General features: G+C 66.9%; 99 protein-coding genes, 1 pseudogene and 1 riboswitch (1 of these 101 cut by a window edge). Of the genes and pseudogenes, 68 read left to right on the top strand and 32 right to left on the bottom strand.

Annotated elements, in window-relative coordinates; all coding sequences use genetic code 11:
* Window positions 1-57: the start of a YdcF family protein gene (locus AB3347_RS19845; RefSeq protein WP_369093443.1), read on the bottom strand. It extends 552 nt beyond the left edge of the window; 57 of the gene's 609 nt are visible here — the first part of the coding sequence; it begins with the start codon at window positions 55-57; its stop codon lies off the left edge, out of view.
* A 210-nt stretch (window positions 58-267) separates the two neighbouring features.
* Between AB3347_RS19845 and ychF the strand changes: the two genes are divergently transcribed.
* The 4 genes from ychF to AB3347_RS19825 all read left to right on the top strand — a co-directional run bounded on the left by ychF (window position 268) and on the right by AB3347_RS19825 (window position 4621).
* A complete protein-coding gene (gene ychF / locus AB3347_RS19840) occupies window positions 268-1359 on the top strand; it encodes a redox-regulated ATPase YchF (RefSeq protein ID WP_369093442.1) in 1092 nt (363 codons plus the stop codon).
* Between the two features lie 180 nt (window positions 1360-1539).
* Window positions 1540-2457: a subclass B3 metallo-beta-lactamase gene (gene bla, locus AB3347_RS19835; RefSeq protein ID WP_369093441.1), complete on the top strand. Its 918-nt coding sequence runs from the start codon at window positions 1540-1542 to the stop codon at window positions 2455-2457.
* A 55-nt stretch (window positions 2458-2512) separates the two neighbouring features.
* Window positions 2513-3358 (top strand): MOSC domain-containing protein, encoded by an 846-nt coding sequence (locus AB3347_RS19830; protein WP_369093440.1) that lies wholly within the window; start codon window positions 2513-2515, stop codon window positions 3356-3358.
* Between the two features lie 144 nt (window positions 3359-3502).
* Window positions 3503-4621: a DUF484 family protein gene (locus tag AB3347_RS19825; protein WP_369093439.1), complete on the top strand. Its 1119-nt coding sequence runs from the start codon at window positions 3503-3505 to the stop codon at window positions 4619-4621.
* A gap of 152 nt (window positions 4622-4773) precedes the next feature.
* Here the strand turns inward: AB3347_RS19825 and AB3347_RS19820 are convergent, their stop codons facing one another.
* The gene (locus AB3347_RS19820) at window positions 4774-6753 is read right to left on the bottom strand and encodes a cation:proton antiporter (RefSeq protein WP_369093438.1); all 1980 of its coding nucleotides are present in this window, start codon (window positions 6751-6753) and stop codon (window positions 4774-4776) included.
* A gap of 108 nt (window positions 6754-6861) precedes the next feature.
* Between AB3347_RS19820 and AB3347_RS19815 the strand changes: the two genes are divergently transcribed.
* From AB3347_RS19815 to AB3347_RS19780, 8 genes are all read left to right on the top strand, one after another.
* On the top strand, window positions 6862-7884 hold the full coding sequence (locus AB3347_RS19815) for an SIS domain-containing protein (RefSeq protein WP_369093437.1): 1023 nt from the start codon (window positions 6862-6864) through the stop codon (window positions 7882-7884).
* Window positions 7885-7895: 11 nt separating this feature from the next.
* Window positions 7896-8438, top strand: a complete 543-nt coding sequence (locus AB3347_RS19810) for a KdsC family phosphatase (protein WP_369093436.1) — start codon at window positions 7896-7898, stop codon at window positions 8436-8438.
* Window positions 8439-8463: 25 nt separating this feature from the next.
* The gene (gene lptC, locus AB3347_RS19805) at window positions 8464-9063 is read left to right on the top strand and encodes an LPS export ABC transporter periplasmic protein LptC (protein WP_369093435.1); all 600 of its coding nucleotides are present in this window, start codon (window positions 8464-8466) and stop codon (window positions 9061-9063) included.
* A gap of 30 nt (window positions 9064-9093) precedes the next feature.
* On the top strand, window positions 9094-9654 hold the full coding sequence (gene lptA / locus AB3347_RS19800) for a lipopolysaccharide transport periplasmic protein LptA (protein ID WP_369093434.1): 561 nt from the start codon (window positions 9094-9096) through the stop codon (window positions 9652-9654).
* Window positions 9651-10436, top strand: a complete 786-nt coding sequence (gene lptB, locus AB3347_RS19795; RefSeq protein ID WP_369093433.1) for an LPS export ABC transporter ATP-binding protein — start codon at window positions 9651-9653, stop codon at window positions 10434-10436. The genes lptA and lptB overlap by 4 nt, the downstream gene beginning before the upstream one ends.
* Before the next feature lie 15 nt (window positions 10437-10451).
* Window positions 10452-11936: an RNA polymerase factor sigma-54 gene (locus tag AB3347_RS19790; protein ID WP_369093432.1), complete on the top strand. Its 1485-nt coding sequence runs from the start codon at window positions 10452-10454 to the stop codon at window positions 11934-11936.
* 59 nt (window positions 11937-11995) lie between these two features.
* Complete coding sequence (gene raiA, locus AB3347_RS19785) at window positions 11996-12349, top strand: ribosome-associated translation inhibitor RaiA (RefSeq protein ID WP_369093431.1); 354 nt, start codon at window positions 11996-11998, stop codon at window positions 12347-12349.
* A gap of 151 nt (window positions 12350-12500) precedes the next feature.
* Complete coding sequence (locus tag AB3347_RS19780; protein WP_369093430.1) at window positions 12501-13586, top strand: enoyl-CoA hydratase/isomerase family protein; 1086 nt, start codon at window positions 12501-12503, stop codon at window positions 13584-13586.
* Window positions 13587-13621: 35 nt separating this feature from the next.
* On the opposite strand, the gene rapZ is transcribed toward AB3347_RS19780, so the two are convergent.
* The 5 genes from rapZ to ilvA all read right to left on the bottom strand — a co-directional run bounded on the left by rapZ (window position 13622) and on the right by ilvA (window position 18897).
* Complete coding sequence (rapZ, locus tag AB3347_RS19775) at window positions 13622-14500, bottom strand: RNase adapter RapZ (protein ID WP_369093429.1); 879 nt, start codon at window positions 14498-14500, stop codon at window positions 13622-13624.
* 24 nt (window positions 14501-14524) lie between these two features.
* Window positions 14525-15460: an HPr(Ser) kinase/phosphatase gene (gene hprK, locus AB3347_RS19770; protein WP_369093428.1), complete on the bottom strand. Its 936-nt coding sequence runs from the start codon at window positions 15458-15460 to the stop codon at window positions 14525-14527.
* Window positions 15461-15502: 42 nt separating this feature from the next.
* Window positions 15503-15985, bottom strand: a complete 483-nt coding sequence (locus AB3347_RS19765) for a PTS sugar transporter subunit IIA (RefSeq protein WP_369093427.1) — start codon at window positions 15983-15985, stop codon at window positions 15503-15505.
* 350 nt (window positions 15986-16335) lie between these two features.
* Window positions 16336-17166 (bottom strand): NADPH-dependent 7-cyano-7-deazaguanine reductase QueF, encoded by an 831-nt coding sequence (queF, locus tag AB3347_RS19760; protein WP_369093426.1) that lies wholly within the window; start codon window positions 17164-17166, stop codon window positions 16336-16338.
* 192 nt (window positions 17167-17358) lie between these two features.
* On the bottom strand, window positions 17359-18897 hold the full coding sequence (gene ilvA / locus AB3347_RS19755; RefSeq protein ID WP_369093425.1) for a threonine ammonia-lyase, biosynthetic: 1539 nt from the start codon (window positions 18895-18897) through the stop codon (window positions 17359-17361).
* 207 nt (window positions 18898-19104) lie between these two features.
* On the opposite strand from ilvA, the gene AB3347_RS19750 reads away from it, so the two are divergent.
* The 8 genes from AB3347_RS19750 (at window position 19105) to AB3347_RS19715 (ending at window position 27715) form a co-directional block, all read left to right on the top strand.
* Window positions 19105-19608, top strand: coding sequence for a YqaA family protein (locus AB3347_RS19750; RefSeq protein ID WP_369093424.1), 504 nt, complete (start codon window positions 19105-19107; stop codon window positions 19606-19608).
* A gap of 54 nt (window positions 19609-19662) precedes the next feature.
* Complete coding sequence (locus tag AB3347_RS19745; RefSeq protein ID WP_369093423.1) at window positions 19663-20256, top strand: transglutaminase family protein; 594 nt, start codon at window positions 19663-19665, stop codon at window positions 20254-20256.
* A gap of 34 nt (window positions 20257-20290) precedes the next feature.
* The gene (locus tag AB3347_RS19740) at window positions 20291-20608 is read left to right on the top strand and encodes a hypothetical protein (RefSeq protein WP_369093422.1); all 318 of its coding nucleotides are present in this window, start codon (window positions 20291-20293) and stop codon (window positions 20606-20608) included.
* A gap of 256 nt (window positions 20609-20864) precedes the next feature.
* On the top strand, window positions 20865-21710 hold the full coding sequence (locus AB3347_RS19735; RefSeq protein ID WP_369093421.1) for a PEP-CTERM sorting domain-containing protein: 846 nt from the start codon (window positions 20865-20867) through the stop codon (window positions 21708-21710).
* A gap of 296 nt (window positions 21711-22006) precedes the next feature.
* Window positions 22007-26014, top strand: a complete 4008-nt coding sequence (locus AB3347_RS19730) for a DUF3683 domain-containing protein (RefSeq protein ID WP_369093420.1) — start codon at window positions 22007-22009, stop codon at window positions 26012-26014.
* Entirely contained in the window at window positions 26011-26439 is a 429-nt protein-coding gene (locus tag AB3347_RS19725; protein WP_369093419.1) for an HIT family protein, read from the top strand. Before AB3347_RS19730 ends, AB3347_RS19725 begins: the two co-directional genes overlap by 4 nt.
* Before the next feature lie 11 nt (window positions 26440-26450).
* Complete coding sequence (locus AB3347_RS19720) at window positions 26451-26867, top strand: gamma-butyrobetaine hydroxylase-like domain-containing protein (protein ID WP_369093418.1); 417 nt, start codon at window positions 26451-26453, stop codon at window positions 26865-26867.
* A gap of 158 nt (window positions 26868-27025) precedes the next feature.
* Window positions 27026-27715 (top strand): VIT family protein, encoded by a 690-nt coding sequence (locus tag AB3347_RS19715; protein WP_369093417.1) that lies wholly within the window; start codon window positions 27026-27028, stop codon window positions 27713-27715.
* Between the two features lie 105 nt (window positions 27716-27820).
* Here AB3347_RS19715 and AB3347_RS19710 read toward each other — a convergent pair whose 3' ends face one another.
* From AB3347_RS19710 to AB3347_RS19670, 9 genes are all read right to left on the bottom strand, one after another.
* Window positions 27821-28027 carry a cold-shock protein gene (locus AB3347_RS19710; RefSeq protein WP_369093416.1) on the bottom strand — a complete coding sequence of 69 codons (207 nt, stop codon included), beginning with the start codon at window positions 28025-28027 and terminating at the stop codon, window positions 27821-27823.
* 205 nt (window positions 28028-28232) lie between these two features.
* Entirely contained in the window at window positions 28233-29678 is a 1446-nt protein-coding gene (locus AB3347_RS19705; protein WP_369093415.1) for a hypothetical protein, read from the bottom strand.
* 36 nt (window positions 29679-29714) lie between these two features.
* Complete coding sequence (locus tag AB3347_RS19700) at window positions 29715-30233, bottom strand: hypothetical protein (RefSeq protein WP_369093414.1); 519 nt, start codon at window positions 30231-30233, stop codon at window positions 29715-29717.
* Between the two features lie 10 nt (window positions 30234-30243).
* Window positions 30244-30930: a C39 family peptidase gene (locus tag AB3347_RS19695; RefSeq protein WP_369093413.1), complete on the bottom strand. Its 687-nt coding sequence runs from the start codon at window positions 30928-30930 to the stop codon at window positions 30244-30246.
* A 13-nt stretch (window positions 30931-30943) separates the two neighbouring features.
* Entirely contained in the window at window positions 30944-31333 is a 390-nt protein-coding gene (locus tag AB3347_RS19690) for a hypothetical protein (protein WP_369093412.1), read from the bottom strand.
* A 62-nt stretch (window positions 31334-31395) separates the two neighbouring features.
* On the bottom strand, window positions 31396-33468 hold the full coding sequence (locus AB3347_RS19685) for a hypothetical protein (RefSeq protein WP_369093411.1): 2073 nt from the start codon (window positions 33466-33468) through the stop codon (window positions 31396-31398).
* A gap of 477 nt (window positions 33469-33945) precedes the next feature.
* Window positions 33946-35985: a hypothetical protein gene (locus tag AB3347_RS19680; RefSeq protein WP_369093410.1), complete on the bottom strand. Its 2040-nt coding sequence runs from the start codon at window positions 35983-35985 to the stop codon at window positions 33946-33948.
* A gap of 325 nt (window positions 35986-36310) precedes the next feature.
* Entirely contained in the window at window positions 36311-37645 is a 1335-nt protein-coding gene (locus AB3347_RS19675; RefSeq protein WP_369093409.1) for a sigma 54-interacting transcriptional regulator, read from the bottom strand.
* Window positions 37646-37866: 221 nt separating this feature from the next.
* On the bottom strand, window positions 37867-40101 hold the full coding sequence (locus AB3347_RS19670; RefSeq protein WP_369093408.1) for an ATP-binding protein: 2235 nt from the start codon (window positions 40099-40101) through the stop codon (window positions 37867-37869).
* Window positions 40102-40232: 131 nt separating this feature from the next.
* Between AB3347_RS19670 and ubiE the strand changes: the two genes are divergently transcribed.
* The 14 genes from ubiE to AB3347_RS19600 all read left to right on the top strand — a co-directional run bounded on the left by ubiE (window position 40233) and on the right by AB3347_RS19600 (window position 55253).
* Window positions 40233-40967, top strand: a complete 735-nt coding sequence (ubiE, locus tag AB3347_RS19665) for a bifunctional demethylmenaquinone methyltransferase/2-methoxy-6-polyprenyl-1,4-benzoquinol methylase UbiE (RefSeq protein WP_369093407.1) — start codon at window positions 40233-40235, stop codon at window positions 40965-40967.
* A 19-nt stretch (window positions 40968-40986) separates the two neighbouring features.
* A complete protein-coding gene (locus AB3347_RS19660; RefSeq protein ID WP_369093406.1) occupies window positions 40987-41997 on the top strand; it encodes a Tim44 domain-containing protein in 1011 nt (336 codons plus the stop codon).
* 114 nt (window positions 41998-42111) lie between these two features.
* Window positions 42112-42780: an SCP2 domain-containing protein gene (locus tag AB3347_RS19655; protein ID WP_369093405.1), complete on the top strand. Its 669-nt coding sequence runs from the start codon at window positions 42112-42114 to the stop codon at window positions 42778-42780.
* Complete coding sequence (gene ubiB, locus AB3347_RS19650) at window positions 42777-44360, top strand: ubiquinone biosynthesis regulatory protein kinase UbiB (protein WP_369093404.1); 1584 nt, start codon at window positions 42777-42779, stop codon at window positions 44358-44360. The genes AB3347_RS19655 and ubiB overlap by 4 nt, the downstream gene beginning before the upstream one ends.
* Window positions 44350-44958, top strand: coding sequence for a methyltransferase (locus tag AB3347_RS19645; RefSeq protein ID WP_369093403.1), 609 nt, complete (start codon window positions 44350-44352; stop codon window positions 44956-44958). The genes ubiB and AB3347_RS19645 overlap by 11 nt, the downstream gene beginning before the upstream one ends.
* Window positions 44959-45426: 468 nt before the next feature.
* Window positions 45427-45741 (top strand): FmdB family zinc ribbon protein, encoded by a 315-nt coding sequence (locus tag AB3347_RS19640; protein WP_369093402.1) that lies wholly within the window; start codon window positions 45427-45429, stop codon window positions 45739-45741.
* A gap of 64 nt (window positions 45742-45805) precedes the next feature.
* On the top strand, window positions 45806-46393 hold the full coding sequence (locus tag AB3347_RS19635) for a DUF502 domain-containing protein (RefSeq protein WP_369093401.1): 588 nt from the start codon (window positions 45806-45808) through the stop codon (window positions 46391-46393).
* A gap of 91 nt (window positions 46394-46484) precedes the next feature.
* Window positions 46485-48278 carry an aspartate--tRNA ligase gene (gene aspS, locus AB3347_RS19630; RefSeq protein WP_369093400.1) on the top strand — a complete coding sequence of 598 codons (1794 nt, stop codon included), beginning with the start codon at window positions 46485-46487 and terminating at the stop codon, window positions 48276-48278.
* 98 nt (window positions 48279-48376) lie between these two features.
* Entirely contained in the window at window positions 48377-48838 is a 462-nt protein-coding gene (nudB, locus tag AB3347_RS19625) for a dihydroneopterin triphosphate diphosphatase (protein ID WP_369093399.1), read from the top strand.
* Between the two features lie 76 nt (window positions 48839-48914).
* Entirely contained in the window at window positions 48915-51398 is a 2484-nt protein-coding gene (locus AB3347_RS19620) for a glycoside hydrolase N-terminal domain-containing protein (RefSeq protein ID WP_369093398.1), read from the top strand.
* Between the two features lie 80 nt (window positions 51399-51478).
* Entirely contained in the window at window positions 51479-52288 is an 810-nt protein-coding gene (locus tag AB3347_RS19615; protein ID WP_369093397.1) for an endonuclease/exonuclease/phosphatase family protein, read from the top strand.
* A gap of 10 nt (window positions 52289-52298) precedes the next feature.
* Entirely contained in the window at window positions 52299-53459 is a 1161-nt protein-coding gene (gene clsB / locus AB3347_RS19610; RefSeq protein ID WP_369093396.1) for a cardiolipin synthase ClsB, read from the top strand.
* The gene (locus AB3347_RS19605; RefSeq protein ID WP_369093395.1) at window positions 53456-53860 is read left to right on the top strand and encodes an RNA-binding S4 domain-containing protein; all 405 of its coding nucleotides are present in this window, start codon (window positions 53456-53458) and stop codon (window positions 53858-53860) included. The genes clsB and AB3347_RS19605 overlap by 4 nt, the downstream gene beginning before the upstream one ends.
* A 148-nt stretch (window positions 53861-54008) precedes the next feature.
* Complete coding sequence (locus AB3347_RS19600; protein ID WP_369093394.1) at window positions 54009-55253, top strand: DUF819 domain-containing protein; 1245 nt, start codon at window positions 54009-54011, stop codon at window positions 55251-55253.
* Here the strand turns inward: AB3347_RS19600 and AB3347_RS19595 are convergent.
* The 3 genes and pseudogenes from AB3347_RS19595 to AB3347_RS19585 form a co-directional block, all read right to left on the bottom strand.
* Window positions 55214-56338: a flavin monoamine oxidase family protein gene (locus AB3347_RS19595; RefSeq protein WP_369093393.1), complete on the bottom strand. Its 1125-nt coding sequence runs from the start codon at window positions 56336-56338 to the stop codon at window positions 55214-55216. The genes AB3347_RS19600 and AB3347_RS19595 overlap by 40 nt on opposite strands.
* Window positions 56335-57003 (bottom strand): cupin domain-containing protein, encoded by a 669-nt coding sequence (locus AB3347_RS19590; RefSeq protein ID WP_369093487.1) that lies wholly within the window; start codon window positions 57001-57003, stop codon window positions 56335-56337. The genes AB3347_RS19595 and AB3347_RS19590 overlap by 4 nt, the downstream gene beginning before the upstream one ends.
* Before the next feature lie 24 nt (window positions 57004-57027).
* Window positions 57028-57342: pseudogene (locus AB3347_RS19585) on the bottom strand (SDR family oxidoreductase); the annotation flags it as partial.
* Between the two features lie 282 nt (window positions 57343-57624).
* Between AB3347_RS19585 and AB3347_RS19580 the strand changes: the two are divergent.
* The 5 genes from AB3347_RS19580 (at window position 57625) to AB3347_RS19560 (ending at window position 64657) form a co-directional block, all read left to right on the top strand.
* Window positions 57625-58242, top strand: a complete 618-nt coding sequence (locus AB3347_RS19580; RefSeq protein WP_369093392.1) for a TetR/AcrR family transcriptional regulator — start codon at window positions 57625-57627, stop codon at window positions 58240-58242.
* 47 nt (window positions 58243-58289) lie between these two features.
* Window positions 58290-60080, top strand: a complete 1791-nt coding sequence (locus AB3347_RS19575; protein WP_369093391.1) for an acyl-CoA dehydrogenase C-terminal domain-containing protein — start codon at window positions 58290-58292, stop codon at window positions 60078-60080.
* Between the two features lie 61 nt (window positions 60081-60141).
* Window positions 60142-62538 (top strand): 3-hydroxyacyl-CoA dehydrogenase/enoyl-CoA hydratase family protein, encoded by a 2397-nt coding sequence (locus AB3347_RS19570; RefSeq protein ID WP_369093390.1) that lies wholly within the window; start codon window positions 60142-60144, stop codon window positions 62536-62538.
* A 38-nt stretch (window positions 62539-62576) separates the two neighbouring features.
* A complete protein-coding gene (locus tag AB3347_RS19565; protein ID WP_369093389.1) occupies window positions 62577-63773 on the top strand; it encodes an acetyl-CoA C-acyltransferase in 1197 nt (398 codons plus the stop codon).
* 110 nt (window positions 63774-63883) lie between these two features.
* Window positions 63884-64657 (top strand): enoyl-CoA hydratase, encoded by a 774-nt coding sequence (locus AB3347_RS19560; protein ID WP_369093388.1) that lies wholly within the window; start codon window positions 63884-63886, stop codon window positions 64655-64657.
* 1 nt (window position 64658) lies between these two features.
* On the opposite strand, the gene AB3347_RS19555 is transcribed toward AB3347_RS19560, so the two are convergent.
* The 3 genes from AB3347_RS19555 to AB3347_RS19545 form a co-directional block, all read right to left on the bottom strand.
* The gene (locus tag AB3347_RS19555; RefSeq protein WP_369093387.1) at window positions 64659-65714 is read right to left on the bottom strand and encodes a porin; all 1056 of its coding nucleotides are present in this window, start codon (window positions 65712-65714) and stop codon (window positions 64659-64661) included.
* A 12-nt stretch (window positions 65715-65726) separates the two neighbouring features.
* Window positions 65727-66422, bottom strand: coding sequence for a MarC family protein (locus AB3347_RS19550; RefSeq protein ID WP_369093386.1), 696 nt, complete (start codon window positions 66420-66422; stop codon window positions 65727-65729).
* A gap of 119 nt (window positions 66423-66541) precedes the next feature.
* A complete protein-coding gene (locus AB3347_RS19545; protein ID WP_369093385.1) occupies window positions 66542-68890 on the bottom strand; it encodes a beta-galactosidase in 2349 nt (782 codons plus the stop codon).
* Window positions 68891-69047: 157 nt separating this feature from the next.
* Between AB3347_RS19545 and AB3347_RS19540 the strand changes: the two genes are divergently transcribed.
* From AB3347_RS19540 to AB3347_RS19530, 3 genes are read left to right on the top strand one after another with little or no spacing between them, the layout of a single operon-like run.
* Window positions 69048-70373: a BNR repeat-containing protein gene (locus AB3347_RS19540; RefSeq protein ID WP_369093384.1), complete on the top strand. Its 1326-nt coding sequence runs from the start codon at window positions 69048-69050 to the stop codon at window positions 70371-70373.
* Entirely contained in the window at window positions 70343-71521 is a 1179-nt protein-coding gene (locus AB3347_RS19535) for a glycoside hydrolase family 88 protein (protein WP_369093383.1), read from the top strand. Before AB3347_RS19540 ends, AB3347_RS19535 begins: the two co-directional genes overlap by 31 nt.
* 11 nt (window positions 71522-71532) lie before the next feature.
* Window positions 71533-72786 (top strand): DUF2264 domain-containing protein, encoded by a 1254-nt coding sequence (locus AB3347_RS19530; RefSeq protein WP_369093382.1) that lies wholly within the window; start codon window positions 71533-71535, stop codon window positions 72784-72786.
* 44 nt (window positions 72787-72830) lie between these two features.
* On the opposite strand, the gene AB3347_RS19525 is transcribed toward AB3347_RS19530, so the two are convergent.
* Complete coding sequence (locus AB3347_RS19525) at window positions 72831-73388, bottom strand: GbsR/MarR family transcriptional regulator (protein ID WP_369093381.1); 558 nt, start codon at window positions 73386-73388, stop codon at window positions 72831-72833.
* A gap of 260 nt (window positions 73389-73648) precedes the next feature.
* Here AB3347_RS19525 and cydD point away from each other — a divergent pair, with 260 nt between their 5' ends.
* From cydD to AB3347_RS19495, 6 genes are all read left to right on the top strand, one after another.
* On the top strand, window positions 73649-75301 hold the full coding sequence (gene cydD / locus AB3347_RS19520) for a thiol reductant ABC exporter subunit CydD (protein ID WP_369093486.1): 1653 nt from the start codon (window positions 73649-73651) through the stop codon (window positions 75299-75301).
* Window positions 75298-77013, top strand: coding sequence for an amino acid ABC transporter ATP-binding/permease protein (locus AB3347_RS19515; protein ID WP_369093380.1), 1716 nt, complete (start codon window positions 75298-75300; stop codon window positions 77011-77013). Before cydD ends, AB3347_RS19515 begins: the two co-directional genes overlap by 4 nt.
* Before the next feature lie 14 nt (window positions 77014-77027).
* Window positions 77028-78626: a cytochrome ubiquinol oxidase subunit I gene (locus AB3347_RS19510; protein ID WP_369093379.1), complete on the top strand. Its 1599-nt coding sequence runs from the start codon at window positions 77028-77030 to the stop codon at window positions 78624-78626.
* 4 nt (window positions 78627-78630) lie between these two features.
* On the top strand, window positions 78631-79785 hold the full coding sequence (gene cydB, locus AB3347_RS19505; protein WP_369093378.1) for a cytochrome d ubiquinol oxidase subunit II: 1155 nt from the start codon (window positions 78631-78633) through the stop codon (window positions 79783-79785).
* Window positions 79786-79803: 18 nt separating this feature from the next.
* Window positions 79804-79914 carry a cytochrome bd-I oxidase subunit CydX gene (cydX, locus tag AB3347_RS19500; protein ID WP_369093377.1) on the top strand — a complete coding sequence of 37 codons (111 nt, stop codon included), beginning with the start codon at window positions 79804-79806 and terminating at the stop codon, window positions 79912-79914.
* A 130-nt stretch (window positions 79915-80044) separates the two neighbouring features.
* A complete protein-coding gene (locus AB3347_RS19495; RefSeq protein ID WP_369093376.1) occupies window positions 80045-81202 on the top strand; it encodes an MFS transporter in 1158 nt (385 codons plus the stop codon).
* A gap of 13 nt (window positions 81203-81215) precedes the next feature.
* Here the strand turns inward: AB3347_RS19495 and AB3347_RS19490 are convergent, their stop codons facing one another.
* From AB3347_RS19490 to AB3347_RS19480, 3 genes are read right to left on the bottom strand one after another with little or no spacing between them, the layout of a single operon-like run.
* Entirely contained in the window at window positions 81216-81527 is a 312-nt protein-coding gene (locus AB3347_RS19490; RefSeq protein WP_369093375.1) for an ArsR/SmtB family transcription factor, read from the bottom strand.
* A 52-nt stretch (window positions 81528-81579) separates the two neighbouring features.
* Window positions 81580-82782: an MFS transporter gene (locus tag AB3347_RS19485; protein ID WP_369093374.1), complete on the bottom strand. Its 1203-nt coding sequence runs from the start codon at window positions 82780-82782 to the stop codon at window positions 81580-81582.
* A 31-nt stretch (window positions 82783-82813) separates the two neighbouring features.
* Window positions 82814-84127 (bottom strand): NAD(P)-binding domain-containing protein, encoded by a 1314-nt coding sequence (locus AB3347_RS19480; protein ID WP_369093373.1) that lies wholly within the window; start codon window positions 84125-84127, stop codon window positions 82814-82816.
* 165 nt (window positions 84128-84292) lie between these two features.
* On the opposite strand from AB3347_RS19480, the gene AB3347_RS19475 reads away from it, so the two are divergent.
* From AB3347_RS19475 to AB3347_RS19455, 5 genes are read left to right on the top strand one after another with little or no spacing between them, the layout of a single operon-like run.
* On the top strand, window positions 84293-84619 hold the full coding sequence (locus tag AB3347_RS19475; RefSeq protein ID WP_369093485.1) for an ArsR/SmtB family transcription factor: 327 nt from the start codon (window positions 84293-84295) through the stop codon (window positions 84617-84619).
* Window positions 84620-84625: 6 nt separating this feature from the next.
* A complete protein-coding gene (locus AB3347_RS19470) occupies window positions 84626-85108 on the top strand; it encodes an arsenate reductase ArsC (protein WP_369093372.1) in 483 nt (160 codons plus the stop codon).
* Window positions 85109-85121: 13 nt separating this feature from the next.
* Window positions 85122-86402, top strand: coding sequence for an arsenic transporter (locus AB3347_RS19465; protein ID WP_369093371.1), 1281 nt, complete (start codon window positions 85122-85124; stop codon window positions 86400-86402).
* A 12-nt stretch (window positions 86403-86414) separates the two neighbouring features.
* Window positions 86415-87131 carry an arsenical resistance protein ArsH gene (gene arsH, locus AB3347_RS19460; protein ID WP_369093370.1) on the top strand — a complete coding sequence of 239 codons (717 nt, stop codon included), beginning with the start codon at window positions 86415-86417 and terminating at the stop codon, window positions 87129-87131.
* A gap of 9 nt (window positions 87132-87140) precedes the next feature.
* Window positions 87141-87476, top strand: a complete 336-nt coding sequence (locus AB3347_RS19455; protein WP_369093369.1) for a DUF4326 domain-containing protein — start codon at window positions 87141-87143, stop codon at window positions 87474-87476.
* Here AB3347_RS19455 and AB3347_RS19450 read toward each other — a convergent pair.
* The gene (locus AB3347_RS19450) at window positions 87473-88108 is read right to left on the bottom strand and encodes a DUF2807 domain-containing protein (protein WP_369093368.1); all 636 of its coding nucleotides are present in this window, start codon (window positions 88106-88108) and stop codon (window positions 87473-87475) included. The two genes, AB3347_RS19455 and AB3347_RS19450, sit on opposite strands and share 4 nt — an antisense overlap.
* 278 nt (window positions 88109-88386) lie before the next feature.
* On the opposite strand from AB3347_RS19450, the gene AB3347_RS19445 reads away from it, so the two are divergent.
* Window positions 88387-88854 carry a GyrI-like domain-containing protein gene (locus AB3347_RS19445; RefSeq protein WP_369093367.1) on the top strand — a complete coding sequence of 156 codons (468 nt, stop codon included), beginning with the start codon at window positions 88387-88389 and terminating at the stop codon, window positions 88852-88854.
* Window positions 88855-89007: 153 nt separating this feature from the next.
* Here AB3347_RS19445 and AB3347_RS19440 read toward each other — a convergent pair whose 3' ends face one another.
* Window positions 89008-89277, bottom strand: a complete 270-nt coding sequence (locus AB3347_RS19440; RefSeq protein WP_369093366.1) for a hypothetical protein — start codon at window positions 89275-89277, stop codon at window positions 89008-89010.
* Window positions 89278-89437: 160 nt separating this feature from the next.
* Here AB3347_RS19440 and AB3347_RS19435 point away from each other — a divergent pair, with 160 nt between their 5' ends.
* The 3 genes from AB3347_RS19435 to AB3347_RS19425 all read left to right on the top strand — a co-directional run bounded on the left by AB3347_RS19435 (window position 89438) and on the right by AB3347_RS19425 (window position 92764).
* Entirely contained in the window at window positions 89438-91105 is a 1668-nt protein-coding gene (locus AB3347_RS19435) for an acid phosphatase (protein WP_369093365.1), read from the top strand.
* Between the two features lie 210 nt (window positions 91106-91315).
* Window positions 91316-91954 (top strand): DUF4142 domain-containing protein, encoded by a 639-nt coding sequence (locus tag AB3347_RS19430; RefSeq protein WP_369093364.1) that lies wholly within the window; start codon window positions 91316-91318, stop codon window positions 91952-91954.
* 123 nt (window positions 91955-92077) lie between these two features.
* Window positions 92078-92764, top strand: coding sequence for a DUF4142 domain-containing protein (locus AB3347_RS19425; RefSeq protein ID WP_369093363.1), 687 nt, complete (start codon window positions 92078-92080; stop codon window positions 92762-92764).
* An 8-nt stretch (window positions 92765-92772) separates the two neighbouring features.
* Here AB3347_RS19425 and AB3347_RS19420 read toward each other — a convergent pair whose 3' ends face one another.
* Window positions 92773-93312: an FMN-binding negative transcriptional regulator gene (locus AB3347_RS19420; protein ID WP_369093362.1), complete on the bottom strand. Its 540-nt coding sequence runs from the start codon at window positions 93310-93312 to the stop codon at window positions 92773-92775.
* 205 nt (window positions 93313-93517) lie between these two features.
* On the opposite strand from AB3347_RS19420, the gene AB3347_RS19415 reads away from it, so the two are divergent.
* The 5 genes from AB3347_RS19415 to AB3347_RS19395 all read left to right on the top strand — a co-directional run bounded on the left by AB3347_RS19415 (window position 93518) and on the right by AB3347_RS19395 (window position 99859).
* On the top strand, window positions 93518-95017 hold the full coding sequence (locus AB3347_RS19415) for a PLP-dependent aminotransferase family protein (protein ID WP_369093361.1): 1500 nt from the start codon (window positions 93518-93520) through the stop codon (window positions 95015-95017).
* A 14-nt stretch (window positions 95018-95031) separates the two neighbouring features.
* Window positions 95032-95595: a DNA-3-methyladenine glycosylase I gene (locus AB3347_RS19410; RefSeq protein WP_369093360.1), complete on the top strand. Its 564-nt coding sequence runs from the start codon at window positions 95032-95034 to the stop codon at window positions 95593-95595.
* Between the two features lies 1 nt (window position 95596).
* Window positions 95597-97306 carry an FAD-dependent 5-carboxymethylaminomethyl-2-thiouridine(34) oxidoreductase MnmC gene (mnmC, locus tag AB3347_RS19405; RefSeq protein WP_369093359.1) on the top strand — a complete coding sequence of 570 codons (1710 nt, stop codon included), beginning with the start codon at window positions 95597-95599 and terminating at the stop codon, window positions 97304-97306.
* 119 nt (window positions 97307-97425) lie between these two features.
* Window positions 97426-98136 (top strand): sensor histidine kinase, encoded by a 711-nt coding sequence (locus AB3347_RS19400; protein WP_369093358.1) that lies wholly within the window; start codon window positions 97426-97428, stop codon window positions 98134-98136.
* 10 nt (window positions 98137-98146) lie between these two features.
* Complete coding sequence (locus tag AB3347_RS19395; RefSeq protein WP_369093357.1) at window positions 98147-99859, top strand: tetratricopeptide repeat protein; 1713 nt, start codon at window positions 98147-98149, stop codon at window positions 99857-99859.
* A 7-nt stretch (window positions 99860-99866) separates the two neighbouring features.
* On the opposite strand, the gene AB3347_RS19390 is transcribed toward AB3347_RS19395, so the two are convergent.
* Window positions 99867-103094 carry a patatin-like phospholipase family protein gene (locus tag AB3347_RS19390; RefSeq protein WP_369093356.1) on the bottom strand — a complete coding sequence of 1076 codons (3228 nt, stop codon included), beginning with the start codon at window positions 103092-103094 and terminating at the stop codon, window positions 99867-99869.
* Window positions 103095-103262: 168 nt separating this feature from the next.
* On the bottom strand, window positions 103263-105047 hold the full coding sequence (locus AB3347_RS19385; RefSeq protein ID WP_369093355.1) for a S8 family serine peptidase: 1785 nt from the start codon (window positions 105045-105047) through the stop codon (window positions 103263-103265).
* Between the two features lie 96 nt (window positions 105048-105143).
* Window positions 105144-105231, bottom strand: a riboswitch (cyclic di-GMP riboswitch).
* A gap of 520 nt (window positions 105232-105751) precedes the next feature.
* Between AB3347_RS19385 and AB3347_RS19380 the strand changes: the two genes are divergently transcribed.
* A complete protein-coding gene (locus tag AB3347_RS19380; RefSeq protein ID WP_369093354.1) occupies window positions 105752-106384 on the top strand; it encodes a PEP-CTERM sorting domain-containing protein in 633 nt (210 codons plus the stop codon).
* A gap of 60 nt (window positions 106385-106444) precedes the next feature.
* Here the strand turns inward: AB3347_RS19380 and AB3347_RS19375 are convergent, their stop codons facing one another.
* Entirely contained in the window at window positions 106445-107128 is a 684-nt protein-coding gene (locus AB3347_RS19375; RefSeq protein ID WP_369093353.1) for a PhaM family polyhydroxyalkanoate granule multifunctional regulatory protein, read from the bottom strand.
* A gap of 142 nt (window positions 107129-107270) precedes the next feature.
* Between AB3347_RS19375 and AB3347_RS19370 the strand changes: the two genes are divergently transcribed.
* The 5 genes from AB3347_RS19370 to AB3347_RS19350 all read left to right on the top strand — a co-directional run bounded on the left by AB3347_RS19370 (window position 107271) and on the right by AB3347_RS19350 (window position 114232).
* Window positions 107271-108383 carry a DUF3108 domain-containing protein gene (locus tag AB3347_RS19370; protein ID WP_369093352.1) on the top strand — a complete coding sequence of 371 codons (1113 nt, stop codon included), beginning with the start codon at window positions 107271-107273 and terminating at the stop codon, window positions 108381-108383.
* Window position 108384: 1 nt separating this feature from the next.
* Window positions 108385-109134 (top strand): DUF3108 domain-containing protein, encoded by a 750-nt coding sequence (locus AB3347_RS19365; RefSeq protein WP_369093351.1) that lies wholly within the window; start codon window positions 108385-108387, stop codon window positions 109132-109134.
* Between the two features lie 166 nt (window positions 109135-109300).
* Entirely contained in the window at window positions 109301-110671 is a 1371-nt protein-coding gene (locus AB3347_RS19360) for a hypothetical protein (RefSeq protein WP_369093350.1), read from the top strand.
* Window positions 110664-111401, top strand: a complete 738-nt coding sequence (locus AB3347_RS19355) for a hypothetical protein (protein WP_369093349.1) — start codon at window positions 110664-110666, stop codon at window positions 111399-111401. Before AB3347_RS19360 ends, AB3347_RS19355 begins: the two co-directional genes overlap by 8 nt.
* An 8-nt stretch (window positions 111402-111409) precedes the next feature.
* Window positions 111410-114232, top strand: a complete 2823-nt coding sequence (locus AB3347_RS19350) for an ATP-binding protein (RefSeq protein WP_369093348.1) — start codon at window positions 111410-111412, stop codon at window positions 114230-114232.
* Window positions 114233-114376: the final 144 nt, after the last annotated feature.

Raw genomic sequence — 114376 nt, 5'->3', positions numbered from 1 at the left:
GGCCGGGAAGGCCGGCATCATGTAGTCGGCGATGAGTTGCAATGCGTGCGGGGTCATGAATTTCAGGAAAATCAGGAATTTCGATCTTATCAGCAATAATCGCTGCAAAAACACGCACTTTTACACGCAAGAGGGGTACGGCCAGACACAACAGCCGCGGCAGCATGCGCCGTTTTTTTCGGCAACCCGTAGCGTACGAGGTTACAATATGGGGTTTTGGAGCAGGCTTCCTTCGCGCTCCGAGTTCACCGAATAGAAAGAGTTTCCATGAGCCTCCAATGCGGCATCGTCGGCCTGCCGAACGTCGGCAAGTCCACCCTGTTCAACGCCCTGACCAAGGCCGGCATCCCGGCCGAGAACTATCCGTTCTGCACCATCGAGCCGAACGTCGGCGTGGTCGAGGTGCCGGATCCGCGCATGCAGGCGCTGGCTGACATCGTCAAGCCGGAACGCGTCGTGCCGGCCATCGTCGAATTCGTCGACATCGCGGGCCTGGTGGCCGGTGCGTCGAAGGGCGAGGGCCTGGGCAACCAGTTCCTGTCGCACATCCGCGAGACCGACGCGATCGTCAACGTGGTGCGCTGCTTCGAAGATGACAACGTGATCCACGTGGCCGGCAAGGTCAGCCCGATCGACGACATCGAAGTCATCCAGACCGAACTGGCGCTGGCCGACATGGGCGCCGTCGAGAAAGCGATCCACCGCGAAAACAAGAAGGCGCGCTCGGGCGACAAGGATGCCGCCAAGCTGGTGGCCATCTGCGAACGCATGCTGCCGCACCTGAACGAAGGCCAGCCGGTTCGCACCCTGGGCCTGGACGCCGACGAGATGGCCTTGATTCGCGAACTGCACCTGATCACCGCCAAGCCGGCGATGTATGTCGCCAACGTCTCGGACACCGGTTTCACCGACAACCCGCTGCTGGACAAGCTGACCGAGTTCGCGAAGAAGCAGAATGCGCCGATCGTGGCCATCTCCGCCGCGATCGAATCGGAAATCGCCGAGATGGACGACGCCGACAAGAAAGAATTCCTGGCCGACATGGGCATGGAAGAGCCGGGCCTGGACCGCCTGATCCGCGCCGCCTACAAGCTGCTCGGCCTGCAGACCTATTTCACCGCCGGCGTGAAGGAAGTGCGCGCCTGGACCGTCAAGGTCGGCGCGACTGCCCCGCAGGCCGCGGGCGTGATCCACACCGACTTCGAGCGCGGCTTCATCCGTGCCCAGACCATTTCCTACGACGACTACATCACCTACAAGGGTGAGGCCGGCGCCAAGGAAGCGGGCAAGATGCGTGCGGAAGGCAAGGAGTACATCGTCAAGGATGGGGATGTGCTGAACTTCCTGTTCAACGTCTAAGTCTTCACCTGCCCAATACATGGCCCCGCTTGCGGGGCCGCTTGCGGGGCCATTTTTCTTCCCGGTATCGTCGCTTGCGACCGATAATCCACCAGGCCGGTACTTTGCGAGGATTGTCGAAAGGCAGCTTGTAACCGGTATGATTCCGCTCATACCAACAACGCTTTGCCGGAGACGCGCATGCCGAACACAATTCTGACCATCCTGGGCGTCGCATTGTCCTTGTCGACCGCCGCCTATCCCGCCTTCGCGCAGGATGCAATCAAATGCACTTCCTGCGCCGATTGGAACAAACCCACCGCTCCCTTCAACATCCACGGCAATACGTACTACGTCGGCACCGCCGGCCTGTCCGCCATCCTGGTCACCGGCCCGCAGGGCCACGTCCTGCTCGACGGCGCGCTGCCGCAGTCGGCCCCGCTGATCCAGAAGAACATCGAAGCCCTCGGCTTCAAGATGAGGGACGTGAAGCTGATCCTGAACTCGCACGCGCACTTCGACCACGCCGGCGGCATCGCTGCGCTGCAGAAGGCCAGCGGCGCCGTGGTGGCGCACAGCCCGCACGGCGCCCAGGTGCTGCGCGACGGCACTCCCGGCAAGGACGACCCGCAGTACGACCCGAACGAGCTTTTTTATGTTCCGAAAGTCGCGCAGGTGAAGGAAGTCGCCGACGGCGAAACCCTGTCGGTCGGCCCGCTGCGCGTTACCGTGCACTACACCCCCGGTCACACGCCCGGCGGCACCACCTGGACCTGGCAATCCTGCGAGCAGGGTAAATGCCTGGACATGGTCTATGCCGACAGCCTGACCTCGATCTCGACCGACGGTTTTTACTACACCGGCGGCGCCAATTACCCGGACCGCTCCGCCAGCTTCCGCAACACCATCGCCAAGGTGGCGAACCTGAAGTGCGACATCGTGATCGCCGCCCACCCGTCCGCCACCGATGCCTTCGCCAAGGCGGCGGCGAAGACCGCGCAGGCGAATCCCTTCATCGATCCGGACGGCTGCCGCAAGCTGGCCGCGGCGGCCGGCAAGACCCTCGACGCGCGCCTGCAGCGCGAACGCGAAGAGAAGGCCAAGGCCGCCGGCGGCTGACAGGGGAGGGCGATTGCTGCCATACTGTCGGCCTTCATTCGCAAGCTCTGACAGCATGGCAACGGTTACCGAACTCCTCATCTATCCGATCAAGTCCTGCGCCGGCATCGCGGTGCCGGAGGCCGAGTTTCATGTCTCCGGTCTCGTTGCCGACGGCGTGCACGACCGCGAGTGGATGCTGGTCACCCATGATGGCCAGTTCCTGACCCAGCGCGAGTACCCGCGCATGGCGCTCGTTCATCCGCGGATCGATGGCGATGCGGTCGACGTCACCGCCCCCGGCATGCCGCCGCTGCGCCTGTCGCTTGCGCACGACAGCGCCGCGCGCGGCGTGACGGTGCAGATATGGGACCACAGCGTGGAGGCGGCCGACTGCGGCGATGCGGCCGCGGCCTGGTTCGCCGATGCGATTGGCGGCGCCTGCCGCCTGGTGCGTTTTCCGCCTGGCGCGCAGCGCCCGACCAGCACCAAGTGGACCGGCGGCCTGCCGGCCGAAACCCGCTTCGCCGACGGCTACCCGATCCTGGTCATCGGCCAGGCCTCGCTCGACGACCTGAACGCGAAATTGCAGGCCGCCGGCCGCGCGCCGCTGCCGATGAACCGCTTCCGCCCGAACCTGGTGGTCGACGGCATCGAGGCGTTCGAGGAGGACTACGTGGAATCCTTCGCGCTTGACGGCCTGGTGCTGCGTCCGGTGAAACCCTGCGCCCGCTGCCCGATCCCGGCGATCGACCAGGCCACCGGCATTCCTGGCCCCGATCCGCTCGACATCCTGCAGGCCTACCGCGCCAACCCGCGCATGGAAGGCGCGGTGTGCATGGGCATGAACTGCATCGTCACGGCCGGCGCGGGCCTGTCCCTGAAGGTCGGCCAGCAGCTGGACACCGCCGTCGCCTTTTGAGGTCGCTCTGCGCCGCTCCCGGGAAGAAGGGCTATGCGTGGCGCATGGCCGCAGTGTCGCGAAATCGCCCGTCCCGGGCGATTTTTCGTTTCCAAGGCCGGGAAGATGGCGTAATGTTACGGTTATTGCTGAAAGGAATTTTCAATGCACGAGCCGGATGCGCAGACGCGAGAACTGATGCTGGAGAACGAGACCCTGCGTTCCCGCATGGCGTACCTGCTCGAGCAGGCCGAGCGCAACCACTCGATCATGACGCGCCACCAGGCTTTCGACCTGCAGATCGTCGGGGCCGGCTCCTTCCAGCAACTGGTGTCGACCATTTTCGGCACGCTGCCCGTCATCTCGGAGCTCGACACCGTGACGCTGTCGCTGGTGGACCCGGATGCCGACATCTACACCGTCATGCACAAGCTGGGCGTCGACTACGAACAGCTGCCCAACCTGCTGTTCTGCGAGCAGGCCGAGGAGCTCGGGTTCAAGGTGGCCGAAGGGCGGGTGCCGCGTCCGCTGCTGGGACCGTACGCGCCGTCGCGCCATGCCGGGATGTTCCCGCACCCGCCCAAGGGGCTGCAGAGCGTGGCCCTGGTGCCGCTGCTGCGCAATACCCGCCTGATCGGCAGCCTGAACCTGGGCAGTACCGACCCGAACCGTTTCACCCCGGCGCTCGGCACCGACTTCATCGAGCACATGGGGTCGATCGTCGCGATCTGCCTCGAGAACGTCATCAGCAACGAGATGCTCAAGTTTATCGGGCTGACCGATTCGCTCACCGGCGTCTACAACCGCCGCTACATGGACCGCCGCCTGGTGGAAGAGATCGCGCGGGCGCGCCGCCAGGGCTACCGCATCTCGTGCATGTACATCGACATCGACCACTTCAAGCAGGTCAACGACAGCGTCGGCCACCAGGGCGGCGACGAAGTGCTGCGCGAAGTCGCCCAGCGCATCAAGGCCGAACTGCGGATCTCGGACGCGCTGGGGCGCTTCGGCGGCGAGGAATTCGTGGTGCTGCTGATCGATGCGGACCTGGACAGCGCCAGCATGGTGGCGCAGCGCATCCGCGCCAGTGTCGCCCTGAACCCGGTGGACCTGGACTCGGGCGAGCGGGTCGGGGTGACGGTATCGATCGGGGTGGCGACGCTCGAGGATTTCGAGCGCGACCATGCGATCGAGGGCGTGGCGCAGGACCTGGTGGCGCAGGCGGATACGGCGCTGTACCAGGCCAAGGCCAACGGCCGCAATCGGGTGGTGTCGGTTTCGTAGGGTACCCGGCAGATCAAAGTTCGTAGGGTGGGCGGCTTTGCCGCCCACGCGTTCAACCAGCATCAGCGTCATCGCGTTCCGTCATTTCATACGTGACCTGGACGCGTGGGCGTTTGTAATTCCGGGCATTGCCCGAAATTACCCATCCCACCCTACAGTAAGCGGCTCTCGGCCCGGCTCACGGCTTCTCCTTCTCCCCGCAGCACCAGCACGTCCCCCGCCAGCAGGGTCGTCTCCGGATCGAAGTGCAGGCTCTGCCCATTGCGCCGCACCGTCGTCACCTCGGCCCCGGTTTCTTCCAGCGCCAGTTCCCTGATGTGCTTGCCGATGCCCATGGCGCCGCTGTGCAAGGTCACCGAATGCAGGCGCACGTAGGTGTGTTCCAGGTCGTCCGACACGTCGCTGGCGCCATGAAAGTAGCCGCGCAGCGAGGCGTAGCGCTCGTCGCGCGCCACCTGCACCCGGTGCACCACGCGCCGCAGCGGCACGCCCATCGTCACCAGCGCATGCGACGCCAGCATGAGGGAGCTCTCCAGCGCTTCCGGCACTACCTCGGTGGCGCCGGCTTTCTTGAGCACGTCGAGGTCGCTGTCGTCGTGGCTGCGCACGATCACGGCCAGGTTCGGCGCCAGTTCGTGCACCAGGTGCAGGACTTTGAGCGCCAGGCGGGTGTCGGCGAAGGTGATTACCAGGGCGCTGGCGCGGTTGATGCCGGCCGCGATCAGGCTTTCGCGGCGCGCCGCGTCGCCGTAGGAGACGTTGGCGCCGGCGCGTTGGGCTTCCTGCACCCGTTCCGGATCCAGGTCGAGCGCGTACCAGGGCAGTTTTTCTTCGGTCAGCAGGGTGGCCAGGCTCTGGCCGCTGCGGCCGAAGCCGGCGACGATCACGTGCTTCTGGGTCTTCATGGTGCGGCTGGCGAGCTGGGTCAGCTGCAGCGACTGCATCATCCATTCGTTGGCCGCGAGCTTCATCACGACCCGGTCCATGTTGTCGATCATGAAGGGCGCGAGCAGCATCGACAGCACCATCGAGGCCAGCACCAGCTGCAGCAGGAAGGGATCGACCAGTTTCGAACCCATCGCCAGGTTCAGCAGCACGAAGCCGAACTCGCCCGCCTGCGCCAGCGCCAGGCCGGTGCGCATGGCCACGCCGTCGCTCGAGCCGAAGGCCTTGGCCAGGGCGGCGATGATCGCGAACTTGAGCAGCACCGGAAAGATCACCAGCGCCAGCACCACCCACCAGTGCTGCACGACCAGGTTCAGGTTGAGCAGCATGCCCACCGTGATGAAGAACAGGCCGAGCAGCACGTCGCGGAAGGGCTTGATGTCTTCTTCCACCTGGTGCTTGTACTGGGTCTCGGAAATCAGCATGCCGGCCACAAACGCCCCCAGCGCCAGCGACAGGCCGGCCTGCTCGGTGATCCAGGCCAGGCCGAGCGTCACCAAGAGCAGGTTGAGCATGAACAGCTCCTGCGAGCGGCGCTTGGCGACGATGGTGAACCAGTTGCGCATCAGCTTCTGGCCGAAGATCAGCAGCAGGGCCAGCACGAAGGCGGCCTTGAGCGCCGCCCAGCCGAGCGTGATGGCCAGTTCCTCGGCCGGGCGCGCCAGCGAGGGGATCATGATCAGGAGCGGCACGACGGCCAGGTCCTGGAACAGCAGGATGCCGATGATGCGCCGGCCGTGTTCGCTTTCCAGCTCGAGGCGCTCGGTGAGCATCTTGACCACGATCGCAGTGGACGACATCGCCAGCGCGCCGCCCAGGGCGAAGGCGGCCTGCCAGCTCACGTGCAGCTCCGGCGCCCACCAGGAAATGAATAATCCGAACACCATGGCGGCCACGATTGTCAATACGACTTGAGCCAGACCGAGGCCGAACACGATGCGCCGCATCGACTTGAGCTGGGCCAGGGAGAACTCCAGCCCGATCGAAAACATCAGGAAGACCACGCCGAATTCGGCCAGCGTGTGGGTGGCGGGACTGTCGTCCGCAAGAGCGAGCGCATGGGGGCCGATCAATACGCCGACCGCCAGATAGCCGAGCATCGGCGGCAGGTGAAGCATCCGGAAGGCGACCACGCCGAGCACGGCGCAGCCCAGCAGGAGCAGGGTCAGTTCAAGTCCGGAATGCATTATCCCCAAGTCTAATATCGTTGTTGTTATGCTGTTTTTGCGCGCGCTTGTCGCGCTTTGTTACGACTGGCAAGTTTTTTGCTTACCCAATTCGTTTATACTGCCATGATGAGTGTAACCCATGAAAAAATAATGCTGAAAAGTTTTGACGCGGAGCAGGCCCGCCGTGTTCTGGAGCTGGGTCGCGAGACCCTGGCCATCGAAGCCGACGCGATTCACGCCCTGCATGCACGCCTGGGCGACGACGACAGTTTCGTGCGCGCCGTCGGGCTGCTGTACGGCTGCACCGGGCGCGTGGTGGTCTCGGGCATGGGCAAATCCGGCCACATCGGCCGCAAGATTGCCGCCACCCTGGCCTCGACCGGCACCCCGGCCATGTTCGTGCACCCGGGCGAAGCCGCCCACGGCGACCTCGGCATGGTGACCACGCACGACGTGTTCATCGCGATCTCGAATTCGGGCGAATCGTCCGAGCTGCTGGAAATCCTGCCGGCCGTCAAGCGCATGGGCACGCCCGTCATCGCGATGACCGGCAAACCGCATTCGCGTCTCGCCAAGCTGTCCGAGATCCACCTCGATATTTCGGTAGCCAAGGAAGCCTGCACCCTGAACCTGGCCCCGACCACCAGCACCACCGTCACCCTGGCGATGGGCGACGCGCTGGCCGTGGCGCTGCTGGATGCGCGCGGCTTCCGCGAGGAAGATTTCGCGATGTCGCACCCGGGCGGCGCCCTCGGCCGCCGCCTGCTGACCCACGTGCGCGACGTGATGCGCAGCGGCGACGCGGTGCCAAGCGTGACGCCCGACACCGCGCTGACCCGCGCGCTGCTCGAGATCAGCCAGAAGGGCATGGGCATGACCGCCGTCGTCGACGAACAGCAGCGCCCGGTCGGCGTGTTCACCGACGGCGACCTGCGCCGCTTGATCGAGCGCGTGACCGACTTTTCCAACATCACGATCCGCGACGTGATGCACGCGAACCCGCGCCGCGTCCATCCGGAACAGCTGGCGGTCGATGCCGTCGCCGTGATGGAAGAATTCCGCATCAACCAGATGCTGGTCGTCGATGCCGACGACCGCCTGGTCGGCGCGCTCCACATCCACGACCTGACCCGCGCGAAGGTCATCTAATGAGTGATCTGATGAGTAGCCTGGACACTTCGCTGCCGCACATGCAGCGCGCCGCGCGCGTAAAAGTCATGATCTTCGACGTCGACGGCGTGCTCACCGACGGCAGCCTGACCTACGGCCCGGAAGGCGAGGTCACCAAGACCTTCAACGTGCTCGACGGCCTCGGCATCCAGCTGCTGAACAAGACCGGCGTGCAGACCGCCATCATCAGCGCGCGCAAGTCGCCGATCGTGGTCAAGCGCGCTGCCGACCTGGGCATCTCGCACGTCTACCAGGGCATCCACGACAAGCGGGTCGGCTTCGCGGAGTTGCTGGCGGCCACCGGCGTCACGCCGGAAGAATGCGGCTACATCGGCGACGACGTGATCGACCTGCCGCTGTTCACCCGCGTCGGCTTTGCCGTCACCGTGCCCTCGGGCCATCCGGAAGTGCAGCACCGCGCCCACTACGTCACCAGGAACGCGGGCGGCCGCGGCGCCGTACGCGAAGTGTGCGACCTGGTGATGCGCGCGCAGGGCACCTACGAGCAGGCGCTGGCGCCGTATTTTGCATAAGCAAGCGTTCGCATAACGACAAACCATGGTCACCTACAAGCGCACTGCCCACCGCTGGAAGCTCCTGGCGATCATGCTGATCGCGACCTTCCTCGCCTTCGGCAGCTTCTGGCTGGTGCAGGTCATGGAGCGCGAGGACGACGACGCCCGCCTCGGCGGGCCGATGAGCGAACCGGACTACATCGTCGAGAACTTCTCCTTCGTGCGCATGACGAAGGAGGGCAAGCCGAGCTACGTGGTGTCGGGCAAGCGCCTGGCCCACACGCCGCTGGGCGACGTGTCCCAGGTCGAGGCGCCGGTGATGCAGGGCATGACGCCCGGCCGCCCGCGCATGACCATCGTCGCCAACCACGCCCAGATCTACCACGAGGAGCACCGCGTCGAGCTGCTCGGCAAGGTCGACATCCAGCGTCCGGCCACCCCCACCAGCGAAGCGCTGCGGGTGCAGACCGAGGCGCTCACGGTGCTGCCCGACGAAGAAATCCTCAAGACAGGCCAGCCGATCCAGATGCAGCTCGGCGCCGCGACCGTGACCGGCACCGGCATGGTCGCCAACAACGCGACCCAGAAGCTGCACCTCGCCAGCCGCGGCCAGATCGTCTATCCGCCACGTGCGCGCCAGTAAAGGCGCAGCGCGTCAACCAGGACAAGCAACATGAAAAAAATCATCGCAGCCGCATTTCTCAGCCTGGCCGCCTTCGGCGCCTCGGCGGAGCGCGCCGATTCGCTCAAGCAGGCCGTGATCAACTTCGACACGCTCGACGTCGACGAGGTCACGCAGACCCGCATCCTGACCGGCAACGTCGTGCTCACGCGCGGCACGCTGGTGCTCAAATCCGACCGCGCCCTGGTCAAGGAAACGCCGGAAGGTTACATGAGCGTGACGCTCACGGCCAACAGCGGCAAGCTGGCCACCTTCCGCCAGAAGCGCGACGGCGGGGCCGACCTGTGGGTCGAGGGCCAGGCCCAGCGCATCGAATACGACGAGCGCGCCGAGCTGGTGAAGCTGTTCACCAACGCCGAGGTGCGCGAACTGGAGAACGGCCGCATGACCAACGAGATCAAGGGGCCGTTCATCTCCTACGACAACCGCCGCGAAGTCGCGCAGGTGCGCAACGACGCCAGCGGCGCCAGCAAGGTGGGCGGCGGGCGCGGCACCCTGATCATCGCGCCGCGCCGCACCACGGCCCCAGCCAGCGAAGGCGCCAAGCAATGACCGAAGCGATGAGCGCAAGCACGACGACACTGGCGCGCGAAGGCTGCAGCACCCTGATCGTCAAGGGCCTGCAGAAGAGCTACGGCAAGCGCCTGGTGGTGCGCGACGTGTCGCTGCAGGTGGAATGCGGCGAAGTGGTCGGCCTGCTGGGCCCCAACGGCGCCGGCAAGACCACCTCGTTCTACATGATCGTGGGCCTGGTGCCGTCGGACGCCGGCAGCATCGACATCAACGGCACCGACATCTCGAGCCTGCCGATCCACCGGCGTGCGGTGCTGGGCCTGTCCTACCTGCCGCAGGAAGCCTCGGTGTTCCGCAAGCTGACGGTGGAGGAGAACATCCGCGCCGTGCTGGAACTGCAGCGCGTGGACGGCAAGCCGCTGTCCAAGGACCAGATCAACGAGCGCCTCGACACGCTGCTGGCCGAACTGCAGATCGAGAAGCTGCGCGAGAACCCGGCGCTGTCGCTGTCGGGCGGCGAGCGCCGGCGCGTGGAGATCGCGCGCGCGCTCGCGACCAATCCGCGCTTCGTGCTGCTGGACGAACCCTTCGCCGGCGTCGACCCGATCGCGGTGATCGAGATCCAGCGCATCGTGCGCTTCCTGAAGGAGCGCAACATCGGGGTCCTGATCACCGACCACAACGTGCGCGAGACGCTCGGCATCTGCGACCGCGCCTACATCATCAACCAGGGCGCCGTGCTGGCCTCCGGCCGCCCCGACGACATCATCGCCAACGAATCCGTACGGCGCGTGTATCTCGGCGAGCATTTCAGGATGTAATCAAGAGCATCGGGCATGAAACAGTCTCTCCAGCTTCGCACTTCGCAGCACCTGGCGCTCACGCCGCAACTGCAGCAGTCGATCCGGCTGCTGCAGCTGTCCACGCTCGAACTGCACCAGGAGATCGAGCAGATCCTGTCCGACAACCCCTTGCTGGAACGGCTCGACGACCCGCTCGACCGCTCGGTGCGGCTGCTGGCCGACGGCGCGATCAACAACGCGCCGGCCAATGGCGAGGCGCCGCAGCCGCAGCCGGGGCAGGAGCCGCAGGAAGGCGCCAAGCCGGAGGCCGAGGGCGTCGATGACGGCGCCCACGGCGCCGACAGCGCACACGGCGAGGCCGAGGGCGACTGGGGCATGGATGGCGGCGGCGCGCGCGGCAGCGACGACGAAGACGGCCGTCCGCAGCTGGAAGCCGAAGGCATCACGCTGCGCGAACACCTGGCGGAGCAGATCCGCCTGACCGGCTGCGGCACGCGCGACCGCGCGCTGGCCGAACTGGTGATCGACGCGCTCGACGACAACGGCTACCTGGAAGAACCGCTCGACGAGATCCACGCGCGCCTGCCGGCCGAACTCGAGATCGAGATGGACGAGCTGCGCTGCGCGCTGGCGTTGGTGCAGAGCCTGGACCCGATCGGCGTCGGCGCACGCAGCGCGGCCGAATGCCTGGCGCTGCAGATCCGCCGCATGCCGGGCGTGCCCCTGGTGACGCGGCGCCTGGCGCTGAAGATCGTCGAGGGCTATCTCACCTGGTTCGCGCAGCGCGAATACACCAAGCTGAAAAAGGCGCTCGACTGCGACGACGAAGACCTGCGCGAGGTGCAGGCCGTGGTCCGCCAGTGCAACCCGCATCCCGGCGCCGCCTTCGGTGGGGGCGTGTCGGACTACGTGGTGCCGGACGTGATCGTGCGCCGCGCCAAGGACGGCTGGCAGGTAGCGCTCAACCCGGAGGTGATGCCGAAGCTGCGCGTGAACGCCCTGTACGCCAACCTGCTCAAGCAGGGCAGGAGCGAAAGCCAGATGGGCGCGCAGCTGCAGGAAGCCAAGTGGCTGATCAAGAACATGCGCCAGCGTTTCGATACGATCCTGCGCGTTGCCGAGGCAATTGTCGAGCGCCAGCGTAACTTTTTCAGCCACGGTGCGGTTGCCATGCGCCCCCTTGTGTTACGTGAGATAGCTGATACACTAGGCCTACACGAGAGCACAATTTCCCGTGTCACAACGCAGAAATACATGCTGACCCCGCACGGCATGTTCGAGCTGAAGTACTTCTTCGGAAGCCATGTCGCCACCGAAGCGGGGGGAGAAGCCTCCTCGACGGCGATCCGCGCGCTCATTGCGCAATTGACAGGAGCAGAAGACCCTAGGAACCCTTTATCCGACAGCAAGATCGCGGAGATGCTCGGGGAACAAGGTATGGTCATTGCGCGCCGGACGGTTGCCAAGTACCGTGAAGCGCTCAAGATTCCGCCCGTCAGCCTCCGCAAATCCTTGTAATCTGCACTGCCCACACTTGCCTTGTGGCGCGGGCAGCGCGACATCTCAAAGGAGTGTGTATGAACCTCACAATCAGCGGCCACCATCTCGAAGTCACCCCCGCCATCCGTGAATACGTTCAGAATAAGCTCGAGCGCATCACCCGCCATTTCGACCACGTGATCGACACCCACGTGTTCCTCGCCATCGATAACCTTACCGAAAAAGAAAAGCGGCAGAAAGCCGAGATCAATCTCCAGGTATCGGGCAAGGTCCTGCATGTGGCCAGTGCCGCGCAAGACCTCTACGCGGCGATCGACACGCTGATGGACAGGCTGGACAGACAGGTTCTGAAACACAAATCCATGTTGCAAAACCATAATCACGTGGCGCACAAGCGCCTTCCGGACAACGGAGAAGCTGCCGCTGCGTAACGCGTTGTTTGCGAACCAGCCGTAGCACAACAGCAAGGGCGTCTAAGGGGGCGCCCTTTTTGCATCTGTACGGCGCTGTTACTTTTCTGCGCTTCCGGTTTTACGCCGGAGTTCTGTAGAATGCATGTCTTTTCGACCACAGAACACCATCATGACCGACTACGTCCTGACCCGCGTGGCCAATCGCACCGGCGTCATCACGCTCGACCGGCCGAAGGCCCTGAATTCCCTCTCGCTCGACATGGTGCGTTCCCTGACCGCCATCCTGCTGCGCTGGAAAGACGATGCCGGCATCGACGCTGTGGTCATCACCAGCACCAGCGAAAAAGCCCTGTGCGCGGGCGGCGACATCCGCTTCTTCCATGAGATGGGCCATGTGGGCCCGATGGGCGGCAGTGCCCTGCTGGAAGACTTCTTTACCGAAGAATACGCGCTGAACCACCTGATCCATTTCTATCCGAAGCCGTACATCGCGCTGATGGACGGCGTGGTGATGGGCGGCGGCATGGGCATCGCCCAGGGCGGTCCGGATTGCGGCCTGCGCATCGTGACCGAGCGCACCAAGATGGCCATGCCCGAGGTGAACATCGGCCTGTTCCCGGACGTGGGCGGCAGCCACTTCCTGTCGCACGCGCCGGGCCAGCTGGGCCAGTACCTGGGCCTGACCGGCCTGACCATCGGCGCGGCCGACGCGCTCTACGTGGGGCTGGCCGACGTGTTCGTGCCGTCCGCGGCGCTGGCCGGCCTGAACGCGCTGGTCGAGTCGACCCCGGGGGCGGACCTGCCGGCGGCGATCCGCAGCTACGCGGCGCAGTATGCGGCGCAGCTGGGATCGAGCGAGCTGCAGGCGCAGCGCGGCGTGATCGACGCGCATTTCGGCGCCGCCTCGGTGGCCGCGATCATGGCCTCGCTGGCGCGCGACGAGAACCCGTTCGCGCAGAAGGCGCTGAAGGCGATGCGCCAGCGTTCGCCGCTGATGATGTGCGTGACCCGCGAGCTGTTGCTGCGCGGCGCTGCGCTGGACGTGGCGGACTGCCTGCGCATGGAGCGCAACCTGGTGCGCCGCAATTTCGAGCACGGCGAAGTGCTGGAAGGCGTGCGCGCGCTGGTGATCGACAAGGACAATGCGCCGAAGTGGAATCCGGCGACGCTGGAGGAGGTTCTGCCGTCGATGGTGGCGCGCTTCTTCGAGCCGGTGTGGCCGGAGTATGCGCACCCGCTGCGGCATCTGTCCTAGCCAGGCTGGCCGGCTTCGCCGGCCGCGCGCTCAACTCACGCCGACGCGTGCTTCGGCTGCTCGCGATGGCGCACGATCACGCGTTCGGTGGCCCCGAAATAGGCCCCCAGCCGCTCCGCCATGTACACCGAGCGGTGCTGGCCGCCGGTGCAGCCCACCGCCACCGTCAGGTAGGACCGGTTGTCGGTCTTGAACGAGGGCAGCCATTTCTCCACGAAGGCGCGGATGTCTTCCAGCATTTCGGCAGCGCTCGGCTGGGCGTCGAGGAAGGCGATCACCGGAGCGTCCTTGCCCGTGAGCGGGCGCAGCGCCAGGTCGTAATAGGGATTCGGGATGGCGCGCACGTCGAACACGAAGTCGGCGTCCAGCGGCACCCCCACCTTGAAGGCGAAGGATTCGAAGAACAGGGTCAGCGGCGCATGTTCGATGTCGGCCAGTTCCTTGATCCAGGCACGCAGCTTGTTGGCCGACAGTTCCGAGGTGTCGATCACGTGGCCCAGGTTCTCGATCGCCGACAGGCGCTCGCGTTCTTCGGCGATGCATTCGATCAGGGTACGGCGCGAGGCCGGGTTCTCGCCGGGACGCAGCTCGTGCGACAGCGGGTGGCTGCGGCGGGTCTCGGAAAAACGCGCCACCAGCGAATGCGTGCTCGAGGTCAGGAACATGACCTTGACGTTGTGGCCTTCCTCTTTCAGGTGGCGCACGCTCACCGGCAGCTCGACCAGCGATTCGGCGCTGCGCGCATCGACTGCGACGGCAATCTTCTCGGTGCCTTTTTCACTGACCGCGTAGACCAGGGCCGGCAGCAGGGCCGGCGGCAGGTTGTCGACGCAGTAGTAGCCTGCGTCTTCCAGGACGTTCAGGGCAACCGATTTGCCCGAGCCGGAAATACCGGTAATGAGGACGATGTGCATGGGCGGGATGATACCCCAAATGGGTCAGTCGCCGCTCATCGCCTGACGTTGTCGCTCCATGAACTCCTGCAGGGTATCGATGCCGCGCAGCTGCAGGATGGTGTTGCGCACGGCGGCCTCCAGCAGCACCGCGATGTTGCGGCCGGCCGCGACCGGAATCACGACCTTGCGGATCGGCAGGCCGAGTACGTCTTCGGTCGGGTGATGGAAGGGCAGGCGTTCGACTTCCTCGTCGAGCGCGCCGCGCTTGACCAGGTGCACGATCAGCTTCAGGCGCATCTTGCGGCGCACCGCGGTCTCGCCGAAGATGGCCTTGATGTCCAGCAGGCCCAGGCCGCGCACTTCCAGCAGGTTCTGCAGCAGCGGCGGGCAGCGGCCCTCGATCATGTTCGGCGCGATGCGCGAGAATTCCACGGCGTCGTCGGCCACCAGGCCGTGCGAACGCGAGATCAGTTCCAGGCCCAGCTCGCTCTTGCCCAGGCCCGAGTCGCCGGTGATCAGCACACCCACGCCCAGCACGTCCATGAAGACGCCGTGCATGATGACGCGCTGCGCCAGCTTCTTGGACAGGTACACGCGCAGGAAGTCGATCACCTGCGCCGCCGGCAGCGGGGTCGAGAACAGCGGGATGTTCTGCTCGTCGCAGATGGCCAGGATGTCGGGCGGCGTTTCCAGCCCCTGCGCGATGATCAGGGCCGGCGGGCCGCCGCCGATCAGCTCGCCGATCACGTGGGCGCGTGAGCTCGATTTCAGGCGGGTGTAGTAATTGAGTTCCTGGTGTCCGAACACCTGGATGCGGCCCGGGTGGATCAGGTTCAGGTGGCCGACCTGGTCGGCGGCCGAGGCCGCATCGCCCGCGATCTGCCGCTCGCCGCCGGGGAAACCCGCGAACCAGCCCAACTGGAGGCTGTCGCGGTTGTCGTCATACAAGCGCTGGATGGTCAGCGGGGTCTGCAGCATGGGCATGTCGTTCCGTACGCGGCGAATTGCCGCGTAGACAGTTTAGCCCAAAGCTTGCAGGCTGGGCTGCCAGTTGATGATGCGCTCGTGTACCGACTTCGGATCCGGATCGGTCGCCAGTGCGTGGCGCACGGCTTCGTCCGAGAACAGCTCGGCGATTTCCGACAGGATCTCCAGGTGCTGCTGGGTGACGTGGTCCGGAATCAGCAGGAAGAACAGCAGGCTGACCGGCTGGCCGTCCGGCGATTCGAAGGGAATCGGTTCCTTCAGGCGCACGAAGGCCGCCAGCGGCGATTTCAGGCTCTTGGAGCCCTTGATCCGTCCGTGGGGCACGGCAACACCATGGCCGAGGCCAGTGGAGCCGAGACGCTCGCGCGCGAACAGGTTGTCCGACACCGTCGAACGGGCGATCCCGCAGTTGTTTTCGAAGATCAGGCCAGCCTGCTCGAATGCACGTTTCTTGCTGGAGACTTCCAGGTCCAGCTGCACGTTTTCGAGCGAAAGGATTTTGCTAAGGTTCGTCATGACTAGTGTGCGGTGCACAGGGTAGCTGCTTGCGAGGCGGAATTATAGGCCGGTTTCATGGCAGTGACATTCGATTTCGCATCTGTACGGGCATACAGTCAGCTACATGGGGACGATATCGCAAAAACGTAGGGTTTTGCTATGAGGTCGCTTTATGACAAAACGCAATTTCTTAAACGAAATTTGGCGGAAACCGCTGGAAATGCAGGTTATGCAGGCTTCATACCGTCTTTTAGACGCATTCTGCCCGATTTTTGTGCAGTCTTTTTCGGTGCTGTTTTGATATCGGAAAATCGAAACGGGTGTGGCTGAAAACGCACAGCCGGCTTGCAACTGTGCGGTGTTTCGGGTTACTGGCGCGCGGTACGCAGGTTGCCGGGCTTGCCGGTGCTGAAATTGGCGCGCCAGGGGTTGATGTCGAGGCCGCCGCGGCGGGTGTAGCGGGCGTACACCGCCAGCTTGGTCGGCTTGCACTGGCGCAGCACGTCCATGAAGATGCGCTCGACGCACTGCTCGTGGAATTCGTTGTGCTCGCGGAAGCCGATCAGGTACTTGAGCAGGCCTTCCTGGTCGATCTGCGGGCCGACGTAGCGGATCTGCACGGTGCCCCAGTCCGGCTGGCCGGTGACCAGGCAGTTCGACTTCAGCAGGTGCGACACCAGGGTTTCCTCGACCGGCGCTTCGTCCATGTTCGCGCTCAACAGCTGGGGCGAGGGCAGGTACTGGTCGATGTCGACGTCGAGGCGGTCGAGCAGGGTGCCGTCGAGTTCGCCCATCTTGAGGCTGCCGAAGGCGTCCGGCGTGGTGATCGTGACGTGGACCGGCGCGCCGAAGGCTGCGGACAGATCCTGGCGCAGCAGCTCGACCAGGGCGTCGCTGCCGGCCACGCGGGTCTGGTTGAAGGAATTCAGGTAGAGCTTGAACGACTTCGATTCGACGATGTTGGGCGAATCGGCGGGGGCCGTGATGGTGGCGATCGCCACCTGCGGCTTGCCGCGCATGTTCAGCCACGACAGCTCGTAGGCGTTCCAGATGTCGACGCCGAAGAAGGGCAGGGTGCCGGCGCCCAGGCCGATCTCTTCGCGCTTTTGCAGGCGCGGGATCGGGAACAGGAGCTCGGGGGCGTACTGGCTCTGGTACGCGGAGGATTTGCCAAGAGGTGACTGATCAGGAGTATTCATAGAAAACATGGGTACTTGTGGCACCCGTAGGGTGGGCAGCTTTGCTGCCCACGCGTTCAACGAAAGATTGCGTACGCGCGGCATGGGTAACACTGCGGTACGAACATTGGGTTCCGGCCTGCGCCGGAACGAGGTTTTAGCGCGAGTAGCCGAACTTCACCGACACTCAGCGCATCTTGTATTTGGCGAGGGCTACGAGCCCAAAAACAATTTGTACACCGGGTTGCTGCTCTCGTCCCAATACCGGTAGCCCAGCGTCGCCAGGAACTGCCGGAACTCGTCCATCTCCGCCGCCGGTACCTGCAGGCCGACCAGGATGCGTCCCACGTCGCCGCCCTGGTTCCGGTAGTGGAACAGCGAGATGTTCCAGTTCGGCGCCATGCTGTCGAGGAAGCGCATCAGGGCGCCCGGCCGTTCGGGAAACTCGAAACGATACAGCAATTCGTTCTCGGCCAGCGTGCTTTTTCCGCCCACCAGGTGGCGGATGTGCAGCTTGGCCATCTCGTCGTGGGTCAGGTCCAGGGTGCGGAAGTCGTGCTCTTCGAAGGTGCGCGCCAAGAGGCCCGATTCGTTGCGGCTGCCCACCTGCACGCCGACGAAGATGTGCGCTTCGCGCGCGTCGCTGATGCGGTAGTTGAACTCGGTGACGTTGCGCGGGCCCACCAGCGCGCAGAAGCGGCGGAAGCTGCCGCGCTGCTCGGGGATGGTCACCGCGAACACGGCTTCGCGCGATTCGCCCAGCTCCGCGCGTTCGGCCACGAAGCGCAGGCGGTCGAAGTTCATGTTGGCGCCGCAGGCCACCGCCACCAGGGTCTCGCCCTTGACCGGATTCTTCGCCATCTGCGAGCGTTCCACGTAGGCCTTGGCGCCGGCCACCGCCAGCGCGCCGGCCGGTTCCAGGATGCTGCGCGTGTCCTGGAACACGTCCTGGATCGCGGCGCAGATCGCGTCGGTGTCGACGATGATGATCTCGTCGACCACCTGCTGCGCCACGCGGAAGGTCTCTTCGCCCACCAGGCGCACCGCGGTGCCGTCCGAGAACAGGCCGACGTCGGTGAGCGTGACGCGCTGGCCGGCCTTCAGGCTCCTGGCCATCGCATCCGAATCGATGGTCTGCACGCCGATCACCTTGATGTCCGGGCGCACCGCCTTCACGTAGGCGCCCACGCCCGACACCAGGCCGCCGCCGCCGATGGCGACAAAGATCGCGTGGATCGGGCCCGAGTGCTGGCGCAGGATCTCCATGCCGATGGTGCCCTGGCCGGCGATGACGTCGGGGTCGTCGAAGGGATGGACGAAGGTCAGGCGCTGCTCTTTTTCCAGCAGCAGCGCGTGGTTGTAGGCGTCGGTGTAGGAATCGCCGTGCAGCACCACCTCGACGCTGGCGCCGCCGCGCGACTTCACCGCGTCGATCTTCACTTGCGGGGTGGTGGTCGGCATCACGATCAGGGCGCGGCAGCCGAGGCGCGCGGCCGACAGGGCGACGCCCTGCGCGTGGTTGCCGGCCGAGGCGCAGATCACGCCGCGCTTCAACTGCTCGGGCGTCAGGTTGGCCATCTTGTTGTAGGCGCCGCGCAGCTTGAAGCTGAAGACGCTCTGCATGTCTTCGCGCTTGAAGAAGATGCGGTTGTTCATCCGCCCCGACAGCGTCGGCGCATATTCGAGCGGGGTTTCTTCGGCCACGTCGTAGACGCGGGCGGTCAGGATTCTCTTGAGGTAGTCGGTAGTCATGGTCGGCAATCGGTCTACTGCAGTGCTGCAATGCCGGCAGGGGATGGGCCGGCGGTCCGGACGACGCACACTGTGTTGCTCGGAGGGTGACCGGGGCCAAGTGGCGATACGGCGCGCTGGATGGCAGCCTCGGCGTATCGTGTCGTTACGATAGGTGATCCTCATTATAATGGACACTTATCGCTATTGCTCAACGCCCCTTCCCTGATGATCGAAAACGCCGTCCACTGGCTGCTGAACGTCCTCGCCGCGCCGACCGTCGGCCTGACTTCCATCTTCGTCATCAGCTTCGTCTCGGCCACCCTGCTGCCGCTCGGATCGGAACCGGCCGTGTTCGCGGTGGTGAAGGCCAACCCGGCCATGTTCTGGCCGGCCATCCTGGTGGGCACGATCGGCAACACCCTGGGCGGCGCGGTGGACTACTTCGTCGGCTACCGCGCCAAGATCGCCTTTGCCAAGGAGCGCCAGAGCCGCTGGTTCGGCTGGCTCAAGAAGTACGGCGCCAAGACCATGCTGCTGTCCTGGGTGCCGGGCGTGGGCGACCCGCTGTGCACGCTGGCCGGCTGGCTGCACCTGCCGTTCTGGCCGAGCGTGATGTACATGGCGATCGGGAAGTTCGCGCGCTACGTGACCATGACCGCGATCCTGCTGTACATCCCGGATGGATTCTGGAAGACCGTCGGCGCCTTCTTCGAGCGCCTGATCGGCTGAGCAGGCCACCGGAACATGGCGCTAGAATGCCGGGCTAGCTACCCCGGACACGACATGGACCACACCAGCCTGCAGCCCTACCTTTCCAGCAGCACCTGCATCGATGTCGAGGATCCGGACCTCCAGGCGCTCGCCCGCCGCCTGGCCATGCCGGCACGCGCCACTACCGATATCGTGCTGGCCTGCTTCGAGTTCGTCCGCGACGAGATCGCGCACAGCGCCGACTTCCGGCGTAATCCGGTCACTTGCCGCGCCTCCGATGTCCTGCGCCACCGCACCGGCTTCTGCTACGCCAAGAGCCACCTGCTTGCGGCCCTGCTCAGGGCAAACGGCATCCCGGCCGGATTGTGCTACCAGCGCCTGGCGACCGGCGACGAGGCCGCGCCGTATTGCCTGCATGGGCTGAACGCAGTCTACCTTGCCGCGCATGGCTGGTACCGGCTCGACCCCCGAGGCAACAAGCCCGGCCTGGAGGCCCGTTTCGATCCGCCGCGCGAAGTCCTGCCGTTCACGCCCGGCAAGGCGGGGGAGGGCGACCTGCCCGGCATCCTCGCCGAGCCCTTGCCGGTCGTGGTCGGGGTGCTGGAAAGCTGCGCGACCTACGACCAGGTGCTGGCGGCGCTGCCCGACGCTGCCCTCCCTGCGTGAGGACGACGCCAGTACGGCGCTGTATCATGGCGCCATGAACAAATCTCCAAGCCTTCTTTCCCTGTTCGCCGCACTCGCCGCCCTGGCCGTGTTCGGCTTCTTCGGCGCCAAATACATGCTCAGCTCGCACTCTGAATCGACCATGGACCAGTTGCGCGTCGTCTGGCCCGCCATCGCGACCATGCCGGAGCCGGAGCGCGCCTTCCTGGTGGAGCTGGCGCTCACCTGCAATGTCGTCACACGCCAACCGGTGCGTGCCGAGGTGGTCGACTGCCTGCGTTCGGTCGAGATGAATGCGGCCGCTACCGAGCGGCTGGACCGTCTGCTGGCCCAGGCGCCCGCACCGCGCTGAGCGCCTATCCGGGATCAGACCATTTGCAAGAGGACACATTGTTCCTCTTGTGTAATATCAGTTTTCTGTCGGAAAACTTTACACTGACATTTCTCCCAAAAGTTAAGGTCTTGATTCGGCACACATAATTTTTCTGGCATAAAAATTGCATATAGATAATAAACGATTCGTTAGTGCAAGTTTTCTGTGCTGTTCAGCGCACCCAACACCGGCGAATGTCACAAGTCCTGCAATTTAGTCCTGAAAGAAAAACATGATGAAGATTCACCACTCCCTCAAAGCCGCCGTCGCCGCCGTCCTGCTCGGCGCTGCTTCCCATGCCATGGCCGGCGTGGTCCAGGTGAGCGCAACCGGCCTGCCAACGAACAACTACCTGACTGCCGGCACCTACCAGGGCAGCTTCAACCTGGACGGTGTCCTCGGCCTGCCGAGCGCCTACAGCATCGACAGCCTCAGCTTCAGCTTCAAGTTCGTCGACGACGGCGCCGACGACTTCAGCAGCCTGGCCGGCAACGCGACCGGCAGCACCACCACCTTCAAGGTCAGCGGCAGCGGCAACAACCGGATCGCCACCACCACCACCACCACCGTGGTGCCGGTGACGAAGACCGGCGAGCAGGAATCGGTCAAGCTGTCCTTCGGTAACGTGGATTTCTTCGGCCAGACCTCGGCAGCAACCAGCACCTCGGACCCGGTCACCACGTTCCAGCCGGCAAAAGACGCCGGGACCGTGTGGGCCAAGAATAACGGCGTGAAGTGCACGACCCAGGAGGTGATCGATCATGACGCTTCGTGCAAGGAAGTGAAACACCAGACCGTCGAGGCTACCCAGAGCACCACCACCACCACCGACTACAGCGGCATGTTCACGATCCAGGGTTCGCTGCTGGCCAACCTGCTGCAGGACAAGGCGCTGAACTTCAGCTTCGACATCGGCGGCGACCTGTACCTGGCAGCGGCAACCCTGAACGTCGGCTTCACCGAGGAAGCGAAACCTGCGGCATCCGTCAATGTGCCGGAGCCGACCTCGGTGGCGCTGTTCGGCATCGCCCTGGCCGGCCTCGCCGGCCTCGCCGGCGTGCGCCGCAAGCACAGCGCCTGATACAGCGCGCCGACCCTGGCGCGCAGGCCCGTGCGACGGGCCATCGAACACCTTGCAGCGCGCGAGCCTGCAAGGTGTTTTCACATGCAGACCTTATGCAATATGCTCTTATTTGCCTGTGTGCAAATGAATGACAGCGTATTGGCGTCCCGTGCAAAGGAAATTTGCATTTTTCGTCCTCGCTTGGCATTTCCTTGCGTGGGGTGTGATCGGTTTTTTATGCCCCGCCGACGTGGTGCACCGCAATAAGCTAGAATGAACGTCCTTCGGACTCGTCCGACCGACGCTAGCAATCCATGAACGCGCCCGCACACATACATACCCTGCTCGCCGACAATGCTCCTGCACGCCTGCGCGAGATCCCCTACAACTACACCTCGTTCTCCGATCGCGAGATCGTGATTCGCCTGCTGGGGGAATCGTCCTGGCACCTGCTCGACGAGCTGCGCGGCGCGCGCCAGACCGGCCGCTCGGCGCGCATGCTGTACGAGGTGCTGGGCGACATCTGGGTGGTGCGCCGCAATCCCTACCTGCAGGACGACCTGCTGGACAATCCCAAGCGCCGCCAGAAGCTGATCGACGCGCTGCATCACCGCCTGGGCGAAGTCGACAAGCGCCGCCTGAGCGTCGACGCGGCCGAAGGCGACGCCGACGCCTCCGCATCGAGGAGCGCCGCGGTCGAACAGCTCTTGGCGGCCGCCCGCAAGGCCGTCGACGATTTCGCGCGCGAGTTCCGCGAGACCTACGACCTGCGCAAGCGCGCGAAGCAGGTGCTCGGCGCCTACACGGATAAACGCAACATCCGTTTCGACGGCATGCACCGCGTCTCGCACGTCACCGACGCCACCGACTGGCGCGTCGAATACCCCTTCCTGGTCCTGCTGCCCGACAGCGAGGAAGAGATGGCCGGCCTGGTCAAGGGCTGCATCGAACTGGGCCTGACCATCATCCCGCGCGGCGGCGGCACCGGCTACACCGGCGGCGCAATTCCGCTTACGCCGATGTCGGCCGTCATCAACACCGAGAAATTGATCAAGCTGGGCGAAGTCGAGATGACCCGCCTGCCCGGCGTGGACCGCGAATACGCGACCATCCATACCTACGCCGGCGTGGTCACCCAGCGCGTGTCGCAGGCAGCGGAAAAAGCCGGCTTCGTGTTCGCCGTGGACCCGACCTCGGCGCACGCCTCCTGCATCGGCGGGAACATCGCCATGAACGCGGGCGGCAAGAAGGCCGTCCTGTGGGGCACGGCGCTCGACAACCTGGCATCCTGGCGCATGGTCGACCCGAACGGCGACTGGCTCGACGTCACGCGCATGGACCACAACCTGTCCAAGATCCACGACGCGCCGGTGGCCACCTTCAAGCTGGAGTGGACGCATCCGACCGAGCGCGGCGCGGTGAAGGGCGAGCCGTTCCGCACCGAGACCCTGAGCATCGAAGGTAAGCGCTTCCGCAAGGAGGGCCTGGGCAAGGACGTCACCGATAAATTCCTGGCCGGCCTGCCGGGCATCCAGAAAGAGGGCACCGACGGCTTGATCACCTCGGCGCGCTGGATCCTGCACAAGATGCCGAAGTTCACCCGCACCGTGGCGCTGGAGTTCTTCGGCCAGGCGCGCGACGCAATTCCGTCGATCGTCGAAATCAAGGATTACCTCGACGGCCTGCCGAAGAACGGCGACCCGGCCTTTTCCACCATCCGCCTGGCGGGCCTGGAACACCTGGACGAGCGCTACCTGCGCGCGGTCGGCTACGCCACCAAGTCGAAGCGCGGCGTGCTGCCCAAGATGGCGCTGTTCGGCGACATCGTCGGCGACGACGAGAACGCGGTGGCGATCGCCGCCTCGGAAGTGGTGCGCCTGGCGAACACCCGGGTCGGCGAAGGTTTCGTCGCCGTGAGCGCGGAAGCGCGCAAGAAATTCTGGCTCGACCGCGCCCGCACCGCCGCCATCGCGCGCCACACCAACGCCTTCAAGATCAACGAAGACGTGGTGATCCCGCTGAACCGCATGGGCGAGTACACCGACGGCATCGAGCGCATCAACGTCGAGCTGTCGATCAAGAACAAGCTGCAGCTGGCCGGCGAGCTGCGCCAGTACCTGTCGAACGAGCACCTGCCGATCGAGAAGAGCGACGACGCCACCGGCGACACCGTCGACCGCGCCGAGATCCTGGGCGACCGCCCGCAGCAGGCGGTGGCGATGGTGGAACTGGTGCAGGCGCGCTGGGGCTTCATCCTGGCCAACCTCGACCAGAAGCTGGTTGATGTGCGCGGCAAGCTGGATGAACTGGGCCTCGACCATCTTTCCTCGACCCTGGACCAGCGCATCGGCAGCCAGCCGGACGCGCTGCTGTTCGACGTGGTGCAGGACCACAGCATCCGCGTCTCCTGGAAGCAGGAGCTGCGTGCGCCGCTGCGCCAGATCTTCAACGGCGCGGCCTACAAGTGCATCCTCGACGAATGCACGGCGATCCACAAGCGCGTGCTGCGCTCGCGCGTGTTCGTGGCCCTGCACATGCATGCGGGCGACGGCAACGTGCACACCAACCTGCCGGTGAACTCGGACGACTACGCGATGCTGCAGGATGCGCATGCGGCGGTCGAACGCATCATGCGGCTGGCGCGCTCGCTGGACGGCGTGATCTCGGGCGAGCACGGCATCGGCATCACCAAGCTCGAGTTCCTCACGGACGAAGAGATCCGCGAATTCCGCGACTACAAGACCCGCGTCGATCCGGAAGGCCGCTTCAACAAGGGCAAGCTGCTCAACACGACGGCGGTGTCGGCCGACCTGCGCAACGCCTATACGCCGTCCTTCGGCCTGATGGGCCACGAGTCGCTGATCATGCAGCAGAGCGACATCGGCGAGATCGCCAACAGCATCAAGGACTGCCTGCGCTGCGGCAAATGCAAGCCGGTCTGCACCACCCACGTGCCGCAGGCGAACCTGCTGTACTCGCCGCGCGACAAGATCCTCTCGACCTCGGCCCTGATCGAAGCCTTCCTGTACGAAGAGCAGACCCGCCGCGGCGTGTCGATCAGGCACTGGGAAGAATTCGAGGACGTGTCCGACCACTGCACCGTGTGCCACAAGTGCGTGACGCCGTGCCCGGTCAACATCGACTTCGGCGACGTCTCGATGAACATGCGTAACCTGCTGCGCAAGATGGACAAGCGCAGCTTCAAGCCGGCCCAGCGCGCCGGCATGTTCTTCCTGAACGCGACCGACCCGACCACCATCAACGCCACCCGCAAGGTGATGGTCGAGTGGGGCTACAAGGCCCAGCGCATGGGCAACCAGCTGCTGCGCGGCTTCGCCAAGCCGCAGGTGGAAGCCCCGCCCCCGACCACCGGCAAGGCGCCGGTGCGCGAGCAGGTGATCCACTTCATCAACAAGAAAATGCCGGGCAACCTGCCGAAGAAGACGGCGCGCGCGCTGCTCGACATCGAGGACGACAAGGTCATCCCGATCATCCGCAACCCGAAGGCCACCAACGCCGATACCGAGGCGGTGTTCTACTTCCCGGGCTGCGGTTCGGAGCGCCTGTTCTCGCAGGTGGGCCTGGCGACCCAGGCGATGCTGTGGGAAGTGGGCGTGCAGACCGTGCTGCCGCCGGGCTACCTGTGCTGCGGCTATCCCCAGCGCGGCGCCGGCCAGTACGACAAGGCCGACAAGATGGTGACGGATAACCGCGTGCTGTTCCACCGCATGGCCAACACGCTGAACTACCTCGACATCAAGACGGTCGTGGTGTCGTGCGGCACCTGCTACGACTCGCTGGCGAACTACGAGTTCGACAAGATCTTCCCGGGCTGCCGCCTCATCGACATCCACGAATACCTGATGGAGAAAGGGGTGAAGCTGGAAGGCGTCACCGGTACCCGCTACATGTACCACGACCCCTGCCACACCCCGATGAAGATGCAGGACTCGCTCAAGACCGTGAATGCGCTGGTCTCGACCGTCGACAAGGTCAAGATCGAGAAGAACGACCGCTGCTGCGGCGAGTCGGGCACCTTCGCCGTCAGCCGCCCGGACATCGCGACCCAGGTGCGCTCGCGCAAGCAGGACGAGATGGAGAAGGGCGCCGATAAACTGCGCGACGACGGCTTCAAGGGCGAGGTCAAGATCCTGACCAGCTGCCCGTCCTGCCTGCAGGGCCTGTCGCGCTACAACCATGACTCGGGCACCACCGCCGACTACATCGTGGTCGAGATGGCGCGCCACCTGCTGGGCGAGAACTGGATGCCGGATTACGTTGCCCGCGCCAACAACGGCGGCATCGAAAGGGTGCTGGTATGACGAAGCAGGCCGGATGCGAACTGTGCGAACTGAACGCCCCCGTGGCCTGGCAGGGCGGGAAGTTCAGCGTGATCATCGTCGACGACGCCAACTATCCGGGCTTTTGCCGCGTCATCTGGAACGAGCACGTGCGCGAGATGAGCGACCTGGCGCAGGAAGACCGCCTGCTGCTCAACGATGCGGTGTTCCGCGTCGAAGAGGCGGTGCGCGAGGTCATGGCGCCGCTGAAGGTCAACGTGGCCAGCCTCGGCAACGTGGTGCCGCACCTGCACTGGCACGTCATTCCGCGCTATGCGGACGACGCGCACTTCCCGGCGCCCGTATGGGCCCAGGCCGCACGCCAGACCGATGCGGCAACGCTTGCCGCGCGCCGCGCACTGCTGCCGCAACTGGCCGCCGCCATCGCCAGGCACTTCAACGAATAAGAGGACTCACCATGGCCAATCCCATCGACATCGCCGTGCGCCAGAAGTCGCGCGTGCTGGACATCAGCTTCGACGACGGCAACACGTTCTCGATCCCGTTCGAACTGATGCGCGTGTATTCGCCTTCGGCCGAAGTGAAGGGCCACGGCCCCGGCCAGGAAGTGCTCCAGCTGGGCAAGCGCGAGGTCGGCATCACGGACGTGGAACCGGTCGGAAACTACGCGATCAAGCCGCTGTTCGACGACGGCCACGGCAGCGGCATCTTCACCTGGGATTACCTGTACAAGCTGGGCAGCGAGCAGGATTCGCTGTGGCAGCAGTACCTGGGCCGCCTGCATGCCGCCGGTTTCGAGGGCGACAGCGGGCGCGCGCCGGGCACCGGGCTGCCGGGTGCGGCGCCGAAGTCGGGCTGCGGGCATCACCACTGATCGTAGCTGTGCGGCTTTGCCGCACACGCGTTCCAGCCCATCGCATGCCAGCAGCCGTCGAGAGAGCTGCAGGAGGAAGCTGGCAGGCCACAAGAAACAGGCGTGCTCCGCGCTTGGCTGCCATACAATAAACGCTCCTGAATGAGTGACGGAATGTCATGAGGCACAAGGAATCTCATCGGATGGAACGTCTCGGGTGGCTGCGTGCTGCGGTGCTCGGTGCGAACGATGGCATGATATCGACCGCCAGCCTGCTTGTCGGGATTGCCGCCGCCCATGCCTCGCACAGCAGTATGTTGCTGACCGGTCTGGCTAGCCTGGTTGCTGGCAGCATGTCGATGGCGACCGGCGAATATGTGTCGGTCGCGTCCCAAGCGGATACTGAAAAAGCAGCGATCATGCAGGAAACTGCAGAGCTTGCACGCGATGGGGATGCTGAGCATCGCGAACTAGCCAGCATCTATATGCAGCGCGGGCTGGACGAGGATCTCGCGCGACAGGTGGCTACCCAGCTGATGGCGCACGACGCGCTTGGGGCGCATGCTCGTGATGAACTGGGGATACATGAGACCACGCAAGCACGTCCACTGCAGGCGGCCCTGGCGTCGGCGCTGAGTTTCGCCGTCGGCGCCGCGGTGCCTATCGCGATCACGGCACTCACACCAGCCAGTATGCAAGTCGCGGTGCTGGTTGTAGCGACGCTCATCGGGCTCGCCGTGCTGGGGGCATTGGCGGCCAAGATCGGTGGTGCGCCAGCCTTGCCCGCGGCGCTACGCATCACTTGCTGGAGCGCCCTCGCGATGGGTTCGACCCTTGCCATTGGCAGTCTATTCAATGTCGGGATTTGAGGCCGCGCCAGGCTTCGTGCTGCGCTGGGCGGGAAAAGCAAAAGAGCACGTCCATCGACGTGCTCTTTCATTTTGCGCCTGCCGCAGCAAGCGGGCAGTGGCGTATTACGCCTGCGGCTGGATGTTCGCAGCCTGCTTGCCCTTCGGGCCGGCAGTGATGTCGAAGCTCACGCGCTGGTTTTCGGCCAGCGACTTGAAGCCTTGCGAATTGATGGCCGAGAAATGCGCGAAGACGTCTTCGCCACCGCCGTCCGGGGTGATGAAGCCGAAACCTTTTGCATCGTTAAACCATTTTACAGTGCCAGTCGCCATGGTAATTCCCTCTTGAAGTTTATCTGTGTTATTGCTTTGTCGGCCGTCCAGGGGGTAGTGGATCCAGCGGCGTGCTCAACATTGCAAAAATGATTATAGAGACAATTTTTTAAAAAGGAAGCAAGTTTTTTCAATCGTGCGCCCCTTTTTTATACATTGCGGCCGCCGGTCTCCGGCAGCGGCCGCAAGGGCCATTCTTTACTGATCAGAAACTGAATGGCATGCGTACCGTCAGCGACACGTCCGGCGTGTCGCGCGTCACGCCGGCGCCCACCGCCACCGACAGCGAACGCTTGTCGTTGAAGCGGTAGGAATAGCCGAGCAGCAGGGTGCCGAGCTGGGTGCGGACCGATCCCGGCACGTTTTTCCCGTTCTGCTTCATGCGTCCCACCGTGCTGTGGTCATAGCCGAGGCTGAGCGAGGCCTTGTCGTTCAGCGCCAGGCCCATGCCGAAGTTGAAGCCGATGATCGGGCCCGGTTCCAGCTCGCCCAGCGGTTCGCGGATGTCGTTGCGCACCAGGCGCTCGACGTTGCTGCGCTTGAAGTTGTGCAGGTAGCTGAGGTTGCCAAAGAAGACCGCCGGATCCGAGGGGAACAGCCAGGTCAGGCTGCCCTGCAGCGAATGGAAGCCCGAGCCGGTCGGCAGCGTGAGCGGCAGGCCGGTGCCGGTGACGTTCTCGCCGATGCAGCGGGTCTGGCAGTCGGTCACGACTTCGAACGGGTCCTTGCCGGTGACCGATTTATAGCGCAGGCCGGCAATGTAATAGGGCTTGTCCGGGCCGCCGTCGTTCAGCTGGTAGCGGCCGGCCACCTCGACGTCGCCCAGGTCCTTGCCGCTGGTGTTGAACACGCGCTCGACTGCGGTGCCGGTGAAGATCTCGCGGCTGACGGTGGCGTCCGAGCGGTACACGTAGGGGAGCTTGACCTCGACTTCCATCCGGTTGCTCAGGCCGGTGCGGGCGGTGAGCGAGCCGGTGAAAGTGTTGCGCTTGACCTCGCGCACGTCCACCAGGCCGATCAGGAGGGCCGGGATCACGGTATAGCCGACCAGGGCCACCCGGTTGCTCGACGAGTAGCCGAACTGCAGGGCGGGCTCGAGGATGTACTTGCCGCGCGGGGTGAGCACGCCGGGTGCTTCGAACAGCGGCGCCACCTCGGGCGGGCGCTGGTTGTTGCGGTTGTTCTGGGCGGTGTTCTGCTGGGCCTGGGCCGGCGCACGCGCGGCCGGCTGGGATGGGGCCGGACCGGCCGGCGCCGGGTTCGGCGGCCGCTGGTTGTTGTTGGGTGCGTTGTTCTGCGCGGTTTTCGGCGCAGTGTTCTGGGGCGCCGGCGCGCCGCCGTTCTGGCCGCCCGTGCCGCGCTGCTCGGACAGCAGCAGGTCGTCGGCGCGCGGCGGCAGCGCGGGCCTGTCGGCCAGCATCGGCGTCGCGGCGTCGCGGCCTTCTTCGATGCGCTCGATCTTGGCGCGCTGCGCCTGCAGTTCGCGCATCAGTTTGTCGACCAGTTCGCGCTGGGCGGCCAATTCGGCCTTCAGCTGCGCCAGTTCGGCAGCCTTGTCCTCGCTTGCAGCGGCCTGCTGCGCGCAGGCAAGCGGGGCCATCAACATCGCCGCCAGGCCGGCGGCGCCGAGGCGCGCGACGTGAGTACGCATGCGTTTCTCCATCGGGAAATTGATAATATTGCAATATTACAGGTTTCCTGCCGAGCGCACGATTGCATCACGAAGGCTTGCGTGAAAATTAATATCCTTTATTAACGCCATGCTGTTGACGGTCGAGCTGATCGTTGTATGGGCCAGGATCGCCTGGTTATCCAGGCTATTCTGGAGGAAGGTGGCGCCACTGCCCAGGCCAATGTCGTGGGGGGCGAAATTGCTGCCGCCGACCTGGATCAGGCGCGCGGTGCCGAGCGCTTCGCTGGCCGCGGCCACCTGATCGGCGGTCATGTGCGCCACGTCGGGAATGGAGACGTTGGTGCGCGACAACACGTCGCCATTGATCGAGACCACGCGTTCGATCCCGAGCGAGATGTTAAGGCCGCCCGGGGTCTCGAACCCCCCACGGGCGCTGTCGAGCGTGGCCGTATCCACCGCGGCCCATTCCTCGGCGCCGATGGTCGCCGTACCAGCTTGCGCCAGGACGGTGTGGCAAGCGCCGGCCAGCAGCGTGGCCACCAGGGCGCGACATGCATGTGTGAGCCAGTGCATGGTAGTCCTTTCAAAAGTCGCCAGGGCCGAATTTCGGCAGGCTCTGGCTGTACTGCTCGTTGTTGATGCCGTTGCCGAGCGGAGCGCGCGGGGCCGCGCGCCAGTCGTCGATGCCATTGAAGGCCACCCGGACCGCAGCGGGGTATTTGTGGACCACGAACAGTAATTTGTTGGCCCACAGTTCCAGGAAGCGTTCGCGCGTCACCGAGCGGGCGCCGCTGGACGGGTCGCCCAGCAGGATGCGGCCGTCCTCGGCGCCCTTGATGACGACGAAGTGGTTGTAGCCGCGGTCGGTGATCAGGACGATGGCCGGCAGCCTGGCCTCGAGCAGCTTGTCGAGCGGCTGCTGGAAGCCGTCGCCGACGAAGCCGCGGGTGGCCAGGTAGCGCTTCATGTCGAGCATCGAAAAGCCCTGCTGGCGGATCTTGGCCTGGTCGCCGGTCAGGTACATCTTCTCGAACACTTCCTTTTCGGTGACCGGGGTGCCGTAGTGGTAGGTCAGCAGGGTGGCGAGGGCGGCCGAGCCGCAGCTGAAGTCGAACTGCTGGCGGGTGGTCTTGCGAAACTTGATGTCTCTTAAAGTGGTGACCGGCACCGTGGCGCGCTGGCCGACGGCCAGCTCGATGCTCGACGCCGGACACCGTGGCGCCAGCAGTATGCCGCCGACGGCGGCGCAGATGGCAAGGTATTGTTTCATAAGCCCTTCTTGCTTACTGCAGGCGCAGGTTGATGACGGTAGCGTTCTGGATCAACACGTTGGATCCGCTGTTCTGGATCACCATCGGCAGGCCCTGGGCATTCGCGAACGAGCCGCTGTCGATGATATTGTTGCCGCTGACCGTGTTGATTGCAGTGTTGTTGCCCACGGTTCCGCCCAGTACCGCTTCGGTATGGATGGTGTCGTCCTTGCCGGTGGTGCGGTCGAGGCGTTCGACCGCGGCGGCTTCGCCCCAGCCGCTGTTGCCCTCGGCCACATCCAGGGCCACCTCGACCTTGTCCAGGAAGGCGATCCTGACCGGCAGGGTGTCGGGATCGGCGGCCTGTACCGCCAGCGGGAGCGCGACCAGCGCCGCCAGCAAGAATCGGTTCACAGGTTTCATGAAATCTCCCCTCAATTCGAAAAACCGCCGCACGGACGGGCCGCGCGGCGGTCGATGCTGGATTACTTGCCGACGTTCAGGTTCGACTGAACGTTGACGCTCTGCTGGATCAGCGAGGAGAAGCCGTTGTTCTGGCTGATTACCGAGACCCCGGCCGCCGACTGGGCGATGTTCGACATGGTGTTCGACATGTCGAAGGTGCCTGTGGTCACGGACTGGGTGCCGCCATTGCCACCCGTACCCGAGCCGCCCATGCCGCCGGTGGCTGCGCCGCCGGTATTGGTGCCGCCGTTGCCGCCAGCGCCCGAGGTGTTGGTGCCGCCGGCGCCGCCTTCACCGCCGTTGCCGCCGGCGCCGCTGCCCGAGGTGCCCGCGCCGCTGGTCGAGCTGCCGCCGGTGGCGGCGCCACCTTCCGCAGCGGCGCCGCCGGTGTTCGAGGCAGCGCCGCTGGCTGCGCCCGAGCCGCCCTGGCCACCGGCCGCGCCTGCGCCGCCTTCCGCGCCCGCGCCGCCCATGCCGCCTGCGCCGCCTTCCGCGCCGGTGCCGCCCGCGCCGCCTGCGCCGCCAGCGCCACCTACACCGCCGGCCGCGCCTGCGCCGCCGGTTGCAGTGCCGGTCGCACCTGCGCCGCCGCTGGCGCTGCCTTCAGCGCCTGCGCCGCCGCTCGCGCTGCCTGCCGCACCTGCGCCGCCTGCGCCGCCGCTGCCGCCTGCGCCCGATGCGCCGCCGCCGCCGGTGCCTGCACCGCCTGCGCCGCCGGTGCCGTTCAGGGCTGCGCCATTGCCTGCGGTGCCGCCGGAACCGGCGCCGCCTCCTGCTCCGTTGCCGCCGGTCGAGGTGCCTGCCGCACCCATGCCGCCTGCGCCGCCAGCCGCACCTGCACCGCTTGCGCCGGAGGTGGAGTCACCCGCTGTGTTCGACACGGTACCGGTGCTCGAGGCGCCCGAAGAGGCTTCGCCGCTGTTGGAAGAAGCCATGCCGCCCGCGCCGGTGCCGGCGGTGTCGCCCGACATGCCGCCTGCGCCGCCAGTGGACATGTTGCCGCCGCTGCCCACGCCGCCGCTCGAAGCGGTGCCGGTTGCGCCCTGGCCCGAGCCGCTTGCGTTCCCGCTGGCGCCGCCTGAGCCGCCTGCGCCGCCGGATGCGCCACGGCCGCCGCTCGCATCCGAGCTGCCGCCGTTGCCGCCGATACCCCCAGTCACAGCACCGTTGCCGCCGCCGTTGCCGCCGTCCAGGGCGCCGGCACCGCCGCCGTTGCCGCCGCTGGCCATGCCGCCGTTGCCGCCTGTGCCGGCAGCGCCGCCGCCGCCGCGGGCGCCGTTGCCGCCCATTGCATCCGAGGTGCCGCCAGCGCCGCCGGTCGCGTCGGCGTTGCCGCCTCGGCCCCCGGTCGCGTCGGCCGAGGCGCCGTTGCCGCCCATGCCGCCCATGGCGCCTGCCCCGCCGGTGTTGCCGCCGCCGCCTGCGCCACCCATGCCGCCCGCCGCGCCGCGTCCGCCATCGCCGCCGGCGGCGCCGTTGCCGCCTGCGCCGCCCATGGCGCCGTCACCGCCGGCGCCGGTGCGGGCATTGCCGGTCATCCCGCCTGCACCGCCCGCGCCGCCGCGGGCGTTGCCGGTATCGGCCATGCCGCTCGAGGCGTCGCCGCTGCGGCCTGAACCGCCGGCGCCGCCCATCGCGCCGGCGCCGCCGCTGGCCGCGCCGCTGTCGCCACCTGCGCCGCCGCGGGCGTTGCCGCCGGTAGCGTCGCCACCCGCCGCGCCGCGGCCTGCCGCGCCGTTGGCATCGCCGCTGTTCATCGCAGTGTTGCCGATGTTACGAATATTGTTTCCAGTGACGGTGCCGGTCAGGGTGCTGGTCGAGCTGGCGCTCGAATTGTTGAAGGAGCTGGCAACGTTCGATGTAGAGGAACTATTGTTGTTGGCGGCGGCAGCGGCCACTTCGCTTGCGTTCGCATTGCCGCTGCTGCGATTCTGGCCCGAGGAATTGCGATTGTCCGAGTTGTTGCTCTGATCGGTGGTCTGGGTCTGGTTGTTTCCACCACGTACGTCGCCGGCAGTATTGCCGTCTTGTGCTTGTGCGTGGGCCATGCTGAATGCCAGTGCGATCGCGGTCGCCAGGATAGTGCGCTTCATCTGATGCTCCCCTTTGTGTCACTGAAGTTGAAATGCCCGGCGCCCTGAGTCACCGGTCCACTCCTGAATTAGCACTTTGCGTGCCAGCTCACGATCGGCTCGCAAGTCTTTGTTTAATTTGAGGATTTTTATGCTGAGAAAGCTTGTAGGAGCAGATTGATGGGCCAGTTCAACAAGTCCGAAACGCACTGTCTCAAAGGTGTTACGTTCAGTGCTGAACTTTTCACAAAACTGTATCAAGCTGTTACAGGCGCAGAGGGAAAAGGCAGGGGCAGGCTAGCTTGCGCATCCGATGAGTACGTAGGAAAAATGGAAGCGCGGAGGACGGTGGGGCGGCGAAAAGGACCGGGTGCAGCCGCTCCGGACGAAAAAAAGATGGTCCCCGCTCCACCCTGTAAGTTACTCAGCTTATAGGAGGAGGGGGACCATCTCATTCGCCGCCGCACGCCGGAAGGTGTACGGCGGCAGCGACCTGGTTTACTGGCCGACGTTCATGTTCGACTGCACGTTCACGCTTTGCTGGACCAGCGAGGAGAACCCGCCGTTCTGGCTGATGACCGACACGCCTGCTGCAGCCTGCGACACTGCCGACATGCTGTTGGACATGTTGAAGTCCCCGGTGCTCACGGTCTGGCTGCCGCCGTTGCCGCCGGCGCCCGCACCGCCCTCGGCGCCGGTGGCGGCGCCGCCCGTATTGGTACCGCCATTGCCGCCGGCGCCCGAGGTGTTGCTGCCACCCATGCCGCCACCGGCGCCGTTGCCGCCAGTGGCCGAGCCAGAGGTGCCCGAGCCGCTAGTCGCGCTGCCGCCAGTGGCTTCGCCGCCGCCGCCGCCATTACCGCTGGTGTTGGACGCATCACCGCTGGCTGCGCCGGAACCGCCGGCGCCTCCCTCGGCGCCGGAGCCGCCCGCGCCGCCCGCGGCGCCCGCGCCACCGGCACCGCCGGCGGCACCGCCACCGCCAGTGCCGCCGGCAGCGCCTGCGCCGCCCGCTCCGCCGGTGGCCCCATTGCCGCCGGTTGCCTCGCCGCTGGCGCCACCGCCTGCGGTCGAGGTGCCGGCCATGCCGCCGCCGCCGGTCGCGCTGCCTTCAGCCCCGCTGCCGCCTTGTGCGCCATTGCCAGCGGTGCCGGTCGCGCCGCTGCCGCCGCTGCCGGCAGCGCCTTCGCCGCCGCTGCCCGAAAGGGAGCCGCCTGCGCCGGCCGTCGCACCAGTGGCGGTGCCGCCGGCCGCGCCTGCGCCGCCGGCCGAGCCGGCTTCACCTCCCGCGCCGCCGGTGCCGCCTTCGGCGCCGTTGCCGGCGGTGCCCGAGGTGGACGAGCCTGCGGTGTTGCTGGCGGCGCCGCCGGTGGCGCCACCCGAAGTGCCCGCGCCGCTGTTGGCGTCCGCGGCGCCCGCGGTGTCGCCATCGCCACCCATGGCGCTGTTGGCGCCGGTGCCGACCCCGCCACTGGTGGCGCTGGAGGTCGCGCCTTGGCCCGCGCCGTTGCTCATGCCGCTGTTGCCGCCGGTGCCGCCTTCGCCGCCGCGGGCGCCATTGCCGCCACTGGCGGTCGAGGTCCCGCCCATGCCGCCTGCGCCGCCTTCGGTGCGGCCGTTGTTGCCGCCGTTGCCGCCAGAGATGCGGCCGCTGTTGCCACCGTCGCCGCCGGTGCCGTCGCCGCCCGCGCCACCGATGGCTTCGCCGCCCGCACCGCCTGCTGCGCCGCGGCCGCCAGTGCCGGTTGCGCTGCCGCCGTTGCCGCCCATCGCATCCGCATTGCCGCCGCGGCCGCCGGTCGCGTCGGCGTTTCCGCCGCGACCTCCATCGCCGCCGCCGGCGCCGTTGCCGCCCAGGTTGCCGCCTCCGCCGTCGCCGCCGGTGCCGCCTGCCGCGCCGCGTCCACCGTCACCGCCTGCCGCGCCACGGCCGCCGTCGCCGCCTGCCGCGCCACTGCCGCCGGCGCCGCTACGGGCATTGCCGGTTTCGCCGCCGGCACCGCCGTCGCCGCCGCGCGCTGCACCGGTCGAGGCGTCGCCGCTGCCTGCTGCGCCGCTGGTGGCATTGCCGCCGTCACCGCCCGCTGCACCGTTCGCGCCGCGCGCCGCGCCGCTGTCGCCGCCAGCGCCGCCGTTGGCATTGCCCGCATCGGCGCGTCCGCCTGCCGCGCCACGGCCTGCCGCGCCGTTCGCGTTGCCGCTGTTGTCGGCGGCGTTGCCGATGTTGTTAATGGTGTTGTTGGCAGCGCGGCCTTCGAGGTTGCTGGTCGAGCTGGCGGACGAGGTATTGAACGAGTCTGTAGTGCTCGCCGATGAAGTGCCGTTGTTATTGGCCGATGCTGCGCCAATGGCCGTGGCGCGCGCATCACCGCTGCTGCGATTTTGTCCGGACATGTTACGGTTATCCGAGTTGTTGCTCTGGTCAGTGGTTTGTGTCTGGGTGTTGCCACGGCGGACGTCGCCGGCCGTATTGCCATCTTGTGCGTGGGCCATGCCAAATGCCAGTGCGATCGCGGTCGCCAGAAGTGTGCGCTTCATCTGTTACTCCCCTATGTATGTCGCTGAGTTGAAATGCCCGGCGTCCGATTTTGCCGGTCACTACCTTCATAGCAGTTTGTGTGCCAGCTTTTAAATGCGCTGCAAGCCTTTGATTAATTTGAGCATTTTTATGTTGAGCAAGCATGTAGGACTAAATTGATGGGAGTGTTCAATAAGGCGAGGAATTTCTGTCGCAAAGCTGTGACACCCAGGCGAACATTGTCACGAGACTGTATCAGGCTGTAACAGCAGCTCAGGGAAGCCGGCCGCTGGCGCGGAATTGACCAGTGTGGGTGTGTAGGAAAAAAGGAGAGGTGGGAAGTGCTCAGGGAGCGATCGAATGCTTCGCCATCAGGCGATACAGTGTCATGCGCGAAACGCCGAGCTCGCGCGCGGCACGGGTGATGTTGTTGCCGCATTTGGCAAGGCTGTTCGAGATCGCGAGGCGTTCGGCGCTGCCGCGCGAATTGTCGAGTCCGTCGCGCAGAATGATGGCGTCGTCCTGCGGCGCCAGTTCGAGGTCTTCCGGCATGATCAGGCGGTGCTCGGCCAGCACCATGGCGCGCCGCATGCGGTTGATCAGCTCGCGGATATTGCCGGGCCAGTCGTGCTGTGCCATGGCGCGCAGGGCCTGCTTGCTGACGCCCTTGAGCTGCGGACTCTTTTCGTCGGCAAATTTGTTAAAGATGATCTCGGTGAGCAGCGGCAGGTCATCCTTGCGCTCGCGCAGCGGCGGCACCCGGATCGGGAACACGCTCAGGCGGTAGTACAGGTCTTCGCGGAAGCGTCCCTCGGTCACCGCCCTGGGCAGATCGACGTGGGTGGCAGTGATCACGCGCGCATCGACCGCCAGCGTGCGGGTGCCGCCGACGCGGTAGATGGTGCGCTCCTGCAAAAAACGCAGCAGGCTGGCCTGCAGGTCGAGCGGCAGGTCGCCGATCTCGTCCAGAAAGATGCTGCCGCCAGACGCCGCTTCGATCAGGCCGGGCTTGCCCTTGGCCGCTCCGGTAAACGCGCCGCGTTCGTAGCCGAACAGTTCGGAGTGGATCAGCGTCGGCGGAATCGCCGCGCAATTGATGGCAATAAAAGGCCCGCCGGCGCGCGGCGATTGGGCGTGGATTTCCTGTGCCGCCAGTTCCTTGCCGCTGCCGCTCTCGCCGGAAATCAGCACCGGGGCGTCGACCGCGGCGATCTTGTCGATGTGGGCGCGCAGGCGGCGGATCGCCACCGACTGACCGTCGATGTGGCGCGCACGTGCCGTGCGCTGGTGCGGCGGCGTGGTCCTGGCCAGCATCGCCATGCCATGGGCGTGGCCGAGCGAATGGTGCAGGCGCACCGTGTCGACCGGACGGGTGTGGAAATCGCACAGGTGGGTGGCGATGGCCTGCCGCAGTTGCGGCCGGTGCAGGAGGTCGGAGCCGAACACGCCAATCCAGCGGATGTGATGGTGCTGCTGGAGGAAGCGTTCGGTGTCGTCGTGTTCCAGGCTGCCGTCGCCGTCGAGCAGCAGGCCAACCGGATAATACTGCTGCGCCAGCACCTTGCGCGCGGCGGCCACGCTGTCCACCGTGCACACGTCCCAGCCCCGCAACTCCCCGCAGGCGGCACGCACGCCGGCACACCCCTTGGTGGTGATGCATAAGAGTCGTTTAACCGACACATTAACCTCGTTCTTATTCGTTATTACAGGTAATGCAGGCGACGTTGTCGGCCAAATCCCGAGACGCCTTGCAGGATGGACACCGGGCGGGAAATGCCGGACTCGTCCGACATCGCTTGACGAATATTTAACCAGAAAAGGACACTTTTTGGCGCACGAGAATTGTTGAGTTGGTAATTGACATCGCAAAAATTCCTACAGGAATCAATGCCTTAGCGCATTTACTTTAGTTCTTGCTGCCTGGCCGCGGCGCGGGCCAGCAGGGTGACCAGGCGCTCGATCGGATAGGGCTTGGCGAGCACCTGGACCCCGGGAATCGCAGCCTGGCGCTCGGTGTAGCCGGTGGCCAGCACCACCGGCAGCAGGGGATCGCGCTGGCGCACGATGGCGGCCAGGTCGATGCCGCTCACGGCGCCGGGCATGACGATATCGGAAAACACCACGGCAGGGCGGGCGCCGCCGTCGAGCATGGCCACGGCCTGTTCGCCGTCGTGCGCGGCCAGCACCTCGAAGCCGGCGTCCGCGAGCGCATGCGAGACCGCTTCGCGCACCAGGGCGTCGTCTTCGACGAACAGCACGGTGCCGCGGGCGCGCGGCAGCGGCGCGTCCGGTGCGTCCGGCGCGGCCTCCGGCGCCGCCCGGCGGGCGCGCGGCAGGTAGATATCCACCCGCGTGCCCTTGCCGGGTTCGCTGTCGATCAGCAGCAGGCCTTGCGACTGCAGGGCAAAGGCGTAGGCCTGGGGCAGGCCGAGACCGGTGCCCTGGCCCTGGGCCTTGGTGGTGTAGAAGGGATCGAGTGCGCGCGCCAGCACCTCGGGCGTCATGCCGCTGCCGGTGTCGCTCACGCTGACGCGCACGTAGTCGCCGGGCGCCAGCGCGGCAAGGGCCGAGCCGGCGGCGGCGGGCGCGAGCACGACATTGCGCGCCTCGATGCGCAGCACGCCGCCGCGCGGCATGGCGTCGCGCGCATTCACCGCCAGGTTCAGCAGCGCCAGGTCGAACTGCAGCGGCTCGACCGTCACCGGCCAGGACGGCTCGTCGCAGTCGATCTGCAGGTCGATGTCCTCGCGCAGCGCGCCGCTCATCAGCTGGCGTGCGCTGCGCAGCTGGCCGCAGGCATCGACCGTTTCCTGGCGCGCTTCCTGGATGCGCCCGAAGGAGCCGAGCTGGCCGGTGAGGGCGGCGGCGCGCTGCACGGTCTTCTTGCAGGTCTGGATCAGGCCGCGCACCTTGTCGTCGCGGTTGTTCAGTTCCGCCAGTTGCAGCGCGGTGCTCAGGGTCTGCAGCAGGTTGTTGAATTCGTGGGCGATGCCGCCGGTCAGGCGGCCCAGCGCTTCCAGTTTCTGCGACTTGAGCAGCGCGCTCTGCACGCGCTCGGTGGCCGCCACGGCTTGGGCCACGCGCTGCTCGAGTTCGTGCTGCGCCTGGCGGATCTGGCGCCCGGCATCCTGCATGCGCCGGGCCACGCTGTCGATCTCGACGATGCCCTGCGGGCGGTAGTCCGGCTCCTTGCCCTGGCCGAGCTCGTCGGCCGAGCGGCCCAGGTATTCGATCGGCCCGATCGCACGCCGGGCCAGCCAGCGGGCCGCCAGCACGCCGGCCGCGAGCAGGGCCGCCATCAGTCCGGCCAGCATCGCCGCCGCCTCCAGCGGGACGCGCCGGATCTCGCTCACCGGAATGCTGACGAGTACCTTCCATTCCGACAGCGGCACCGTGCTGAAGAAGGCGCGCACGTCGATCCCGTCGAGCGTGCGGCTGCTGTAGACCCCTTCCTGCGAACGGTTCAGCAGGTCGCGGCTGTAGGCGCGTACCGGCTTGCCCACGAACTGCTCCGGGTTGCGCGAGCGCGCCAGCACCACCCCGCTGCGGTCGACCACGGTGGCGATCCATTCGCCGCGGAAATCCTGGCGCCGCACCAGTTGCTGCAGGCTCTTCACATTGATGCCCATGATCAGGAAGTAGCGCAGCGTGCCGCCGTCCATGACCGGCACCTGGACCACATAGTCGGGCAGCTTGCCGATCGGCGCCATGAACATGTCGGAGACCAGGGTGCGTTCGGGACCGTGGCGTTGCATCAGCTTGCCGATATTCGACGCGCGCCGCTGCGGCAACGCCGCACCGAAAGGCCGGCGCGTGTTGAGCAGCTGGCGGCCGTCGGGATCGGCCAGGATGATGACGGTCTCGCTGTGCGGTGCGACCCCGCGTGCGTGTTCGTAGAATTCGTGCAGGTCGCCGTCGCGCAGCGAAGGCGCGGCGGCCAGGGTGCGCAGGATGGCGGCGCGCGCCTGCAGTTCATTATCGAGCATCAGCGCGAACGCGCGGGTGGCCTCGCGCACGCTTTGCACCTGCGACTTCTGTTCCTCGCGATAGACGTAGCTCACTGCCAGCGCGGCCGCGATGAACGACGGCACCAGGATGGCCAGGATGAGGATCAGGAGGCGGGTGCGGATACGCATGGACAGCAAGCTGCAGGCCGGGAATTGGGCAATTTGACGATTATACATAGGCAAGTTTGCTTCCGGCATGCCGGGCCGGGGCACGGGCCGGGCTGCTTGTATAATGTGGCAACCCCCAACCGCATGCACATATGACCAATACCACCCACTTCGGCTACAAGACCGTCGCCGAGGACCAGAAGGTCCAGGAAGTCGCCAAGGTTTTCCATTCGGTCGCATCGAAATACGACGTCATGAACGACCTGATGTCGGCCGGCCTGCACCGTGCCTGGAAGATGTTCACCATCGCCCAGGCCGGCGTGCGCCCCGGCTTCAAGGTGCTCGACATCGCCGGCGGCACCGGCGACCTGGCCAAGGCGTTTGCGAAGCAGGCCGGCCGCACCGGCGAGGTCTGGCTCACCGACATCAACGAGTCGATGCTGCGCGTCGGCCGGGACAGGCTATTGAATCAGGGCCTGGTGACCCCAACTCTGTTGTGCGACGCCGAGAAGCTGCCTTTCCCGGACAATTATTTCGACCGCGTCAGCGTGGCCTTTGGCCTGCGCAACATGACGCACAAGGACCAGGCGCTGGCGGAGATGCGCCGCGTACTCAAGCCCGGCGGCAAGCTGCTGGTGCTGGAGTTCTCGAAAGTGATCGCGCCGCTGCAGAAGCCGTACGACCTGTATTCGTTCTCGGTGCTGCCGTGGCTGGGCCAGAAGATCGCCGGCGATGCGGAGAGCTACCGTTATCTGGCGGAATCGATCCGCATGCACCCGGACCAGGAAACCCTGAAGTCCATGATGCTCGATGCGGGACTGGAGCGGGTCCAGTATCACAACCTGACGGCGGGTGTGGCCGCATTGCACACCGGTATCAAACTCTAAGCTTTCGAGGAAGACGACGATGAAGAAATTCGTGGCAACGATGGTGCTGGCAATGACCGCGGTCTCGATGATCGCGGAAGCCACTGCACGTCCGATGGGCGGCAAGCGCTCGATCGGGCGCCAGTCGCAGCCTGTGAAGCAGATGCAGGCGCCGGCGCCGGCGCCGGCGCCGGCTCCGGGCTTCCAGCAGCAGCGTGCGCCCACCGCAGCGCCGGCCGCCGCCGGCGCCGCGGGTGCGGCCGCGGCCCAGGCCAAACGTCCGAGCATGTGGAAGGGCATCCTCGGCGGCGCGCTGCTGGGCCTCGGCCTGGGCGCGCTGCTGTCGCACTTCGGCATTGGCGGCGCGCTGGCCAGCGCGATCTCGGCCATCCTGATGATCGGCCTGCTGGTGCTGGCCGTGCTGTTCGTGGTGCGCATGTTCCGCCGCAAGGACACCCCGGCCAACCCGGCCTTCGGCGGCGGCTACACCAATCCGGTGCCGGTCGGCGCCGCCAGCCCGGCCGCCGGCAGCGCCGCGGGCGCGGTCTCGACCCCGGAGATCGGTTCCGGCCTGCGCCAGCCGGCCGCGTTCCAGGGCCAGCAGCCGGGCCAGTTCGGCAACGTCGAGCTCGGCAAGCCGGGCGCTGCCGCCCCGGCCATGCACCAGCAGTGGGGCGTGCCGGCCGATTTCGACCAGGATGCCTTCCTGCGCCATGCGAAAGCCTCGTTCATCCGCATGCAGGCGGCCTGGGACCGCGGCGACACCAACGACCTGCGCGAATTCACTTCGCCCGAGGTATTTGCCGAGCTGAAGATGCAGATCCAGGAGCGCAACGGCGCCACCGACTTCACCGACGTGGTGACGATCGACGGCCAGCTGCTGGGCATCGAGACCACCGCCACCGACTACCTGGCCAGCGTGCAGTTCAACGGCATGATCCGCACCGCCCCGAACGCGCCGGCCGAGCCCTTCGTCGAGGTCTGGAACATGTCCAAGCCGCTGTCGGGCCAGGGCGGCTGGGTCCTGGCAGGTATCCAGCAAGTAGCTTGATTTAATTATTTTCCAGTAAAGTTCCCGTGCTGCCGGGTAGGTGCCCGGCAAACTGGTAAGATCGAACCGCCCGCGCCTGCCGGGCGGTTTTTTTTCGATAAAACGTGTGCTGCCATGTTCCCGAGTTCTGCCATGCTGGCGACGCCTGCCGTCGCCACGATCAACCATCTGCTTGCCCAGGAAGCCTGGGCGCGTGACGCGCTGCTGCGGCATGCAGGCAAGGAAGCCTGCATCGACACCGGCCACCTGACGCTGCGCCTGCGCGTGGCGCGCGATGGCATGCTCGAGCCCGGTACGGCCGAGGGGCCGGCGAACGTGACCATCCGCGTCAAGCTGACCGACCTGCCGCTGATCGCCCAGAACCGCGATCGCGCCTTTTCTTATGTGAAAATCGAAGGGGACGCCGAGTTCGCCAACACCATCTCGTCGCTGTCGAAAGGCCTGCGCTGGGATGCCGAATACGACCTCGAGCGTATCGTCGGCCCGCTCGGCGCACGGCACCTGGTGCAGGGCGCACGCGGCGCCGCCGGCGGGGCGCTGGGCGCCGGCCGCCGGCTGGCCGAGAACGTGGCCGAATTCCTGCTGGAAGAGCGGCCGGTGCTGGTGCGGCCAAGCGCCGTGGACGAATTCGCGGCCGACGTGGTGCGCCTGCGCGACGACGTCGAGCGCACCGCCAAGCGCATCGCCCGCCTGGAACAGCGCCTGGCGCAAATGCAGACGACGGCAAGCCCGCGCCTTGATGCGGGCCGCCCGAGCGTGATACTGAGTCCGGATAACCGATGATATTGAAATTCCTGCGCCTGCTAAAAATCCTTGCTGTCGCGACCAAGTACGGTCTCGACGAAATCGCGGTCACGAGCCTGCACGCCCCGCGCACCGCGCGCTTCATGAATACCGTGTTCTTCTGGCGCCGCATCACCTCGCCGCGCGCGATCCGCCTGCGCCAGGCGCTCGAAGAGCTGGGGCCGATCTTCATCAAGTTCGGCCAGGTGCTGTCGACCCGGCGCGACCTGATGCCGCCCGACATCGCCGACGAGCTGTCGCTGCTGCAGGACCGGGTGCCGCCTTTCGATTCCGACCTGGCGGTGGCCCAGATCACCGAGGCGCTCGGCGCTCATCCCGACCAATTGTTCGCCAGCTTCGAACGGGTGCCGGTGGCGTCGGCGTCGATTGCCCAAGTGCACTTCGCTACCCTGAAAAACGGCACCGAGGTGGCGGTGAAGGTGCTGCGTCCCGGCATGCGCAAGACCATCGACGAAGACCTGGCGCTGATGGACATGGCGGCCCGCCTGATCGAAAAGGTATGGGCGGAAAGCCGCCGCCTGAAGCCGCGCGAGGTGGTCGCCGAGTTCGACAAGTACCTGCACGACGAGCTCGACCTGATGCGCGAAGCCGCCAACGCCAGCCAGCTGCGCCGCAACTTCGCCGACTCGACCCTGCTGATGGTGCCGGAGATGCACTGGGACTATTGCTCAAGCAGCGTGATCGTGATGGAACGCATGCGCGGCATCCCGGTATCGCAGATCGACCGCCTGGCGGCCGAGGGCGTGGACCTGAAAAAGCTGTCGAGCGACGGCGTCGAAATCTTCTTCACGCAGGTATTCCGGGATGGCTTCTTCCACGCTGACATGCACCCGGGGAACATCCTGGTGTCGGTCGAGAAGGAGACCTTCGGCCGCTACATCGCGCTCGACTTCGGCATCGTGGGCACGCTGAACGACTTCGACAAGGATTACCTGTCGCAGAACTTCCTGGCCTTCTTCCGCCGCGACTACAAGCGCGTGGCCGAGGCCCACATCGAATCGGGCTGGGCGCCGCGCGATACCCGCGTCGACGAACTCGAGTCCGCCGTGCGCGCCTGCTGCGAGCCGATCTTCGACCGTCCGCTGAAAGACATTTCCTTCGGCCAGATCTTGCTGCGCCTGTTCCAGACCTCGCGCCGCTTCAATGTCGAGGTCCAGCCGCAACTGGTGCTGCTGCAAAAGACCCTGCTCAACATCGAGGGCCTGGGCCGCCAGCTCGACCCCGACCTCGACCTGTGGAAGACCGCCAAGCCTTATCTGGAGCGCTGGATGAGCGAGCAGGTGGGTTGGCAGGGCATGGTCGAGCGCCTGCGCGCCGAGGCGCCGCGCTACGCGCACATCTTCCCGCAGCTGCCGCGCCTGCTGCACCAGGCCCTGGAGCGCCAGGCCCATTCGAATATCACGGCAACCCATCGCGGCCAGCTGATGCCGCAGGCCGACCTGCTGGCGATGGTGCTGCTGGAGCAGCGCCGCACCAATCGGATACTGGCCTTCCTGGCGGCGGTGGTGGTGCTGGTAGGCGCCATCGCTGCCGGCTATGGCCTGTTGCATGGCGGCTGATCCGCCCAGCTTTGCCAGCCGCGATCCGCTCAGTCCGCAGTTCTGGGACGAGCGTTTCGCCAAGTCCTTCACGCCCTGGGACCGCGGCGGGGTGCCGCAGGCGCTGCGCGATTTCGTCGTCGCCAGCCCGCGCCCGCTGTCCACGCTGATCCCCGGCTGCGGCAGCGCCTACGAACTGGTGTATCTGTGCAATGCCGGCTGGGATGCGTGGGCGATCGACTTCGCGCCGCAGGCCGTGGCGCGCGGCAGGACGCTGGCGGGGCAGTGGGGCGAGCGGGTCGTGGAAGCGGACTTCTTCGCCTGGCAGCCGCCGCACGCGCTCGACTTCATCTACGAATGCGCCTTCCTGTGCGCGCTGCCGCCCGCCTTGCGTCCGCAGGTGGCGGCGCGCTGGGCGCAACTGCTGCCGCCGGGCGGGCGGCTGGGCGGCTTCTTCTTTTTTGACCAAACGGTAAAAGGTCCGCCCTTCGGGATCGACCGCAACGGGTTGCAAACATTGCTGGCGCCGTACTTCGATTGCGTCGAGGACGCACCGGTCGGCGATTCCATTCCCATCTTCGTAGGCAAGGAACGCTGGATGGTCTGGCAACGCCGTTGAGCCAGAAGAACAACCCAAACCGCAAACCGGGGTCAGGTCTGACATTCACAAACCGCGGACACGGCCTCAGGCGGAGATAAAGCAGAGCTCGTGTCTAAATGTCAGCCCTGACCCTGCCGTTGTTGCCGTTGAGCCAAAAGAAAAGCCCGCATCAGCGGGCTTCATAAGTACAGCGTTCTTTTACGGACCAGCGGCGGTGCAGCACCGCGCAAAATCTTCTGTTTCTTCTTAACTGCGGGCAGCAGAGCTTGCCTGTTGCCATCATGTTCTTAAGAAAGATGCTATTTAATCACCCGAGCCTGCTGTTGGGCAAACGAAACAGCACTGGACGATGACGAAAAACAACACCCCGCGCACGTTCGGATGGCTGGCCGGAGCCTCGGCGTCCCGCTGCTGCAGCCAAAGCGGGCAAAACCTCCCGTAAAAGCTTTATAATTCAGGGTTTTGAAGATTTTTGCGGAGTATCAGATGCCGATCTACGCCTACCGCTGCGATGAATGCGGTTTTACCAAAGATGTGCTGCAAAAAATTTCTGACCCGGTGCTGACGGTCTGCCCGTCGTGCAGCAAGGAAGCCTTCAAAAAACAGGTGACCGCTGCCGGCTTCCAGCTGAAGGGTACGGGTTGGTATGTGACCGATTTCCGTGGCGGCACGCCGCCGGCCACGGGCACTGCCGGCGGGACCGCGGCCCCGGCCGCCGCATCCGACGGCGGCGGCACGGCCAGCACGCCGGCCCCGGCCGCGGCTCCTGCGGCCACCGGCGGCGACAAGAGCGGTACCTGAAGCACCCGGGTAGTCCAAGCGCTGCGGCCGATGGCCGCAGCCCGAACAAGAACAAGAGAATTCGATGCGCAAATATTTCCTGACTGGCCTGCTGGTGCTGGTGCCCCTGGTGATCACGGCCTGGGTGCTGAGCATGATCATCAGCACGCTCGACCAGTCGCTGCTGTTCGTGCCGGAAGCCTGGCAGCCGCGCCAGCTGTTCGGCATGGACGTGCCGGGCTTCGGCGCGGTCCTGACGCTTGCCATCGTGTTCATTACCGGCCTGCTGACCAATAACCTGATCGGCGGCTACGTCGTACGCCTGGGCGACCGGGTAATGAAGCGCATTCCGGTGGTCAGCTCGCTGTACGGCAGCGTCAAGCAGGTGTCGGACACGTTGTTCTCGTCCTCGGGCAACGCGTTCCGCACGCCGGTGCTGATCCCGTACCCGCACGCGGATTCCTATACCATCGCTTTCCTGACCGGCGTGCCGGGCGGCGACGTCAAGAACCACCTGGTGGGCGACTACGTGAGCGTGTACGTGCCGACCACCCCGAACCCGACTTCGGGCTTCTTCCTGATGATGGAACGCAGCAAGGTCGTGGAACTGAACATGTCCGTGGATGCCGCCCTGAAGCACATCGTGTCGATGGGCGTGGTGGCACCGGAATAAAGAACAACGCAGCAAGCAAAGAACAGGGCGCGAGCAGGATAGGCTCGAACCTTCACGAATCAACCAACCTGGAACGAAAACTATGTCCTCCATGCGTACTCACTACTGCGGCCTCGTCACCGAGGAACTGCTGGGCCAAACCGTCAGCCTGTGCGGCTGGGTGCACCGTCGCCGCGACCACGGCGGCGTGATCTTCATCGACCTGCGCGACCGCGAAGGCCTGGTGCAGGTGGTCTGCCACCCGGATAACGCCGAGGTGTTCAAGGCGGCGGAGCACGTGCGCAACGAGTATTGCCTGCGCATTACCGGCACCGTCGTGAACCGCCTGGAAGGCACCGCCAACGCCAACCTGAAGTCGGGCAAGATCGAGATCAACACCACCCAGCTGGAAGTGCTGAACGCCTCGGTGCCGGTGCCGTTCCAGCTGGACGACGACAACCTGTCGGAAACCACCCGCCTGACCCACCGCGTGCTCGACCTGCGCCGCCAGCAGATGCAGCACAACCTGCGCCTGCGCTACAAGGTGTCGATGGAAGTGCGCAAGTACCTGGACAACCTGGGCTTCATCGACATCGAAACCCCGATGCTGACCAAGTCGACCCCGGAAGGCGCGCGCGACTACCTGGTGCCTTCGCGCGTCAACCCGGGCAACTTCTTCGCGCTGCCGCAGTCGCCGCAGCTGTTCAAGCAGCTGCTGATGGTCGCCAACTTCGACCGTTACTACCAGATCACCAAGTGCTTCCGCGACGAAGACCTGCGCGCCGACCGCCAGCCGGAATTCACCCAGATCGACTGCGAAACCTCGTTCCTGACCGAACAGGAAATCCGTGACCTGTTCGAAGACATGATGCGCGTCGTGTTCAAGAACGCGGCCGGCATCGACCTGCCGAACCCGTTCCCGGTGATGGACTTCGCCACCGCGATGGGCATGTACGGTTCGGACAAGCCGGACATGCGCGTGAAGCTGCAGTTCACCGAACTGACCGAGCTGATGAAGTCGGTCGAGTTCAAGGTGTTCAACAGCGCCGCCAACATGGCCGGCGGTCGCGTGGTCGGCCTGCGCGTGCCGCAGGGCGGCTCGATGCCGCGTTCGGAAATCGACGCGTACACCCAGTTCGTCGCCATCTACGGTGCCAAGGGCCTGGCCTACATCAAGGTCAACGAGAAGGCCAAGGGCCGTGACGGCCTGCAGTCGCCGATCGTCAAGAACATCTCGGACGAGGTCCTGGCCCAGATCCTGGAACTGACCGGCGCCGAAGACGGCGACCTGATCTTCTTCGGTGCCGATAAAGCCAAGGTCGTCAACGACGCCATCGGCGCGCTGCGCGTGAAGATCGGCCACTCGGAATTCGGCAAGAAGGCCGGCCTGTTCGACGACGTCTGGGCCCCGCTGTGGGTCATCGACTTCCCGATGTTCGAGTACGACGAAGACGGCGACCGCTGGAACGCCACCCACCACCCGTTCACCGCGCCGAAGGACGGCCACGAGGACATGCTCGAGACCAACCCGGGCGCCTGCGTCGCCAAGGCCTACGACATGGTCCTGAACGGCTGGGAACTGGGCGGCGGCTCGATCCGTATCCACCGCGAAGAAGTCCAGAGCAAGGTGTTCCGCGCGCTGAAGATCGACGCCGAGGAAGCGCAGCTGAAGTTCGGCTTCCTGCTCGACGCCCTGCAGTACGGCGCGCCGCCGCACGGTGGCCTGGCCTTCGGCCTGGACCGCCTCATCACCCTGATGACCGGCTCCGAGTCGATCCGCGACGTGATCGCCTTCCCGAAGACCCAGCGCGCACAATGCCTGCTGACCAACGCGCCGTCGGAAGTCGACGAGAAGCAGCTCAAGGAACTGCACATCCGCCTGCGTAACGAAGCGAAGGTCGCGTAAGCGCCTTCGGTAGGGTGGTCGGCTTTGCCGACCGCGCGTTCAACTCACGCGGGCATGACCGGTCACCGGTTCTGCCCGCGTTTGTTTTATCTGCCCCCATGCCCCACAAAATCCCCGAATCGGTCCTGGTCGTCATCCACACCTCCGCCATGGAGGTGCTGCTGATCGAACGCGCCGACCGTCCGGGCTTCTGGCAATCCGTCACCGGCTCGCTCGACGCCCACGACGAACCCCTGCTGCAAACCGCAACCCGCGAACTGTTCGAGGAAACCGGCATCGTCGCCGACGGCCAGCACATCCGCCTGCACGACTGGCAGCTGTCGAACGTCTACGAGATCTACCCGGTCTGGCGCCACCGCTACGCGCCCGGCGTCACCCACAATACCGAACACGTGTTCTCGGTGTGCGTCCCGCGCGAGATCCCGATCGTCCTGAGTCCGCGCGAACACACGCAATACGCCTGGCTGCCCTGGCTGGAAGCGGCCGACCGCTGCTTCTCGTCCTCGAATGCCGAGGCCGTCCTGCAGTTGCCGAAAATTCTCCAGCGCGCAAGCGCGTGATTGATTCCCCCACGCCCGCTTACAGGCGGCCTCGATCGCCATAGAATCGGGATTCCATTCCGTCTGCGGGGGCCCGATGCTGTCTTCACGTCTCCTGTGCGCAAGCGCCTGCGCCTTGTTCCTGTGCTTGCCGGCCTCGCGCGCGCGCGCCGCCGATGCGCCGTCTTCGCATCCGCTCACGCTGCATTACGAGCACCCCGCCAAGGCCTGGACCGAGGCCCTCCCGGTGGGCAACGGCCGCCTGGGCGCCATGGTAATCGGGCGGCCGGAAGAAGAACTGCTCCAGCTGAACGAGGCGACGCTGTGGAGCGGCGGGCCGGTATCCGGCAAGCTCAACCCCGGCGCCTTCGACGCGCTGGGGCGGGTCCGGGACGCCCTCAGGCAGGAAGACTATGGCGCCGCCTACAAGCTGGCGCGCGGGGTCCAGGGACGCTACACCGAGAGCTTCCTGCCCCTGGGCGACCTGCGGATCCGCCAGCGGCTCGGCGGTTCGGTCCCGACCGGCTACCGGCGCAGCCTGGACATCCGCGACGGCATTGCCGCCACCAGTTTCGACGTGGACGGCGTGCGCTACCGGCGCGAGGTCTTCGCCTCCGCTCCCGACGGGGTGATCATCGTCCACCTGAGCGCCAGCGAACCGCGCAAGCTCGAGTTCGAGCTGGAGACCAGCAGCCAGCTGCGCGCGGCCGCAACGGCCGCAGGCAAGGTGCTCGCCCTGCGCGGCAAGGCGCCGGCCCATGTCGATCCGAACTACGTGCGCTACAACCCCGAACCGGTCATCCAGGACGATCCGGCGGGTTGCAAGGGCATGCGTTTCGAACTGCTGGTCCAACCCATCGTGAAGGACGGCAGCGTCTCGGTGGTCGAGAACCGGCTGCGGGTCAGCGGCGCCTCCGAAGCGACCGTCCTGCTGTCGGCGGCCACCAGCTTCGCCGGGTTCGACCAGTGCCCGGACAGCGCGGGCAGGGACGAGCATGCGCTGGCCGCCGCCGCCCTCGAACGTGCCGCGCAGCGCGATCACGCCAGCCTGCGCGCCGCGCACCTGGCCGACTTCCGCGGCCTGTTCGACCGCATGTCGCTCACGCTCAACGGCGGCCAGCCGGACCGCAGCGCCATCCCGACCGACCGCCGCCTGGCCGAGTACAGCGCCGGGCAACCCGACCCCGGCCTCGAGGCCCTGTACGTCCAGTTCGGCCGCTACCTGCTGATCTCGTCCTCGCGCACCAAGGATGCACCGGCTAACCTGCAGGGCATCTGGAACCACCTGCTGCGCGCATCGTGGAGCAGCAACTACACGACCAACATCAACGTGCAGATGAACTACTGGCCGGTGGAGAGCGCCAACCTGGGCGAACTGTTCGCGCCCATGAATGACCTGATCCGCAACCTGTCGGTCACCGGCACGGAGACCGCGGCTTCGTTCTACCGCGCTCCCGGCTGGGCGGTGCACCACAATTCCGACATCTGGGCGACCAGCAATCCGGTCGGCGACTTCGGCAAGGGCGACCCCAAATGGGCCAACTGGTCGATGGGCAGCGCATGGATGAGCCGGCACCTGTGGGAGCACTACCAGTTCACCGCCGACCGCGCCTACCTGCGCGAGGCCTATCCGGTCATGAAGGAGGCCGCGCGCTTCATGCTGGCCTGGTTGCAGCCGGACGCGCAGGGGCGCCTGGTCACGCTGCCCTCGACCTCGCCGGAGAACGCCTTCTATTATGGCGACCGGCAGCAGGGCATCGTCAGCATCGCCTCGACCATGGACATGGCCATCGCGCGCGACCTGTTCGCCAACGTCGAGGCGGCCGCCCGGGTGCTGGACGTGGACGCGGCATTGCGCGGCGAGCTGAAGGCGGCCGCAGCCCGGCTGTTTCCCTACCAGGTCGGCGCCAGGGGCCAGCTGCTGGAGTGGTACAAGGATTTCGACGAGGTCGAGCCCCAGCACCGGCACGTGTCGCACCTGTATGCGCTGCACCCGGGGCGCAGCATCGGGCCGCTCGCCACGCCGGATCTGGCTGCCGCCGCGCGCCGCACGCTCGAACTGCGCGGCGACGACGGCACCGGCTGGAGCCTGGCGTGGAAGGTCAACATGTGGGCGCGCCTGCTCGACGGCGATCGTGCTTATCGACTGTTCCGCAAGCTGATGCGGCTGACGAAGCAGGGCGACAAGCATGGCGGCGCCTATGCCAACCTGTTCGACGCGCATCCCCCCTTCCAGATCGACGGCAATTTCGGCGGCACCGCAGGGGCCATCGAAATGCTGCTGCAGAGCCAGAACGACGAACTGCACCTGCTGCCGGCGCTGCCGGCCGCATGGCAGGAAGGCGAAGTCGCCGGTCTGGTCGGCCGCGGCAACTTCGTGGTCGACATGGCCTGGCGCGGCGGCCGGCTGCGCACGGCGCGCATCACCGCGCGTCAGGGCGGCCGCTGCGTGTTGCGGACGGCGGCGCCGGTGCGCGTGGCAGGCCTGACCGCACGCAGCAAGCGCAGCGGCATCGGCTACGTCCTCAGCTTCGACGCCACGAAGGGCAAGACCTACCAGGTACGCCCGGCGCCAGGCTGAATTGCCCTGGCGCATCAGCTTAAGCGCACGATTGGGGCCGGTTCCGGAAGGGGCGGGCATGATGTTGTTAGAATGTTCCCATGAAGATTCGTGTGGCCACCTACAACATCCACAAGGGCGTGTCCTCGCTGCGCAGCCAGCCGCGCGTGATCGCGCTGAAAAAGGCAATCGCCGAGTTCAACGCCGACGTCATTTTTCTGCAGGAAGTGCAGGGCAGGCACGACCGCTTCCAGGCACGCTACGGCAAGGAAGAGCACGCGCACCGGCACTGGCCAGAAACCGCGCAGTACGATTACTTCAAGGGCGAGAAGCACCACAGCGCCTACGGCATGAATGCCGTGTACGACCACGGCCACCACGGCAATGCGCTGCTGAGCGCCTTCCCGATCGAGAATTCGCACAACCACGACGTCTCGGACCACGCCTACGAGCAGCGCGGCATCCTGCACTGCGTGCTGAACACGCAGGCCGGCCCGGTCCACTGCTACGTGGTGCACCTGGGCCTGTTCGAAGGCAGCCGCGGGCGCCAGACGGCGGCCCTGATCGACGCGGTCAACAGCTCCTCGCACGGCGAACCGGTGATCATCGCAGGCGACTTCAACGACTGGCGCAACACCCTCAGCGACCGTTTGCGCAATGCCCTCGGCGTGTCCGAGGTCTTCGACGAGCTGGGACCGAAGTCGCCGATGGGCGACATGGTGCGCAGCTGGGCCGGCCGCCAGCCGCGCCTGGCGCCGGCGCGCACGTTCCCCGCCATGCTGCCCTGGTTCCGCCTCGACCGCATCTACGTGCGCGGCTTCAAGGTGGACAACGCGCAGGTGATGCACGGCGCGCTGTGGGCCAAGCTGTCCGACCACGCCCCGATCGTGGCCGAACTCCAGCTGAGCTAGACGTCGCGCCATGCGCCACGTCAGCTTCGTAGACAACAACGACGTCACCCTGCTGGAAAGCGGCACCGCCTACTTTCCCGCACTGATCGCCGCGCTCGACGCGGCCCAGTACGACGTCCTGTTCGAAACCTATATTTTTGCCGAGGACCCGACCGGCATCCTGGTGCGCGATGCGCTGGTGCGCGCGGCCGCGCGCGGCGTGAAGGTGCGCGTGCTGGTCGACTGGATCGGCACCGAGCATCGCCCGGCGCAGCGCCTGGGCCTCGTGTTCGCCGAAGCGGGCGTGCAGTACCGCGTGTTCAATCCCTGGTGCCGGCGCGGCATCGCGCGCTCGCACCGCAAGATCGTGGTGGTCGACCGCGAGGTGGCCTTCGTCGGCGGCATCAACATCAACGACGACTGGCAGTGCGACCACGCCGACAAGCACCGCCTGCCGGCGCCGCGCTGGGATTTCACGGTGCAGGTACGCGGCCCGCTGGTGGCCGAGATCCACGACGAGGCCCAGGGCCAATGGCTGCGCGCGGGCCGCCTGAAACTGCGGCAGCGCATCGAGCTGTTCAGGGAAATGCGCAAGGAGCCCGTCGAGTCCTGCGAATACCCGGCCAAGGCGGCCTTCGTGGTGCGCGACAACCTGCGCAACCGCGGCACCATCCAGCGCGCCTACCTGCAGGCCCTGGGGCGCGCCAAGGACAGCGTGCTGCTGGCCACGCCGTATTTCGCCCCGGGCCGCAAGTTCCGCAAGGCGCTGGCCCACGCGGCCCAGCGCGGTGTGCGGGTCACGCTCCTGATCGGGGTAGGGGAGTTCGTCATCCAGGACATGGTGGCCCACTCCTTCTACCCCAAGCTGCTGGCCGACGGCATCAAGGTGGTCGAGTACCGCAAGACCCAGCTGCACGCCAAGGTCGCGGTGGTGGACGACGACTGGGCCACGGTCGGCTCCAGCAACTGCGACGGGCTGTCGCTGTTCCTGAACCAGGAAGCCAACGTGGTCGTGCTGGACCAGCGCTTCGCCGCCACCGTGCGCGACCACATCGAGCGCGGCGTCGCCGACGGCGTGCCGATCCGCCCCGAGGATTACGCCGGCATCGGCTGGATTCGCCGTGCCAGCTACGGATTGGCCTATATGGTGTATAAACTGGTGATGCGGATCTTCGCGATCGGCTATGCATGAACGAAAACAGGCAGCACATGGAAGACAACAACGTACGAATCGACAAATGGCTGTGGGCGGCGCGCTTCTTCAAAACCCGCTCGATGGCGACCGACGCGATCGACCGCGGCCGCGTGCGCATCGACGGCGAGCCGGTCAAGCCCTCGCGCAACGTCAAGGTGAACGACAAGCTGCTCATCGATAACGGCTCGGACCGCTGGGAAGTGATCGTCGCGGCCATCTCGGACAAGCGCGGCCCGGCGCCGGTCGCGCGCACCCTGTATTTTGAAACCGACGAAAGCATCGCCAAGCGCGAGAACGACAAGACCGCGCGCCGCCTGTTCCCCGAGCCGAGCCTGGACATCAAGGGACGCCCGACCAAGCGCGACCGCCGCGCGATCACCCGCATCGTCGACGAATGAAGATGCCGGTCCCCATGGCCGGCCTCATTTTAGTTTGCAATTTCTCGCTGGAATGTAAAATGCCCGCTCCGGCCGCCAAGGCTCCCGGTCGGGCATCTCCATAGGCTGTGCCTGGGGCGATGGCCCGGCAGCTTTTGATGATCATTCCATGCAAACTGCTGTTCCTCTCGTCACCAACGATGCCGTCGTGCTCGGCATCCTCGCAGCGATCCTCGGCTTCGTGTTCTGGTCGGCCTCGCGGCCCGACGGCTTCTGGAAGAAGTTCTATACCTACGTGCCGGCCCTGCTGCTGTGCTACCTGGTGCCGGCCATCCTGAATACCCTGGGCGTCATCGACGGCAGCCTCTCGAAGCTGTACCCGGTGGCGCGCGACTACCTGCTGCCCAGCGCGCTGGTGCTGCTATGCATCGCGATCGACTTCGGCGCCATCGTGCGGCTCGGCCCCAAGGCGATCATCATGTTCCTGACCGGTACCGCCGGCATCATGCTGGGCGCGATTGCCTCGTTCGAGATCATGCGCCTCATCCATCCCGAGACCGTCGCGGGCGAGACCTGGCGCGGCATGACCACGATTACCGGCGCCTGGATCGGCGGCGGCGCCAACCAGGCGGCCATGAAGGAAGTGTTCGAGGTCGACGCCACCCTGTTCGGCCAGTTCGTCGCGGTGGACGTGCTGGTGGCGAACGTGTGGATGGCGGTGCTGCTGTTCCTGGCCGGCCGCGCCCAGGCCTTCGACCGCTGGACCGGCGCCGACCTCTCCGCCATCAATGCCCTCAAGGCGCGCATCGAAACCTACCATGCCGAGCATGCCCGCATGCCGACCCTGACCGACGTGATGGTGATCCTGGCCGTGGGCCTGGGAGTCACCGGCCTGTCGCATGCGCTGACCGGCCCCACTGTCGGCTGGATCGCCGGCCTGCCCCAGGAATGGCGCCTGCAGGACTACAGCCTGACCTCGTCCTTCTTCTGGATCGTGGTGTTCGCCACCACCTTCGGCATGCTGCTCAGTTTTACCAAGGCGCGCAGCCTGGAAGGGGCGGGCGCCTCGACCCTCGGCTCGGCCATGCTGTACTTCCTGGTGGCGACCATCGGCATGCAGATGGACCTGAATGCGCTGCTCGACCGGCCGTGGCTGTTCGTGCTGGGCCTGATCTGGATCTGCGTGCATGGCGGCCTGCTGCTGCTGATGGCCAAGTTGATCCGCGCGCCGCTGTTCTTCATGGCGGTCGGCTCGCAGGCCAACGTCGGCGGCGCGGCTTCGGCCCCGGTGGTGGCCAGCGCCTTCCACCCGGCGCTGGCGCCGGTCGGCGTGCTGCTGGCGGTGCTCGGCTACGCCCTCGGCACCTATGGCGCCTACGTGACCGGCCTGGTGCTGCGCGCGCTGGCCACCTGAGCCGGCGCGGCGGCGGTGGCCGGCTGCAGCGCGCGGTCGACGGCGTCGATCGCCCCGGCCAGGTAGCCCGGGAACACGGGCGACCATTCGCTGCCGATGCCGGTCATGCAGCCAGCCCAGGGGCCGGCCCCGGCCACGGCTTCCGGCGCCTCGGCATGGCCGCCCATGCCGTCGAGGTCGGCCGCGGTCGCCGTGTATCCGTCGACTGCCCAGTCCTTGATGAAGTCGGCCTGCGGCGTCGCCGCCTGCGCGCCGAACAGGCGCGCCAGCTGGGCGCGGCAATGGCCGCGCAGTTCCTCTTCGCTGAAGCGCCCGCGCACCTGGGCAGGGAGCGCGAAGAAGCCGAACAGCGCAGCGCTGCCGCCGGGGGCGCAAGCATCGTGGATTTCGCCCAGCGGCCCGACGGCGCTGCGCGCCGCGCCGGACAAGCCCTGCTCGCGCCAGAACGGCGTGTCGTAGACCGCCAGGTATTTTGCGTGCGGCGCCATCCAGGTGGGCGTGGCCTGCCATGCGCGCGCCAGTGCATCGGGTAACGCAGGGTCGAAGGCGAGGGTGGCGGCCAGCAGCCGCGGCGGGGCCGCCAGCAGCACGTGCCCGGCTTGCCGGGTCGTGAGCTTGCCCCGCGCGTCTTCGCTGTCCAGCTCGACCAGCGTCCCCTGGCGGCGCAGGCGCCGCACCGCCTGTCCGGTGACGATCCGGGACGCCTCCAGGCGCATCCGCAGGGCCTCGGTGAGCGCCGCCATCCCGCCGGCCAGGCGCATCGAGGCCGGCGCATTGACGTAGCCGCGCATCCGCAACGGACCTTCGCTGCGCGAGCGCTCGGCCATCATGTCGCCGGCCTCGTGTTGGGCGAAGCGTTCCAGGTCAAGCTCGCGCACCAGGCGGTCCAGCGCGGGCTGCAGATCGGGCCAGAACCAGGTCGGGCCCAGGTCGAAGCGCCCGGTCGAGAGGATGCGCCCGCCGGGCACCTCGCGGGCTTCCAGCAGCACATAGTCGGTGCAGCCTTGCTGTTCCAGCCGGTACGCGGCATACAGGCCGCTCAGGCCGCCGCCGACGATGGCGAAGCGGGTGGTGTGGATGCTCATGTCAGCTGGGCCATGCCGGCCAGGTGGCCGGTCTTGAGGTACAGGTTCGCGCCGCTGTCGCCGGCGACCAGGCCGGGCTGGGCGCCGGCGGGCAGGCGGATCCAGGTGCCGCGCGGATAGCGCTGCCCGCCCGCGACCAGCTCTCCTTCGAGGACCAGCAGCTCGGCGCCGCCGGCGCCCGGGTCCGCCAGCGCCTGTCCGGGCGCGAGGCGCTGCAGGCAGACCTGTTCGTGCGCGTTCGAGAACAGCCGGCAGACCGCGCCTTGCCCTTCTTGCACCCAGTTGGCCGGGTCGCGAGTATCGATGCGTACGCGCTGCTCGTCATGCGGCGCCATCTGCCGCAGCTTGACGAAGATGAGGGCGCCCGGACGGCTGAACGGCTGGTGCATTGAACCGGAGGGACTGCGCAGGTACCAGCCTGCCGGGAAGTCGCCGCTCTCGTCCGAAAACGTCCCCGACAGGACCAGGATCTCTTCGCCGTCGGGGTGCGCGTGGGCAGGGAAAAAGGAGTCCGGCGCGTAGCGCACGATGCTGGTCGCACGGGCCTGTTCGGCGCCGATCCGGTCCAGCATCACGCGCTCGACGCCGCTTTGCGGCGAGGCGCTCCATTGGTAGCGGTCGGGTGTGACGACGACGGACTGCGAAAAATCTGCGTTGACCAGCATGGTGCTTCCTTTCCCTGAATGTTCATTGCGGCCAGCCATGACGCCGCCATCGACGTCCCAGATGGCGCCGGTGACACAGGCTGCGTTGTCCGACAACAGGAAGCTTACCGCGTCGGCGACGTCCTGGGGCGTGCCGACACGGCCGATCGGGTGGAAGGCATTGAAACCCTGCAGGGCGCGGTGCACCTCGGCCTTCGGGATGAAGCCTTCGTAGATCGGGGTTCCCACCACCGCCGGCGCCACCGCGCTGACGCGGATGCGCTTCGGGACCAGTTCCATTGTGGTGCATCGGCCCGAATGTACAAGTCTGCCGCGGCTGGTTGCTGGCCGAAGCAGCAGCCTGGCCGGATCTTCCTGTCGGATCGGCAAACAAGTGTTCCGCGTACCCGTCTGCGTACACCACGAAGGCGAAAAATGCGGTACCTTAGCATTTGCGACAACGCTGTCCCCGCCAGACCCGGGTGGGGATGCCCAGCAAGTGCTCCGCTCGCTTGCCGTTGTCCTGCATCAATAGAATCTCGCCTCTAAGTTCCCGTTTGACATTTCAACTCTGGTAGATAATAGTACGAGCGTTCGGATTTTTTCGATTCAGGGGCAGTCATTACTACTTCAGCCAAATTCATGCGCAAGGGCGAGCTCACGCGGGCAGCGATTCTCGACGTGGCGCTCGAGCTTTCCAGCCGCGACGGCTTGGAAGGCCTCACCATCGGCCTGCTGGCCGACCGGATGAACATGAGCAAGTCCGGCGTGTTCGCGCACTTCGGTTCGCGCGAAGACCTGCAGCTGGAGGTCGTCAAGCTGTACCACCACCGCTTCGAGCAGGAAGTGTTCTTCCCGAGCGTGCGCGAGCCGCGCGGCCTGCCGCGCCTGCAGTCGATGTTCGACCGCTGGCTGGCGCGCGTGTCGGTCGAGATCGCGTCTGGCTGCATCTACATCAGCGGCGCCGTCGAGTACGACGACCGCCCGGGTCCGATCCGCGAGGAGCTGGTCAAGATGGTGCAGGACTGGCAGGATGCGCTGCGCCGCGCCGCGCGCCAGGCGGTCGAGGTCGGCCACCTGCGCGCCGACGCCGACGCCGAGCAGCTGGTGTACGAGATGTACGGGCTGATCCTGGCCCTGCACCACGACGCCCGCTTCCTGCGCAATGCCGGCGCGGTCGACCGCGCGCGCCGCGGCTTCGAGCGCCTGATCGAGAACTACCGTAACCCGATTCCGCCGCAAGGCACCCCGGCCCACTAACACTGCCGGCCAGTCAACACACTTTTACCTTCGTTCAGGAGAAAACCATGGGTCAGTACGTCGCGCCAATCCGGGATATGCAGTTCGTTCTGCACGAATTCCTCAATGTCAGCGAAGAGTTCAAGAACCTGCCTGCCTACCAGGAGATCGACGCCGACATCATCAACCAGGTGCTCGAGGAAGGTGCGAAATTCACGCAGGAAGTCCTGTTCCCGCTGAACCACTCGGGCGACCGCGAAGGCTGCCACTTCGATCCGGCCACCAAGGCCGTGACCACCCCGAAGGGCTTCAAGGAAGCCTACAAGCAGTACGTCGAAGGCGGCTGGGCCGCGCTGGCGTGCGATCCGGAATACGGCGGCCAGGGCCTGCCGGTCTCGCTGAACAACTCCTTCTACGAGATGCTGAACTCGTCGAACCAGGCATGGACCATGTACCCGGGCCTGTCGCACGGCGCCTACGAGTGCCTGAAGGAGCACGGCACCGAAGACCAGAAGAAGTTCTACCTGCCCAAGCTGGTGTCGGGCGAGTGGACCGGCACCATGTGCCTGACCGAAGCGCACTGCGGCACCGACCTGGGCCTGCTGCGCACCAAGGCCGAGCCGCAGGCTGACGGCACCTACAAGATCACCGGCTCCAAGATCTTCATCTCGGCCGGCGAACACGACATGGCCGAGAACATCGTCCACCTGGTGCTGGCACGCCTGCCGGACGCGCCGGAAGGCTCGAAGGGCATCTCGCTGTTCCTGGTGCCGAAGTTCCTGCCGAACCCGGACGGCTCGATCGGCGAACGCAACGGCATCGCCTGCGGCGCCATCGAAGAGAAGATGGGCATCCACGGCAACGCCACCTGCCAGATGAACCTGGACAACGCCGTCGGCACCCTGATCGGCCAGCCGCACAAGGGCCTGCAGGCGATGTTCGTGTTCATGAACGCCGCCCGCCTGGGCGTCGGCATGCAGTCGCTGGGCCTGACCGAAGTCGCCTACCAGAACGCGCTGGTGTATGCGAAAGACCGCATCCAGATGCGTTCGCTGTCGGGCCCGAAAGCGCCAGACAAGCCGGCCGACCCGATCATCGTGCACCCGGACGTGCGGCGCATGTTATTGACTGCTAAAGCCTTCGCCGAAGGCGGCCGCGCGCTGACCTCGTACATCGCGCTGCAGATCGACCGCGAACTGAACCACCCGGACGAAGCAGTGCGCAAGGAAGCCGCCGGCGAAGTCGCGCTCCTGACCCCGATCGTCAAGGCCTTCATCACCGACAACGGCTGGATCGCCACTTCGGAAGCGATGCAGGTGTACGGCGGCCACGGCTACATCAGCGAGTGGGGCATGGAGCAGTACGTGCGCGACGCCCGCATCAACATGATCTACGAAGGCACCAACACCGTGCAGTCGCTGGACCTGCTGGGCCGTAAGATCCTGATGGACAACGGCACCAAGCTGCGCGCCTTCGGCGAGAAGATCAAGGCTTTCGTGGAAGAGAACGGCCTGGACGAGTCGATGTCCGAATTCGTGACCCCGCTGGGCGAACTCGGCGAAAAGGTCACCAAGCTGACCATGGAAATCGGCATGAAGGCCTTCCAGAACCAGGACGAAGTCGGCGCCGCCGCCGTGCCTTACCTGCGCGTCGTGGGCCACCTGGTGTTCAGCTATTTCTTCGCCCAGATGGCGAAGATCGCGCTGGCCAAGCAGGATTCGGGCGACAAGTTCTACGAAGCCAAGCTGCACACCGCGCGCTTCTACTTCGCCCGCCTGTACCCGGAAACCGCGATGCTGATCCGCCAGGCACGTTCGGGCGCATCGAACCTGCTGGCCATGGACGCAGACCTGTTTTAACACACCATCACGTGGCCTCCGCTCCAAGAGCGGAGGCCACGACTTATCCAAGGAAATAAGAATGTCCAATTTCATCGTCAAGAAAGTCGCCGTGCTGGGCGCCGGCGTGATGGGCGCGCAGATCGCTGCGCACTGCGTGAACGCCAAGGTGCCGGTCGTGCTGTTCGACCTGCCGGCAAAAGAAGGCAACAAGAACGCCATCGTCCTGAAGGCCATCGAAGGCCTGAAGAAGCTGTCGCCGGCCCCGCTGGGCAACAAGGACGACGCTTCCCTGATCGAAGTGGCCAACTACGAGGACAACCTCGACGTGCTGGCAGGCTGCGACCTGATCATCGAAGCCATCGCCGAGCGCATGGACTGGAAGCACGACCTGTACAAGAAGGTCGCCCCGCACATCGCCCCGAACGCGATCTTCGCCTCCAACACCTCGGGCCTGTCGATCAACAAGCTGGCCGAAGGCTTCGATGACGAACTGAAGGCGCGCTTCTGCGGCGTGCACTTCTTCAACCCGCCGCGCTACATGCACCTGGTCGAACTGATTCCGACCACCAGCACCCGTCCGGAAATCCTGGACCAGCTCGAAACCTTCCTGACCTCGACCCTGGGCAAGGGCGTGGTGCGTGCAAAAGACACCCCGAACTTCATCGCCAACCGCGTCGGTATCTTCGGCATGCTGGCCACCATCCACGAAGCCGAGAAGTTCGGCCTGTCGGTGGACGTGGTCGACGACCTGACCGGCGCCAAGCTGGGCCGCGCCAAGTCCGGCACCTTCCGCACCGCCGACGTCGTGGGCCTGGACACCATGGGCCACGTCATCAAGACCATGCAGGACACCCTGCAGGACGACCCGTTCTTCAGCCTGTACAAGACCCCGGACGTGCTGGCCAAGCTGATCGAGAAGGGCGCGCTGGGCCAGAAGGCCGGCGGCGGCTTCTATAAAAAGGTCGGCAAGGAGATCCAGCGTCTCGACTTCGCCACCGGCGAATACGTGGCCAGCGGCGCCAAGGCCGCCGACATCGTCGCCCGCATCCTGAAAGAAAAGGACCCGGTCAAGAAGTTCAAGGCCATGCGCGAATCGACCAATCCGCAGGCGCAGTTCCTGTGGGCGATCTTCCGCGACGCCTTCCACTACATCGCGTTTCACCTGGAGTCGATTGCCGACAACGCGCGCGACGTCGACTTCGCCATGCGCTGGGGCTTCGGCTGGAGCGTCGGCCCGTTCGAGACCTGGCAGGCCGCCGGCTGGACCCAGATCGCCCAGTGGGTGAAGGAAGACATCGATAGCGGCAAGGCGCTGTGCAATGCACCGCTGCCAGCCTGGGTGTTCGAGGCGCCGGTCGCCGAGAAGGGCGTGCACACCGCTGAGGGTTCGTACTCGGCCTCGAAGAACGCGTATGTTCCGGCGTCCGACCTGCCGGTCTACCAGCGCCAGCAGTTCCGCGCCCCGGTGCTGGGCGCGACCACCGTCGATCCGAAGACCTTCGGCACCACCGTGTTCGAGGACGACTCGGTGCGCCTGTGGCATTCGGACGACGAGGTGCTGGTCATCTCGCTCAAGACCAAGATGCACGTCATCGGCGAAGGCGTGGTGAAGGGCCTGCAGCGCGCCATGGCGGAAGCCGAGAAGGGCTTCAAGGGCCTGGTGATCTGGAATACCGACGCGGCCGAAGGCGGCGCCTTCTCGGCCGGCGCCGACCTGCAGTCGGCCCTGCCGGCCTTCATGATGGGCGGCGCCAAGGCGATGGAACCGATGGTGCGCGACCTGCAGGACGTCTTCATGCAGATGAAGTACTCGAACATCCCGGTGGTCGCCGCTGTCGCGGGCCTGGCGCTGGGCGGCGGCTGCGAGATGGCCCTGCACGCTTCCAAGCGCGTGGCCTCGATCGAGTCCTACATCGGCCTGGTCGAAGTCGGCGTCGGCCTGGTGCCGGCCGGCGGCGGCCTGAAGGAAGCGGCCGTGCGCGCCTTTACCGAGGCCAAGGGCAACGACATCCTGCAATTCCTGAAGACCGGCTTCACCAACGCGGCCACCGCGCAGGTGTCGAAATCGGCCCTGGAAGCGAAGGCCATGGGCTACCTGAAGGAAGACGACGTCATCGTCTTCAACCCATACGAACTGCTGCACGTGGCCAAGACCACCGCGCGCGCCATGTTCGACGCCGGCTACCGCGCACCAATGCGCCGCCCGGTGACCGTCACCGGCCGCTACGGCTGGGCGACGATCCGCGGCCAGCTGGTCAACATGCGTGACGGCGGCTTCATCTCGGCCTACGACTACCACCTGGGCGACACCATCGCCGAGATCGTGACCGGCGGCGACATCGACCAGGGCAGCGTGGTGTCCGAACAGTGGCTGCTCGACATGGAACGCAAGGCCTTCATCGCGCTGCTGAGCAACCCGAAGACCCAGGAACGCATCATGGGCATGATGCAAAACGGTAAGCCGGTGCGCAACTAATCGGGCCACTTCGCGCCGACAGAACAGGACGACAAATCATGAGCAAACAACTTCAAGACGCATACATCGTCGCAGCGACCCGCACCCCGATCGGCAAGGCGCCGCGCGGCTTCTTCAACAAGACCCGTCCGGATGACCTGCTGGTCGCCGCGATCCGCGGCGCCATGGCCGCCGTGCCGAACCTGGACCCGGCCCTGATCGTCGACGCCATCGTCGGCTGCTCGTTCCCGGAAGCGGAGCAGGGCTTCAACGTGGCGCGTAATTCGGTGGTGCTGGCAGGCCTGCCGAACACCGTCGGCGGCGTCACCGTGAACCGCTACTGCGCCTCGGGCATCACCGCCCTGGCCATGGCAGCCGACCGCATCCGCGTCGGCGAAGCCGACGTGATGATCGCCGGCGGCGTCGAATCGATGTCGATGGTCCCGATGATGGGCCACCACCCGTCGATCAACATGGAGACCTTCAAGGACGAGAACGTGGGCCTGGCCTACGGCATGGGCCTGACCGCCGAGAAGGTGGCCGAGCAGTGGAAGATCTCGCGCGAAGACCAGGACGCCTTCGGCCTGGAATCGCACCGCCGCGCCATCGCCGCGCAGCAGGCCGGCCTGTTCAAGGACGAGATCACCCCGGTGGAAATCGTCACCCGCACGCCGAACCTGAAGACCGGCGAGATCGACGTCAAGCGCCGCACCGTCGACCTGGACGAAGGCCCGCGCGCCGACGCCTCGATGGAAGGCATGGCCAAGCTCAAGCCGGTGTTCGCCGCCAAGGGCAGCGTGACCGCCGCGACCTCGTCGCAGATGTCGGACGGCGCCGGTGCGCTGATCGTCGTCAGCGAAAAGATCCTGAAGGAGCACAACCTGACTCCGCTGGCCAAGTTCTCCTCGTTCGCCGTGCGCGGCGTGCCGCCGGAGATCATGGGCATCGGCCCGAAGGTCGCGATTCCCGCGGCGCTGGCCGCCGCCGGCATCACGCAAGACCAGCTGGACTGGATCGAGCTGAACGAAGCCTTCGCCGCCCAGGCGCTGGCCGTGATCCGCGACCTCGGCCTGGACACCAGCAAGGTCAACCCGATGGGCGGCGCGATCGCCCTGGGCCACCCGCTGGGCGCGACCGGCGCGATCCGCGCCGCGACCGTGGTGCACGCACTGCGCCGCAACAACCTGAAGTACGGCATGGTGACCATGTGCGTCGGCGCCGGCATGGGCGCGGCTGGTATCATCGAGCGCGTTTAAGCATCAAGCAGTAATACCGCGTGGGCGGGAGAACCGTTTGCCCTTGTAGGGTGGGCGGGTCTCCCGCCCACGCGTCCAACCAGCTTTAGAAGAATCGGAGACCCTGAAACATGGACATGCTGATCAACAAGGCCAACGGCCTCCTGAGCATCGAATTCAACCGCCTGGCGCGCAAGAACGCCATCACCGGCGCCATGTACACCACCATGGCCGAGGCCTTGCTCGACGCCGAGCAGGATCCCGCCGTGCGGGTCGTCCTGATCGCCGGCAAGCCGGAGATTTTCACCGCCGGTAACGACCTCGACGACTTCCTGAACAACGTCGGCGCAGGCGCCATGACCGAAGACCGTCCGGTGTTCCAGTTCATGCGCGCGCTCGAAGGCTGCACCAAGCCGGTCATCGCGGCCGTCGCCGGCGCCGCGGTCGGCATCGGCACCACCATGCTGATGCACTGCGACCTGGTCTACTGCGCCGACAACGCGAAGTTTTCCATGCCCTTCACCCAGCTCGGCCTGTGCCCGGAATTCGCCTCGTCGCTGCTGGTGGCGCAGAGCGCCGGCTACACCCGCGCCGCCGAGAAGCTGATGCTGGGCGAAGCCTTCGGCGCCCAGGAAGCCTTCGAGATGGGCATCGTCGCGCGCGTGCTGCCGGCCGCCGAACTGCTGCCGTTCGCGCAGGGCCAGGCCGCCAAGCTGGTGGCGCTGCCTGCCGCCTCGATCCGCGCCACCAAGGCCCTGATGCGGCGTTCGCGCGCGGCCCTGGTCGCCGAGACCATCGCCGTGGAAAACAAGCAGTTCGGCGCCATGCTGGTCGCGCCGGAAGCGAAGGAAGCCTTCACCGCCTTTTTTGAAAAGCGCAAGCCGGATTTCTCGAAGTTCGACTGATTCAAAAGTCGTGGCGGATGCCGGCAGCAAGGGCCTGGCCGCCACTGATGCCGGCATCGAAATCGTCCAGGCCGCCGCGGCGCGGCGTCAGGACGGCGGTGCTGCCTTCCCGGTAGTACTCCGCGAACAGTTTGGTATCGTCCGACAGCTGGTGGTCGACGCCGAGGTGGACGATGTTGTCGCCGTAGTTTTCCACCCGCGCCAGCATCAGCTTGACCGTGGTCCTGCCCATCTCGTAGCTGCCGAACAGGTTGATGGCCTGGTTGCCGTCGCTCGCGAAGCTGCCGCGCTGGCGATTCCCCGAGTCGAAGCGCTCGACCTTGGCTGCGAGGTAGAGCTTGCCGGCCTTGTGGCTGGCGGATAGTCCGAACAGGCGATTGCGTCCGTAGCCCGCGTCGCCCCGGTCATCCACGCCGGCGGCAAGGCGGGTGTTGCCGAAGGTGTAGGTGGCGGCGAGCTGCCGGCGCGGCGCATCGATGCGCGAGGTCGAGCGCGCGTTTCCGCTGCTGCCGGTATACGCTGCGCTGAGCGAGAAGCCCGAGACCTCCGGCGTCGAATAGGCCAGGGTCTGGGCCACGCGAAACACGGTATAGGTCGCGAAGCCGCTGTAATAGGTGCTGAACATGTCCACCGGCGCCGCGACCGCATTGTAGTAGGGCATCCACTGCTGGCCGTAGGCGATCGTGCCGAACCTGCTCCGCAAGCCCAGCTGGGCGAGCCTGATCCGCTCCCCGTGCGGCCGCTTGGCATCGCCCTGGTCGTAGGGATCGCGCATCCTGAAGTTGGCCGAGTCGACGGGGAGCTCCAGCTGACCCGTCAGGGTCAGCGCGGCGCCCAGCGGATAGTCGACCTTCACTCCCACCCGTGAGTAGGCGTCCCGGAAGCCGACATAACTGTCGAGGCGATCGTCGCGATCCGGGCTGACCGCCTCGACCTGGGCGCGCAGCGAAGCGTAGAAGTCGACGACGGGAGTGTCCTGGGCAGCCAGGCCAGTCGAAGCCAGGCAGCCTGCCAGTCCGAGCACGACATCTCTTGAAGCAAGGTGCAGCGTAAACATGATCGTCTCCTGTCAAACCAGGTGCGGCGGCATGCTCAGGACCTCGAGCATCAGTTCGCTGACGCCATCCCACACGATCTGCACGCCAAGGCACAGCAGGATGAAGGCGGTCAGGCGCAGGAAGACGGCGGTGCCGGCTTCGCCGATCAGGCGCAGGAAGTGCTCCCCATAGCGGAAGGCGAGATACAGCAGCACGCCGATGAGCGCCAGCGCCAGCAGGGCGCCGCCCATCCGCGCCAGTGACAGCACCATCCGGACATCGTGCAGGGAAACGCCCACGGTGATGGCGACCGAGATCGAGGCCGGACCGCAGCTGATCGGAAAAGTCAGCGGATAGAAGGCCTGGCGGTGCGCATGGTCGGGTGTGTAGGCCCCGGCCAGGGCGGCCCGGCTGTCGGGCGTGGACGGCGTCGCCCCCAGCAGGCGCCAGGCCACCGAGGCAAGCAGCAGGCCGCCGCCGATACGGACGATGGGCAGCGAGATGCCGAAGAAGTCGAGCACATAGGAACCGATCAGCATCGAGCCGGTCATCAGCCAGAACATGTTGCGCGCGATACGGCGCGCCAGCAGGGCGCGGGTCGCCGCCGATGCCCCATCGGTCATGCTGAGGAAAATCGGTGCTGTTGCTGCCGGATTCAGGATCGGCAGCATGGTTGCCAGCACAAACAAAAAACTTTTGGCTGCTGCCAGCATTAACTCGATCGTCATGACAATTTCTGCGTGTTACGACGACAGGCGTCGCGCTCAGGAGACGGCGAGCTGCATCGCAAGAAGGTCTGGAACGAGAGTATAGGCTAGGAGCAAAAAACGTGACGCCCGCTGCCGACTTACAACTGTCGCACCAGCCCGTCGCCGACAAAGACGCGGTAGCGCCGGATCCGGCCCGTAACCGTGTCCGGTCCCTGGCGCGGCGTGTAGCGCAGGCCCGCAATCTCGGTGGACGCGCCCAGGTCGATGATCAGCCGCGCCGGGCCCGGATGCACTTCCTGGCCGTAGGCCGTATGCCAGTAGTCGCTGGTCTGGCCGTTGATGGCGTTCAGGGCGCCGCCGTCTTCCTTGTGCGCTTCCTCGCTGCTGGCGTAGGCGATGGTCCAGGCGCTCTGGTTCATGGGCTTGCCGTCCGGGCCGAGCAGGGCGAGTTCGGCTACGGCCGCGTGAGGCTTGCCGTCGAAGCTGTCGACCACCTCGAGACACAGCTGGCGCCCGCGTGCGGGCCCATCGAACTTCACCTCCTGGGTGGCGGGTCCGCCGGCGAACTGCCCGGTGTGCACCGGCGTCAGGCCGGCCAGGTTCGGCCGGGCATTCCTGGCCGGGCGTGGGAGGTCGCGCTCCGGATGCAACTCATCCAGGATCGGTGTGGTGCGTCCTTCGATGCGGCTGGCGCGTGGCCCGGTAAGGTCGAGCACGACGACTTCATTGCGGCCGGCTTTCACCCAGGGGCCCGGCAGGTACATGGTCTGGGTCGGGCCGATGCTCCAGTAGCGGCCCAGGCAGCGGCCATTGATCCAGACGATGCCCTGGCCCCAGCTGGACATGTCGAGGAAGGTGTCGGCCCGTTCCTTCGCATCGAAACTGCCGCGCCAGAAGGCCGGGCCGGCAACGCGTTTGGCCTGCCAGCGCAAGGGCGGCAGCTCGCCGTCGGCGCCGAAGTCGATGGCGCGGATGCCCCAGCCCTTGAGTTCTTCGGCGGCGCCGTCTTTGGTGCGCAACACGACCGGACCCTGCAAGCCCTTGCGGTCGTGGATCTCGACACCGAAGTTCACGCGTGCGATGGTGTATAGCAGGATCTCTATCCTGGTCGGTCGGGTGCGCGCGGGCAGGTCGACGCTGAAGCGGCGCTGCCGGGTGTCCATCGTGCCCGCCAGGCGTCCGCCGTCGTAGATCCAGGCCAGGTCGCGCGCGTTGGCGACCTCCAGCTTGCCCGCCGGGCCGGGCGGCAAGGTGACGCTGTAGGCGACCAGGCCGCGGCTGATGTCGTACTGCTCGATGTTGCGCGGCGAGCTGTCCCTGATCGCCGCTTCAGGCAGGTTCGCGAACACGGGGGCGGTCTCGCTCAGTGCAAAGGCGGGAACCGCCATCACCGGCAAGTGTGCCGGCGCGGCAGGCAGGGTCTCGCCGGGCGCCAGGTGACGGCTCAGGCATTCGCGGTAGGTACGGAATTTCTCGCCCAGCCAGCCCGCCTCGCTGATCGGGGCGTCGTAGTCGTAGCTGGTCGTATCGGGACGGAAGGGGCGGTCGCAGCCGCCCCACAGGCCGAAGGTGGTGCCGCCATGCGCCATGTACAGGCTGAACGAGCCGTTCGCCTTGAGCATGGTGTCGATGTCGCGGATGGCGCGCGCATTGTCGCCGCGCTTGTGCGGCGTGCCCCAGGTGTCGAACCAGCCGGAATAGTATTCGCCGCACATCAGGGGCCCTTGCTGCACGCTGGCCAGGGCCTTGAAACCCCGTTCCGGGTCGCTGCCGAAGTTGGCCACCGAAAGCAGTTCCGGGATGTGGGTCTTGGCCACCGCATTGGTCGGGTTGCACTGGAATAGCGGGACATCGAAGCGCGCGTCGAGCAGGGCCTGGCGCATGAGGCGCATGTAGTCGCGGTCTTCGCCGAAGAATCCGTATTCGTTCTCGACCTGCACCATCAGGATCGGGCCGCCCTGGGTCAGCTGCATCGGCGCCAGCACCCGGCCGACCTCCTGTAGCCAGCGCCGCGCCGGCTGCACGAATGAGGGCGCGCGGGTGCGCAGGAAAGCATCGCCCGGGTGCTTGAGCAGCCACCACGGCAGGCCGCCCATTTCCCATTCGGCGCAGGCGTAGGGGCCCGGTCGCAGGATCACCCACAGGCCTTCGGCCTGCGCCAGCCTGCAGAATTCGGCGGCGTCGCGCTGTCCGTCCCAGCGGTACTGGCCTTCGCGCCACTCGTGGTAATTCCAGAACAGGTAGGCGCAGACCGTGTTCAGGCCCATCGCCTTGATCGCCTTCAGGCGGTGTCCCCAGTATTCACGCGGCACGCGCGCAAAGTGCATTTCGCCGCAGCGGATCTGCAGGGGCTTCCCGTCGAGCAGGAAGTCCTTGTCGCCGATGGCGAAGCGGGGCGCGGCGGCCGCGGTTCCCGGTACGCTCAACGCAAGGGCGGTGCCGGCGGCGGCGCCGAGGAAGCCGCGGCGCGATGGGTGAGGGGACATGGCGGTTCCTGGTCGAGAATGTGCTGCCCTTCATGGTAGAGGAAGTCGCCGTGCCGTAGCAGGGGCTCCTGCACAATGCTCATCAGGTTGATTCCAGGCGCACCGGATCCCGTAGTAAGGTAGTCCGATGCGCGTGAATCGGCGTCGTGGAGACATCATGAGACGGACCCCTGTTGCGGCCTCGCTGGCCTGTGCCGCCGTGCTGTGCGCATGCGCAGGGCCCGCGAAGCAGGGTGACGGCGCGCGCATCGTCGAGGTGGCGGATGGCTGGGCGGCCAACTCGGTCAATGCCGTGGTGTTCCGCAAGAATTCCCTCGTCACCCACGAAGGCCAGCAGTACATCGCCTTCTACGATGCCGCCGGCAGGGTGGTGCTGGGCAAGCGCCGCCCGGGCGACCTGCTATGGCAGCTGGCGCCCACCCAGTACCTGGGCAATGCGCGCGATGCGCACAACAGCATCAGCATCATGGTCGACGGCGCCGGCACCCTGCACGTGGCCTGGGACCACCATAATGGTCCCTTGCGCTACGCCCGCGGCACGGCGCCCGGCGCGCTCACACTCGGTCCCCAGGAAGCGATGACCGGGCGCGGCGAAGCTTCCGTCTCCTACCCCGAGTTCTACCGCATGCCGCAAGGCGGGCTGCTGTTCCTGTACCGCGACGGCGGCTCCGGCCGCGGCAACCTGGTGCTCAACCGCTACGACCCGGAAAGCCGCAGCTGGACCCGGCTGCAGGACAATCTGCTGAGCGGAGAAGGGCGGCGCAACGCCTACTGGCAGGCCTTCGTCGACCGGGCCGGGACGCTGCACCTGTCCTGGGTATGGCGCGAGTCGCCCGACGTCGCCAGCAACCATGACCTGGCCTACGCCCGTTCGCGCGACGGCGGCCGCAGCTGGGAACGCAGCAACGGAGAGCGCTATGTGTTGCCGATCACGGCAGGCAGCGCCGAAGTGGCGGCGCGTATCCCGCAAGGGAGTGAATTGATCAACCAGACCGCCATGGCGGCCGACCGCGACGGCAATCCCGTCATCGCGAGCTATTGGCGCGACGCCGCCTCCGCCGTGCCGCAATACCGCGTGGTGGTCCACGACGGCCAGGCCTGGCGCGCGCAGGACCTGGGCTTCCGGCGCGCGCCGTTCTCGCTGTCCGGCATGGGGACCAAGGCGATCCCGATCTCGCGTCCGCAAATCCTGCTCGATGGCGCGGGCGCCTGGCTGCTGTTCCGCGACGAAGAGCGGGGCAACAAGGTGTCCGTGGCCTGCACGAGCGAGCTGCGGCGCGGCGGCTGGCAGGTGTTCGACCTGCTCGACCGCGCGGTGGGCGCATGGGAGCCGAGCTTCGACACCGAATTGTGGGGCAGCTCCGGCCAACTCAACCTTTATCTGCAAACCGTCCACCAGGCCGATGCCGAAGGCGTCCTGCCCAGCGGCCCGACGAAGGTCGGCGTACTGGAATGGACACCGGCCTGTCCACCCACACCATGAACGAGATGAACCCCAAAAAATACTTCACCGGCATGCTGGTCGCGCTGAGCGTCGTGCTGGGCGGCTGTGCAGCGGCGCCGGCATCCGACGCGGGTGTCAGGCGCAGCGAGGCGGTCGCCGTGATCGACAAGGTCAACACCTACTGGCAGTCGACTACCCCCGCGAAGCAGTGGGCCTTCTGGGACGTCGCGGCCTACCACACCGGCAACATCGAAGCCTACCGCGTGACCGGCAAGGAGGAATACCGGCGCTACTCCGAGGAATGGGCCGAGCATAACGCCTGGCAGGGCGCGGCTTCAAACGACAAGGCGCGCTGGAAGTACAACTACGGCGAGACCCCCGAGCACGTGCTGTTCGGCGACTGGCAGATCTGCTTCCAGACCTATGCCGACCTGTATCGACTGGAGAATGACCCGCGCAGGATCGCCCGCGCCCGCGAGGTGATGGAGTACCAGATGAGCACCCCCAACAAGGATTACTGGTGGTGGGCCGACGGCTTGTACATGGTCATGCCGGTCATGACCAAGATGTACCGGATCACGGGAAACCGCCAGTACCTGGACAAGCTGCACGAGTACTTCGCGTACGCGGACGGCATCATGTACGACCCCGGCGAACAGCTGTACTACCGCGACGCCAAGTACGTCTACCCGAAGCACAAGAGCAGCAGCGGCAAGAAGGATTTCTGGGCGCGCGGCGATGGCTGGGTGTTCGCGGGACTGGCAAAGGTGCTGGCGGACCTGCCGCAGGACGACCCCCATCGCGCCCGCTACGTGGAGCGTTACCGGGCGATGGCGGCAGCGCTGCTGCGCAGCCAGCAGCCCGAGGGCTACTGGACCCGCAGCATGCTCGACCCTGCGCACGCCCCGGGGCCGGAGACCAGCGGCACCGCGTTCTTCACCTATGGGCTGCTATGGGGGATCAATCATGGCCTGCTGCCGCGCGAGGCTTACCTGCCGGCGGCGCAGCGCGGCTGGCGCTACCTGACGACGCTGGCCGTACAGGCCGACGGCAAGGTGGGTTATGTCCAGCCGATCGGCGAGCGCGCGATTCCCGGTCAGCTCGTCGACCAGAACTCGACCGCGCCGTTCGGCGTCGGGGCCGTGCTGCTGGCCGCGGCGGAGATGGCGCGCCTGGCGGATCGATAAGGAAGGCAGACATGGAACGTCGACACTTCATGCGCGCGTTCGCCGCCGGCGCCGCCGTCCCCGGCATGCTCGCGGCCGGCACAGCCCCGGCGGCACCAGCGGCGAACGGCGAACGCGCCTACCTGCTGCGCCTCCTGCAACGGATGGCCGAGCCGGTACTGAGCCTGATGTCGAAGGGAGAACTGAAAAAGCGGTTCCCGCTCGAACTGAGCCCCACCTGGGATGGCCGCGCCGCGTCGGTGGCCTACCTCGAGTGCTTCGGCCGCCTGATGGCGGGCATCGCGCCCTGGCTCGCGCTGCCGGTGGACGGCAGCGAAGAGGGCAGCCTGCGCCGGCGTTTGCAGCAGATGGCGCTGCAAAGCTATGCCAACGCGGTCGATCCGGGCAGCCAGGACTATCTGACATGGAAGGGAGAAGGCCAGGCCCTGGTCGATTCCGCCTATTTCACCAATGCCCTGCTGCGCGCACCCAAGGCATTGTGGGAGCCGCTCGACGCCGCCACCAAGGCGCGCATCGTCGCCGAGATCAAGGGCCTGCGCCGCGTCGATCCCCCGCACACCAACTGGCTGTTGTTCGCCGCCATGAACGAAGCCTGGCTGCTGTCGATCGGGGAGGAGGCCGACCCGATCCGCATGAACGGCGCGATCCGCCAGATCAACGAGTGGTATGTCGGCGACGGCTGGATCAAGGACGGCAAGGATTTTCACTTCGATTACTACAACGCCTACGTCATGTACCCGATGCTGCTGGAGGTGCTCGACGTGCTGGTCGCGAAGCGGGCGCCGTTCTGGCAGGCCAAGCCGCAGGAACTGCTGGCCCAGGCCACCAGGCGCGCGCAACGCTATGGCGAACACCTGGAGCGCTTCATCGGCCCCGAGGGCAGCTATCCGCCGATCGGCCGCTCGCTCACCTACCGCAGCGCCGCCTTCCAGCCGCTGGCGCTGCTGGCCTGGCGCAAGCAGCTGCCGGCCTCGCTGCCGGAAGGGCAGGTGCGCGCCGCCCTGCATGCGGTGCACCGCGCCATCTGGGATGCGCCCGGCAACTTCACCGACGACGGCTTCCTGACCATCGGCTTTCGCGGCCACCAGCCCGGACTGGGAGACGTGTACTCGAACAACGGCAGCATGTACATCGCGTCCACGAGCCTGCTGGCCCTGGGCCTGCCCGCCGGCGACAGCTTCTGGACCGCGCCGGGCCAGGACTGGACCCAGAAGAAGGCCTTCAGCGGACGCAGCTTCCCGAAGGACTATCCGGTGAAGTACTGATATCCGGTACGGGCGCATGGCCGCCCGGCGAGCGGCTGGAACAATCAGTCCCGGCTGTCCTTGCTCCCGCCGCCGAACAGCTTGTCCTTGGCCGACAGCAGCTTCTGCACCTTGCCGCCCATCTTCATGAGCTGGGCCAGGGATTCCGGCGACAGGCGCTGCAGATCGTCGAACCAGTTGTTGGCCAGGTCGACCAGGTCGTGCATTTCGCGCATGCGCTGCTGCGCGAACACGTCTTCGGGCCGCTCGGCCTGCACCAGCAAGGATTCGCGCAGCACCGACAGGGTCGGCGCCACCTCGCGCCGGCGGCGTTCGGCCGCCACCACCCGGAAGATCTCCCAGACGTCGCCCAGGGAAGTGAAATATTCGCGGCGGTCTCCGGGGATCCGGTGGATCCGCACCAGGCCCCAGGACTGCAGCTCCTTGAGGCCGATGCTCACATTGGAGCGCGAAATGCCCAGTTTCTCGCCGATCTCGTCGGCGTTGAGCTGCTGTTCGGTCACGAACAGCAGGGCATAGATCTGCCCGACCGTGCGATTGATGCCCCAGCGGCTTCCCATTTCGCCGAAATGGCTGACAAAGGTCTGGACGAGTGGAGTCACGGTCGCGCAATGATCAGAACTGAAAAACCGATTATCGCACGCTCGCCAATTCCCGACTAAGCCAGGCGGGTATCCGTGACAAAGCCTGATCCACGGCGCATAATTTCACTAATTCTTGAAAATTCAAAAAACTCTCAAATCTGAGGGTGGATGAATCGTTTGATTGTTGTCGCTCGTAGGCCGGAAACATGGATTCGCACGCTAGTCGCACCGCCGCCCGGACGGCCCCGTCCGGCCCCATCGTCGATGGCGCCGTGCACATGGAGGCAAAGGCGATCGGTGCCGGCGGCCACCTGGCACAGGCCGGCGCCGCCCTGATCTGGATCCCGCAGGCCTTCCTGCTGGCGCTGGCGGTGCAGGGCATCGCCGACGGCGCGGGCGTGCAGGCAGTGACCGTGCCGGCGCTCGCCTTTCTGTTGCTCGGACTGCTGCGCGCTTCGCTCGAGGCCTGGGGCGCGCGCCGGGTATTCGCCGACGCGCGCCGCTTCCTCGGGGCACTGCGCGCCGAGGCGGCCGCCATGCTGGCGCGCCGTTCTCCGCTCGACCGCGGCCGCCCCGCATCCGGTGCGGCGGCCAGTGCGATGGCAGAGCAGGCCGAAGCCGTGCTGCCCTGGCTGGTGCGTTACCAGGGAGCGCGCTGGAAGCTGGCGCTGGTGCCGCCCGTCATCGCCGTGGTGGTGGCGATCCAGTCATGGGTCGCTGCGCTGATCCTGCTGCTGGCCGCGCCCTTGATTCCGGTGTTCATGGCAGTCATCGGCTGGCGCGCCAAGGCAGCCAGCGAGCAGCAGCTGCAGGTGATGGGCGGCATGAACGGCTTCCTGCTGGACCGTTTGCGCGGCCTGTCGACCCTGCGCGCGCTCGGCGCCGTGGACCTGAGCGCGCGCCGCTTGCGCGATACGGCGCAGGCACTGCGCACCAGCACCATGCGGGTACTGCGCATTGCCTTCCTGTCGTCCACCGCGCTCGAGCTGTTCGCGGCGCTGGCCGTTGCCCTGGTGGCCGTGTACGTCGGTTTCCACCTCCTCGGCGATTTTCCCGGCGGCGCCTGGGGCAGCCGGCTCGGCCTGGGCGAAGCCCTGTTCATCCTGTTGCTGGCCCCGGCGTTTTTCGAGCCGCTGCGTGAACTGGCGGCGGCATGGCACGACAAGGCGGCTGGCGAAGCTGCCCTGGCGACGCTCGACCGCTTGCGCGAGCCGGGCATGCGCATGCCCGGCGCGCTGGCAGACGGCGGCGCAGACGCGCAGGCGCAGCGGCCTGTGCGCATCGAGATCGAGGCGCTGCGTTTCGCGCATGACGGAGAAGCGCCGCTGTTCGAGGACCTTGCGCTGTCCATCGCGCCTGGCGAGCATGTCGCGCTGGTCGGTCCGAGCGGCAGCGGCAAGAGCACGCTGCTGGCCTTGATGGCCGGTCTGGCCGCGCCGTCGGGCGGCAGCGTGCGCATCGACGGCATGCCGCTGGACGAGGAGCATGCCGCCACGTTGCGCGCACGCATCGCCTGGATCGGACAGGCGCCGCACCTGTTCCCGGGCACGGTGCGCGGCAACGTCGCCCTCGGCCGGCCCGGCGTCGACGGCGCCGCCGCCGCCGCGGCGCTGCGCCGTTCCGGCCTGGGGCGCGTGCGGCATGCGGTACCGGACGCGCGCCTGGGCGAGGGGGGCGCCGGCCTGTCGGGCGGCGAGCTGGTGCGCCTGGCGCTGGCGCGCGCCGTGGCCGCGCATGGCACCGGCCTGCTGCTGGCCGACGAGCCGACTGCCCACCTCGATCGTGCAAGCGCATCCTGCGTCATCGATTCGCTGCTCGCGTTGTCGCACGGCCGCACCCTGGTGGTGGCGACCCACGACCCGGTGCTGGCTGCGCGCATCGGGCGCGTGGTGCATGTCGGCCGCCGCGACGCGGCCCTGGAGGCGGCATGAAGGATGCGGATACACGCAAGGACGAGCTGGCAGTGGTCGCCCGCCTGTACCTGGCGGGCGGCGGACGCCGCCTGCTGCTGGGCGCGCTGCTTGCCACGCTCACCGTGCTGGCCGGCATGGCGCTGCTCGGCACCTCGGGCTGGTTCATCACGGCGACCGGTCTGGCCGGCTTGTCGGCCGCGGCCGCGCTGGCCTTCAACGTGTTCGTGCCCAGCGCGGCGATCCGCTTGCTGGCGCTGGGCCGGACCTTCTCGCGCTACTTCGAGCGCGTGACCACCCATGACGCAAGCCTGGCGGTGCTGGCTTCCCTGCGCGAACGCCTGTTCCGCGGCTGGGCCGAGCCGATGGCGGCGCGTTTGCTGCTGCGCCGTCCGGCGCGCCTGCTGTTTCGCCTCACGAATGACGTCGACGCCCTGGAAACGGTGTACCTGCGCCTGCTGGTGCCGGCCATTGCCGCCCTCGGCGCCGCCCTGCTGGCAAGCGCCGTGCTCGGCGCGCTCGACTGGCGCCTCGGCCTGGCCATGCTGCTCTGGCTGCTGGCCTGCGGCTGGGGCATCGCGCTGCTTGCCGCACGCCGCGCGACGCCGCTGGCCCTGCGCCGCGCCCAGGCGCTGGAACGGCTGCGTGAACAGACCGCCGACCTGGTGGCGGGCCAGACCGACCTGGTCATGGCAGGCCGGCTTGGCGCCCAGTGCGCACGGCTGGCGGCCACCGACGCGCGCCTGGCGCAGGCCGACGATGCGCTGCACCGCCTCGAAACGCGCGCCGGCTGGGCCTATGCCGCGGCCGGCCACCTCGGCGTGGCGGCCGTGCTGCTGGGCGCCGGCTGGCTGGCGCAGCAGGGCAGGATCGACGCGCCGCTGGCCGCCCTGGCGCTGCTGCTCTCGCTGGCCGCGCTCGAGCCCTTTGCCGCGCTGCGGCGCGGCGCCATCGAGGCCGGACGCAGCCGCCTGGCAGCGCGCCGCCTGGCGCCGCGCCTGCGTGCCGCCGCCCGGACCACGCCGCCCGTCTACGCCGGCGACGCGGCCTTGCACCTGCACGGGGCCGGCGTGGCCTATTCCGGCCGCGCCCAGCCTGCGCTGCACCCCGTCAGCCTGCGCATCGGGCGCGGCGAGCGGGTTGCCTTGATCGGCCTGAGCGGCGCAGGCAAGTCGACCCTGCTGGCATTGGCCGCCGGCGAAATCGCGGCCAGCAGCGGGCGGGTGGACGCCATGCCCTGCACCTGGCTGACGCAGAAAACCGAACTGTTCCAGGACAGCCTGCGCGACAACTTGCGTCTGGCCGCGCCGCAGGCCGACGACGGGCGCCTGTGGGAGGCGCTGGACGCGGCCGGCCTGGGGCGCGAAGTGCGCCGCTTCGCGCACGGACTCGGCACGCCCCTGGGCGAGGGCGGCCTCGGTCTGTCCGGCGGGCAGGCGCGGCGCCTGGCGCTGGCGCGCCTGCTGCTGCGCGATGCGCCGTTCTGGCTGCTCGACGAACCCACCGAAGGGCTCGACGACGTCACTGCCGCCGACGTGCTGGCGCGCCTGGCCGGCCATGCCGACGGCCGCACCCTGCTGGTCGCGACCCACCTGCGCCGCGAAGCCGCCCTGGCCGACCGCCTGCTCGTCATGGACGAAGGCCGGATCGTCGCCGAGCTGCGCCGCGGCGGCATCGACTTCGACGCCGCGCTGGCCGCGCTGCGCGACCGCCCCACCACTTTTCAACAATAAGAAAGGATCACGCCATGGACCTCGATGTCGTCGGGCTCTCCCGACTACAGTTCGCCCTGACGGCGCTCTACCACTTCCTGTTCGTCCCCCTGACACTGGGGCTGTCGATGCTGCTCGCCATCATGGAGACGGTCTACGTCATGACCGGCCGTCCCATCTGGCGGCAGATGACCAAGTTCTGGGGCGTGCTGTTCGGGATTAACTTCGCGATCGGGGTCTCGACCGGCCTCGTGATGGAGTTCCAGTTCGGCATGAACTGGAGCTACTACAGCCACTACGTGGGCGACGTGTTCGGCGCGCCGCTCGCGCTGGAAGGCTTGATGGCCTTCTTCCTGGAAGCCACCTTCGTCGGCCTGTTCTTCTTCGGCTGGGATCGCCTGAGCAAGGTGCAGCACCTGGTCGTGACCTGGCTGACCGCGCTCGGCACCAATTTCTCCGCGCTGTGGATCCTGATCGCCAACGGCTGGATGCAGAACCCGGTCGGCGCCGCCCTCAACCCGCAAACCATGCGCATGGAAGTCACCGACTTCGGCGCGGTGCTCGCCAATCCGGTGGCCCAGGCCAAGTTCGTGCATACGGTCTCGGCCGGCTACGTGGTGGCCGCGCTGTTCGTGCTGGGTGTGTCGGCCTGGTTCCTGCTCAAGGGGCGCCACGCCGACCTGGCCAGGCGCTCGATGACGGTCGCCGCTTCCTTCGGCCTGGCCGCCTCGCTGTCGGTGGTGGTGCTTGGCGACGAAAGCGGCTACCTCTCGACCGAGCACCAGAAGATGAAGCTGGCGGCGATCGAAGCCATGTGGCATACCGAACCGGCGCCGGCCGCCTTTACCGCCTTCGGCTTCCCCGACCAGGAGGCGCGCGAGACGCACTACGCCATCCACATCCCCTGGGTGATGGGCCTGATCGGCACGCGTTCGCTCGATACCGAAATCCCCGGCATCCACGACCTGGAGCAGCTGGCGCAGGTGCGCATCCGCCAGGGCCTGCAGGCCTATGACGCGCTCGAACAGATCCGCGCCCTGAACGGCGCCCCGGTGCCGGCGGCGCTGCAGGCACGCTTCGAGGAACACAGCGCGGTGCTGGGCTATGCGCTGCTGCTCAAGCGCTACGTCGACGATCCGCGCCGCGCCACTGAAGCGCAGATCCGCCAGGCCGCGCACGACACCATTCCCCAGGTCGCCCCGCTGTTCTGGTCCTTCCGTGTAATGGTGGCCCTCGGCATCTATTTCATCGTGCTGACCGCGACCTTCTTCGTGCTGTCGGCGCGGCGCCGCCTGGACGCCCACCGCTGGCTGCTCAGGCTGGCCGTGTGGTCGATCCCGCTGCCCTGGATTGCCGCCGAAGCCGGCTGGCTGGTGGCCGAACTGGGACGCCAGCCCTGGGCCATCGAAGGCGTGCTGCCGACCGCGGTCGCGGTCTCGAACCTGGGTATCCAGTCGGTGCTGGCAACGCTGCTGGGCTTCGTCGTGCTGTACACGATCCTGATCGTGGTCGAGATGAAGCTGATGCTCAAGGCGATCCGCAAGGGGCCGGAGCCGGAACCGGCGCAGCGCCCGTCCGCCACCATTCCAGCGCACGCGGCCGCGCCGCGCGCATCCCTCGCTACTGCGGAGTGACACCATGATTCTTCATACACTGCTCGACTACGACGTATTGCGCGTCATCTGGTGGGCCCTGCTGGGCGTGCTGCTGGTCGCGTTCGCGCTGACCGACGGCTTCGACCTGGGCACCGGCACCCTGCTGCCCTTCGTGGCCAGGACCGACCTCGAACGCCGGGTCGTGATCAACAGCGTCGGTCCCGTGTGGGAAGGCAACCAGGTCTGGCTGGTGCTCGGCGGCGGCGCGATCTTCGCCGCCTGGCCGCAGCTGTACGCGGTATCGTTCTCCGGCTTCTACCTGGCGATGGCGGCGGTGCTGCTGGCGCTGATCCTGCGTCCGGTGGGCTTCAAGTACCGCAGCAAGAACGAGGACCCGCGCTGGCGCGCGGCCTGGGACTGGGCGCTGTTCGTGGGGGGCTTCGTGCCGGCCCTGATCTTCGGCGTCGCCATGGGCAATGTGCTGCAGGGCGTGCCCTTCCGCATCGCGCCGGACATGCAGATCTTCTATGACGGCAGCTTCCTCGGCCTGCTCAATCCGTTCGCGCTGCTGTGCGGGCTGGTGTCGGTGGCCATGCTGGTCATGCATGGCGCCGCCTGGCTGGTCCTGAAGACCGAGGGCGCGGTCGCCACCCGGGCGCGGACCTGGGGCATGGGCGCCGCGCTGGCCGTGGTGCTGCTGTATGCGCTGGCCGGGTGGGCCATGGCGACCCACGTGGACGGCTACCGTATCACCAGCGACATCGTCACGCAGGGCGCATCGAACCCGCTGTTCAAGACCGTGGCAGGAATGGAAGGCGCCTGGTTCGCCAACTATGCGCAGCATCCGTGGACCCTGGGCGCGCCGGTGGCCGGCTTCGCCGGCGCCTTGCTGGCCCTGCTGGGACTGGCGCGCCGCCGCGAAGGGGCGACCATGCTGTTCTCCAGCCTGTCGATCGCCGGCATCGTGCTGAGCGTGGGCGCCTCGATGTTCCCCTTCATCCTGCCGTCCTCGATCCAGCCGGCGGCCAGCCTGACGGTCTGGGACGCCTCGTCGAGCCACCTGACGCTGTTCATCATGCTGGTGGGAGGGATGATCTTCCTGCCGATCATCGTCGCCTATACGAGCTGGGTGTACAAGGTCTTGTGGGGCAAGGTGGACGCGGCCGGCATCCGCGATGGCAACGGCCACGCATACTGATCAAGAAAGGAGTCTGATATGTGGTATTTCGCCTGGATTCTCGGCTTGCCGCTGGCGGCCGCCTTCGCGGTGCTGAACGCGATGTGGTTCGAGCTGATGGAAGACGCCGCGGACCGCCCCCCGGGCTGACCCGGCGCCTGCGGCGCGCACGGACGGAGGGCGCGCATAGTACACTGGCTGGGCTTTCCACCGCCTGTCATCCATGTCCACGCCTTCCTCCCCGACGTCCGCCGCCGCTTCCGCCCAGCCGGCGGCGGTGATGCAAATCCTGTTTTCGGTCGCTTTCGTCCACCTGCTGAACGACTGCGTGCAGGCCGTGCTGCCGGCCATCTACCCGCTGCTCAAGAACGAATTCGCGCTCAGCTTCACCCAGATCGGCCTGATCACGCTGACCTTCCAGTGCACCGCCTCGATCCTGCAGCCCTGGATCGGCCTGTATACCGACCGGCGGCCGATCCCCTTCCTGCTGCCGGCCGGGATGTGCGTCACGCTGGGCGGGGTCGCGCTGCTGTCGGTGGCCGGCAGCTTCGCCATGCTGTTGCTGGCGGCCGGCATGATCGGCATCGGTTCCTCTACCTTCCATCCGGAAGCCTCGCGCGTCGCGCGCCTGGCCTCGGGCGGGCGCTTCGGTTTCGCGCAATCGCTGTTCCAGGTCGGCGGCAACCTCGGCTCGGCCTTCGGGCCGCTGCTGGCCGCCGCCATCATCGTCGGCCGTGGGCAGGGCAAGATCGCCTGGCTGATGCTGCTGGTGCTGCTGGCGGTGGCGGTGCTGGTCGGCGTGAGCCGCTGGTATGCAGGCCACCTGCGCAAGGTGACGCGCAAGCTTGCCGTGCATGCGGGCCCTGGCCTGTCGCGCGGGCGCGTACTGTGGGCGCTCACGGTGCTGGCGCTGCTGGTGTTCTCGAAATACATCTACATGTCCAGCCTGTCGAGCTACTACACCTTCTTCCTGATCGAGAAGTTCCGGGTGTCGGTGGAGGCGGCGCAGATGTACCTGTTCCTGTTCCTGGCGGCGGTGGCGGCGGGCACCTTCGCCGGCGGCCCGATCGGCGACCGCATCGGCCGCAAGCGCGTGATCTGGTTCTCGATCCTGGGCGCGGCGCCCTTCGCGCTGGCGCTGCCCTACGCAAACCTGTTCTGGACCGCGGTGCTGTCGGTGGTGATCGGGCTGGTGATGTCCTCGGCCTTCTCGGCCATCGTGGTGTTCGCGCAGGAGCTGGTGCCGGACAAGGTAGGCATGATCGCCGGCCTGTTCTTCGGGCTGATGTTCGGCATCAGCGGCATCGGCGCCGCGGCGATGGGTGCGATCGCCGACACCACCGGCATCGAGCACGTGTACCGGGTGGCGTCTTTCTTGCCGCTGCTGGGCGTGCTGGCGGTGTTCCTGCCGCGGATGGACGCGGCGCGGCGCCGTTAAAACCCGCAGGGCCTTACAGCGCGCCGATCATCGCCTTGAGCTGGGCCAGCCGTTCCGGTCGCACGCAGTAGCAGACGCGCTGCAGGTCGGACGAGCCTTCGATCAGGCCGGCGTCCTTCAGGATCGAGACGTGCTTCGAGATGGTCGACGCGGCCAGCGGCAGCACGTCGGCCAGGCTGCCGAAGTAGCAGTCGCCGTGGCTGATCAGGTGGCGCAGCAGTTGCAGCCGGGCCGGATGGCCGATCGCCTTGCACAGGGCTGCGAGGTCGTCGATGTCGATGGGGGCGGGCGGCGTGGCCGCCGGGCCGCAGCAGGAACTGGTCATGGATGTCTTTGCTCTGGTGGACCTGCGAGGATAGGAAGCCGGCGCCGCGCCGTCAAGTTCCGGCGGGTTCGGGCGCATCCGCCAGCGTGGCCGGCTTGACCGCCGACAGGTAGAGCAGCAGCGAGGCCAGCGCGCAGCCGAACAGTACCAGCGGCAGCAGCATCGGACCCGCTGCGCCGGACATCAGCGCCGCCCCGACCAGCGGGCCGACGGCTTTCGACAGCAAGGAGGGCGCGGCCATGGCGCCGGTGATCGCGCCATAGTTGCGCGGCCCGAACAGCACGCGCGGCAGGGTGCCGCGGATGATGGTCAGCACGCCGTTGCTCATCCCGTAGAGCATGCAGAACAGCGCCACCGCCCAGGCGCGGGTGCCCAGCAGCGCCAGCGCCAGCAAGCCGAAGGGCAGGGTCGCGAACACGAAGCGTCCTACCACCTGCGGCGCCGCGTCGCGCGCCAGCGTGCGTTCGCCGATGCGGCCGGCCACCTGCATCGGCCCCACCAGGGCGGCCAGCAGCACGGCGCTGGCGGCGCTGTGGCCGAGCGCCTGCAGCAGCGGAATCAGGTTGATCGCCAGCGCCGAAAAGATGAACACGTTGGCCGAGAAGGCCAGCGCCAGCTTCCAGAAGGCCGGATGGCGGATCGCCTCGGCCAGCGTGTGGCTGTCGCGCGGCGCATGCGCGCATGCGGGCGGGCGGGCGGCGTCGCGCCCCAGCCAGAGGTGCAGCGGCAGGCAGGCCGCCAGTTGCAGCACGGCGTAGGCCAGGAAGGTGTCGCGCCAGCCGATGCGCGCCGCGACGAACTGCGTGAGCGGCCAGAAGATGGTGCTGGCGAAACCGGCGAACAGGGTCAGGTTCGAGATCGCGCGCGGGGCGCCCGTCTCGAGCTTGCGGTTGATGGTGGCGAATGCCGCTTCGTACAGGGTCAGCGCCATGGCCAGCCCGATCACGGTCCAGGCGCCGAAATACGATGCGGTGCCGCTGCACTTCGACAGCCAGGCCAGGCCGACGGCGCTGCCGACCGAACCGCCGGCCATCACCCAGCGCCCGCCGTGGCGGTCGACCAGGGCGCCGACCGGCGTGGCGGCCACGCCCGCCACCAACAGGCTCCACGAGAAGGCGGCGAACGCGGTCTCGGCCGACATGCCGAGCTCGCGCTGGATCGCCGGCGCCAGGACGGCAAAGGCGTAGTACAGCGAGCCCCACGATGCGATTTGCGTGAAGGCGAGGATGCCGATGGTCTTGCGTGCGGGCGACAAGTGCTTCTCCTGGATCGATGGGGATGGACGCTCAGCAGCAGGTGGCGTCGGCAGCCTTTACTGTACAGCAGCTCGGCGCCGCCTGCTGGTAGACCCGGCGGGTATTGCAGACGCCCGTTTCCGGCAACTCGAGCTGGACGTCGTCCGCGGCGGTGAAGTCGCCCGCCAGCGCCGCCACCACCGAGCGCACCTGCTCGTAGCCGGTGGCCAGCAGGAAGTTCGGGGCCCGGCCGTAGCTCTTGGCGCCGACCGCGTAGTAGCCGGCTTCCGGGTGCGCCAGCTCGCGGTGGCCGTGCGGGCGCACGCTGCCGCAGCTGTGCTCGTTGGGATCGATCAGCGGGGCCAGCGCGTCGGTGCTCTCCAGCCACGGGTCGTGGCGCGTGCGCAGCTCGCGCGTGATCGACAGGTCGGGCCGCGCACCGGTGGCGCACACGATTTCGTCGATGCCTTCGATGCGGTGTCCGACGGCGTCGATCACGGTCAGGCCGCCATCTTCTTCCTGCACGCGCACGATCGGGAAGTCCTGGCGCATCTCCAGTTGTCCGGTGTCGCGCAGCGCCTGCAGGCGCTGGCCCAGCTGGCCGCGCGCCGGCAGGCCGTCCGCATCGCCGCCGCCGAACACGCGCGCCAGATTGCTGCCGCGGGTTGCCCACACCAGCTGCGTGCCCGCCTGTTCGGTGGCGAGCTGCGCCAGCGCCAGCAGGGTGCCCGCGGCGGAGTGGCCGGCGCCCACCACCAGCACGCGCTTGCCCGCATAACGGGCGCGCCGGCTGCCCAGCACGTCGGGCATGCCGTAGGCGATGCGCGCGGCCAGCGCCGCTTCGCCGAGCGCCGGGATGCCGCTGGCGCCGAGCGGATTGGGCTGCGACCAGGTGCCGGTGGCGTCGATCACGGCGCGCGCCAGGAACTCGCGCGGGCCGTCGGGCGTTTCGGTGCGGACCAGGAACGGCGCTTCGCTGCGGCCGCGGGTCTTCACCTTGTCGGTCGCGCTACGGGTGATGGCGGTGACGCGGTGCTGCAGGCGCAGCGATTGCGCGATGCCGGGCAGGGCGGCCAGCGGCGCCAGGTAGCCTTCGAGCAGTTCGCCGGCGCTCGGCAGCGCATCCGGCGCCGGCATGGTCCAGCCGGCATCCTCGAGCAGGCGGCGTGCGGCGCGGTCGACGTTGTACTGCCAGGGCGAGAACAGGCGCACGTGGCGGTAGCTGTCCAGGTTGGCGCCGACGCTGCTGCCGGCTTCCAGCAGCAGGGGCGTCATGCCGCGTGTGCGCAGCTGCGCGCAAGCGGCAAGTCCGACGGGGCCGGCGCCGAGGACGGCAACGGGAAGGGTGGCATCGATCTGGTGCATGGCGTCTCTCCTGATGGTTTGGTTATTGAATGTTCGTTATTCGTCGTTCGACGAAATAAGAATAAGCGTCTTGTCATCAATCTGTCAAATTATTTCGATAATATTCGAAGGGTCAATCAAGCGAGGTATAATTCGATAACTATGGAAACGACAAAACAGGCTCCGATGGACACCAGGGCGGCCATTGCCGCGCTCGCCGCGCTGGCCCAGGATTCGCGGCTGGCGACCTTTCGCCTGCTGGTGCAGGCCGGCCCGGCCGGCATGGCCGCCAGCAAGATCGCCGAGGCGCTGGCCCTGCCGGCGTCCTCGCTCTCCTTTCACCTGAAGGAGCTCAGCCACGCCGGCCTGATCGTGGCGCGCCAGGAAGGGCGCTTCATCATCTATGCGGCGCAATTCGAGACCATGAACGCCCTGCTGGGCTTCCTCACCGAGAACTGCTGCGGCGGCAATCCCTGCATGCCGGCCTGCGGCTTTCCTGCCCCATCCATCTGACCCACCATGCACATCCTGTTTCTTTGCACCGGCAATTCCTGCCGTTCGCTCATCAGCGAAGCCGTCTTCAATCATCTTGCCCCTGCCGGCTGGCGTGCGCTCAGCGCCGGCAGCCAGCCCACCGGCCGCCTGAACGCGCGCGCGCTGCAGCTGCTGGCGGAGAAGGGCATCCCGACCGCGGGCTACTACAGCAAGTCCTGGGACGGTCTGCCGGTCACGCCCGACATCGTCGTCACGGTCTGCGCCAGCGCGGCCGGCGAAACCTGCCCGGCCTACCTTGGCCCGGTATTGCGCACCCATTGGGGCGTCGAGGACCCGAGCCATGTCGAAGGCACGCCGGAAGAAATCACTGCCGCCTTCGAGCGCGCCTACGCCATCCTGCGCGCCCGCATCGAGGCCTTCCTGGCCCTGCCGCTAAATGCGCTGGCGCAGGACCGCACCCGCCTGAAGACGGAGCTGGACCGCATCGGCGGCCTGCTGCCGGCGTGACGGGAGATCGCGCTTGCTGCCCGCTTTCCTGATCTTCCTGGCCACCCTGGTCCTCGTCATCTGGCAGCCGCGCGGCCTCGGCATCGGCTGGAGCGCCTCCGCCGGCGCCATCGCCGCCTTGCTGGCCGGCGTGATCCAGCCCGCCGACATTCCGGTCGTGTGGCACATCGTCTGGAATGCCACCGGCGCCTTCGTCGCGGTGATCATCATCAGCCTGCTGCTGGACAAGGCCGGCTTCTTCGAATGGGCCGCGCTGCACGTGGCGCGCTGGGGCCGCGGCAATGGCCGGCGCCTGTTCGTGCTGCTGGTGCTGCTGGGCGCGGCGGTGGCGGCGCTGTTCGCCAACGACGGCGCGGCGCTGATCCTCACGCCGATCGTCATCGCCATGCTGGCCGCGCTGCGCTTTTCGCCGAAGGCCACGCTGGCCTTCGTGATGGCGGCCGGCTTCATCGCCGACACGGCCAGCCTGCCGCTGGTGGTGTCGAACCTGGTCAACATCGTCTCGGCCGACTACTTCGGCATCGGCTTCGCGCGCTATGCCGCCGTGATGGCGCCGGTGAACCTGGTCTCGGTCGCGGCCACCCTGGGCGCGCTGCTCTGGTTCTTCGGCAAGGACATCCCGCAGGACTACGACCTGGCCCAGCTGCGCCGCCCGGTCGACGCCATCCACGACCGCGCCACCTTCATCGCCGGCTGGTGGGTGCTGGCGATGCTGCTGGCGGGCTTCTTCTGGCTGGACGAGGCAGGCATTCCGATCAGCGCGGTGGCCGCTGCGGGCGCACTGGTGCTGTTGGTCGTCGCCGCGCGCGGCCACCGCATCGCCACGCGCGAGGTGCTGCGCGGTGCGCCCTGGCAGGTGGTGGTCTTCTCGCTCGGCATGTACCTGGTGGTCTACGGGCTGCGCAACGCCGGCCTGACGGATTACCTGACGGCGCTGCTGGAGCGCTGCGCCGAGTACGGCGTCTGGGGCGCGGCCCTGGGCACCGGCGTGATCACGGCGCTGCTGTCCTCGATCATGAACAACATGCCCACCGTGCTGGTGGGAGCGCTGTCGATCGACGCCACCTCCACCACCGGCGCGGTGCGCGAGGCGATGGTCTATGCCAACGTGATCGGCAGCGACCTCGGTCCCAAGATCACGCCGATCGGCAGCCTGGCCACGCTGCTGTGGCTGCACGTCCTGGCGAGTAAGGGGATCGCGATCTCCTGGGGCTATTATTTCAGGGTCGGCGTGGTGCTCACGCTGCCGATCCTCTTGATCACGTTGGCCGCGCTGGCGCTGCGCGTGGGCTGACAAGGAAAGACCATGGACAAGATTCCCGACCTCCCCAACATCAACCCGGAACAGCTCGACATGCCCAGCATGGACAAGCTGGCTCCGGTCGGCGACATGGACCATCCGCCGCGCATCCTGATGCTGTACGGCTCGCTGCGCGAGCGCTCGTTCAGCCGCTTCCTCACCTTCGAGGCGGCGCGCATCCTCGAACACTTCGGCGCCGAAGTGAAGATCTTCGATCCATCGGCGCTGCCGATGGCGGGCAGCGTGCCGGAGACCCACCCGAAGGTGGTCGAGCTGCGCGCACTGTCGCTGTGGTCGGAAGGGCAGGTGTGGTGCAGCCCGGAGCGCCACGGCGCGATCACCGCGGTGATGAAGAACCAGATCGACTGGATCCCGCTGGAGCAGGGCGCGCTGCGCCCGAGCCAGGGCCGCACGCTGGCCGTGATGCAGGTGTGCGGCGGCTCGCAATCGTTCAACGTGGTGAACACGATGCGCCTGCTGGGACGCTGGATGCGCATGTTCACGATTCCGAACCAGTCCTCGGTGCCGATGGCCTACAAGGAATTCGACGAAGCCGGCCGGATGCGGCCCTCGGCCTATTACGACCGGGTGGTGGACGTGATGGAGGAGCTTTTCAAGATCACCCTGCTCATGCGCGGGCGCAGCGACTACCTGACCGACCGCTACAGCGAGCGCAGCGAGCGTGCGCTGCGCAAGATTAACGCGCAGATCGAGAAACTATAGAGGAAGGCGATGCAGCCCACACGTGTCCGACTGAGCAGGAAGAAGGGCTGGAAGCTGCCGCCGAATACAGTGTCGGTAGCGCGTCCGGGCCGCTGGGGCAATCCGTTCTCGGTGGTGCCGGATGCGACGCCCGGCACGCCGGTCGGCACCCGCTACACCGCCATGCCGAGCGTGGCGGAGGCGGTGGCCGCCTTCCGGCGTTGGCTGGAAGAGGATCCGACCGGACGCCGGCTGGCGGCCGAGGCGCGCGCGGCGCTGCGCGGCAAGAACCTGGCCTGCTGGTGCCCGCTGGACGGGCCCTGCCATGCCGAGGTTTTACTGGACGTCGCCAACCGATCGGTCTAGTTGGCCGCGACCACGCTGCCGATGCCCGACACCGACTTGTTCACCACCCGCGGGCTGCCGTAGTAGGTGAGGTTGCCCATGCCGCGTACATTGGCATTGAGTTTGTTCTTGGCGTAGATGTGGACCGCGCCGATGCCTTCGAAGCTGACGTCGGCATCCTGCGCGCGCAGCGCCTTGGTGTCGACTTCGCCCACGCCCTGGGCGCGCAGGCGCAGTTCGCGTACTTCGCCGTCGATGGCGAGGCGGCCGGCGCCGCGGTAGTTCACGTCGAGCTGGTCGCCGCGCATGTTCACCAGGCGCAGCAGGCCGGCGCCTTCCCCCTTGAAGGTCTGCAGCGCCGGCATCGTCACGACCACGCGGTCGCCGCTGTCGATGTTGCTGCGCGGGCTGTCCTTCATGTTCAGGCGCAGTTCGCCGTCCACGACTTCGCTGGTCACGCGCTCGATGAAGCGCGGGTCGCCGTACACCTTCATGGAATACGCCTTGCCGGCTTCCACCACCAGGTTGACCGGGCCGTGTACGGACACGCCCTGGAACGGCACGAGCTTGCGTGCCTGCTCGTCGGCGTGGGCGTTCAGGGGCATGGTCAATGCAGCGACGGACAGGGCGGTGGCGAGAATCAGGCGTTGCATGGTGGTCTCCCGTAAGTGGTATGAAGCCATTCTAGGGAGCGGCGCGGCGCCTTGGACAGCGTTTGCGACGAACTGCAAAAATGCGATCCTGAGCCGTCATAAAGACGGAATATGTGTATATCGCAAGAAGGACGCGCCCGGCGTCAATACGGCTGTGTGCGTTGTTGCACATTTGTCCTGCCAGAACGCGAAAAAACCGTGCGCACGATTGCGTCCGTGACAATATTGTCGAGGAGTTAAGGCTATAATTTTTCTCGTCCACTTGCGTAGCCGATACCATGCACATCTCTACCGTTACCTTACCTGAAATGAAGCTCGCCGGGCTGCCACTTGCAGGTCCGCTCTCAGTACTGGAAGCGGACATGCCGGACATCTGGAGCACCTTCCTCGAGCGCGAAAGCGAACTCGGCGAAACCAATGGGATGCGCTACGGCGTCAGCCTGCAAGACAAGCATGGCGTACGCGTCGAATGCGTCGCCGCCGAAGTCGCCGACCTGAACAATCTGCCGCCGGGCATGATCGGGATCCGCATCCCGGAACGCCGCTACGCGATGCTGACCCACCGCGGGCCGGTGACGCGGGTGCAGGCCACCTACCTGACCGGCTACGCCGCAATCGAGCAGCTGGGCATGGTGCAGGACGAGGAAGGCTGGCGCATCGAACGCTACGACCGGCGCTATACGCCGGCGCTGCACGACGGCAACCGTCCGGATAACGCCTACGATATCCTGATCCCGCTACTGTAAGACGCCGCGCATGCGCGACGCGTGAAATTGGTGCCGGTATATTTCCCGACCGCCGGCGCCGGTAGGGCGGGTTTGCACCGCCAACATCCCTTCCCAAGGACAGCTGCATTCTGCCTGCCGATTGTGACAGGCGTTTGACCAGCCGCGGCCGCCTTAGCGGGTATCGTCCTCGACCCCGTCGCCGGGTTCCTCGTGGGTGGCTGCGAACGCCGCGCTTTCGGTGCAGTGCACGATCTCGTCGTCGCTGTCTTCCGTGAGTTCCGGCGGGCTGAGCATGTCGTCCAGCATGGCCCGCAGCTCGGGCGTATCCCAGTTCACACCGGTACGCTCGCAGCGCTGGATGTAGTTGAGCACTTCCCGGTTCTGGGCAGGGCTCAGCGGGAGTCCGCGCCAGGTCTTGGCCGGACTGAGTTCGTTTTTCATGATGGCCTCGCTTCGCGACCAGCGGCCGCGCCACGCCCACTATACGCCCTGCGCCCATATCGGGCGCGCGGCATGGCGTCCATATCGCCGTCAATATTCCAGTAAGCAATAAAAGCACGGATAATGCCTGGTTTCCATTCCACGCAACACGGAGCAGGCAGTGCAAGACCAGGTCCCCCACGAGAGCACCCCACAGCAACCCGACGATCCGGCCCGCCGCCGCATGATGCAGGCGGCCGCCGCCGGCCTGTCGCTGGCCGTCCCCGGACTGGCCGAGGCCAAGCCGGCCAAGCCGGTCAAGCCGGCGCCGCCCGGCCCCGGCTCGTTCGACGCCAAGCTGCGCGCGCACGTCAAGAACGTGGTCGTGATCTACCTCGAGAACCGCAGCTTCAACAACCTGTTCGCCGATTTCCCGGGCCTGGCTTCGCCCTTGTCCGCATTGCCGCCGGCGAGCGTGCAGCAGAAGGACCGCGACGGCTCTGTGCTGCCGACCCTGCCCAAGGTCTGGGGCGGCATGGTGCCGGGGCGCCAGAACATCGGCGGCAAGGATTACCTGGTGAAGGAAGACGACATCCAGGGCCTGCCGAACGCGCCCTGGAAGCTCACGGATGCCGACGGCAAGCCGCTGCCGGAAGGCCTTGTCACGCGCGACCTGGTGCACCAGTTCTACCACAACCAGATGCAGATCAACGGCGGCCGCAACGACGGTTTCGCCGCCTGGTCGGATGCCGGCGGCATGGTGATGGGCTATTACGGCGAGGCGAACAAGAACCTGGGCCTGTGGCAGATCGCGCGCGAGTACACGCTGTGCGACAACTTCTTCATGGCGGCCTTCGGCGGCTCCTACCTGAACCACCAGTTCCTGATCAGCGGCCGCACGCCGGAGTATTTCGATGCGGCGTCGACCCCGGCGAAATCGAAGATCGCGGTGCTGGCCGACGGCCCCACCGGCACCCGGCTGGCGCTGGAGCCGAAGTCGCCGAAGTCGGCGCTCGAGGGCAAGCCGAAGTTCGTGCGCAACGGCGCCATCACGCCGGACGGCTACGCGGTCAACACCATGGCCCCGCCTTACCAGCCGAGCTGGGTGAAGCCGGCGCCGGGCGGCGATCCGCAACTGGCCGACCCGCAGGATCCGTCGACCCTGCCGCCGCAGACCTACAAGACCATCGGCGACCTGCTGAGTGAACACGGCGTGAGCTGGGCCTGGTACGCCGGCGCCTGGGAGGCGGCGCTGGATGGCCGCGGCGCCGGACAGCGCCCGAATTTCCAGCACCATCACCAGCCCTTCAATTACTTCAAGCAGTTCGCGCCGGGCACCAGGGCGCGTGAAGAGCACCTGGTTGATGGCGGCCTGGGCGACAGCCCGATCTCGAACCGCTTCATTGCCGACGCGGTGGCCGGCAAGCTGCCGGCCGTCAGCTTCTACAAGCCGCAGGGCAACCTGAACCTGCATGCCGGCTATTCGGACATCGAATCGGGCGACGCCCACGTGGCCAACGTGATCGAGCACCTCAAGAAGTCGCCGCAGTGGAAGGACATGGTGGTGGTGATCACCTTCGACGAGAACGGCGGCTGGTGGGACCACGTGGCGCCGCCGCAGGGCGACCGCTGGGGGCCGGGCTCGCGCATCCCGGCCATCGTGGTGTCGCCGCACGCCAAGCGCGGCGCCGTGGACCACAACTTCTACGACACCACCTCGATCCTGCGCTTCATCACGCGCCTGCACGGCCTGCCGCTGCTGGAAGGCCTGGCCGCGCGCAATGCCGCGTTCGAGGCGCGCGGCGCCCGCCCGCCGGGCGACCTGAGCGCCACGCTGCGCTTCCGCTGAACGGGTGACATGCCCGGCAGGCCAGTCCGCGGACTGGCCTTTTTTACGCCTGAATGATGGGGAAATTGCTATACGGCTAACGTGCGCTGTTCCGAAATACCCGGCGATACACTCGAATGCGCTCGACATCGTGTGATGTCAACAGAAGGAGACGCCAGCCGCCGAGCCCGGCGTGGCAGCCCATACCATCGCAAAAAACAGGAGAACGTCATGCAGAACAAACAGGTCGTCAAGAAACTGCTCGCAGTGAGCGCCGTCGCAGCGATGTTCAGCGCCTTCGGGGTGCAGGCCCAGACCAGCGGCCAGAGCGCGAAGTCGCACACCGCCGATTCCATGCACTCGACCTCGGGCGCCTCGGGCGCAGCCGGCGCCACCGGTTCCGGCACGGCCAAGCTGAGCGCCGCCGACAAGAAGGCGATGATGGACATGGCGGTTGCCAACATGGCCGAAGTCGACACCGGCAAGCTGGCGCTGAGCAAGAGCCAGAACGCCGAGGTTAAAACCTTCGCCCAGCAGATGGTCGACGACCACGGCAAGGCGCTCTCCGAGCTGCAGACCCTGGCCCAGACCAAGGGCGTCACCCTGCCGACCGAACTCGACGCCAAGCACAAGGCGATGGCATCCAAGCTGGAAAAGCTCAGCGGCGACGCCTTCGACAAGGCCTACATGAAGCAGGCCGGCCTGCAGGACCACAAGGCCACCCATGCCAAGCTGCAGAAGATCAGCAAGAACGCCAAGGATGCCGACGTGAAGGCCGCGGCCGACAAGACCCTGCCGACGGTCGAGCAGCACCTGAAGGCGGCCCAGCAGATGTCGACGGCCAAAGCGGGCACCACCTCAGGAAAATAAGCAGGTCGATCGTCGGTCAAGGGCGACCTGCCCCCGGACCTGCCTGCGGGCAGGCCGCTCACCACGCAGTATGCCGGCGGCCCGTTCAGGGACCGTCGGCCTGCACGCACCAAGGAGAATCCCATGCAGAAAACACTGCGTATCCACCGCCTGCTTGCGCTGTCGCTTGCCGGCGCGATGTTCGCCGCAGGCGCCGCCCAGGCCCAGACCGGCGCCCAGGGCAGCGCCCCCACCGCCGCGGCAAAGACCAGCACCGCCGGCACGGCAACGGCCGGCGCCCAGCCAGCCAAACTGGACCGTTCAGACCGCAATGCCCTGATCGAGATGGCGCAGTCCAACATGGCCGAGATTGCCAGCGGCAAGCTGGCCCTGACCAAGGCCGCCAACCCGGAAATCAAGGCCTACGCGCAGCGCATGGTCGACGAGCACGGCAAGACGCTGGCCGAGGTGCAGGCACTGGCCCAGGCCAAGGGCGTCGAGCTGCCGAAGGAGCTGAGCGTCAAGTTCAAGGCCAAGGGCGCGATGCTCGAAGCCCTCAGCGGCGACATCTTCGACCGCACCTACATGAAGCAGTCCGGCCGGCGCGACCACCGCGTCACGCACGAGCAGCTGAAGGACAACCTGGACAAGATCAAGGACCCGGACATCAAGGCCCTGGCCCTGAAGATGCGGCCGGTGGTCGAGCAGCACCTGCTGGCGGCGGACGAGCTGATCGCCAAGACGGCGCGCGGCGCCACCGGCACCGCCGGCACGCCGGGCAACGACACCAGCACCGCGACCGGCAAGGAACCGATCCCGAACAAGAAGTAAGCGCCAGCTCAGGGCGCCGGCGGGGCGCCCTTCCACTTGCCCTCGATGCGCTCGACGGCGATCTCGATGCCGACGATCGCCCTGAGCATGCCCTCGATATAGGCCGGCGGCGCATCCGCCACCGCCCAGGGATGCGCCTGGCCCGCTTCATGGTGCCCGGTCTGGCGGTGCAGACAATCCAGCAGCCAGGCCGGGTCTTCCACGGCGCGCAGCCGCCCGTGCACGTGCACCACCTGGTAATCCCAGGTCGGCACCACGCGGCCGCCGGTCGCCAGCTTTTCCTGGCGGCCTGGCGGCACATAGGCGGCCGCGCCGCGAAACACCACCAGCACCTGCTGGCCGGCGCGGCGCCAGAGCGGGTTCGCACGCGCCACGTGGGCCCGCAGCAGGTCCTGTCCATCCGGACCGCCCTCGACGAATTCAAATGGAATATGGTCGGCATCCGGCAGCGCGCCGTCGTGCGTGACCAGCATGCCCAGCGCATGCTGCCTGACCAGCGCCCGCATGGCCTGCGGATCCTGCTGGCGGTCGCGTGTCGGCAGGTACATCAGCGCAGCCCCAAGACCACGACGTCGGTCTTCGGCGAATGCGCAATGGTGCAGCGCCCTTGGGCGGCGCGGCGGGTGGCCAGCCCGGCTTCGAACTCCTTCATGCTTGCTCCATTCATGGTGATGCCACCATCTTAAGCAGGCACTTGGCTTGCTCAAAGTACCAATACGCGCGAAGATCGGCGTACCAATTTTTCAGGCTCGCATGACTCTCGACGAACTCATCGCCGCCGCGCCTCTCTCGCGCGCCACGGCCACCCCGCTGTTCCGCCAGCTGTATGCGCGGCTGAAGGACGCCATCCTGCGCGGCCGGCTGGCGCCCGGCGCACGCCTGCCGGCCACGCGCGAACTGGCCCGCCAGCTGCAGGTGTCGCGCCAGACCGTGATCGCCGCCTACGAGCAGCTGACGGCCGAGGGCTACCTGCGCGGCGGCGTCGGGCGGGGCACCTTCGTCGACGCGGCCCTGCCGGTGGCGCGCCAGGCGCCGCCCGCGCCGGCGGCGCTTCCCGGCCTGCTGCGCCCGCTGCCGGAGCGGGGCGCGGCGATGGCGGCCGGCATGGCGCGGGTGCGCTACCACAGCGGCCCGGTGCGCGCCTTCCGTCCCAGCATGCCGGGACTGGACCTGTTTCCCTTCGAGGTCTGGCGCAAGCTCGAGATGCGCGCGCTGCGCCGCCCCGGTCCGCACCTCGGCTACAGCGCGCCGAGCGGCGACTTGCGCTTGCGCGAACTGCTGTGCGCCTACCTGCGCGCGGCGCGCGGCGTGGACTGCACGCAGGAACAGGTCGTGATCACCTCCGGTTCGCAACAGGCCCTGTACCTGCTGGCCCACCTGCTGCTGGCGCCGGGCGATGCGGTCTGGCTCGAATCGCCGGGCTACCAGGGCGCCTGCGCGCCGATGGCGGTGGCCGGCGCGCGCATCTGCACGGTGCCGGTCGATGCCGAGGGCATGGACGTGGCCTGGGCCGCCGCGCATCACCCCGATGCGCGCATGGTGTTCGCCACGCCCTCGCACCAGCTGCCGCTCGGCGCGACCATGAGCCTGGCGCGCCGCCTGGCGCTGCTGCGCTGGGCCACGGCGCACCGGGCCTGGATCATCGAGGACGACTACGACAGCGAATACCGCTACACCGGGCCGCCGCTGGCCTCGCTGCAAAGCCTGGACCGCGCCGGCTGCGTGATCTACACCGGGACCTTGTCGAAGGTGCTGTTCCCGGGCCTGCGGCTCGGCTACGTAGTGGCGCCGCCGGCGCTGGCCGAGCCGCTCGCCCATGCCAAGGCGGTGGTCGACCGCCACAGCGCCATCCTGCCGCAGATGGTGCTGGCCGACTTCATCGCCGAGGGCCACTTCGCGCGCCACATCCGGCGCACCCGCGAAGCCTATGCCGAGCGCCGCCAGGTCCTGCTCGATGCGCTCGGCACGCGCCTGGACGAGCGCCTGCGTTGCGGACCCACGGATGCGGGGCTCGACCTGTGCGTGCATTTCCGTCCCGGCCGCGATGGCCGCTTTCCGGACGAGGCGCGGGTGGCCGAGGCCGCGCTCGACGCCGGCATCGAACTGCGGCCGCTCGCCTACTATGCCAATCCGCAGGCCGGCCCCGCATGCGCGGTCGATCCCGGGCTGGTGCTCGGCTTCTCGGCGGTGGGGGCTGCCGACATCCGGCGCGGCGTGGAGCGGCTGGCCGCGGTGATCGAGCGGACCACCTGATTTATACTTCCGCGATGAACCAGACCCGCTGCTCCTGGGCCAACATGGCCAACCCGCGCTACATCGCCTACCACGACCACGAGTGGGGCGTGCCCTGCCACGACGAGACCACGCTGTTCGAGATGCTCAACCTCGAAGGCGCGCAGGCCGGGCTGTCGTGGGAGACCATCCTGAACAAGCGCGACAACTACCGCGCTGCGTTCGACGGCTGGGATGCGGAAAAGATCGCACGCTACGACGCGGTCAAGGTGGCCGAGCTGCTGGCCAACCCCGGCATCGTGCGCAACCGCCTGAAGGTGGCGGCCGCCATCAGCAACGCCAAGGCCTACCTGGCGCTGCGCGAGCAGGGCCTGAGCCTGGACGCCTACCTGTGGGGCTGGGTCGACGGCCAGCCGCTCGTCAACGACTGGCCGGACGGCGTGCGTCCCGCGAAAACCGCGCTGTCGGACCGCATCTCGAAAGACCTGGCCAAACGCGGCTTCAAGTTCGTCGGCTCGACCATCGTCTATGCCTACCTGCAGGGCGTCGGCGTCGTGAACGACCACGACAAGGCCTGCTTCTGCTACGCGGGACGCTGACGTGGACCTGCACGCACACTGGGGCGGCCGCGCGCGCTACACGGTCTTCCACACCGACTACGGCGACGGCGCCTGGGCGCGTGCGCTGCAGGATGCCTGGCTTGCCGACCCGGCGCGGCCGGCGCGGCTGCACATCGTGGCCCTCGCCACCGGACTGCTGCCGGGGTTTCACCGGATTCCGCAGAGCGATGCGCGCCTGACGCTGACCCTGCTCGCAGCGCCGCTCGACACGGCCCTGGCCCAGCTGGGCGCACAGCCCGACTACGTCTACCTGCATGGCGTCGCCGGCGCCGCTTTCGCGCGGCCGCTGGCGCGCATCGTCGCGGCCGGCGCACGCCTGCATGGCGCGGGCCTGGACGGCGAACAGCGGGCGGCACTGCAGGCGCAAGGTTTCGTGTTCGAAGGCGACGATGGCGACAATAGCGGACATGCCGTTTTCGCCAGCCGCAAGCCACGCCTGACGGTGCCCCCGGTACTTGCCCCGGCGCACAGGCGCGCCCTGGTCGTCGGCGCAGGCCTGGCCGGCGCCGCCGCCTGCGCCAGCCTGTGCGCGCGCGGCTGGCAGGTGACCCTGGTCGAGCGCCATCCGGCGCCCGCCATGGAAGCATCGGGCAACCTGGCCGGCATCTTCATGCCGCTGCTCTCGCGCGACGACAACATCCCGACCCGGCTCACGCGCGCGGCCTACCTGTACGCGCTACGGGCCTGGCGCCAGCTGGGCGGCATCGGCGCCGCCATCGAAGGCCAGGCCTGCGGCGTCCTGCAGCTGGCGCGCGACCCCGCGCACGCCGAGGTCTCGCGCGGCATCGCGCGCGAACACGGCTATCCGCCGGATTTCGCACGCTGGCTGGAACGCCCAGAAGCCGAGGCGCTGCTCGGGTTGCCGGCCCCGGATGGCGGCTGGCTGTTCCCGCAGGGCGGCTGGGCGCGCCCGGGCAGCGTGTGCGAGGCGATGCTGGCCTCTTGTGGGGAGCGGCTGGTGCGCCGTTTCGGCGCCGGCACCATCAGCCTGGAGCGCGACGGTGCGGACGATGGTGCGGGTGAAGCTGCGGGTGAGGACGCGGCCTGGCTGGCGCGCGGCGAAGACGGCGCCGTGCTGGCCCGGGCGCCGACCGTGGTGCTGGCCAACGGCGCTGGCGCGCGCAGCCTGGCGCAATCGCGCGCGTTGCCGCTGGCGGCGCTGCGCGGCCAGGTGAGCCACCTGGCCAGCCACAGCGTGCCGGCCTTGCCGCTGGTGCTGTGCCGCGAAGCCTACCTGGCCCAGGCCGCCGGCGGCATCACCTGCGCCGGCGCCACTTATGACCTCGACGACGATCCGCAGCTGCGCATGTCCAGCCACGAAGAGAACATCGCGCGCATGCGCGGCCTCGTGTCCGACCCTGCCGCCGCCGAAGGCGCGCCGCTGGCCGGGCGCGTGGGCTTCCGCTGCGTGGCCCCGGACCGGCTGCCGCTGGTGGGCCGCCTGCCGGACTTCGCCGCCGCCAGCACAACCGAACGCCTGCGCGACGTGCCGCGTCATCCCGGCCTGTACGGGCTGCTCGGCTATGCTTCGCGCGGCCTGATTTGGGCGCCGCTGGCGGCCGAGCTGCTGGCCGCCCAGCTGGAAGGCGAGCCGCTGCCGCTGGAGACCGCGCTGGTCGATGCGCTCGACCCGGCGCGCTTCGTGCTGCGGGCCCGGCGCGCCCCGCGCGGGCCGCAGGACGTCGCCTGAGGCGCTTGCCATCGGTGTTGTGATCGCGCAAAAAGTGTCATTCCGCCAGAAATTGTCAAATCGCCGGCGGTATAATTGACGCAAGGTAACTTTTTGCGGCCGGATGCCCGGCCAGCCCCATGGAAGACCCACATTCGCCACTGTCCATGTTCCTCGCGTCGACCGCGCACGACATGAAGAATTCGATCAGCGTCCTGTCCGGCACGCTCGAGCGCCTGCTCGACGACGCCGCTACGCAGAACGTGCAGACCGAGGAGGCGTATCCACAGATGGCGCAGATGCTGTACCAGACCCGCCGCCTGAACGACAACCTGATGCAGCTGCTGGCCCTGTACAAGCAGGTGGGCACGCCTGAATACCCGTTCGACGTGCAGCCGCTCGAGGTCGGCCAGCTGGTCGAGCAGGTGGTGGCGCTCGGCCGCGTGCTGCTGGAGTCGCGCGGCATCCGGCTCGAGCTCGACGTCGATGCCGAGCTGGTGTGGCACTTCGACGAAGACCTGATCGTGGGCGTGGTCTCGCATGCCGTCAACAATGCCGCGCATTACACGCGCGACCGCATCCTGCTGGTCGCGCGCGAGCGCGAGGGCTGGCTCGAGATCCGCGTCGAGGACAACGGCGCCGGCTTCCCGGCGGCCCTGCTGGCGGCGGGTGGAGCGGCGATGAGCGGCACAGCCGCCGGCGTCAACTTCCTGACCAACAGCGCCGGCCTGGGCCTGCATTTTTCGCGCGAGGTCGCGCGCATGCACCGTCATCGCGAGCACAGCGGCGCGGTGCGCCTCGAGAACGGCGGCCGTCTGGGCGGCGGCTGCTTCGTGCTCGAGTTGCCGTAGGCCGGCCGCCATGAACGCCATCGTCAACGCCGCCGCCGGCACCCTGGGCGCTTCGGTCTCGGACCAGGTCGACTGGGCGTCCAAGACCTATCTCGTGGTGGACGACTTCATCGGCGTGCGCCAGCTGCTGCGCGAATCCCTGCGCAGCCTGGGCGCGCGCACCATCGACCAGGCCTCCAGCGGCGGCGAGGCCATGGGCCTGCTGAACAAGACCCGTTACGACGTGGTGCTGTGCGACTTCAACCTGGGCGAGGGCAAGAACGGCCAGCAGGTGCTGGAAGAGGCGCGCATGCGCAACCTGCTGCTGCCTTCCAGCGTGTTCCTGATGGTGTCGGCCGAAAAGAGCGTCGAATCGGTAATGGGCGCGGCCGAGCACCAGCCGGATGCCTACCTGGTCAAGCCGATCACCGAAGGCGTGCTGCTCACGCGCCTGAACCGGGTGTGGCGCAAGAAGCAGGTGTTCGGCCTGATCGACCAGGCCTATGCCGAAAAGGACTACCTGCGCGCCGCGCGCCTGTGCGACGAGCAGATCGCGGTCAACAAGGCGCATGAGATCGACCTGCTGCGCATGAAGGCGCGCCTGATGGAGAAGAGCGGCGAGCCGGCCAAGGCGCGCGAGACCTACGAGCGGGTGCTGGCGCAGCGCGAGTACCAGTGGGCGCGTTCGGGCCTGGCCAAGATCCGCATGGCCGACGGCGAATTCGAGCAGGCGCGCCAGATGTTCCAGACCGTGATCGCCGAAAACCGCTACTACATCGATGCCTACGACCAGCTGGCGCAGGCCTGGCAGCACATGGGCAAGCACGAAGAAGCGCTGAACGTCCTGGAGCGCGCCGCCAAGCTGTCGCCCAACTCGGTGCCGCGCCAGCGCAACCTCGGCCAGGCCTGCCTGAAGCTGGGCAACGTCGGCATGGCGGAGAAGGCCTTCCGCAAGTGCATCGCGATCGGCGAATATTCGATCCGCAAGACGCCCGACGCCTACCTGGGCCTGGCGCGCGTGTGCGGCCTGAAGAACGACCCGAAGGAAGCGCTGCAGCTCTTGATCGCGGCCCAGCGCGAGTTCGGCGCGGACCATCCCGACATGGAGCTGCGCACCAAGATCACCGAGGGCCTGGTGTACCACGAGAGCGGCGACTACCGCCGCGCGCGCAAGGCCGGCGACGAGCTGGAAGCGCTGCTGCAGGCCACGCCGGAGCGTCCCGACGTGCCCACCTGCCTCGAGATGGCGACCCTGCTGTTCGCGGTGGGTGTGAAGGAAGCGCCGGTCGACCTGCTGTGCTACGTGATCCGCAACAACCACGACAACACGCTGCTGCAGGACGAAGTGCAGCAGATCTTCGAGAAGGCGCGCATGGGCGAGGAAGGCGAAAAGCTGATCCGCGGCGCGCGCAAGGAAGCGATCGACCTGATGAACCAGGGTGTGCTGCTGTGGAAGACCGGCAAGCTGGCCGAGGCGGTGGAGTGGATGCGCAACGCGCGCACGGCGCTGCCGCATAACGTGCGCATCCTGTTCAATTCGGCGCAGATCCTGATCTCGCACATGCAGCAGCGCGGCTACAGTGCGGAGCTGCATGAGGAGGCGCACAAGGTGCTGACCCATGTGGACCACCTGCAGCCGGGGCAGCAGCGCTTCGCGCAGCTGATGGAGCAGTTGCTGGGGCTGGCGCCCAAGGCCGAAGAGCCTGCACAAGGAGCGCCGGCCGGCGAGGTGGCCGCCGCCTGATCCGCCCTCAGCGCCAGTTGCTCCGCACATCCTCGCAGCGCCGGCCTTGCGAAGCAGACCCGTGCCGCCGCGCCAGCTCTGCGCACAGCATGTCGACGTCGATGCCGCCATCGCGTGTGCGCGCCGCCTCGCTCGCCCCTTTCAAGGCGCAGTCCCCGATGTACTTGCCCAGCGCCCGGTAGCTCTCGAACTGGGTCTCGTCGAACCACTGGTCCACCGAGCTTTCGTGCGGATATGCCGGGTGCACCTTGCGGTAGTTGAGCAGGTCGGCGTTTTCCTTGCCGACGATGGCCGGCTTCAGGTACAGCAGGGTGCCGTCCACGCCGCCCCGGTCGACCTGGCTGTAGCGCAACGTGCCGACCGCGCAGCTGGCGCCGCACAGGCCTTCGCTGCCGAGTTGCGCCAGCTTCGAGACGTCGAGGTCGATGCGTACGTGCAGGTCGGTGGCCACCTTGCGGATCGCGTTGCCGAGGTCCTCGAAAGCCAGCCGGCCGTCGCTGGCCACGTCCACCGCGACGATCAGGCGGCAGCGCCGCCGTACCAGCTCGTAGATGCCGAGGTTGTCGAAGTGCCCGCCGTCGGACAGGTAGACGTAGGTGGCGTCGGCATTGGTCAGGCCGAACAGCTCGGCCAGCAGGCTGAACAGCCCGAGCCGCGGCGAGGATTGCCGCCAGGCCGCCTTGCGCGGGTTGGGACACCAGCGGCCCAGGCGCACGTTGAACATCGTCATCAGGAAGTTCAGCGGCGGCGAGGAATGCGCGCCCATGTTCGGGCTGGCTGCCGCGCCCGAGACCGCGACCGCCATCCCGAGGCGCACGCCGGCGTCATCGTCGGCGCCGGCGCCGGAACGCGAACCGTAGGCCTCGGTGGGCCGGTAGCAGCCGCGCGCGGCCTCGCTCGGGTGGGCGGCGCTGCCCAGCGAGCCGGCCGGCAGCTCGAAGCCGCAGTAGCGCGGCGTGAACGTGAACGACGCCGCCTTGCGGGTGCGCCAGGCCAGTTCCTCGCCGCCGACCAGGTTGAGCGAGGTGTTGATGATGTGGCAGGGACGCTGCTGTTTCAGGTCCGCCAGCAGCGGGTCGTCGCCCGGGTCGAAGCCGGTGAAGGGATGCGGCTTGCGCGCGCGGCTGCTGGCGCCGAAGTAGGCGCGCACCAGGCGGTTCCGGTACAGCATGTAGAGCGAGAACTTGTTGATGTCGACGCGCCAGCCGAGCAGCAGTGCGGCGGCCAGGAAGATGGCCAAGGCGCCCGTCAGCCTGGCGCCGCTGGTCCCGAGGGTGGCGCCGGTATGGGCGGCGTACACGCAGGTGAAGCTCACCGGCGCAGGGCAGTCCACGCCCGGCGGCGCCACCGCCGCCTGCACCAGCGCGCTCAGGAGCGCGAACACGCCGGCGGTGAACACATAGGGTGCCAGTCGCGCAACGAGGTCGAGCCGCGAATCGGTGGCATGGATGCCGGCGCCGTTCATCCCCGTCCTGCTGCCGCTGCCGGCCTTCAGGCCGAACCAGGTCATGGCCAGCCAGCCGAGCGCGGTGCCGACGTGCGACCAGGGGTTCTGGGTCAGCCAGGCCCAGTGCAGCAGCGGCGCCAGGAAGAACGAGATGCCGAACATCGAGACCCAGGCCAGCGCGAAGATCCAGGCCCATGCGCCCTGGCGGCTCCACCATTCGCGGCTGGCGTCGCTGTACATGCGGCCGATCAGGCCGATCATCAGGGTCATGGTGCCGGCGAACAGCGCCATCATCAGCGGCATGCCGAAGGTGGTGAGGGCGATCGCGTTGTTCAGCACCGGATGCCTGGCCGGATCGGGCAGCGCCGACAGCCCGGCAAGCAGCAGCAGCGTACCGATGGCGAGCGCGCCGACGGCGCACAGCAGGTGCGAAAAGCCCTCCATCGCCTCGCTGCGGGTCAGGTCGGGCGAAGGCGGATGCGGCTGCAGCAGGCGCGGCACCACGACGAAGGCGGCGCCGGCCAGGACCAGGATCACGAACAGCCCCGCCAGGCCGATCAGCAGCCAGTCGCAGCCTGCCGGCGCCATGAAGCGCGCCATGGTCTCGGGCGCGAAGGCGCGCGCCGCCGCGCACAGCAGCGCCATCACGGCCACGCAGGCGGCGGCGCAGAAGCTGTAGCCGGCGCGCCGGTAGACGCTGGTGCGGTCGTGCGCCAGGTACCAGCCGCAGGCCCAGACGAGGAAGTAGGCAATGCCCGGCGCCAGCAGCCAGTGCAGGCGTCCCTGCAGGTGGGCCGGCAGCGCTTCCCATTCCCAGAATGGCATCTCGCCGCCATGCCGCCACAGCCCCACGCTGCCGAGGAAGCCCGCCAGCAGCAGCGGCAGGTTGATCCACCAGAGCACCGCCCCCTGCGACAGCGGGAAGCGGCGGCGGCCGCGCGAACCGGTGGGCTTGCTGGAGATGCTCAGCGCGATGCAGAACACCGCGAACAGGAACAGCAGCACGCCGAGCATCCAGGCCAGGTCGATATACGCGGCCCAGGCGCCGCCGGGATCGACGATGCGGTGCACGGCCCAGACGGCGGCGCGCGGCAGCAGGAGCAGGGCGCACAGCCAGGCCACCAGCATGGTCAGGTTCAGGCCCGTATTGCGCACATAGGTGCCGATCAGGGTCCAGGTGTCGGCGCTGAACATGCCGCCGCGCGGCGACAGGTAGTTGCTGTACTGGCGCAGGAAGCGGATCGCCGGCGCTTCGGCGGCGCCGCTGGGGGGCGCCAGCAGCGCTTCGACCTTGCGCACGTCGCCGCCCTGTTCGTGGATGCACTTGGACAGCCAGCCGCCGATGAAGCCGCCGCCGGACACGGTGGACAGGTAGTCGAGGTGGCGCAGCAGCCCATGGGCGGCCAGCGCCTGCAGTACGCCGAGCCCAAAGGTGGCGCTGCGCACGCCGCCGCCGGACAACGCCAGCCCGACCAGCCCGGCCTTGTGCGCGCGCGACGCCAGTTCGGCGCCGGGATCGGCGTCGGGATCGGGGTGGAGCAGGTCGAGTTCGTCGCGGAAGACGTCCTGGAAGGTCGCGCCGCTGACTTCGTCCAGGCGTTGCAGCGTCGCTTCGTCGAGCACGCCGCGGCCGGCGATGCCCTGGCGCCGGCGGAACTCGACGATGGCCTCGGCCAGTTCGCCCAGCGTGCACGCATGCGCCGGCGGGCGACAGGCAGCCGCCTCGAGTTTGCGGCGCAGGTCGGCGATTTGCGCCGGCGCCAGGCCGGCAGGGTCGAAAAAGGCCACGCGCACTCCTGCTGAACAAGATAGGACGGAAAACCGTCCCGCCAAACCAGTTCAGCACGCCAGACAGGCGGACGCTACCGATTGCATCAAGAGTGCGTGGTCCAGTAGTGGCCTGCGGAAACGAACATGGCGCCCTGCGGCGCCATGTCGATTGTGGCCGGATCCGGCTCAGCGCACGGTGACGCTGATGCTGCTGGAACTGGTGTTGCCGGCGGCATCGCGCGCGCTGACGCCGAGCGTGTGCAGGCCCTTGGCAAACTTCTTGGTATTCCAGTTGTACGACAGCGAGCCGCCCTTGCCCGACGCCGCCGGCTTGCCGTCGATCGACAGGCTGAGGCTGATGCCGGCCGCGCCCGCGTTGTCCGAGGCGCTGATGCTCACCGTGGTCGGGCCGCTGACGCTGCCGCCATTGACGGGGTTGTTGATGGCGACGGCCGGCGCCTCGGTGTCTTTCATCACCGGCGCGCTGGCGTTCGCCACGTTGACGACAACGCTGGCGGAACTGCCCGCATTGCCGGCGGCGTCATAGGCGACCGCCACCAGGCTGTTCATGCCGTTGGCCACGCCGGTGGAATCCCAGCTGAAGCCGAAGGGTGCGGCAGTCTCGACCGCCACCACGGTACCGTTGACCTTGAGCTCCACGCGGGCAACGCCGACATTGTCGCTGGCATTCACGCTGACCGGCACCAGGCCCGAGACCGAGCTGCTGCCCAGCGGTGCAGCGATGGCCACTTGCGGCGCGGTCGCATCGACCGGCGGCACGTAGCTGGCGGCGGCGCTGACGGCGGCGGCGGCATTCACGCGGCCGTAACCATAGATGGGATCGCGGCCCGCAGTGCCGAGGTCGACCGACGTCGAGAACAGCAGCGACTCGACCTGCGCGGCGTTCAGCTCGGGACGCAGCGCCATCACCAGCCCGGCGACGCCGGCGCCCACCGGGCTCGCGAACGAGGTGCCGTTCCAGGCCGAGTAGCCGAGTGCATTGTTGGTGGTCCAGATGCCGGAGCCCGGCGCCGACAGCGACACGAAGCTGCCCCAGCTCGAGAAGCTCGAGCGGTTGTCGCTGCTGTCGGTCGCCGACACGATGACGAAGGCATCGTCCGGCGCCACGTTTTCGTCGATGTTGTTGTTGCCTGCCGAGATGAACACCAGGCCGCCCTTGTCCTTCATGTAGCGTGCCGCACTCTTGACCGCGGCGCTGTCGGCGATGCCCACGAAGCTGACGTTGGCGATGCGCGCGCCGTTGTCGGCGGCGTAGGTGATGCCGTTGGCGATCGTGCTGGTATAGGCATAGCAGCCGGTGCTGTCCTTGAAGACGATACGCACCGGCATGATGCGGGCGCTGCCGGCGACACCTGCCACGCCCAGCGCATTGTTGGTGCTGGCGGCGGCCGTACCGGCAACGGCGGTGCCGTGGCCGCACAGGTCGCTGACATCGGTATTGTTGTCGTAGACGTTGTAGCCGGGAACGATGCGGTCTTTCAGGTCAGGATGCGCCACGTTCACGCCGGTATCCAGGACGGCAATGGTCACGCCGCCGCCCTGGCTGCGGTCCCAGGCGCTCGGTGCGCCGATCTTGGCGATGTGCCAGGCGCTGCCGATATACGGATCGTTGGCGTCCATCGCCACGCGTACTTTGCGGTCGAGCTCGGCGAACTTGAGTTCCGGACGGCGCGACAGCTTGGCCACCACATCCTGCTCCGACAGTCCCGGCGGCAGCTCCACTACATGCAGGCGGCTCTGGCCCAGCTTGCGCCGCTTGCCGCCCTGCGCCTTGACCAGCTTGTCGAGCACTGCGTCCGACAGGCCGGCGCGCGCTTCGATCAGCACGCGTCCGCGGGCGAATTCGGCAGGTGGCGCGGCGCTGGCCTGGGCGGCGCCGAGGAGGGCGACGATGCCGGCGGCGGCGGCCATGCCGGTTTTCTTGAGAGAGGAGATGGGAGCGATGTACATGTTGCGGATCCAGTTCACATTCATGGGATTGAAATGACAGGATCACTGCAGACGAGGTGCGTACGGACGCGTGGCGTCCGGCAGCACGAATGCTTGTCTGGCAGTCCTGCCGTCCTGGGGCACCTAGCCCGTTAGACCGTTGACTTTGCGTCCTCCGCTTTCGCGGAGTTTGCCCTTACAGAATTGGAACAAAGTATAGCCCTCGGGTTTTCGTCGGGCAATATTTTTGTAACCAGAAATTGAGGAAAATTAGCCACTCCCTCATCGGTAGAGGTGGACTGGAGAGGCGTCAAGGGGCGGCGTTGAGGCGTCAGCGGGATAGAGCGAGGTGTGGCGACAATGTCACAAAACCGTCCATTTTTTTACCAAGAATTTCATAAATATAACAAAGTTGACTATTTGCAACGATTGATTTGTCGGAAAAACTTACAGTAGTAAGGCGCGGATGCGCTTCGTTATGGGCTTTGGAGCAATTTTCCTCATTGGGAATACGTAACTTTGATAAAAATTGCTTTTCGATAATGAAAATTAACTAAATTACATTGGCATTGCTAAATTTCGTCGGGAATGCTGGCAGTTTCGATTTAACAATTAGGGGAAATTGCTTAAGTGATTGTTTTGCCTAGACATTCAACGCTGGCACAGTCATTGCTTAGAAGTGTTCGTGTTTCGAAACTTACCTGTCCACCCTAAGGAATGTCCAAATGAAAATTAAGAACCTTGTCCTCGGCCTCGCATCCGCCATCTGTTTCGCTGTCCCTGCTTTTGCAACGCCGTTTACCGTCAGCAACATCAGTTTCACGCATGAAGGTGGTTATGCCGTGAACGGCGCAAATAACGACGGTTTACTTGGTATGGAATTCCTGACCACAGGATTTACCGCCAAGGATTTCGACCTGACGACTGTCGGCCAGTTCTTTGAATTCAAATTCGGCACGGCCGAACTGACTGAAGCAAATGCCGGCATCGATGCCAACGAAACCGATCTCTTGAAAGTCTTCGCTAATTTCACGTTCGCCGCGCCGAACGCGTTTTCGCGCACGGTGACCGCCTCTGCAACGCCTGTTGTCGGCCCGATCAACGATGACGCCGTTGACCTGACGCTCGCCTGGACGCCGGAAATCGTCAACTTCGGTACCACTGGCAAGTTCCAGATCTCCCTGAATGACCTCGTGTTCAGCCAGCGCGGAATGCAGACCGCGACCGCACGGATCACCTTGCTGGCTACCGATACGGCTGTCGTGCCGCCGGGCGGTACTGTACCTGAGCCAGGTTCCCTGGCTCTCGGCGCCCTGGGCCTGGCTGCTGTCGGTATGGCTCGCCGCCGCAAGCGTTGAGCCTGCAGTTCGCTCATCTGAAACAGGCTGCTGCGGCAGCCTGTTTCGTTTGGGGAGGCATCAGCCTTTGTCGGCTTTCACGCGGGGATTGCGCCCGACCCGTCCCGAGCCGCCCTGACCGCCGGAGACGTCCAAGGGCGATCCGCCCCGGGCTTTCGGTTCAGCAGGCGTGGCCTTTGCCGCCCCAGCGGTGTTGGCCTCGGACGCGTCCGGTGTGGCGCCGGCTGCCGGCATCGCGCTGCTGACTGCTTGGCGGAATTGATCTTGCAGCAAATTCCACCAAGCGACTGCCGCGGGCATCGCGCTGTTGGCGGCAGAGGCATTCGCCAGGTCCGCAGGCGCGGCCTTGGCGCTGTCGGCCTGCGGCGCCGGCGGGGGAGGCGGCGTCGGCGTGGCCGCCGGCTGTGCGAAGAACTGCGCGAACGGTGCCGCCATGGCGGGATCGGATCCGGCGCGCTGCATGGCCTGCGCCATGCTGTCGCCCATGGCCTTGAGCGTGGCCAGCGTGCCGCGCTGCACTTCCAGGGCCTGGATGGTTCCGCGCAACATGCCGAGGTTCAGGTTCAGCCAGGATTCGACCGCCTTGAGGTCGGCGATCCGCTTGTCCAGGTCTTCGGTGGTCAGGCTGGAGCCGCTCATGCCGGGCATCCCGACGCCGGGGACGTTCATGCTGCCCCACAGGTTCTTCACGAATTCGAGTGTGTCGGTCATTCCGGCAGCGTTCGGCATGGGTGGCTTGAGCATCGGTATTCTCCGTTTGGTAGACAGCCTAGCGTAGCAGATAAATAACACCTGACAAAGCCCGTACGACAAGGGCGGGGGGAGCAGTGCGCATCCGCTGCGCTGCCCGCCTGCACCCGGGGCGCGCTCAGGCTACACTAGCGGCATGAGTTCCGCTTTCCTCCCCCAGCGGCGCCGCGCGCTGGTGCTGGGCACGCTGGTCGTGCTGCTGCACTGGTTGGCGCTGGGCTGGCTCACCGCAGGCACGCAGGGCCTTGCGCTGCCGGCGCGCGATGGCGAAGCGATGGTCAGCACGGCGCTGCTGCCCGCACTGCCGTCGGTTGCTCCCGCCGAGGAAGCGGTCCCGCCGCCCAAGCCGTCCATGCTGCAGCCGCCCTTGCCCGACTTTGCGCCTTTGCCCACCATCGCCATTGCCGAGGACGCGGTGGGCGAGCCGGTACCGCCCGGCCCGCCGGCGGAAGCGAGCAGGCCGCCGGTCGAGCCGGTTCCTTCGCCGCAAGTGGCCACCGCTGAACCTGTCACGCAAGCCATGCCGGCCGCGCCCGACCCAGGCCCGGCGCCCATCGTGCATACGATCCGCCGCTACAAGGTCGACGTGCCGCCGCCGGCCGAACTCAGCTATACCGTGGCGCGTACCGACGCCGACGGCACCCAATGGAGCGGGCAGGCCCTGCTGTCGTGGAAACGGAACGACCATGCCTACCAGATGCGTTTCGAGGCCGGCATCAAGATCGTGTTCGCGCGCGTGAACCTGGCGGTGCTCACCAGCGAGGGTTACCTCGGCAATACCGGCCTGGCGCCGGTGAAGATGACGGAAAAGCGCCGCGGCCGCGCCCTCACGGCGACCCATTTCGACTGGCCCGGCAACAAAGTGAGCTTCTCGGCTTCGCAGAACAACTATGCGCTGTTGCCCGGCGCCCAGGACAAGGCCACGGTGCCGCTGCAGTTGTCCGCCATCGCGCGCGGCGACCCCGCGCAGCTCTCCGGCGACATCGACATGTTCGTCGGCGAAGACCGCTGGGGCAGCGTGTACACCTTCAACGTCGTCGGACCCGAGGAGATCGACACCCCGATGGGCCGCCTGCAGACCGTGCGCGTGGCGCGCCCGCCCAAGCAGGGCTCGTACAAGTCGCGGCTGGACATCTGGCTCTCGCCGGCGCACGGTTGGCTGCCGGTGCAGATCCGCAGCAGCGAAGCCAACGGCGCCGTCACGACACAAACGGCGAATCACATCGCCATGACCCAACCAGGAATTTGATATGCAAGGATTCGCTCTACGTGCCACCGGCAGCCTGCTGCTCGCGCTGGCACTCGGTCCCGCCACCGCCCAGGAGGCGCCGCCCGCCATCAAGCGCCCCTTCGAGCTGCCGCCTTCGGCCGACCTGCACTACGCGCTGCAGGCGCGCCAGCGCGGCTTCAGCCTGAAGGGCGAGGCCATCGTCACCTGGCGTGCCGGCGACGGCAAATACAGCGTCAGCGCCGAATCGCGCGTGCCGGTGCTGGGCACCATCACCGCGGACCGCAGCAGCGGCACGGTCGACGCCTTCGGCCTGGCGCCGGGCGAGTTCACCGAGAAGCGCCTGCGCAAGGATCCGACCACGACCACCTTCGACCGCGAGGCCAGGGCGCTGCGCTTCAGCGAAAGCAAGCAGGTCTACCCGCTCCAGGGCGGCGAGCAGGACCGCGCCTCGATCACCTGGCAGCTGGCCGCCGTGGCGCGCGCCGCGGGCGGCAGATTCAAGCCGGGTTCCGAGTGGCCGTTCTTCGTGGCCGGGCGCAGCGACGCCGAAACCTGGGTGTTCAAGGTGCTCCGGCGCGAAAAAGTGCGCACCGGCCTGGGCGACGTCGACGCCATCGTGGTGGCGCGCCAGCCGCTGGCGGACAAGAAGGACCAGGTGCTGGAGATCTGGCTCGCGCCCCAGCAGGAGTGGTTTCCGGTCAAGCTGCGCTATGCCGACGGCGACAAGGAACAGGTCGAGCAGACCCTGGAAAGCGTGACGAAGCGCTGAGGATCGCGCCACATTTTGGCAATATTGTCTTGTTTTTAAGGCAAGGGATGGGTGTGTCTTTCCTGCAATGAGCCGCGCCCGGGACTGCTAGTTGCCGATCCTAAACTGTTATACTGGCGCCCCCGCGGACCGGTTGTGCCTGTTCGCGCCAGAGAACGGTATCCAAATGATCGACCACCTTGGCGGCGCGGCGCTCGCCGCAGACTCCCTTTCGACTCCCCAGGAAGATGACCCGCTGCAGGCGCACTTCCAGCACGGCGTTGCGCCCGACGAGATCGAGCAGGTCTACCATCTGAAGCGCGCCCAGCCCATGCTGTCCGCCTTCACGGCGCTGTTCCACGGCACCCAGGACGGCGTGCTGGTGCGCTTGCTGGTCCTGCGCGAGCTGGCCAGCGACACTGGCGCATCGAGCTTCTCGCGCGCCGACATCAACAACAAGCTGGCTTACCTGGCCGCCGAAAGCCTGGAGACGGTCCTGAACCGCTTGCGCAGCCACGGCCTGCTGGCCTGGGACGCTCCGGCCGCCGTCTACCGCATCACGCCGCTGGCGCGCAATGTGCTGTCCGCGCTCGACACCCTGATCACGCTGGGCAAGCCGGAAGAAGACGACGCCGAAATGGGCTTCCTGCTGTCGCAGGTGGCCGGCGCCCAGGCCGTGGGCGGTGTCACCGTGGAGCAGCTGCGCCACCTGCTGGGCCGCCTGGTGGAGCTCACCGAGGAGTTCCGCGACGCCATCGCTTCCGGTTCCGAATTCCGCCTGCGCACTTCGCAGGCGAAGTGGCACATGGCCTGCGACTGGGTCGAGAAGGGCTCCGTGATCCTGCGCGCCATCACCCAGGATCCGGCGGCCGATTCGGCGACCCACAAGGCGGCGCAGGCCATCGGCCGCGCCCAGAGCGCGCTGCTGAACATGCAGGGCATGTTCTCGCGCGCGCTGAACCAGATCGAGCGCCAGCGTGTGCACCTTGGCCAGTCCGGCCTGTCGACCACCGACGTCAAGCGCTGGCTGCTGGCCCACGACGACCTGGCCAGCCTGGCCGAGGATGCGATCGACCGCCCGGTGGTGCCGCTGTTCGGCACCCCGGCCGAGATGATCGACGTGGCCGAGACCGAGCTGCTGCTCGAACGCGTGACCTCGACCGGGCCCAAGGGCCTGCCCTCGGGCCAGGATGCGCCGTTGACGGTCAACGACAACCCGGCCATGCAGGCGGAACTGAACGACTGGATCAACAAGCTGGCCGACTTCGCCAACCTGGGCAACTTCCCGGAATTCTCGGACATCGGCCCGAAGAAGGTGGCGCTGCACGAATCGCTGCTGCCGGCCAGCTTCGCCGTCGCGTCCTACCGCGCCTCGCTGCTGCCGCTGCTGGGCGACGCGTCCGAGGCCAGCCTGCAGGGCGCGACTGCCGAGCTGGCGCGCCTGCCCGTGAAATTCGAACCGACCGACGAGATGATCCAGCTCGACGACCCGGAAGTGGCGGCGATGTCGATCGCCTCCCTCTCACTGAATCTTGAAAGCGGTACTCCAGATGAATGACGACGCACAAATCCTGATCGCGCGCCTGCTGACGCACCAGACCCTGCGCCGCGACGACAAGATGGTCAAGCGCGCGCTGTCCGACGAGCAGTTCCGCCAGGAGGTCGACAAGCGCCTGCTCGAATGCGGCCTGAAGCTGCTCGACAACGTCTATGCCGACCACGTGACCATCGCCCTGCACCGCAACGTCGAACCGAAGATCTTCGGCGCCAAGGACATCTGGCAGAACAACAACTTCGGCCTGACCCGCGACGGCGTGGCGCTGCTGGTGGTGCTGTGGGCGCAAATCATCCTCCCGAAGCGCGAGCGCCAGGAGACCCACGTCACGGTGGACGACGACCAGACCGACATGTTCGAGAAAGAGGCGTCGATCCCGCGCGCCGAAGACACCTCGATCGGCATTTCCTACACCGCGCTGCTGTCGGACTTCGGCGACAAGCTGGGCAAGAAGACCCGCATGGACATGAACCTGGGCGTGCTCTCGAAGCTCGGCTTCATCGAGCGCCGCGGCGACGTGATCCTGGAAGGCCCGCTGCTGGACCTGATGATGGACACCGACCTGCTGAAGGAACGCATCATCAACGGCGCGCTGGCCGAGGTGTTCAAGCGCGCGCCGCTGGCTGCGGCCCCGCGCCGCATCGTTACCGATAGCGACGCCGCCAACGATGCCGTCGTCGAAGTGGCTGCAGACGCCGCCGACGAAGAATCGACCCCACTGAGCCCGAACTGAGGTAGCCCATGTTCCACATCAAATCACTCGAACTGGTCCACTGGGATTACTGGCAGCGGATCAAGAACATCCCGCTGGACGCCAAGATCATCACGATCGCCGGCCAGAACGGTTCCGGCAAGACCACGCTGCTCGACGCGCTGCGCACCCTGTTCGGGCTGGACTGCTCGATGGGCCGCACCTACAAGCACTATGCGCGCCACTCGGGCCAGCAGAGCGCCTGGCTGCGCGCCGTGGTCGACAACAAGCCGGTCGGCAAGCAGCTGTCGAACCGCCCGTTCCGCCATTCCGGCTTCTTCGCGGACGACGAAGTGACCCTGTTCTGCCAGGTGCAGAAGAACGGCGGCGACTGGAAGCGCCAGTACCTGATGCGTCCGGGGAACGTCGAGATCGAGGAAGTCACCGACGCCACCGACTGGCTCGGCGTCGAGAACTACAAGAAGCGCCTGGCGTCGGCCGGCCTGTCGCCAGCAATGTCGAAAGTCCTGGCGTTGGAGCAGGGCGAGACGGATAAACTGTGCGAGTACGCGCCGCGCCAGCTGCTCGACCTGGTGTTCCAGGTCTTTGGCGACAAGGAAGTGCTGGACGCCTATGACGAAGCCAAGCGCCACCAGCGCGACACCGAGACCGAACTGAAGCGCTTCGAGGCGGAGCTGGAAACCTCGCGCATCAACCTCGAAGGCCTGCGCCTGCGCGTGGCCAACTATCACCAGTGGGAAGACCTGCACAAGGAAAAGCGCGGGCTGCAGGAAGACGTGCTGCCGGCGCTCGAATACCATGAGGCGCGCGAGAAGGCGGCCGCCATCAGCCGCAACCTCAAGGAAGCGCGCAAGCCGCTGTTGCAGGCGGATTCGATCCTGGCCGAGAAGCGCCAGCAGCTGGCTGCCCAGCAGCGCGCCCTGACCGAGGCGCAGAAGCAGGAAACCCAGCTGGAGCAGGAAGCCACCGAACTGGCCAGCCGGCTGACCCAGCTCAACCAGAAGCTCAAGCCGCTGGAAAGCCTGCTCGAGCAGAAGGAGCGCCTGCAGAAGCTGTCTCTCGATGCCGGCGCCGACCTGGCCGAAGTAGCCAACCAGCTCAACGAAAAAGAAGCCGAACTGGCCAAGCAGAAGGCGGCGCGCGACAACGTCGCGGCGAAGATCGCCGGCGAGCTGGCCACCATCTCGGCCCTGCAGGGCAAGAGCGCCATGCCGGAACCGGAGGCGCAGCGCCAGATGCGCCGCGCGCTGCGCGACGAGGGCATCGCCCACGCCATGCTGTCGGACATCGTCGAAGTGACCGATCCGAAGTGGCAGGGCGCGGTCGAGGGTGTGCTGGGCGGTTACGCGTCGGTGGTGCTGCTCGAGAAAGCCAAGGATGCGCCGGCGGCCTACCGCCTGGCCGAGAAGGAGCGCTACCGCCACTTCATCGTGCCCGATTGCGTCGAGGCGCCGGTGGTCAAGGACGACAGCCTGCTGTCGGTGGTGCGCTTCTCCGGCAAGGCGCCGGGCTGGCTGATCGACCAGCTCGAGCGCATCGAGCGCGTGGATTCGGTGGATGCCGGCTTCAAGTCGGATTGCGACGAATGGATCACGCCCGACGCCTACCACCGCGAACGCCGCGGCGGACGCTCGTTGTACGTCGAGCCTTCGCGCTACCGCTTCGGCTCGGCCGGCAAGACCCAGCGCCTGGAAGCGATCCAGAAGTCGCTCCCGGCCCTGGAAGCACAGGAAGATGCGCTGACGCTGGCGATCAGCAAGCTGGCCGCCGAAGTGGGCGCGCTGAAGGGCCGCATCGCCGGCGTCGACGCCGCCAAGGAACTGGCGGCGCGCCAGGCCGAGTTCGAGGAAGCGACCCGCGCGCTCCAGCCGCTCAAGGCCGAGCGCCTGGAAGTGGGCGCGCGCCTGGGCGAACTGTCGATGCTGACCAAGAACGCGACGGTGGCGCGCACCCGTGCCGACACCGTGTGGCAGAACGCGCGCATGGCGCTGTCCGAAGCCGAAGCCGGCATGCGCCTGAACAACCGCCGCACCATCGAGCAGCGCACCGAACATGCCAAGGCGCTGCTGGAACTGCGCAAGGGCTGGCGCCACGTGCCGACGAATTGGAAGAACGCAGACTGGCGCGGCGCCATCGTGGCCAAGCACCAGAACGCGCACCAGGTCAACCTGCGCCTGTCCTCACTCGAGCACGCCCTGGCGCGCGACGACTGGGAACAGGACGGCACCGTGATCGACCAGTACCAGCGCCTGAGCGACCAGCTGTCCGGGCGCCAATCCGAGACCGAGGAGCGCCGCTACCAGAACAACCGCGCGATCGAGGCCACGGCCAACGCGCGCGGGGCCTACATCGAGCGCCTGCGCTACACCATCAAGACCTACTCCAAGAACATCAAGGAGCTGGGCGAGCTGGCGGGCATCGACGTGCAGGCCGATCCGGTGCGCCTGGAGAACGACGACGTGCAGCTGGCCCAGGCCGGCCTGCACGTGCGCTTCAAGTTCGACGGCAAGGACCAGATCGGCATGAACGACGGCGAAGCCTCGGGCGGCCAGCAGGTGATGAAGTCCCTGGTGCTGCTCATCGGCCTGCTGAAATCCGAGGAAGGCTCGGGCGGCTTCGTGTTCATCGACGAACCGTTCGCGCACCTGGACATCCGCAACATCCAGCTGGTCGGCGAGTTCCTGAAGAACACCGATGCCCAGTACCTGATGACGACGCCGCTGACCCACAACACCGACGTGTACGACCCGTCCGAGCTGACGCTCATCACCAGCAAGAAGAAGAAGGACGTGCAGTGGGCGCAGCCGATCTTCGTGCTGCAGCGGAGAAAAGAAGAGGCCAAGGCCGCGTAAAACAAAAGGGAGCCGCCGGCTCTAATGCCGTTCAGTTAAGGTAGCTTCTTGACCTTTCGAATGGCATAGCGCTTCGGCGCTGCCTTGACGGCCCGGTCGCATTTGCGGCCGGGCCGTTCGTCTTTCAGGAGGCTGACCAGCCTT

The sequence above is a fragment of the Massilia sp. X63 genome (genome assembly GCF_041023745.1).
In the GTDB taxonomy this organism is placed as follows: Bacteria; Pseudomonadota; Gammaproteobacteria; order Burkholderiales; family Burkholderiaceae_D; genus Telluria.
Note: the sequence above shows the minus strand (reverse complement) of the source record. Positions and strands in the feature narration are given on the sequence as shown.

Bases quoted from the DNA above. Each gene is read 5' to 3' on its own strand.
- AB3347_RS19825 (WP_369093439.1), top strand. From the start codon at position 3,503: ATGCACGAGCCGGATGCGCAGACGCGAGAACTGATGCTGGAGAACGAG.
- raiA (WP_369093431.1), top strand. From the start codon at position 11,996: ATGAACCTCACAATCAGCGGCCACCATCTCGAAGTCACCCCCGCCATC.
- AB3347_RS19710 (WP_369093416.1), bottom strand. From the start codon at position 28,027: ATGGCGACTGGCACTGTAAAATGGTTTAACGATGCAAAAGGTTTCGGC.
- AB3347_RS19820 (WP_369093438.1), bottom strand. From the start codon at position 6,753: ATGCATTCCGGACTTGAACTGACCCTGCTCCTGCTGGGCTGCGCCGTG.
- nudB (WP_369093399.1), top strand. From the start codon at position 48,377: ATGCCCCACAAAATCCCCGAATCGGTCCTGGTCGTCATCCACACCTCC.
- AB3347_RS19690 (WP_369093412.1), bottom strand. From the start codon at position 31,333: ATGAAACCTGTGAACCGATTCTTGCTGGCGGCGCTGGTCGCGCTCCCG.
- AB3347_RS19765 (WP_369093427.1), bottom strand. From the start codon at position 15,985: ATGACGAACCTTAGCAAAATCCTTTCGCTCGAAAACGTGCAGCTGGAC.
- AB3347_RS19725 (WP_369093419.1), top strand. From the start codon at position 26,011: ATGACGAAGCAGGCCGGATGCGAACTGTGCGAACTGAACGCCCCCGTG.
- clsB (WP_369093396.1), top strand. From the start codon at position 52,299: ATGCGCCACGTCAGCTTCGTAGACAACAACGACGTCACCCTGCTGGAA.
- AB3347_RS19815 (WP_369093437.1), top strand. From the start codon at position 6,862: ATGAGTGTAACCCATGAAAAAATAATGCTGAAAAGTTTTGACGCGGAG.
- lptB (WP_369093433.1), top strand. From the start codon at position 9,651: ATGACCGAAGCGATGAGCGCAAGCACGACGACACTGGCGCGCGAAGGC.
- AB3347_RS19735 (WP_369093421.1), top strand. From the start codon at position 20,865: ATGAAGATTCACCACTCCCTCAAAGCCGCCGTCGCCGCCGTCCTGCTC.
- AB3347_RS19565 (WP_369093389.1), top strand. From the start codon at position 62,577: ATGAGCAAACAACTTCAAGACGCATACATCGTCGCAGCGACCCGCACC.
- AB3347_RS19600 (WP_369093394.1), top strand. From the start codon at position 54,009: ATGCAAACTGCTGTTCCTCTCGTCACCAACGATGCCGTCGTGCTCGGC.
- AB3347_RS19450 (WP_369093368.1), bottom strand. From the start codon at position 88,108: ATGCAACGCCTGATTCTCGCCACCGCCCTGTCCGTCGCTGCATTGACC.
- lptA (WP_369093434.1), top strand. From the start codon at position 9,094: ATGAAAAAAATCATCGCAGCCGCATTTCTCAGCCTGGCCGCCTTCGGC.
- AB3347_RS19645 (WP_369093403.1), top strand. From the start codon at position 44,350: ATGGCGGCTGATCCGCCCAGCTTTGCCAGCCGCGATCCGCTCAGTCCG.
- AB3347_RS19475 (WP_369093485.1), top strand. From the start codon at position 84,293: ATGGACACCAGGGCGGCCATTGCCGCGCTCGCCGCGCTGGCCCAGGAT.
- AB3347_RS19440 (WP_369093366.1), bottom strand. From the start codon at position 89,277: ATGAAAAACGAACTCAGTCCGGCCAAGACCTGGCGCGGACTCCCGCTG.
- AB3347_RS19490 (WP_369093375.1), bottom strand. From the start codon at position 81,527: ATGACCAGTTCCTGCTGCGGCCCGGCGGCCACGCCGCCCGCCCCCATC.
- AB3347_RS19400 (WP_369093358.1), top strand. From the start codon at position 97,426: ATGGAAGACCCACATTCGCCACTGTCCATGTTCCTCGCGTCGACCGCG.
- cydD (WP_369093486.1), top strand. From the start codon at position 73,649: ATGGAGGCAAAGGCGATCGGTGCCGGCGGCCACCTGGCACAGGCCGGC.
- AB3347_RS19580 (WP_369093392.1), top strand. From the start codon at position 57,625: ATGCGCAAGGGCGAGCTCACGCGGGCAGCGATTCTCGACGTGGCGCTC.
- AB3347_RS19365 (WP_369093351.1), top strand. From the start codon at position 108,385: ATGCAAGGATTCGCTCTACGTGCCACCGGCAGCCTGCTGCTCGCGCTG.
- AB3347_RS19575 (WP_369093391.1), top strand. From the start codon at position 58,290: ATGGGTCAGTACGTCGCGCCAATCCGGGATATGCAGTTCGTTCTGCAC.
- AB3347_RS19745 (WP_369093423.1), top strand. From the start codon at position 19,663: ATGGACCACACCAGCCTGCAGCCCTACCTTTCCAGCAGCACCTGCATC.
- AB3347_RS19470 (WP_369093372.1), top strand. From the start codon at position 84,626: ATGCACATCCTGTTTCTTTGCACCGGCAATTCCTGCCGTTCGCTCATC.
- AB3347_RS19615 (WP_369093397.1), top strand. From the start codon at position 51,479: ATGAAGATTCGTGTGGCCACCTACAACATCCACAAGGGCGTGTCCTCG.
- AB3347_RS19680 (WP_369093410.1), bottom strand. From the start codon at position 35,985: ATGAAGCGCACACTTCTGGCGACCGCGATCGCACTGGCATTTGGCATG.
- AB3347_RS19595 (WP_369093393.1), bottom strand. From the start codon at position 56,338: ATGAGCATCCACACCACCCGCTTCGCCATCGTCGGCGGCGGCCTGAGC.
- AB3347_RS19730 (WP_369093420.1), top strand. From the start codon at position 22,007: ATGAACGCGCCCGCACACATACATACCCTGCTCGCCGACAATGCTCCT.
- AB3347_RS19750 (WP_369093424.1), top strand. From the start codon at position 19,105: ATGATCGAAAACGCCGTCCACTGGCTGCTGAACGTCCTCGCCGCGCCG.
- AB3347_RS19425 (WP_369093363.1), top strand. From the start codon at position 92,078: ATGCAGAAAACACTGCGTATCCACCGCCTGCTTGCGCTGTCGCTTGCC.
- AB3347_RS19380 (WP_369093354.1), top strand. From the start codon at position 105,752: ATGAAAATTAAGAACCTTGTCCTCGGCCTCGCATCCGCCATCTGTTTC.
- AB3347_RS19695 (WP_369093413.1), bottom strand. From the start codon at position 30,930: ATGAAACAATACCTTGCCATCTGCGCCGCCGTCGGCGGCATACTGCTG.
- AB3347_RS19430 (WP_369093364.1), top strand. From the start codon at position 91,316: ATGCAGAACAAACAGGTCGTCAAGAAACTGCTCGCAGTGAGCGCCGTC.
- AB3347_RS19455 (WP_369093369.1), top strand. From the start codon at position 87,141: ATGCAGCCCACACGTGTCCGACTGAGCAGGAAGAAGGGCTGGAAGCTG.
- queF (WP_369093426.1), bottom strand. From the start codon at position 17,166: ATGAATACTCCTGATCAGTCACCTCTTGGCAAATCCTCCGCGTACCAG.
- aspS (WP_369093400.1), top strand. From the start codon at position 46,485: ATGCGTACTCACTACTGCGGCCTCGTCACCGAGGAACTGCTGGGCCAA.
- AB3347_RS19515 (WP_369093380.1), top strand. From the start codon at position 75,298: ATGAAGGATGCGGATACACGCAAGGACGAGCTGGCAGTGGTCGCCCGC.
- AB3347_RS19700 (WP_369093414.1), bottom strand. From the start codon at position 30,233: ATGCACTGGCTCACACATGCATGTCGCGCCCTGGTGGCCACGCTGCTG.
- AB3347_RS19385 (WP_369093355.1), bottom strand. From the start codon at position 105,047: ATGTACATCGCTCCCATCTCCTCTCTCAAGAAAACCGGCATGGCCGCC.
- AB3347_RS19640 (WP_369093402.1), top strand. From the start codon at position 45,427: ATGCCGATCTACGCCTACCGCTGCGATGAATGCGGTTTTACCAAAGAT.
- cydX (WP_369093377.1), top strand. From the start codon at position 79,804: ATGTGGTATTTCGCCTGGATTCTCGGCTTGCCGCTGGCGGCCGCCTTC.
- AB3347_RS19540 (WP_369093384.1), top strand. From the start codon at position 69,048: ATGAGACGGACCCCTGTTGCGGCCTCGCTGGCCTGTGCCGCCGTGCTG.
- AB3347_RS19355 (WP_369093349.1), top strand. From the start codon at position 110,664: ATGAATGACGACGCACAAATCCTGATCGCGCGCCTGCTGACGCACCAG.
- AB3347_RS19560 (WP_369093388.1), top strand. From the start codon at position 63,884: ATGGACATGCTGATCAACAAGGCCAACGGCCTCCTGAGCATCGAATTC.
- AB3347_RS19550 (WP_369093386.1), bottom strand. From the start codon at position 66,422: ATGACGATCGAGTTAATGCTGGCAGCAGCCAAAAGTTTTTTGTTTGTG.
- AB3347_RS19415 (WP_369093361.1), top strand. From the start codon at position 93,518: ATGACTCTCGACGAACTCATCGCCGCCGCGCCTCTCTCGCGCGCCACG.
- ubiB (WP_369093404.1), top strand. From the start codon at position 42,777: ATGATATTGAAATTCCTGCGCCTGCTAAAAATCCTTGCTGTCGCGACC.
- ilvA (WP_369093425.1), bottom strand. From the start codon at position 18,897: ATGACTACCGACTACCTCAAGAGAATCCTGACCGCCCGCGTCTACGAC.
- AB3347_RS19395 (WP_369093357.1), top strand. From the start codon at position 98,147: ATGAACGCCATCGTCAACGCCGCCGCCGGCACCCTGGGCGCTTCGGTC.
- AB3347_RS19535 (WP_369093383.1), top strand. From the start codon at position 70,343: ATGGACACCGGCCTGTCCACCCACACCATGAACGAGATGAACCCCAAA.
- AB3347_RS19660 (WP_369093406.1), top strand. From the start codon at position 40,987: ATGAAGAAATTCGTGGCAACGATGGTGCTGGCAATGACCGCGGTCTCG.
- AB3347_RS19590 (WP_369093487.1), bottom strand. From the start codon at position 57,003: ATGCTGGTCAACGCAGATTTTTCGCAGTCCGTCGTCGTCACACCCGAC.
- AB3347_RS19655 (WP_369093405.1), top strand. From the start codon at position 42,112: ATGTTCCCGAGTTCTGCCATGCTGGCGACGCCTGCCGTCGCCACGATC.
- AB3347_RS19375 (WP_369093353.1), bottom strand. From the start codon at position 107,128: ATGCTCAAGCCACCCATGCCGAACGCTGCCGGAATGACCGACACACTC.
- AB3347_RS19810 (WP_369093436.1), top strand. From the start codon at position 7,896: ATGAGTAGCCTGGACACTTCGCTGCCGCACATGCAGCGCGCCGCGCGC.
- hprK (WP_369093428.1), bottom strand. From the start codon at position 15,460: ATGCTGCAGACCCCGCTGACCATCCAGCGCTTGTATGACGACAACCGC.
- AB3347_RS19445 (WP_369093367.1), top strand. From the start codon at position 88,387: ATGCACATCTCTACCGTTACCTTACCTGAAATGAAGCTCGCCGGGCTG.
- AB3347_RS19790 (WP_369093432.1), top strand. From the start codon at position 10,452: ATGAAACAGTCTCTCCAGCTTCGCACTTCGCAGCACCTGGCGCTCACG.
- ychF (WP_369093442.1), top strand. From the start codon at position 268: ATGAGCCTCCAATGCGGCATCGTCGGCCTGCCGAACGTCGGCAAGTCC.
- AB3347_RS19715 (WP_369093417.1), top strand. From the start codon at position 27,026: ATGAGGCACAAGGAATCTCATCGGATGGAACGTCTCGGGTGGCTGCGT.
- AB3347_RS19740 (WP_369093422.1), top strand. From the start codon at position 20,291: ATGAACAAATCTCCAAGCCTTCTTTCCCTGTTCGCCGCACTCGCCGCC.
- AB3347_RS19420 (WP_369093362.1), bottom strand. From the start codon at position 93,312: ATGTACCTGCCGACACGCGACCGCCAGCAGGATCCGCAGGCCATGCGG.
- AB3347_RS19350 (WP_369093348.1), top strand. From the start codon at position 111,410: ATGTTCCACATCAAATCACTCGAACTGGTCCACTGGGATTACTGGCAG.
- AB3347_RS19360 (WP_369093350.1), top strand. From the start codon at position 109,301: ATGATCGACCACCTTGGCGGCGCGGCGCTCGCCGCAGACTCCCTTTCG.
- AB3347_RS19555 (WP_369093387.1), bottom strand. From the start codon at position 65,714: ATGTTTACGCTGCACCTTGCTTCAAGAGATGTCGTGCTCGGACTGGCA.
- AB3347_RS19670 (WP_369093408.1), bottom strand. From the start codon at position 40,101: ATGCGTATCCGCACCCGCCTCCTGATCCTCATCCTGGCCATCCTGGTG.
- bla (WP_369093441.1), top strand. From the start codon at position 1,540: ATGCCGAACACAATTCTGACCATCCTGGGCGTCGCATTGTCCTTGTCG.
- AB3347_RS19480 (WP_369093373.1), bottom strand. From the start codon at position 84,127: ATGCACCAGATCGATGCCACCCTTCCCGTTGCCGTCCTCGGCGCCGGC.
- AB3347_RS19570 (WP_369093390.1), top strand. From the start codon at position 60,142: ATGTCCAATTTCATCGTCAAGAAAGTCGCCGTGCTGGGCGCCGGCGTG.
- AB3347_RS19830 (WP_369093440.1), top strand. From the start codon at position 2,513: ATGGCAACGGTTACCGAACTCCTCATCTATCCGATCAAGTCCTGCGCC.
- AB3347_RS19510 (WP_369093379.1), top strand. From the start codon at position 77,028: ATGGACCTCGATGTCGTCGGGCTCTCCCGACTACAGTTCGCCCTGACG.
- lptC (WP_369093435.1), top strand. From the start codon at position 8,464: ATGGTCACCTACAAGCGCACTGCCCACCGCTGGAAGCTCCTGGCGATC.
- AB3347_RS19780 (WP_369093430.1), top strand. From the start codon at position 12,501: ATGACCGACTACGTCCTGACCCGCGTGGCCAATCGCACCGGCGTCATC.
- AB3347_RS19370 (WP_369093352.1), top strand. From the start codon at position 107,271: ATGAGTTCCGCTTTCCTCCCCCAGCGGCGCCGCGCGCTGGTGCTGGGC.
- AB3347_RS19720 (WP_369093418.1), top strand. From the start codon at position 26,451: ATGGCCAATCCCATCGACATCGCCGTGCGCCAGAAGTCGCGCGTGCTG.
- ubiE (WP_369093407.1), top strand. From the start codon at position 40,233: ATGACCAATACCACCCACTTCGGCTACAAGACCGTCGCCGAGGACCAG.
- cydB (WP_369093378.1), top strand. From the start codon at position 78,631: ATGATTCTTCATACACTGCTCGACTACGACGTATTGCGCGTCATCTGG.
- AB3347_RS19605 (WP_369093395.1), top strand. From the start codon at position 53,456: ATGAACGAAAACAGGCAGCACATGGAAGACAACAACGTACGAATCGAC.
- AB3347_RS19705 (WP_369093415.1), bottom strand. From the start codon at position 29,678: ATGCGTACTCACGTCGCGCGCCTCGGCGCCGCCGGCCTGGCGGCGATG.
- AB3347_RS19545 (WP_369093385.1), bottom strand. From the start codon at position 68,890: ATGTCCCCTCACCCATCGCGCCGCGGCTTCCTCGGCGCCGCCGCCGGC.
- arsH (WP_369093370.1), top strand. From the start codon at position 86,415: ATGGACAAGATTCCCGACCTCCCCAACATCAACCCGGAACAGCTCGAC.
- AB3347_RS19410 (WP_369093360.1), top strand. From the start codon at position 95,032: ATGAACCAGACCCGCTGCTCCTGGGCCAACATGGCCAACCCGCGCTAC.
- AB3347_RS19635 (WP_369093401.1), top strand. From the start codon at position 45,806: ATGCGCAAATATTTCCTGACTGGCCTGCTGGTGCTGGTGCCCCTGGTG.
- AB3347_RS19685 (WP_369093411.1), bottom strand. From the start codon at position 33,468: ATGAAGCGCACTATCCTGGCGACCGCGATCGCACTGGCATTCAGCATG.
- AB3347_RS19495 (WP_369093376.1), top strand. From the start codon at position 80,045: ATGCAAATCCTGTTTTCGGTCGCTTTCGTCCACCTGCTGAACGACTGC.
- rapZ (WP_369093429.1), bottom strand. From the start codon at position 14,500: ATGCACATCGTCCTCATTACCGGTATTTCCGGCTCGGGCAAATCGGTT.
- AB3347_RS19620 (WP_369093398.1), top strand. From the start codon at position 48,915: ATGCTGTCTTCACGTCTCCTGTGCGCAAGCGCCTGCGCCTTGTTCCTG.
- AB3347_RS19530 (WP_369093382.1), top strand. From the start codon at position 71,533: ATGGAACGTCGACACTTCATGCGCGCGTTCGCCGCCGGCGCCGCCGTC.